At 72.5% G+C, this 114,281-nt stretch carries 96 protein-coding genes, 2 tRNA genes and 1 riboswitch (2 of these 99 only partly in view); of the genes, 60 read left to right on the top strand and 38 right to left on the bottom strand.

Translation table 11 applies throughout. From position 1 onward, the window contains the following. Positions 1 to 294, top strand: the 3' portion of a protein-coding gene (locus ACZ3ZD_RS23500) for an SDR family oxidoreductase (protein WP_467400547.1). It extends 591 nt beyond the left edge of the window; 294 of the gene's 885 nt are visible here — the last part of the coding sequence; the start codon falls outside the window, past its left edge; the stop codon is at positions 292 to 294. A gap of 89 nt (positions 295 to 383) precedes the next feature. Beyond that, positions 384 to 608 (top strand): hypothetical protein, encoded by a 225-nt coding sequence (locus tag ACZ3ZD_RS23495; RefSeq protein WP_467400545.1) that lies wholly within the window; start codon positions 384 to 386, stop codon positions 606 to 608. Positions 609 to 689: 81 nt separating this feature from the next. Here ACZ3ZD_RS23495 and ACZ3ZD_RS23490 read toward each other — a convergent pair whose 3' ends face one another. After that, on the bottom strand, positions 690 to 4,088 hold the full coding sequence (locus ACZ3ZD_RS23490) for a S41 family peptidase (RefSeq protein ID WP_467400543.1): 3,399 nt from the start codon (positions 4,086 to 4,088) through the stop codon (positions 690 to 692). Positions 4,089 to 4,256: 168 nt separating this feature from the next. Between ACZ3ZD_RS23490 and ACZ3ZD_RS23485 the strand changes: the two genes are divergently transcribed. The 5 genes from ACZ3ZD_RS23485 to ACZ3ZD_RS23465 all read left to right on the top strand — a co-directional run bounded on the left by ACZ3ZD_RS23485 (position 4,257) and on the right by ACZ3ZD_RS23465 (position 8,987). Further along, positions 4,257 to 4,859, top strand: coding sequence for a TetR/AcrR family transcriptional regulator (locus ACZ3ZD_RS23485; RefSeq protein WP_467400540.1), 603 nt, complete (start codon positions 4,257 to 4,259; stop codon positions 4,857 to 4,859). A 106-nt stretch (positions 4,860 to 4,965) separates the two neighbouring features. Beyond that, complete coding sequence (locus tag ACZ3ZD_RS23480) at positions 4,966 to 7,170, top strand: MMPL family transporter (protein ID WP_467400538.1); 2,205 nt, start codon at positions 4,966 to 4,968, stop codon at positions 7,168 to 7,170. Between the two features lie 136 nt (positions 7,171 to 7,306). Further along, the gene (locus tag ACZ3ZD_RS23475; protein ID WP_467400536.1) at positions 7,307 to 7,795 is read left to right on the top strand and encodes a YbaK/EbsC family protein; all 489 of its coding nucleotides are present in this window, start codon (positions 7,307 to 7,309) and stop codon (positions 7,793 to 7,795) included. Continuing rightward, complete coding sequence (locus ACZ3ZD_RS23470) at positions 7,792 to 8,637, top strand: EamA family transporter (RefSeq protein ID WP_467400533.1); 846 nt, start codon at positions 7,792 to 7,794, stop codon at positions 8,635 to 8,637. The genes ACZ3ZD_RS23475 and ACZ3ZD_RS23470 overlap by 4 nt, the downstream gene beginning before the upstream one ends. Before the next feature lie 74 nt (positions 8,638 to 8,711). Beyond that, entirely contained in the window at positions 8,712 to 8,987 is a 276-nt protein-coding gene (locus ACZ3ZD_RS23465) for a DUF1876 domain-containing protein (protein WP_467400531.1), read from the top strand. Positions 8,988 to 9,063: 76 nt separating this feature from the next. On the opposite strand, the gene ACZ3ZD_RS23460 is transcribed toward ACZ3ZD_RS23465, so the two are convergent. The 4 genes from ACZ3ZD_RS23460 to ACZ3ZD_RS23445 form a co-directional block, all read right to left on the bottom strand. Continuing rightward, positions 9,064 to 10,224, bottom strand: coding sequence for a serine hydrolase domain-containing protein (locus ACZ3ZD_RS23460; RefSeq protein ID WP_467400842.1), 1,161 nt, complete (start codon positions 10,222 to 10,224; stop codon positions 9,064 to 9,066). Positions 10,225 to 10,341: 117 nt separating this feature from the next. Next, positions 10,342 to 11,100, bottom strand: coding sequence for an energy-coupling factor ABC transporter ATP-binding protein (locus ACZ3ZD_RS23455; protein WP_467400528.1), 759 nt, complete (start codon positions 11,098 to 11,100; stop codon positions 10,342 to 10,344). Further along, entirely contained in the window at positions 11,088 to 11,849 is a 762-nt protein-coding gene (gene cbiQ / locus ACZ3ZD_RS23450) for a cobalt ECF transporter T component CbiQ (protein WP_467400525.1), read from the bottom strand. The genes ACZ3ZD_RS23455 and cbiQ overlap by 13 nt, the downstream gene beginning before the upstream one ends. A gap of 1 nt (position 11,850) precedes the next feature. Then, complete coding sequence (locus ACZ3ZD_RS23445) at positions 11,851 to 12,894, bottom strand: energy-coupling factor ABC transporter permease (protein WP_467400522.1); 1,044 nt, start codon at positions 12,892 to 12,894, stop codon at positions 11,851 to 11,853. Between the two features lie 148 nt (positions 12,895 to 13,042). Between ACZ3ZD_RS23445 and ACZ3ZD_RS23440 the strand changes: the two genes are divergently transcribed. Continuing rightward, a complete protein-coding gene (locus ACZ3ZD_RS23440; protein ID WP_467400520.1) occupies positions 13,043 to 13,381 on the top strand; it encodes an SsgA family sporulation/cell division regulator in 339 nt (112 codons plus the stop codon). Here ACZ3ZD_RS23440 and ACZ3ZD_RS23435 read toward each other — a convergent pair whose 3' ends face one another. The 3 genes from ACZ3ZD_RS23435 to ACZ3ZD_RS23425 all read right to left on the bottom strand — a co-directional run bounded on the left by ACZ3ZD_RS23435 (position 13,382) and on the right by ACZ3ZD_RS23425 (position 18,692). Beyond that, a complete protein-coding gene (locus ACZ3ZD_RS23435) occupies positions 13,382 to 15,046 on the bottom strand; it encodes a penicillin-binding transpeptidase domain-containing protein (protein ID WP_467400517.1) in 1,665 nt (554 codons plus the stop codon). 99 nt (positions 15,047 to 15,145) lie between these two features. After that, positions 15,146 to 16,777 carry a penicillin-binding transpeptidase domain-containing protein gene (locus ACZ3ZD_RS23430; RefSeq protein ID WP_467400515.1) on the bottom strand — a complete coding sequence of 544 codons (1,632 nt, stop codon included), beginning with the start codon at positions 16,775 to 16,777 and terminating at the stop codon, positions 15,146 to 15,148. A gap of 157 nt (positions 16,778 to 16,934) precedes the next feature. Continuing rightward, positions 16,935 to 18,692, bottom strand: coding sequence for a dolichyl-phosphate-mannose--protein mannosyltransferase (locus ACZ3ZD_RS23425; RefSeq protein ID WP_467400513.1), 1,758 nt, complete (start codon positions 18,690 to 18,692; stop codon positions 16,935 to 16,937). Positions 18,693 to 18,820: 128 nt separating this feature from the next. On the opposite strand from ACZ3ZD_RS23425, the gene rsmI reads away from it, so the two are divergent. From rsmI to ACZ3ZD_RS23375, 10 genes are all read left to right on the top strand, one after another. Further along, positions 18,821 to 19,672 carry a 16S rRNA (cytidine(1402)-2'-O)-methyltransferase gene (rsmI, locus tag ACZ3ZD_RS23420; protein WP_467400510.1) on the top strand — a complete coding sequence of 284 codons (852 nt, stop codon included), beginning with the start codon at positions 18,821 to 18,823 and terminating at the stop codon, positions 19,670 to 19,672. Between the two features lie 236 nt (positions 19,673 to 19,908). Further along, on the top strand, positions 19,909 to 20,316 hold the full coding sequence (locus tag ACZ3ZD_RS23415) for a hypothetical protein (RefSeq protein ID WP_467400508.1): 408 nt from the start codon (positions 19,909 to 19,911) through the stop codon (positions 20,314 to 20,316). A 49-nt stretch (positions 20,317 to 20,365) separates the two neighbouring features. Further along, the gene (locus ACZ3ZD_RS23410; RefSeq protein ID WP_467400505.1) at positions 20,366 to 21,316 is read left to right on the top strand and encodes a TatD family hydrolase; all 951 of its coding nucleotides are present in this window, start codon (positions 20,366 to 20,368) and stop codon (positions 21,314 to 21,316) included. Between the two features lie 109 nt (positions 21,317 to 21,425). Beyond that, a complete protein-coding gene (locus ACZ3ZD_RS23405; RefSeq protein WP_467400503.1) occupies positions 21,426 to 22,787 on the top strand; it encodes a ubiquitin-like domain-containing protein in 1,362 nt (453 codons plus the stop codon). 99 nt (positions 22,788 to 22,886) lie between these two features. After that, positions 22,887 to 23,759, top strand: a complete 873-nt coding sequence (rsmA, locus tag ACZ3ZD_RS23400; protein WP_467400500.1) for a 16S rRNA (adenine(1518)-N(6)/adenine(1519)-N(6))-dimethyltransferase RsmA — start codon at positions 22,887 to 22,889, stop codon at positions 23,757 to 23,759. Next, entirely contained in the window at positions 23,756 to 24,649 is an 894-nt protein-coding gene (locus ACZ3ZD_RS23395; protein WP_467400498.1) for a 4-(cytidine 5'-diphospho)-2-C-methyl-D-erythritol kinase, read from the top strand. Before rsmA ends, ACZ3ZD_RS23395 begins: the two co-directional genes overlap by 4 nt. A 168-nt stretch (positions 24,650 to 24,817) precedes the next feature. Beyond that, entirely contained in the window at positions 24,818 to 26,626 is a 1,809-nt protein-coding gene (locus ACZ3ZD_RS23390) for an ABC-F family ATP-binding cassette domain-containing protein (protein ID WP_467400495.1), read from the top strand. Between the two features lie 244 nt (positions 26,627 to 26,870). Continuing rightward, complete coding sequence (locus ACZ3ZD_RS23385; RefSeq protein WP_467400493.1) at positions 26,871 to 28,748, top strand: outer membrane protein assembly factor BamB family protein; 1,878 nt, start codon at positions 26,871 to 26,873, stop codon at positions 28,746 to 28,748. A 74-nt stretch (positions 28,749 to 28,822) separates the two neighbouring features. Further along, positions 28,823 to 30,586 (top strand): outer membrane protein assembly factor BamB family protein, encoded by a 1,764-nt coding sequence (locus ACZ3ZD_RS23380; RefSeq protein WP_467400490.1) that lies wholly within the window; start codon positions 28,823 to 28,825, stop codon positions 30,584 to 30,586. 159 nt (positions 30,587 to 30,745) lie between these two features. Then, on the top strand, positions 30,746 to 31,429 hold the full coding sequence (locus tag ACZ3ZD_RS23375) for a helix-turn-helix transcriptional regulator (RefSeq protein WP_467400488.1): 684 nt from the start codon (positions 30,746 to 30,748) through the stop codon (positions 31,427 to 31,429). A 70-nt stretch (positions 31,430 to 31,499) separates the two neighbouring features. Here ACZ3ZD_RS23375 and ACZ3ZD_RS23370 read toward each other — a convergent pair whose 3' ends face one another. Together ACZ3ZD_RS23370 and ACZ3ZD_RS23365 are read right to left on the bottom strand one after the other, a co-directional pair. After that, positions 31,500 to 31,844, bottom strand: a complete 345-nt coding sequence (locus ACZ3ZD_RS23370) for a hypothetical protein (RefSeq protein ID WP_467400483.1) — start codon at positions 31,842 to 31,844, stop codon at positions 31,500 to 31,502. A 21-nt stretch (positions 31,845 to 31,865) separates the two neighbouring features. Then, positions 31,866 to 33,557 (bottom strand): sodium:solute symporter family protein, encoded by a 1,692-nt coding sequence (locus ACZ3ZD_RS23365; protein ID WP_467400480.1) that lies wholly within the window; start codon positions 33,555 to 33,557, stop codon positions 31,866 to 31,868. 194 nt (positions 33,558 to 33,751) lie between these two features. On the opposite strand from ACZ3ZD_RS23365, the gene galT reads away from it, so the two are divergent. Genes galT through galK form a run of 3 tightly spaced genes read left to right on the top strand, consistent with a single transcriptional unit; the run spans position 33,752 to position 36,935 of the window. After that, positions 33,752 to 34,813 (top strand): galactose-1-phosphate uridylyltransferase, encoded by a 1,062-nt coding sequence (gene galT / locus ACZ3ZD_RS23360; RefSeq protein WP_467400479.1) that lies wholly within the window; start codon positions 33,752 to 33,754, stop codon positions 34,811 to 34,813. Continuing rightward, the gene (galE, locus tag ACZ3ZD_RS23355; RefSeq protein ID WP_467400476.1) at positions 34,810 to 35,772 is read left to right on the top strand and encodes a UDP-glucose 4-epimerase GalE; all 963 of its coding nucleotides are present in this window, start codon (positions 34,810 to 34,812) and stop codon (positions 35,770 to 35,772) included. The genes galT and galE overlap by 4 nt, the downstream gene beginning before the upstream one ends. Further along, on the top strand, positions 35,772 to 36,935 hold the full coding sequence (gene galK, locus ACZ3ZD_RS23350) for a galactokinase (RefSeq protein ID WP_467400474.1): 1,164 nt from the start codon (positions 35,772 to 35,774) through the stop codon (positions 36,933 to 36,935). The genes galE and galK overlap by 1 nt, the downstream gene beginning before the upstream one ends. 48 nt (positions 36,936 to 36,983) lie before the next feature. On the opposite strand, the gene ACZ3ZD_RS23345 is transcribed toward galK, so the two are convergent. Continuing rightward, positions 36,984 to 37,424: a GNAT family N-acetyltransferase gene (locus ACZ3ZD_RS23345; protein WP_467400472.1), complete on the bottom strand. Its 441-nt coding sequence runs from the start codon at positions 37,422 to 37,424 to the stop codon at positions 36,984 to 36,986. A gap of 326 nt (positions 37,425 to 37,750) precedes the next feature. On the opposite strand from ACZ3ZD_RS23345, the gene ACZ3ZD_RS23340 reads away from it, so the two are divergent. Then, positions 37,751 to 38,518 (top strand): LuxR C-terminal-related transcriptional regulator, encoded by a 768-nt coding sequence (locus ACZ3ZD_RS23340; protein ID WP_467400469.1) that lies wholly within the window; start codon positions 37,751 to 37,753, stop codon positions 38,516 to 38,518. Here the strand turns inward: ACZ3ZD_RS23340 and tamR are convergent. Further along, on the bottom strand, positions 38,477 to 38,974 hold the full coding sequence (gene tamR / locus ACZ3ZD_RS23335; protein ID WP_030341533.1) for a MarR family transcriptional regulator TamR: 498 nt from the start codon (positions 38,972 to 38,974) through the stop codon (positions 38,477 to 38,479). The two genes, ACZ3ZD_RS23340 and tamR, sit on opposite strands and share 42 nt — an antisense overlap. 87 nt (positions 38,975 to 39,061) lie before the next feature. Between tamR and ACZ3ZD_RS23330 the strand changes: the two genes are divergently transcribed. Then, on the top strand, positions 39,062 to 39,874 hold the full coding sequence (locus tag ACZ3ZD_RS23330; protein WP_467400465.1) for a trans-aconitate 2-methyltransferase: 813 nt from the start codon (positions 39,062 to 39,064) through the stop codon (positions 39,872 to 39,874). Between the two features lie 2 nt (positions 39,875 to 39,876). Further along, positions 39,877 to 40,239 carry a VOC family protein gene (locus ACZ3ZD_RS23325; RefSeq protein ID WP_467400463.1) on the top strand — a complete coding sequence of 121 codons (363 nt, stop codon included), beginning with the start codon at positions 39,877 to 39,879 and terminating at the stop codon, positions 40,237 to 40,239. A 6-nt stretch (positions 40,240 to 40,245) separates the two neighbouring features. Here ACZ3ZD_RS23325 and ACZ3ZD_RS23320 read toward each other — a convergent pair whose 3' ends face one another. Both ACZ3ZD_RS23320 and ACZ3ZD_RS23315 read right to left on the bottom strand, forming a co-directional pair. Continuing rightward, positions 40,246 to 40,923, bottom strand: coding sequence for a TetR family transcriptional regulator (locus ACZ3ZD_RS23320; RefSeq protein ID WP_467400461.1), 678 nt, complete (start codon positions 40,921 to 40,923; stop codon positions 40,246 to 40,248). Beyond that, complete coding sequence (locus tag ACZ3ZD_RS23315; protein ID WP_467400458.1) at positions 40,920 to 41,927, bottom strand: acyl-CoA desaturase; 1,008 nt, start codon at positions 41,925 to 41,927, stop codon at positions 40,920 to 40,922. Before ACZ3ZD_RS23315 ends, ACZ3ZD_RS23320 begins: the two co-directional genes overlap by 4 nt. 304 nt (positions 41,928 to 42,231) lie before the next feature. Here ACZ3ZD_RS23315 and ppc point away from each other — a divergent pair, with 304 nt between their 5' ends. Further along, complete coding sequence (ppc, locus tag ACZ3ZD_RS23310; protein WP_467400454.1) at positions 42,232 to 44,964, top strand: phosphoenolpyruvate carboxylase; 2,733 nt, start codon at positions 42,232 to 42,234, stop codon at positions 44,962 to 44,964. A 97-nt stretch (positions 44,965 to 45,061) separates the two neighbouring features. Here ppc and ACZ3ZD_RS23305 read toward each other — a convergent pair whose 3' ends face one another. From ACZ3ZD_RS23305 to ACZ3ZD_RS23280, 6 genes are all read right to left on the bottom strand, one after another. Next, complete coding sequence (locus tag ACZ3ZD_RS23305) at positions 45,062 to 45,568, bottom strand: hypothetical protein (RefSeq protein ID WP_467400453.1); 507 nt, start codon at positions 45,566 to 45,568, stop codon at positions 45,062 to 45,064. A 93-nt stretch (positions 45,569 to 45,661) separates the two neighbouring features. After that, positions 45,662 to 46,264, bottom strand: coding sequence for an aminoacyl-tRNA hydrolase (pth, locus tag ACZ3ZD_RS23300; protein ID WP_467400450.1), 603 nt, complete (start codon positions 46,262 to 46,264; stop codon positions 45,662 to 45,664). 75 nt (positions 46,265 to 46,339) lie between these two features. Then, on the bottom strand, positions 46,340 to 46,933 hold the full coding sequence (locus ACZ3ZD_RS23295) for a 50S ribosomal protein L25/general stress protein Ctc (RefSeq protein WP_467400448.1): 594 nt from the start codon (positions 46,931 to 46,933) through the stop codon (positions 46,340 to 46,342). Positions 46,934 to 47,151: 218 nt separating this feature from the next. Further along, a complete protein-coding gene (locus tag ACZ3ZD_RS23290) occupies positions 47,152 to 48,132 on the bottom strand; it encodes a ribose-phosphate diphosphokinase (protein ID WP_392316074.1) in 981 nt (326 codons plus the stop codon). Between the two features lie 153 nt (positions 48,133 to 48,285). Beyond that, complete coding sequence (gene glmU / locus ACZ3ZD_RS23285) at positions 48,286 to 49,734, bottom strand: bifunctional UDP-N-acetylglucosamine diphosphorylase/glucosamine-1-phosphate N-acetyltransferase GlmU (RefSeq protein WP_467400444.1); 1,449 nt, start codon at positions 49,732 to 49,734, stop codon at positions 48,286 to 48,288. Positions 49,735 to 49,845: 111 nt separating this feature from the next. After that, positions 49,846 to 49,922 (bottom strand) — tRNA-Gln (locus ACZ3ZD_RS23280). A 319-nt stretch (positions 49,923 to 50,241) separates the two neighbouring features. Here ACZ3ZD_RS23280 and ACZ3ZD_RS23275 point away from each other — a divergent pair. After that, positions 50,242 to 51,552 (top strand): sensor histidine kinase, encoded by a 1,311-nt coding sequence (locus tag ACZ3ZD_RS23275; protein ID WP_467400442.1) that lies wholly within the window; start codon positions 50,242 to 50,244, stop codon positions 51,550 to 51,552. Positions 51,553 to 51,627: 75 nt separating this feature from the next. Here the strand turns inward: ACZ3ZD_RS23275 and ACZ3ZD_RS23270 are convergent, their stop codons facing one another. Continuing rightward, entirely contained in the window at positions 51,628 to 52,158 is a 531-nt protein-coding gene (locus tag ACZ3ZD_RS23270) for an SUKH-3 domain-containing protein (protein WP_467400440.1), read from the bottom strand. 59 nt (positions 52,159 to 52,217) lie between these two features. Continuing rightward, positions 52,218 to 52,733, bottom strand: coding sequence for a YwqJ-related putative deaminase (locus ACZ3ZD_RS23265; RefSeq protein ID WP_467400438.1), 516 nt, complete (start codon positions 52,731 to 52,733; stop codon positions 52,218 to 52,220). A 263-nt stretch (positions 52,734 to 52,996) separates the two neighbouring features. Here ACZ3ZD_RS23265 and ACZ3ZD_RS23260 point away from each other — a divergent pair, with 263 nt between their 5' ends. From ACZ3ZD_RS23260 to ACZ3ZD_RS23250, 3 genes are all read left to right on the top strand, one after another. Further along, positions 52,997 to 54,037: an SMI1/KNR4 family protein gene (locus ACZ3ZD_RS23260; protein ID WP_467400435.1), complete on the top strand. Its 1,041-nt coding sequence runs from the start codon at positions 52,997 to 52,999 to the stop codon at positions 54,035 to 54,037. Positions 54,038 to 54,047: 10 nt separating this feature from the next. Beyond that, positions 54,048 to 56,687: an SUKH-4 family immunity protein gene (locus ACZ3ZD_RS23255; protein ID WP_467400433.1), complete on the top strand. Its 2,640-nt coding sequence runs from the start codon at positions 54,048 to 54,050 to the stop codon at positions 56,685 to 56,687. A 207-nt stretch (positions 56,688 to 56,894) separates the two neighbouring features. Then, positions 56,895 to 57,767, top strand: coding sequence for a cellulose-binding protein (locus ACZ3ZD_RS23250; RefSeq protein WP_467400840.1), 873 nt, complete (start codon positions 56,895 to 56,897; stop codon positions 57,765 to 57,767). 28 nt (positions 57,768 to 57,795) lie between these two features. On the opposite strand, the gene ACZ3ZD_RS23245 is transcribed toward ACZ3ZD_RS23250, so the two are convergent. From ACZ3ZD_RS23245 to ACZ3ZD_RS23235, 3 genes are all read right to left on the bottom strand, one after another. Further along, on the bottom strand, positions 57,796 to 59,430 hold the full coding sequence (locus ACZ3ZD_RS23245) for a sodium/solute symporter (RefSeq protein WP_467400431.1): 1,635 nt from the start codon (positions 59,428 to 59,430) through the stop codon (positions 57,796 to 57,798). Beyond that, positions 59,427 to 59,843: a DUF485 domain-containing protein gene (locus ACZ3ZD_RS23240; protein ID WP_467400428.1), complete on the bottom strand. Its 417-nt coding sequence runs from the start codon at positions 59,841 to 59,843 to the stop codon at positions 59,427 to 59,429. Before ACZ3ZD_RS23240 ends, ACZ3ZD_RS23245 begins: the two co-directional genes overlap by 4 nt. 256 nt (positions 59,844 to 60,099) lie before the next feature. Then, a complete protein-coding gene (locus ACZ3ZD_RS23235; RefSeq protein WP_467400426.1) occupies positions 60,100 to 61,596 on the bottom strand; it encodes an MFS transporter in 1,497 nt (498 codons plus the stop codon). 545 nt (positions 61,597 to 62,141) lie between these two features. On the opposite strand from ACZ3ZD_RS23235, the gene ACZ3ZD_RS23230 reads away from it, so the two are divergent. The 16 genes from ACZ3ZD_RS23230 (at position 62,142) to ACZ3ZD_RS23155 (ending at position 84,627) form a co-directional block, all read left to right on the top strand. After that, positions 62,142 to 62,927 carry an ABC transporter ATP-binding protein gene (locus ACZ3ZD_RS23230; protein WP_467400423.1) on the top strand — a complete coding sequence of 262 codons (786 nt, stop codon included), beginning with the start codon at positions 62,142 to 62,144 and terminating at the stop codon, positions 62,925 to 62,927. Then, on the top strand, positions 62,924 to 65,506 hold the full coding sequence (locus tag ACZ3ZD_RS23225) for an ABC transporter permease (protein WP_467400421.1): 2,583 nt from the start codon (positions 62,924 to 62,926) through the stop codon (positions 65,504 to 65,506). The genes ACZ3ZD_RS23230 and ACZ3ZD_RS23225 overlap by 4 nt, the downstream gene beginning before the upstream one ends. A gap of 267 nt (positions 65,507 to 65,773) precedes the next feature. Beyond that, the gene (gene mfd / locus ACZ3ZD_RS23220) at positions 65,774 to 69,304 is read left to right on the top strand and encodes a transcription-repair coupling factor (RefSeq protein WP_467400419.1); all 3,531 of its coding nucleotides are present in this window, start codon (positions 65,774 to 65,776) and stop codon (positions 69,302 to 69,304) included. Positions 69,305 to 69,804: 500 nt separating this feature from the next. Further along, positions 69,805 to 70,554: an HNH endonuclease family protein gene (locus ACZ3ZD_RS23215; protein ID WP_467400837.1), complete on the top strand. Its 750-nt coding sequence runs from the start codon at positions 69,805 to 69,807 to the stop codon at positions 70,552 to 70,554. Between the two features lie 62 nt (positions 70,555 to 70,616). After that, entirely contained in the window at positions 70,617 to 71,744 is a 1,128-nt protein-coding gene (locus ACZ3ZD_RS23210) for a DUF6183 family protein (protein ID WP_467400416.1), read from the top strand. A 316-nt stretch (positions 71,745 to 72,060) separates the two neighbouring features. Next, positions 72,061 to 72,711 (top strand): SurA N-terminal domain-containing protein, encoded by a 651-nt coding sequence (locus tag ACZ3ZD_RS23205; RefSeq protein WP_467400414.1) that lies wholly within the window; start codon positions 72,061 to 72,063, stop codon positions 72,709 to 72,711. A 103-nt stretch (positions 72,712 to 72,814) separates the two neighbouring features. After that, positions 72,815 to 73,828: a nucleoside triphosphate pyrophosphohydrolase gene (locus ACZ3ZD_RS23200; RefSeq protein ID WP_467400411.1), complete on the top strand. Its 1,014-nt coding sequence runs from the start codon at positions 72,815 to 72,817 to the stop codon at positions 73,826 to 73,828. Positions 73,829 to 73,969: 141 nt separating this feature from the next. Continuing rightward, positions 73,970 to 75,238, top strand: coding sequence for a cytochrome P450 family protein (locus ACZ3ZD_RS23195; protein ID WP_467400408.1), 1,269 nt, complete (start codon positions 73,970 to 73,972; stop codon positions 75,236 to 75,238). Positions 75,239 to 75,405: 167 nt separating this feature from the next. After that, positions 75,406 to 76,491, top strand: a complete 1,086-nt coding sequence (locus ACZ3ZD_RS23190) for a transglycosylase family protein (RefSeq protein WP_467400406.1) — start codon at positions 75,406 to 75,408, stop codon at positions 76,489 to 76,491. Between the two features lie 186 nt (positions 76,492 to 76,677). Beyond that, positions 76,678 to 76,854, top strand: a riboswitch (cyclic di-AMP (ydaO/yuaA leader). 4 nt (positions 76,855 to 76,858) lie between these two features. Next, positions 76,859 to 77,563, top strand: a complete 705-nt coding sequence (locus ACZ3ZD_RS23185; protein ID WP_467400404.1) for a transglycosylase family protein — start codon at positions 76,859 to 76,861, stop codon at positions 77,561 to 77,563. A gap of 299 nt (positions 77,564 to 77,862) precedes the next feature. Then, positions 77,863 to 79,158 (top strand): phosphopyruvate hydratase, encoded by a 1,296-nt coding sequence (gene eno / locus ACZ3ZD_RS23180; protein WP_467400401.1) that lies wholly within the window; start codon positions 77,863 to 77,865, stop codon positions 79,156 to 79,158. 125 nt (positions 79,159 to 79,283) lie between these two features. After that, positions 79,284 to 79,760 carry an FtsB family cell division protein gene (locus ACZ3ZD_RS23175; protein WP_467400399.1) on the top strand — a complete coding sequence of 159 codons (477 nt, stop codon included), beginning with the start codon at positions 79,284 to 79,286 and terminating at the stop codon, positions 79,758 to 79,760. A 47-nt stretch (positions 79,761 to 79,807) separates the two neighbouring features. Continuing rightward, a complete protein-coding gene (locus tag ACZ3ZD_RS23170; RefSeq protein ID WP_467400396.1) occupies positions 79,808 to 80,344 on the top strand; it encodes a DUF501 domain-containing protein in 537 nt (178 codons plus the stop codon). Beyond that, positions 80,341 to 81,282 carry a Ppx/GppA phosphatase family protein gene (locus ACZ3ZD_RS23165; RefSeq protein WP_467400394.1) on the top strand — a complete coding sequence of 314 codons (942 nt, stop codon included), beginning with the start codon at positions 80,341 to 80,343 and terminating at the stop codon, positions 81,280 to 81,282. The genes ACZ3ZD_RS23170 and ACZ3ZD_RS23165 overlap by 4 nt, the downstream gene beginning before the upstream one ends. Before the next feature lie 444 nt (positions 81,283 to 81,726). Beyond that, the gene (locus ACZ3ZD_RS23160; protein ID WP_467400391.1) at positions 81,727 to 83,109 is read left to right on the top strand and encodes an NAD(P)/FAD-dependent oxidoreductase; all 1,383 of its coding nucleotides are present in this window, start codon (positions 81,727 to 81,729) and stop codon (positions 83,107 to 83,109) included. Between the two features lie 225 nt (positions 83,110 to 83,334). Then, on the top strand, positions 83,335 to 84,627 hold the full coding sequence (locus ACZ3ZD_RS23155; protein ID WP_467400388.1) for a class I SAM-dependent methyltransferase: 1,293 nt from the start codon (positions 83,335 to 83,337) through the stop codon (positions 84,625 to 84,627). A gap of 110 nt (positions 84,628 to 84,737) precedes the next feature. On the opposite strand, the gene ACZ3ZD_RS23150 is transcribed toward ACZ3ZD_RS23155, so the two are convergent. Continuing rightward, positions 84,738 to 87,266, bottom strand: coding sequence for an ABC transporter permease (locus tag ACZ3ZD_RS23150; protein WP_467400386.1), 2,529 nt, complete (start codon positions 87,264 to 87,266; stop codon positions 84,738 to 84,740). After that, a complete protein-coding gene (locus ACZ3ZD_RS23145; RefSeq protein ID WP_467400383.1) occupies positions 87,266 to 88,090 on the bottom strand; it encodes an ABC transporter ATP-binding protein in 825 nt (274 codons plus the stop codon). The genes ACZ3ZD_RS23150 and ACZ3ZD_RS23145 overlap by 1 nt, the downstream gene beginning before the upstream one ends. 403 nt (positions 88,091 to 88,493) lie before the next feature. On the opposite strand from ACZ3ZD_RS23145, the gene ACZ3ZD_RS23140 reads away from it, so the two are divergent. The 3 genes from ACZ3ZD_RS23140 to ACZ3ZD_RS23130 all read left to right on the top strand — a co-directional run bounded on the left by ACZ3ZD_RS23140 (position 88,494) and on the right by ACZ3ZD_RS23130 (position 90,732). Beyond that, positions 88,494 to 88,577, top strand: a tRNA-Leu gene (locus ACZ3ZD_RS23140). A 132-nt stretch (positions 88,578 to 88,709) separates the two neighbouring features. Continuing rightward, entirely contained in the window at positions 88,710 to 89,780 is a 1,071-nt protein-coding gene (locus ACZ3ZD_RS23135) for an NAD(P)H-dependent glycerol-3-phosphate dehydrogenase (protein WP_467400381.1), read from the top strand. Positions 89,781 to 89,871: 91 nt separating this feature from the next. Next, positions 89,872 to 90,732 carry a Bax inhibitor-1/YccA family protein gene (locus ACZ3ZD_RS23130; protein ID WP_467400378.1) on the top strand — a complete coding sequence of 287 codons (861 nt, stop codon included), beginning with the start codon at positions 89,872 to 89,874 and terminating at the stop codon, positions 90,730 to 90,732. 56 nt (positions 90,733 to 90,788) lie between these two features. On the opposite strand, the gene ACZ3ZD_RS23125 is transcribed toward ACZ3ZD_RS23130, so the two are convergent. Beyond that, positions 90,789 to 91,019: a DUF4287 domain-containing protein gene (locus tag ACZ3ZD_RS23125; RefSeq protein ID WP_361471129.1), complete on the bottom strand. Its 231-nt coding sequence runs from the start codon at positions 91,017 to 91,019 to the stop codon at positions 90,789 to 90,791. A 99-nt stretch (positions 91,020 to 91,118) separates the two neighbouring features. Between ACZ3ZD_RS23125 and ACZ3ZD_RS23120 the strand changes: the two genes are divergently transcribed. Then, positions 91,119 to 91,430, top strand: a complete 312-nt coding sequence (locus ACZ3ZD_RS23120) for a hypothetical protein (protein WP_467400373.1) — start codon at positions 91,119 to 91,121, stop codon at positions 91,428 to 91,430. A 77-nt stretch (positions 91,431 to 91,507) separates the two neighbouring features. Here ACZ3ZD_RS23120 and ACZ3ZD_RS23115 read toward each other — a convergent pair whose 3' ends face one another. The 3 genes from ACZ3ZD_RS23115 to ACZ3ZD_RS23105 all read right to left on the bottom strand — a co-directional run bounded on the left by ACZ3ZD_RS23115 (position 91,508) and on the right by ACZ3ZD_RS23105 (position 94,974). Continuing rightward, positions 91,508 to 92,299 carry a hypothetical protein gene (locus ACZ3ZD_RS23115; protein WP_467400371.1) on the bottom strand — a complete coding sequence of 264 codons (792 nt, stop codon included), beginning with the start codon at positions 92,297 to 92,299 and terminating at the stop codon, positions 91,508 to 91,510. A gap of 283 nt (positions 92,300 to 92,582) precedes the next feature. Beyond that, positions 92,583 to 93,800 (bottom strand): acetyl-CoA C-acetyltransferase, encoded by a 1,218-nt coding sequence (locus tag ACZ3ZD_RS23110; RefSeq protein WP_467400368.1) that lies wholly within the window; start codon positions 93,798 to 93,800, stop codon positions 92,583 to 92,585. 154 nt (positions 93,801 to 93,954) lie between these two features. Further along, positions 93,955 to 94,974, bottom strand: coding sequence for an SGNH/GDSL hydrolase family protein (locus ACZ3ZD_RS23105; protein WP_467400364.1), 1,020 nt, complete (start codon positions 94,972 to 94,974; stop codon positions 93,955 to 93,957). 160 nt (positions 94,975 to 95,134) lie between these two features. Between ACZ3ZD_RS23105 and ACZ3ZD_RS23100 the strand changes: the two genes are divergently transcribed. From ACZ3ZD_RS23100 to ACZ3ZD_RS23090, 3 genes are all read left to right on the top strand, one after another. Then, the gene (locus tag ACZ3ZD_RS23100; protein WP_467400361.1) at positions 95,135 to 96,526 is read left to right on the top strand and encodes a cystathionine beta-synthase; all 1,392 of its coding nucleotides are present in this window, start codon (positions 95,135 to 95,137) and stop codon (positions 96,524 to 96,526) included. A gap of 649 nt (positions 96,527 to 97,175) precedes the next feature. Continuing rightward, positions 97,176 to 98,018, top strand: a complete 843-nt coding sequence (locus ACZ3ZD_RS23095; protein WP_467400359.1) for a MurR/RpiR family transcriptional regulator — start codon at positions 97,176 to 97,178, stop codon at positions 98,016 to 98,018. A gap of 95 nt (positions 98,019 to 98,113) precedes the next feature. Then, a complete protein-coding gene (locus ACZ3ZD_RS23090; RefSeq protein WP_467400357.1) occupies positions 98,114 to 98,698 on the top strand; it encodes a hypothetical protein in 585 nt (194 codons plus the stop codon). A 7-nt stretch (positions 98,699 to 98,705) separates the two neighbouring features. Here ACZ3ZD_RS23090 and ACZ3ZD_RS23085 read toward each other — a convergent pair whose 3' ends face one another. The 5 genes from ACZ3ZD_RS23085 to ACZ3ZD_RS23065 all read right to left on the bottom strand — a co-directional run bounded on the left by ACZ3ZD_RS23085 (position 98,706) and on the right by ACZ3ZD_RS23065 (position 102,349). Next, positions 98,706 to 99,080 (bottom strand): roadblock/LC7 domain-containing protein, encoded by a 375-nt coding sequence (locus ACZ3ZD_RS23085; protein ID WP_467400354.1) that lies wholly within the window; start codon positions 99,078 to 99,080, stop codon positions 98,706 to 98,708. An 11-nt stretch (positions 99,081 to 99,091) separates the two neighbouring features. Then, positions 99,092 to 99,571: a roadblock/LC7 domain-containing protein gene (locus ACZ3ZD_RS23080; protein ID WP_467400352.1), complete on the bottom strand. Its 480-nt coding sequence runs from the start codon at positions 99,569 to 99,571 to the stop codon at positions 99,092 to 99,094. Positions 99,572 to 99,602: 31 nt separating this feature from the next. Next, a complete protein-coding gene (locus ACZ3ZD_RS23075; protein WP_467400349.1) occupies positions 99,603 to 100,418 on the bottom strand; it encodes a transcriptional regulator in 816 nt (271 codons plus the stop codon). Beyond that, positions 100,415 to 100,798 (bottom strand): hypothetical protein, encoded by a 384-nt coding sequence (locus ACZ3ZD_RS23070; protein ID WP_467400347.1) that lies wholly within the window; start codon positions 100,796 to 100,798, stop codon positions 100,415 to 100,417. The genes ACZ3ZD_RS23075 and ACZ3ZD_RS23070 overlap by 4 nt, the downstream gene beginning before the upstream one ends. Before the next feature lie 180 nt (positions 100,799 to 100,978). Next, the gene (locus tag ACZ3ZD_RS23065; RefSeq protein ID WP_467400344.1) at positions 100,979 to 102,349 is read right to left on the bottom strand and encodes a type III PLP-dependent enzyme domain-containing protein; all 1,371 of its coding nucleotides are present in this window, start codon (positions 102,347 to 102,349) and stop codon (positions 100,979 to 100,981) included. 152 nt (positions 102,350 to 102,501) lie between these two features. Between ACZ3ZD_RS23065 and hutU the strand changes: the two genes are divergently transcribed. Genes hutU through hutI form a run of 4 tightly spaced genes read left to right on the top strand, consistent with a single transcriptional unit; the run spans position 102,502 to position 107,943 of the window. Next, entirely contained in the window at positions 102,502 to 104,166 is a 1,665-nt protein-coding gene (gene hutU / locus ACZ3ZD_RS23060; RefSeq protein WP_467400341.1) for a urocanate hydratase, read from the top strand. A gap of 47 nt (positions 104,167 to 104,213) precedes the next feature. Next, a complete protein-coding gene (locus ACZ3ZD_RS23055) occupies positions 104,214 to 105,416 on the top strand; it encodes an allantoate amidohydrolase (RefSeq protein WP_467400835.1) in 1,203 nt (400 codons plus the stop codon). Continuing rightward, positions 105,413 to 106,750, top strand: a complete 1,338-nt coding sequence (locus ACZ3ZD_RS23050; protein WP_467400339.1) for a formimidoylglutamate deiminase — start codon at positions 105,413 to 105,415, stop codon at positions 106,748 to 106,750. Before ACZ3ZD_RS23055 ends, ACZ3ZD_RS23050 begins: the two co-directional genes overlap by 4 nt. 20 nt (positions 106,751 to 106,770) lie before the next feature. Continuing rightward, a complete protein-coding gene (gene hutI, locus ACZ3ZD_RS23045) occupies positions 106,771 to 107,943 on the top strand; it encodes an imidazolonepropionase (RefSeq protein WP_467400336.1) in 1,173 nt (390 codons plus the stop codon). Between the two features lie 52 nt (positions 107,944 to 107,995). On the opposite strand, the gene ACZ3ZD_RS23040 is transcribed toward hutI, so the two are convergent. Both ACZ3ZD_RS23040 and ACZ3ZD_RS23035 read right to left on the bottom strand, forming a co-directional pair. Further along, entirely contained in the window at positions 107,996 to 109,543 is a 1,548-nt protein-coding gene (locus ACZ3ZD_RS23040) for a ricin-type beta-trefoil lectin domain protein (protein ID WP_467400333.1), read from the bottom strand. A gap of 279 nt (positions 109,544 to 109,822) precedes the next feature. Further along, positions 109,823 to 110,719 carry an RNA polymerase sigma factor SigF gene (locus tag ACZ3ZD_RS23035; RefSeq protein WP_467400330.1) on the bottom strand — a complete coding sequence of 299 codons (897 nt, stop codon included), beginning with the start codon at positions 110,717 to 110,719 and terminating at the stop codon, positions 109,823 to 109,825. Positions 110,720 to 110,966: 247 nt separating this feature from the next. Here ACZ3ZD_RS23035 and ACZ3ZD_RS23030 point away from each other — a divergent pair, with 247 nt between their 5' ends. From ACZ3ZD_RS23030 to ACZ3ZD_RS23015, 4 genes are all read left to right on the top strand, one after another. After that, positions 110,967 to 111,344, top strand: coding sequence for an STAS domain-containing protein (locus tag ACZ3ZD_RS23030; RefSeq protein WP_467400326.1), 378 nt, complete (start codon positions 110,967 to 110,969; stop codon positions 111,342 to 111,344). A 387-nt stretch (positions 111,345 to 111,731) separates the two neighbouring features. Beyond that, complete coding sequence (locus ACZ3ZD_RS23025; RefSeq protein WP_467400324.1) at positions 111,732 to 112,346, top strand: ATP-binding protein; 615 nt, start codon at positions 111,732 to 111,734, stop codon at positions 112,344 to 112,346. Positions 112,347 to 112,584: 238 nt separating this feature from the next. Next, positions 112,585 to 113,304: an LPXTG cell wall anchor domain-containing protein gene (locus tag ACZ3ZD_RS23020; RefSeq protein WP_467400321.1), complete on the top strand. Its 720-nt coding sequence runs from the start codon at positions 112,585 to 112,587 to the stop codon at positions 113,302 to 113,304. A 241-nt stretch (positions 113,305 to 113,545) separates the two neighbouring features. Next, positions 113,546 to 114,281 carry the 5' portion of a hypothetical protein gene (locus ACZ3ZD_RS23015; protein ID WP_467400832.1) on the top strand. It continues 350 nt past the right edge of the window, so 736 of the gene's 1,086 nt are visible here — the first part of the coding sequence; the start codon lies at positions 113,546 to 113,548; its stop codon lies off the right edge, out of view.

Raw genomic sequence — 114,281 nt, 5'->3', positions numbered from 1 at the left:
GACGTCATGCGGGAGCTGCGGCAGCGGCTGCCGTGGCCGTCGAACAAGACGTACCCGCTGGGGCCGACGGTGGACCGGCTGGTCGCCGGGATCGAACGGCGCTCGGCGCACGTGTACGGGCAGTGGTGGCTGCGCGGGATGCAGGGCATACGCGGATACCTGCCGGCGCTCGTCGGGGCGGCCGGGCAGCGTGAGGTGAAGCGGTTCGCGCCTCGCCTGCAGGGGATGCGCTCGGGGCTCGTCGGCGCAGGTGGGGCGGCCGACGAGGCGGCGCGGACTACGCACCGTAACTGATCGACATGCAGGGCGTGTTCGCCCGTGTGAATCTGGTCGAGGCCCCACCACGGGGGCCGAACCCGCACTCATCACGGGAGTGAACCCACATGGGTATGAAGGACCAGTTCCAGGACAAGTCGCGCCAGGCCAAGGAGAAGATGGACCAGGGCCGCGAGAAGGCCGGCCAGCGCGGCCAGCAGGGCCGCCCGGGCCAGGGCCAGCAGGGCCGTCCGGGGCAGCAGCCGCCCGAGCGGGGCAGCCAGAACCACCGTGACATCGAGGACACGGAAGAGCAGGTGCAGGACCGGTTCGACCAGGACTACGACGCGTAGCCGCTGCGCTCGCTTGGCCGGATGACGTGGGGTGCCCCCTGCATGGGGGGTGCCCCGCGTTCTTTCACGTTCCCTGGGCGGTCATCGCCTTGGGGGGAGGTGGGGGCGGGAGTGGTCGGGGAGGTTGCTGAGGGGCGGGGGGGTTGCCGCGGGGGTGGTGGCCAGGAGTTCCAGGGCCAGTTCCACCGCGTCGGCCAGCTGGGCGTGGCGGCCTTCCGCCCAGTCGAGGGGGGTCCGGACGATTTCCAGGTCGGGGGTGACGCCGTGGTTCTCGACGGACCAGCCGTAGGCGTCGAACCAGGCCGCGTTCATGGGGACGGTGATGACCGTGCCGTCGCCGAGGCGGTGCCGGCCGGTCATGCCGACGACCCCGCCCCAGGTGCGCTGGCCGACGACCGGGCCGAGCTTGAGCAGCTTGAAGGCGGCCGTGATCATGTCGCCGTCGGAGGAGGTCGCCTCGTCGGCCAGGGCCACCACCGGGCCGGGCGGCGCGTTCGAGGTGTACGACACCGGTTCCGCGTTCCGGGTCAGGTCCCAGCCCAGGATCGTCCGGGTCAGCTTCTCGATGACGAGTTCGCTGATGTGTCCGCCCGCGTTGCCGCGCACGTCCACGATCAGCGCCGGCCGGGACACCTCCATGCGCAGGTCGCGGTTGAACTGGGCCCACCCGGAGCCGCCCATGTCGGGGATGTGCAGGTAGCCGCACCTGCCGTCGCTCAGTTCGCGGACGACCTCGCGGCGTTTGGCCACCCAGTCCTGGTAGCGCAGCGGGCGTTCGTCCACGAGCGGGACGACGGCGACCCGCCGGGCGCGCCCGGTCCCGCCCTCGCCGGGCAGGAACGTCAGCTCCACGGTCGTACCGCCCGAACCGGCGAGCAGCGGATAGGGGCCGGTGACCGGGTCGACCGGGCGGCCGTCGACGTGGGTGAGGACGGCGCCCTCGCGGATGCCCGTGCCGGCCAGCGGTGAGCGGGCCTTGGAGTCGGAGGAGTCGCCGGGCAGGATCCGTTTCACCGTCCAGCGGCCGTCACGGCGGACGAAGTTGGCGCCGAGGAGGCCCTGCCAGCGCTGGTAGTGGGGCGGGCCCTCGTTGCGGCGGGCGGCGGTGACGTAGGCGTGGGAGGTGCCCAGTTCGCCGAGGACCTCGCGGAGCAGGTCGGCGAACTCGTCGGGGGACGCGACCCGTTCGACCAGGGGGCGGTACTGGTCGAGCACCGCGTCCCAGTCGATGCCGCACATGCCCGGGTCCCAGAAGTAGGCGCGGGTCAGCCGCCCGGCCTCGTCGTACGCCTGGCGCCACTCGGCGGCCGGGTCGGCCTCGTGCAGGATGCGGCGTACGTCGATCCAGACGGTCGAGTCGGCGTCGCCGATCTCGGTCGACGGGACCGCGCGCAGGTCGCCCTCGTCCACGACGACCAGCCGGGTGCCGTCGCCGCTCACCGCGAACCAGTCCAGGTGGTCGACCAGTTCGGCCTTCTTCGCCTTGGTGAGGTTGAAGTACTCCAGGGTCGGGCGGCCGCTGACGTCGGCCGGGTTGGCGAAGGTCTCGCCGAGCGCGCCGGAGATCGGCCAGCGCAGCCAGACCAGGCCGCCACCCGCGACCGGGTGCAGCGCCGAGTACTTGGAGGCGACGACCGGGAACGGCGTGACCCGGTTCGCCAGGCCCTCCACCTCGACCGTCACCGCGCCGTGCTCCCCGGTCTCCTCGTCCTCCAGCGGGTCGAGGCCGCCGGCGGCGGGGCGGCCCTCGGGATTGAGGGCGAAGGGGGAGGGGGTGGCCGAGGAGAGCGGGACCAGGTAGGGGCGGCAGCCGAGCGGGAAGGACAGGTCGCCGGTGTGCACGTCGTAGACCGGGTCGAAGCCGCGCCAGGAGAGGAAGGCGAGGTAGCGGCCGTCGCGGGTGAAGACCGGGTTCTCGTCCTCGAAGCGGCCGTTCGTCACGTCCACGATCAGGCCGTCCTTGATGCGGGCGAGCTTGATCTGGCGCAGGGTGCGGCCGATACCGGGGTGCGACCAGGCGATCCAGCAGCCGTCGGGGGAGAAGGCGAGGTCCCGCACCGGCCCGTTGAGCGACCGCACCAACTCGACGACACCGGCGCGCGTCCCGGCCGTGCGAGGCGCCGCGCTCGCCTCCGACGCCGTCGCGCCGCCCTCCGCCCCGTCCGCCGACGCCGTCGCGCCGCCCTCCGCCCCGTCCGCCGACGCGGTCCCGCCTTCCGGCGCGGCCCCCTCTTCCTCTCCGTCCCCCTCCCCCTGTGCCCCCTCTTCCTCCTCGCCCGCATCGATCAGCAGAAGCCGGCCGTCGTGGGAGGCCACCGCCAGGCGTTCGCCCTGGGGGTCGCTGGTCAGTTCCAGGATGCGGCCCAGCGTGCCGGAGGCGAGCCGGCGGGGGGTGCGGGCGCCGGTCGCCCGGGGCAGGTGGGCGATCTCGACGGCGTCCTCGCCCTCGGCGTCGGTGACGTAGGCGACCTGGCCGGTGGAGCCCAGCATCTCCGGGAGCCGTACCCGGACGCCGGGTGTCTCGGTGATCGTACGGGCCGGGCCGTCGCGGTGGGTGAGCCAGTACAGGCTGCCGCGGACGACGACCGCGCTGGCCCGGCCGGTCTCGTCCACGGAGACGCCGTCGACGTTCTGCGCGGCCGGCACCTGGTAGGGGCGGCGGCCGGTGCGCGGGCCGGCGAGGCGGATGTCGAGTCTGCGCGGGGCGCCGGCCGGGGAGAAGTCGTCCACCAGCCACAGGTCGCCCGCGCACTGGTAGACCACCCGCTCGCCGTCGCTGGAGGCGTGCCGGGCGTAGAAGGCGTCGTGGTCGGTGTGGCGGCGCAGGTCGGTGCCGTCGTAGGCGCAGGAGTAGAGATTGCCGATTCCCTCGTGGTCGGAGAGGAAGGCGATCCGGCCGGCGACGAACAGGGGGCAGGCCAGGTGGCCGCCGAGGTCCGGCAGCAGGCGCTGCCCGTGCAGCCACAGCCGGCCCATGGCGCCGCCGCGGTACCGCTTCCAGGAGGCCGGTTCGTGCGGCGGGGTGCCGGTGAGCAGGAGGGTCCTGCGCTCGCCGGCGAGGTCGGCGACCTGGATGTCGGCGACCGGGCCCCAGGGCAGCCGGCCGCCCGGGTCGCCGTCGGCGGTGACCTTGTAGGCCCAGGTGAAGTGGGAGAAGGGCTGGCCGTGGGAGGCGACGGCCAGGATGTCGCCGTCCGGGGTCCAGCCGCAGACCTGGGTGTCGGCGCTGCCCCAGTACGTCAGCTGCCGGGCGGGGCCGCCGTCGACGTCCACGAGGTGGATCTCGGGGACGAGGCTGCGCCAGGACGTGTAGGCGATCCGGCGCCCGTCGGGGGCGAAGCGCGGATGGCCGGCCTTGGTACGGTCGGCGGTGAGCCGCCAGGCGCGGCCCGGGGCGTCGAGGGGAGCCAGCCAGAGGTCGTCCTCGGCGACGAAGCAGAGCAGGTCGCCGCTGAGGTGGGGAAGGCGCAGATAGCTCACCTCCCCATGCTTTTCCGGCCGGGGGACCCCAGCAACTCGTGGCGCTTGCTTATGGTGTCTTCACCTTCGTGACCCACCACACGTACGAAACGGTTTCGTTTCGTATCTCGGCGGGGTATCTTCAGCGGTGTACGGAAGACGACGAGCCGGAGTGGGAAGGTGACGGGCATGACCGAAGCCACTGCCGCGGCACGGCGCAGCCGGATCACGCCCGAGCGCGAGGCCGAGCTGTACGACGCCGTGCTCGACCTGCTCCGAGAGGTCGGCTACGACGCCCTGACCATGGACGCCGTGGCCGCCCGCACCCGGTCCAGCAAGGCCACGCTCTACCGCCAGTGGGGCGGCAAGGCCGAACTGGTCGCCAAGGCGGTGCGGCACAACAAGCCGGGCCGGGCCGGCGCAGTCGACACCGGCTCGCTCAAGGGCGACCTGCACGCGATGACCCTGCGTGTGGACGACTGCGAGATGGAGCAGAACTCCGCGCTGATGCGGGGCCTGGCCATGGCGGTGCACGGCAACCCGGATCTGCTCAAGGCGTTCCGGGAGCACCTCGTCGAACCGGAGACGGCGGAGTTCCGCCGCGTGCTGCAACGCGCGATCGACCGGGGCGAGGTCCGTGCGGACAACCCGGCGATCGACTTCGTGATCCACATGATGATCGGCGCGTTCGCCGCCCGCAGCCTCATCGACGAACAGCCGCCGACGCAGGACTTCCTCCTTTCGTACATCGACGCCGTGGTCCTCCCCGCCCTCGGCGCCTCCACCTCCTGATCCACGCTCTTCCCCGGCAAGCCCACCACCTGACGTCACCGCTCACGTCGTCGGGCTGATCACCCCTGCCCGCTGAAACCCACGACCTGACCGGGAGTACGCCTCCGTGGCCACGTTCCTCTACAAACTCGGCCGTCTCGCCTTCAGGCGACGGCACTTCGTCGCCCTCATATGGATCGCGCTGCTCACCCTCGCCGGGGTGGGCGCCGCCTCCGCGCCGGCCGCCGGCAACACGTCCTTCTCCATTCCCGGCACCGAGGCCCAGAAGGCCTTCGACCTGCTGGAACAGCGCTTTCCCGGGATGAGCGCCGACGGCGCCACCGCCCGGGTCGTTTTCAAGGCCCCGAAGGGCGAGAAGATGACGGACGCCCTCAACAAGGCGACCGTCGAGAAGACCGTCAGGGAACTGCGAACCGGCTCCGAGGTCACCTCGGTCGCCGACCCCTACGCCGGGCACGCCGTCAGCAGGAACGGCACCATCGCCTACGCCTCGGTGAAGTACGACGTCTCCGGCATGGAGCTGGCGGACTCCTCCCGGGACGGCCTGAAGGCGGCCGCGCAGCACGCCCGCGACGCGGGTCTCACCGTCGAGGTCGGCGGTGACGCGCTCAACGCGACGCCCGAGACCGGCTCCAGCGAGGTCATCGGCATCGCGGTCGCCGCGGTCGTCCTGGTGATCACCTTCGGCTCGCTGCTCGCGGCCGGGTTCCCGCTGCTCACCGCCCTCATCGGGGTCGGCATCGGGGTGTCCACGATCACCGCGCTGGCCGGCGCCCTGGACCTGGGCTCCACCACCTCCACCCTCGCCTCGATGATCGGCCTCGCCGTCGGCATCGACTACGCCCTGTTCATCGTCTCCCGCTACCGCGGCGAACTCGCCGAGGGCCGCGAGCGCGAGGAGGCCGCCGGGCGCGCGGTCGGCACGGCGGGCTCGGCGGTGGTCTTCGCCGGCCTGACCGTCGTCATCGCCCTGGTCGGCCTGTCGGTCGTCAACATCCCGATGCTGACCAAGATGGGCGTCGCGGCCGCGGGCACGGTCGCCGTCGCCGTCCTCATCGCCCTGACCCTGATCCCGGCGCTGCTCGGCTACGCCGGCCGCAGGGTCAGGCCGGCCGGCGAGAAGAGCAGGCTGCTCGGCGGCGGCCGGGCGCCGAGGAACCCCGGCCGCCCCAACATGGGCACCCGCTGGGCAGGCTTCGTCGTCCGCCGCCCGGTCGCCGTCCTCCTGCTCGGTGTGATCGGCCTCGGCGCCGCGGCGATCCCGGCGTCGTCCCTGGAGCTGGGCCTGCCCGACGACGGCTCCCAGCCCGTCTCCACCACCCAGCGACGCGCCTACGACCTCCTCTCCGAGGGCTTCGGACCCGGCTTCAACGGCCCCCTGATGGTCGTCGTCGACGCCAAGGGCAGCGCCGACCCCAAGGCCGCGTTCACCGAGGCCGGCGACCAGATCAAGGGCCTGAAGGACGTCGTCACCGTCACCCCGGCCACGCCCAACAAGGCCGGTGACACCGCGACGATCACGGTCGTACCCCGGTCCAAGCCGTCCTCGGCGACCACCGAGGACCTGGTGCACGCCATCCGCGACAAGGGCGGGGACATCGCCCGGGACACCGACTCCACGGTCCTGGTCACCGGCTCGACGGCCATGAACATCGACGTCTCGCAGAAGCTGAACGACGCGCTCCTGCCGTACCTGGCCCTCGTGGTCGGCCTGGCCTTCCTGCTGCTGATCGTGGTCTTCCGCTCGGTGCTGGTCCCGCTGAAGGCGGCCCTCGGCTTCCTGCTGTCGGTGACGGCCGCGCTCGGCGCCGTCGTCGCGGTCTTCCAGTGGGGCTGGCTGTCCGGTCTGATGAACGTCGAGCAGACCGGCCCGGTGATGTCGATGATGCCGATCTTCATGGTGGGCGTCGTCTTCGGCCTCGCGATGGACTACGAGGTGTTCCTCGTGACCCGGATGCGGGAGGCCTACGTCCACGGCGAGAGGCCGGGGCAGGCGGTCGTCACCGGCTTCCGGCACGGCGCCCGGGTCGTCACCGCCGCCGCCGTCATCATGATCGCCGTCTTCTCGGGCTTCATCGGCTCCAGCGAGTCGATGGTCAAGATGATCGGCTTCGGCCTCGCGGTCGCCGTCTTCTTCGACGCGTTCCTCGTCCGCATGGCCATCGTCCCGGCGGTCCTCGCCCTGCTCGGCAAGCGGGCCTGGTGGCTGCCGAAGTGGCTGGACCGCGTGCTGCCCAACGTCGACGTCGAGGGCGAGGCGCTGCGCACCGCGGCCGACCCCGACGGGGAGAAGGAGCTGGTACGCGCCTGACGTACCGCTCGCGACGGACGTGGCCGCCGGTGAGGGTGCCCGTGGGGACGGGACCGCGCCCTCACCGGCCCTCCCGTCCGGCCGCCTCCCCGGAACTCGTTTCGTGTACCACGCAGTGACGCGTTAGCGTGCGGCCATGACGACGACCGCGCATCCTCGTTTCGCCGCCGCACTGGAGGAATCGGGACTCGGCGAGGTGCTCGTCCGGGTCCGGAGCTTCCCCGAGGCCACCCGGACCGCGGCCGAGGCCGCCGCCGCGATCGGGTGCGAGCCGAGCCGGATCTGCAAGTCGCTGGTCTTCGCCGCCGACGGGGTCCCGGTGCTGGTCCTCGTGGACGGCGCCTCCCGGGTGGACGTCGAGCGGGTACGGCGGGAGCTGGGCGCCCGGCAGGTCACCCGGGCCGACGCCGCCGTGGTCCGCGAGACCACCGGGTACGCCATCGGGGGTGTACCGCCCTTCGGGCACCGCACGCGCACGCGTGTCCTCGCCGACCGCTCGCTCCTCGCGCACGACCTGGTGTGGGCCGCGGCCGGGACGCCGTACAGCGTCTTCCCGATCGCGCCGGAGGAACTCGTCGCCCACGCGGGCGCGACCCTCGTGGACGTGCGCGAGCGGTCCGCGTGACGCCGCTGGTCGCGGCGGCCGTGCTGCTCGCCGCCTTCACCCACGCCGGCTGGAACGCCATCGCGCACCGCATCACCGACAAGCTGGCCGGCTTCGCCCTGATCTCCGGCGGCGGGCTGCTGATCGGGCTCGCGATGACCCCGTTCACCGCGCTCCCGGCCGGCGCCGCCTGGCCGTACCTGTGCACCTCGGCGGTCGTGCACATCGCCTACTACGCCCTGCTGATGACCTCGTTCCGGCTGGGCGACTTCGGGCAGGCGTACCCCATCGCGCGCGGCAGCGCCCCGCTCGTCGTCACGCTGCTCGCCGCCGTCTTCGCGCACGAGGTGCCCGGCGCCTGGGCGCTCGCCGGTATCGCCGTGTCCTGCCTGGGTCTGACCGGCGTCAGCCTGTGGGGGCTGCGCGGGAGGCGGCCCGACTGGAAGGCGATCGGCGCGGCCCTCGCCACCGGTCTGACGATCGCCGTGTACACCCTCCTCGACGGCCTGGGCGTACGGGCCTCGGGCACCTCCCTCGGGTACATCGCCTGGCTGATGGCCCTCCAGGGCGCGGTGATACCCGTGTTCCTGTACGCACGCGCGCGTGCCGACACGGTACGGCTGCTGCGGCCGTACGCGGCCCTCGGCCTCCTCGGCGCCGCCCTGTCCGTCGCCGCCTACGCCCTGGTGCTGTGGGCCCAGACCCGTGCCGCGCTCGCCCCGGTCGCCGCCCTGCGCGAGTCGTCCATCATCGTCGGCGCGGCCATCGGCGCCCTGTTCTTCAAGGAGCGCTTCGGCGCCCCGCGGATCGCGGCGGCGGCCCTGCTGGTCCTGGGCATCGGGCTGATGCTGCGCGCCGGTTAGCGCCCGGCGGCCGACATGACGGGCCGGGTGGCGAGGCGCACCCTGGAGACAGCGAGTCCAGGGAGGTGGCCGTCATGATGCACACCACTGTCGGATGGCATGTCGAGCTGGAGTTCATGGAGGACGATCAGCACACGCGCGCGGTGGCGCTGGTGCGCTTGCCCGACGGCTCCGAGGTACGGGCCCACGGCCGCGCCAGCCGGCACCGCATCGACGCGAACCAGCCCCGGGTCGGCGAGGAGATCGCGGGTGCCCGCGCCCTGAACGAACTGGCCATGGAGCTGCTGACCAAGGCCCACGAGGAGATCGACGCGGCGTCCGGGCGGACCTCGCACCCGATCCACGTCTGAGGCGATCCGCGGCGGCGATCCTCGTCTGACGGCGGCCGGCGGCCTGCGGCCGGGGGGCGCCGGGGCGCCCCGCGGATCAGGCGAGCGCCGTGCGGACCGCCCGTACCAGCGCCTGCGCCCTCGGGTCCGCCGTGACGCTCTTGCGGAAGCCGTTGGTGACGTAGCCGAAGGCGATGCCCGACTCCGGGTCGGCGAAGGCGAGGGCGCCCCCGCGGCCGGGGTGGCCGAAGGAACCGGGGGAGAGCAGCGGGGACGCGGCGCCGTGCAGCATGTACCCGAGGCCGAACCGGGTGCCCACCACCAGGACCCGGTCCGGCCCGGCGGACCGCTCGGCGCGGGCCAGCTCCACCGTCCGCGGGGTGAACAGCCGGGTGCCGCCTTCGACCTCGCCGATGAGCGAGGCGTAGAAGCGGGCCAGTCCGTCGGCCGTGGCGATGCCGTTGGAGGCGGGCAGGGCGGCGGCGCGGTAGGCGGGGTCGTTCTCGTCGGGGAGCGGGGTGATCGCGGCGAAGGCGCGCCGGGTCAGGGACTCGGGGTCGGCGTAGGCCTCGGCGACCGCGCGCTTGGGGCGGGTCCTCAGGCCGCCCGCGCTCTCCGGGGCGTCCACCGGGCCGACGCGGCCCACGCGCGCGTGCTCCGACGCGGGCAGGCCCAGCCACAGGTCCGCGCCGGCCGGCCCGGCGATCTCCTGCGCGATCCACTCGCCGGCCGGACGGCCGGTGACCCGGCGGATCAGTTCACCGGTGAGCCAGCTGTAGGTCTGCGCGTGGTAGCCGTGGCCGGTGCCCGGCTCCCACACCGGGGCCTGCGCGGCGACGGCCGCGGCGCCCCGGTCGGGGTCGGCGGCCTCGGCGGGGGTCAGCGGGCGGTCCAGCACGGGGACGCCCGCGCGGTGCGCCAGCAGGTGCCATACCCGCGTGTGCTCCTTGCCGGCCGCCTTGTACTCCGGCCAGTACGTGCCGACCGGGGCGTCCAGGTCGAGATCGCCGCGCTGGTGCAGGAGCAGCAGCGCGGCGGCGGCGACGCCCTTGGTGGCCGAGCGCACGATCTGCGCGGTGCCGGGTTCCCAGGGGGCCGTGCCGTCCACGTCCGCCGTGCCGGCCCGCAGATCCACGACCCGGTGTCCGTCGCGGTAGACGGCGACGGCCGCGCCGCGCTCGCCGAGCAGCGCGAAGTTCGCGGCGAACGCCTCCCTGACCGGCTCGAAGCCCTCGGCCACCGTGCCGTTCACGTCCACCTCCACGCCCGCCGTCCCTTCCGATTGCCTGCGACTGTGGGTGCAACATGGCGATCGCGCCTGCGATTCCTCGGCGGGATCGCCCTCGCGAAATCGTTACATGGGCGTTGCCGCGCCCTACGCGCCCATGGCCACGGACTTCGGGTCGAAGCCGAACGGCAGCTCCAGCCGGTGCGCCCGCATCAGCTCCTCGTCGGACAGCAGCGCGGCCGTCGGGCCGTCCGCCGCGATCACCCCGTCGCTCAGGATGAGCGAGCGCGGGCACAGCTCCAGGGCGTACGGCAGGTCGTGCGTGACCATGAGGACGGTGACGTCCAGGGAGCGCAGGATGTCGGCGAGTTCCCGGCGGGAGGCCGGGTCCAGGTTGGAGGACGGCTCGTCCAGGACCAGGATCTCCGGCTCCATGGCGAGCACGGTGGCCACCGCGACCCGGCGGCGCTGCCCGAAGGACAGGTGGTGCGGCGGCCGGCCGGCGAAGTCCAGCATCCCGACCCGCTCCAGCGCGGTGCGCACCCGCTCCTCCAGCGCGGCCCCCCGGATCCCGGCGGCGGCCGGCCCGAACGCCACGTCCTCGCGCACGGTCGGCATGAAGAGCTGGTCGTCCGGGTCCTGGAAGACGATGCCGACCTTCTGCCGGATCGCGGCCATGTGCCGCTTGCCGACCGGCAGCCCGGCCACGGTCACCGTGCCGGTGCCGCCGCCCAGGATGCCGTTGAGGTGCAGCACCAGGGTCGTCTTGCCGGCGCCGTTCGGGCCGAGCAGGGCGACCCGTTCGCCGTGCGCGAGGGAGAAGTCCACGCCGAACAGGGCCTGGTGGCCGTCGGGGTAGGCGAAGGCGAGGCCGGAGACCTCCAGAGAAGCTGTCACAGTACCCATCCCAGCAGACAGACGACGAGGGCGGCACCGGGCAGGGCGAGCGCGCCCCGCCACTGCGCGCGGGACGCGGTCACCTCGTCGATGACCGGCATCGCGCCGGCGTACCCCCGGCTCACCATGGCCAGGTGCACGCGCTCCCCGCGCTCGTAGGAGCGGATGAACAGCGCGCCGGCGGACTTGGCGAGCACGCCCCAGTGCCGCACGCCCCTCGCCTCGAAGCCGCGCGACTCCCGGGCGATCCGCATCCGGCGCATCTCGTCGGTGATGACGTCGCCGTAGCGGATCATGAAGGACGCGATCTGCACGAGCAGCGGCGGGAGCCTCAGCCGCTGGAGCCCGAGGAGCAGCTCGCGCAGCTCGGTGGTGGCGGCCAGCAGCACGGAGGCGGCGACGCCGAGCGTGCCCTTGGCGAGCACGTTCCAGGCGCCCCACAGCCCGTTCACGCTCAGCGAGAGCCCCAGGACGTGCACCCGGTCGCCCTCCGCCACGAACGGCATGAGCACCGCGAACGCGACGAACGGCACCTCGATCAGCAGCCGCCCGAGCAGGAACCCGGCGGGCACACGGGCGTGGAACGCGACGGCCGCGAGCAGCACGGCGTACACCGCGAACGCCCACATCGCCTCGCGCGGGGTCGACACCACGACCACCACGAACAGGAAGGCCGCGGCGATCTTGGTGTGCGGCGGCAGACCGTGCACGGGCGAGTGCCCGTGCCGGTAGAGCCGGTGTGCGTGCCCCGCTCCCACGTCAGAGACCGGTGCCGGCGGGGGAGACGTCGTCGGTGCGCCGCCGGCGCAGTGCCCAGAACACCGCGCTGCCCGCGACGATCGTGACACCGACGCCGATCACACCGGCGAGGCCGCCGGACAGCCGGGCGTCGGCGATGTCCTTCACGCCGTAGTCGGCCAGCGGCGAACCGGACGTGGCGTGCTTCTCCGCCTTCTTGTCGATGCCCTTGTCGTGCGCGACCTTCTCCAGTCCGTCGGGGCTGGCGGAGGCGTAGAAGCTGACGAAGCCGGCGAGGACCAGGGAGGTGACGAGACCGGTGATCCACAGGGTGCGACGCGAGGTGCGCGCCGCCACGGGCGCCGTGGGGGCCGGGACGTCGACGAGCGCGCCGTCCACGCGCAGCTGGAGCCGCTGCCGCAGCCCGCGCGCCCCGTGCACCAGGTCGGGGCGTACGGCGACGACGGCGCCGACCGTGAGCGCGGTGATGACCGCCTCGCCGATGCCGATCAGCACGTGCACCCCGATCATCGCGGTGGCGACCTTGCCGAGGGGGACGTCGGTGGTGCCGCCGAGCGCGTAGATCAGTGTGAACGCCACCGCGGCGGCCGGCACGGACACCAGCGCGGCGACGAAGGAGGCGACGGTCACCGTGCGCCGCTTGCGGGGCAGCACGGCGAGCAGACCGCGGAAGACGGCGTAGGAGACGACCGTCGTGACGATCGCCATGTCGGTGATGTTCACGCCGAGCGCGGTCAGCCCGCCGTCGGCGAACAGCACGCCCTGCATGAGCAGCACGACCGACACGCAGAGCACGGCTGTGTAGGGGCCGACGAGTATCGCGGCCAGCGCCCCGCCCAGCAGATGTCCGCTGGTGCCGGCGGCGACCGGGAAGTTGAGCATCTGGACGGCGAAGATGAACGCCGCCACCAGGCCCGCCAGCGGGGCGGTGCGCTCGTCGAGTTCGCGGCGGGCGCCGCGCAGGCTCACCGCGAGGGCGCCGGCGGCGACCACTCCGGTGATCGCGGAGGTGGGAGCGTCGATGAATCCGTCAGGTACGTGCACCGGACGATTTTAGGCCCTTGTTGCGAACCCTTTGCAACAGTGCGCGATCTGGTCCCTCACCGGGGCGTCCACCGGAAACTGTGCGACGCTTGATGGAAAGCGGATGCACAGCTTTCGCATAGGTCACCGTGCGTGAGAGGGCGGTCCGATGTCTGTAGTCGAACAGTACGCGCGCGCTCATATCGTGACGGACGAGGACGACCCGGGTGCCGTACCCGTCGTGCTCCGGTACGACCCCGACGCCGATCCCCGGTCCGTCCGCGTGGGACTGCCCGGACCGCACGAGTGGACCTTCTCCCGCGCACTCCTGGAGCGGGGACTGCGGGCGCCGGCCGAGAGCGGCGCCGTCCGGGTGTGGCCCTGCGGGCGGGTCCAGGCCGTGGTCGAGTTCCACACCGACCACGGCGTCGAGGTGGTGCAGTTCGAGTCGAAGGCGCTGCTGCGGTTCCTGCGCCGGACGTACACCGCCGAACCCGTGAGCGGCTGATCAGCCCCCGAGCTTCAGCAGCTTCGCCACGATCGGTCCGGCCGTGTCGCCGCCGTGCCCGCCCGCCTGGACCACGCCGGCGGCGGCGAGGTCGCCCCGGTAGGCGGTGAACCAGCCGTTCGGCTTCTTCTGGCCGTCGACCTCCGCCGAGCCGGTCTTCGCGCCGTAGTCCGGGCCGAGCCCCGCCATCGCCTGGGCCGCGGTGCCGTACCCGGCCGTGTACCGCATCAGGTCGCGCAGCTGGGACAGCGTCCTGGCCGACAGTGTGCGCGAGGCCGTGGCGAGCGTGCGGTGGTCCACGGACGGGGAGACCAGGTACGGCTGGTGGAAGCTGCCCGACTGCACGGTCGCCGCCACCGAGGCCATGTTCAGCGGGTTCATGCGCACCCCGCCCTGCCCGATGAGCGAGGCCGCCATCTGCGCCGCCGACTGCACCGGCACCGAGCCGTCGAAGCTGGGCACCCCGATCGCCCAGTTGTTCATCGACAGCCCGAAGACCTGCTGGGCCTGCTTGGTCAGGTCGTCGTTCGCCAGCTTCCCGGCCTGGCTGATGAACGCCGTGTTGCAGGACCGGGCGAAGCTCGCCTTGAAGGTGCCGCCCTTGATCTCGAAGTCGTCGTCGTTGTGGAACTTCCAGCCGCCGTAGGTGACCGTCTTCGGGCAGGGGTGCTCCTTGTCCGCCGACGCCAAGCCCTTGTCGATCAGCAGCGACGACGTGATGACCTTCATCGTGGAGCCGGGCGCGAGGGAGCCCTGGAAGGCCGTGTTGAAGCCGTGCCCGCTGTTGGCGACGGCGAGGATCTCCCCGGTCGAGGGCCGCAGGGCGACCACCGAGGCCCGCGCGCGCTTGGCGACCTGCTCCTCGGCGGCGGCCTGGAGGGCGGGGCTCAGCGTGGTCCGCACGGTGCCCGGCGTGCCCTTGCTCAGCTCCACCAGCGTCTTGTCGGACAGCTTGGCGGCCCTGGCCGCCTTGCCGCGCACCACGCGCAGTTCGACGCCCGCGGTGCCGCCCGCCGTCTTGCCGTACTTCTCCCGCAGCCCGTCCAGCACCGTGCCCAGCGACGGGTACCTGGCGGCGGTGATCTCGCCGCCGTCGCGGTCCAGGGCCCTGACCGGAGGGGTGCCGGACTCGCCGGTCACGAGCGTGTCGCCGTCCTCCAGGTCGGGGTGGACCACGGCGGAGTGCCAGTCGACCAGCGGTCTGCCGTCGCTCGCGCGGCGCACCACGGTGAGCGAACTGCCGTACGACAGCGGCTTGCCGAGCTTCTCGTAGGCCACGGTCGCCTTCACCGTGAACGGCACCCGGGCACCCTTCGCCGCCCGCGGGGTCAGCGTGACGTCCTTCAGGCGGGCGTCCCTGGTGTAGCCGGTGAGCAGCTTGGCGGCGGCGGACGGGTCGTCGGTGGCGGCCGCCGCCTCGGTGACCCTGCCGTGCTGCCAGGCGGTGAGGAAACGGGTGGAGGCCGTGTGGACCTCGGCCGCGGTGAGCGGCCCGGTCCGGACGGTCCGGTGGCCGGGCCCGGTGCCGGTCCGCTCGTCGGCCGCGGCCCCGCCGTACAGCGCGTAGACGCCGAACCCGGCACCGCCCACCACCACGGCGATCATTCCGCCGAGTACGGCGGGCCGGGTCTTGCGCCGCCCGGCGGCGCGCCTTCTCTTGCCCACAGCCTCAGTTCCTCCGCACCTTTCCCCAGGGTCCCCGTACGCCCCTCACGTTCCCCAACGACGGCCTTCACCTTAAAGTCCCCGCCTTCACGGGTGATCTCAGCCGGCGTTCCGTAGCACGCTTGCGACAATCGGCCCGGCCGCGTCGATGCCGTGGCCGCCGTCCTGGACCATGGCCGCCGCCGCGACGTCGTCCCGGTAGCCGGTGAACCAGCTGTCCGACCTGGCCTCCCCGTCGACCTCGGCCGACCCGGTTTTCGCGCCGACGTCACCGCGCAGCCCGGCCATCACGCCGGCCGCGGTGCCGCTGCGCGCGGTGCGGTTCATCAGGGCGCGCAGCTGCTGGGCCGTGCCCGGGGACAGTCCGCGCGCGCGTGCCGGTTCCCGGCCGTCCAGCTTCAGCGGGACGATCAGGGGCTGGTGGAAGGTGCCGGTCTTCGCGGTCGCCGTCACGGACGCCATGTTCAGCGGGCTCATCTGCACCTGGCCCTGGCCGATCAGGTTGGCCGCGGTGTCGGGGCCGCCGGAGGCGGGCACCCGGCCGTCGAACGTCGGCACGCCGGCCTGCCAGTTGTTCCGCCCGAGCCCGAAGCGCTCCTCGGCCTCCCGGGTGAGGGAGTCGACCTTCACCGAGTCCGCGAACTTCACGAAGGCCGTGTTGCAGGAGCGGGCGAAGCTGTCGGCGAGGGTGGCGTGCTCGTCCGGCGCCAGGCCCTTGAGGTTCTGGAAGGTCTGGCTCTGCCAGACGGCCGACGGCGGGCAGGGCGCCGGACCGCCGGCACTGGTCATGCCGTTGTCGATGAGGGTCGCCGCGCTGATGATCTTCATGGTGGAGCCGGGGGCGCGTTCGCCGAGGAGGGCCGCGTCGAAGCCGTCGGCGCGGTTGTTGGCGATGGCGAGGATCTCGCCGGTGCTGGGCTCGACGGCCACGACGGAGGACTCGGGGTACTTCATCACGGCCTTCTCGGCCGCCGCCTGGGCGCTCGCGCTGAGCGTCGTCGGCAGCCTGCCGGGCCTGCCCTTGGCGAGGGTCAGCAGCGGGGTGTCCGCGGGCCGGCTGCCGTCGGCGGCCGTCTGGTGGCGGATCACGAGTTCCACGCCGGGCCGGCCGCCGGTCTTGTCGCCGTACCGCCGGCGCAGCTCGTCCAGGATCGGACCGAGGGAGGGGTACGCCACCCGGGTGATCACCTTGCCGTCGCGGTCCACGGCCTCGATCTCCGGGGCGGCCGACTCGCCGGTGCTGAGCGTGTCCCCCTTGCGCAGGCGGGGGTGGACGACGGAGGGCTGCCAGTCGACCAGCGCGCGGTGCGAGGTCTCGCCGCGGACGACGGTCAGCGTGCTGCGGTACGACAGGGGGCGGGACCTGCCGTCGTACGACACCGTCGCCCGCACGGTGAACGGCACGGTGTCGCCGGAGGCGTGGCCGGGCGTGATCCGCACCTCCCTGATGTGCGCGGCACCGGAGTAGGCCGTCAGCAGCTGCCGGGCCGAGTCGGGGTAGTTGGTGTACGAGGCCGCGGTCGCCGCGTCGCCCTTCTGCCAGGCGGCGAAGAAGGCGCCGGTCGCCTCCTTCACCTCGGAGCCGCTGGGCGGTCCGGTCCGCTCGGGCGCCGCGGCCGCCGTACCGCCGCCGTCCAGCCCGGACGCGAAGCTGTAGAGCCCGTAGCCGGCCCCGCCCAGCAGTGCGACGCACACCCCACTGACGACGCCCGCTTTGACGCCCTTGCGCATGGCGCGGATCCCCCTCCGACTCCGACCTGTTGAACGCGTTCAAAAACAGGCGTCCTGGAGCACTGTAAGCGGTTGTGTCCCTTGCCGGTGACCGGAGTTGCCGATTGTTGTCCTAAAGGAGATGTTCCCGGGGGCCGGGACGGTACGGGCGCCCGTCCTACACCCACGTATCCAGCCACATCCGCGACCGCCACTGGTCGATCGGGATCGCCGTGCCCGTGTACAGCGGCCAGAAGTAGACGAAGTTCCAGGTGATCAACAGGACCAGGACGCCCGCCGCCGAGGCGCCGACCACGCGGCGGGTGTCGGAGGAGCCCGCCGGGCCGATGATCGCGCCGGTCATCATCGCCACCGCCAGGCACAGGAAGGGCAGGAAGACGACCGCGTAGAAAAGGAAGATCGTCCGCTCCTGGTACAGGAACCACGGCAGATAGCCCGCCGCGATGCCGCAGGCGATCGCGCCGGCCCGCCAGTCGCGACGGAACGCCCAGCGCCACAGGACGTAGGCGATCGCGAAGCAGGCCGCCCACCACAGCAGCGGGGTGCCGATCGCCAGCACCTCCCGGGCGCACTTCTGGCCCGCGTCCGCCGGGCAGCCGTCGGCGCCGGGGGAGGGGGACTCGTAGAAGTACGACACCGGGCGGCCCAGCACGATCCAGCTCCACGGGTTGGACTGGTACGTGTGCGGCTGGTCGAGGTGGACGTGGAAGTTGTACACCTCGTGCTCGTAGTGCCACAGGCTGCGCAGCCAGTCCGGCAGGAACGACCAGGTGCCGCCCTTGCCGTCGGTGGCCGCCCAGTTGCGGTAGTAGCCGCCCCTGCCGTTCGTCGGGGAGAGGATCCAGCCCGTCCAGGAGGCCAGGTACACCACCAGCGCCACCGGGACCGTCGCCACGAAGGCGAGCCCGGTGTCGTACTTGAGGACGGCGCGGTACGGGTGGCGGGCGCCGGCCACCTTGCGGCTGCCGACGTCCCACAGGACCGTCATCACACAGAACGCGGCCAGGACGTACAGGCCGTTCCACTTCGTGCCCACGGCCAGGCCCAGCATCACCCCGGCCGTCCAGCGCCACGGACGCCACCCGAACCGGAACGTGTCCGCGACCCGCGCGTCCGGCCGCACCCGGCCGTCCGCCGGGACCGGCAGCGCGACCGCCAGTCTCTCCCGCGCCCGGTCCCGGTCCACGACCAGACAGCCGAACGCGGCCACCACGAAGAACATCAGCACGCCGTCGAGCAGCGAGGTCCGGCTCATCACGAAGTGCAGGCCGTCCACCGCCATCAGCGCGCCCGCCAGGCAGCCCAGGAACGTCGAGCGGAACATCCGGCGGCCGATCCGGCACAGCAGCAGCACGCTCAGCGTGCCGAGCAGCGCCGTCATGAACCGCCAGCCGAACGGGTCGAACCCGAAGACCAGCTCGCCGAGCCCGATGACGTACTTGCCGACCGGCGGGTGCACCACGTACGCCGGGTCCGTCGGGACCGCCAGATGGCCGCCCTGCTGGAGCACCAGGTCGTTGGCGTTCTTGCCGTACTGGTCCCAGCTGACCTCGAAGCCGCGGTGGACCAGCGCCCACGCGTCCTTGGCGTAGTACGTCTCGTCGAATATCACCGCGCGCGGGCTGCCCAGGTTCCAGAACCGCATGACGCCCGCCACCAGCGTCACCAGCAGCGGCCCGGCCCAGCCCGACCAGCGGGCGAGCCGTTCGGCGAGGACCGGCGACACGCCGAGCACCCGCCACAGCCGGGGGCTCGGCTCGGCGTACGGCGGCACCAGCCGGTCGCGTACGTCGCCCGAGGGCGCGTCCGCGGCCGGCGCGTACCCGAATCGGCGCAGCCGCTGCTGCCACGACGGCCGCTGGTCGTGCGGTGCCTGCCCCTGCCGGAGGTCCATGGAGGACGCGGTACTGGTCACCGCGCCATCGTAGGGAACCGGCCTGTGCGAGTCCCGTGCATGTGAGGTACCGGTCGGGACACGGTCCGTTCACCCCCCGGACGCGTGACCCCCGGAACGGCCCCCGGAACTCCTGGGAGGATGGGGGCGTGACTGGAACCCTTGTCCTGGCAGGTACCCCCATCGGCGACATCGCGGACGCGCCGCCCCGGCTCGCCGAGGAGCTGGCCGGCGCCGACGTCGTCGCCGCCGAGGACACCCGGCGGCTGCGCCGGCTCACCCAGGCGCTCGGCGTCACCCCCAAGGGCCGCGTGCTGTCGTACTTCGAGGGCAACGAGTCCGCCCGCACCCCGGAACTGGTCCAGGAGCTGCTCGGCGGCGCGCGGGTGCTGCTGGTGACCGACGCCGGGATGCCGTCGGTCTCCGACCCGGGCTACCGGCTGGTCGCGGCCGCCGTCGAGCAGGACATCCGGGTCACCGCCGTCCCCGGGCCGTCCGCCGTGCTCACCGCGCTCGCCCTGTCCGGGCTGCCCGTCGACCGGTTCTGCTTCGAGGGCTTCCTGCCCCGCAAGGCCGGCGAGCGGCTGTCCCGGCTGCGCGAGGTCGCGGGCGAGCGGCGCACCCTCGTCTACTTCGAGGCCCCGCACCGGCTCGACGACACCCTCGCCGCGATGGCCGAGGTCTTCGGCGCGGACCGGCGGGCCGCCGTCTGCCGCGAGCTGACCAAGACGTACGAGGAGGTCCGGCGCGGTCCGCTCGCCGAGCTGGCGCGGTGGGCCGCCGAGGGCGTGCGCGGGGAGATCACCGTCGTGGTCGAGGGCGCGCCCGAGCCCGGGCCCGAGGAGCTGGACGCGGCGGAGCTGGTCCGCCGGGTACGGGTGCGCGAGGAGGCCGGCGAGCGCCGCAAGGAGGCCATCGCGGCGGTGGCGACGGAGGCCGGACTGGCGAAAAGAGTCGTGTTCGACGCCGTGGTCGCCGCCAAGAAAGCCGACCCCCGTTAGGGGCGCATCCGGCCTCTGAGCAGGACTCTTCTCGGGTGAGCGCGCGCCCCATGGGTGGGCAAAGGGCTGGCGTCGATGGCAAAGCCCAGCCGTCTCGTTCGCGTCCCTTTGGCAAGCGATGTCCAAATCGCCTCCAACACTCGACAGGCCTGATGCGCTCGGCCCGGACGAGGCGTCCACTGGTCGAAGGGACGCACCCGTCCATCAGGGACGCACCCGTGCATCAGGGAGCTGGCATGAGTGACATAGCAGGGCAGACCGGTCTCCGCGGTACGGCCACAGCCGTCGTTCACGAGTCGTACTCGTTCGCCTGCATGCGCTGCGGGCACGGCTGGGAGCAGTCGTACGAGATAGAGCACCACACGGACGCCGGGGGGCAGGAGTTCGTGCTGTACGTGGCCGACGGCCAGGTCGTGCCGTCGCCGCTCAGCCGTCCGTGCTGCCAGAACTGCGACGGCCACATCGTGCGGATCATGCGCGCGGGCCAGGTCTCCTCCGTGCGCGGCGCGGACGGGCGGCGGGAGCACCGGATGCCGCCGGCGGGCCCGGTCGAGGCGCCGCGGGAGCCGGGGGCGGCCGCCAAGGAGCCGCACCACTGGCACCTGTCCGACCTGCTGCACCCGTTCCAGCGCCGGGCCAGCTGAGCCCCCGGCACCGGCCGTCCGGGGCATGCCCCTTTCGTAGGATCGGGGCATGCCCTCGAACGCCGGCCACAGCCCACGCGACGACGACAAGAAGGCGGCCCCGCCGCTGCCGGCCCCGCTGCGGGTGCCCGTCGCCGACTCCCACACCCACCTCGACATGCAGTCCGACACGGTCGAGGAGGGTCTGGCGAAGGCCGCCTCGGTGGGCGTGACGACCGTCGTCCAGGTCGGCTGCGACCTCCAGGGCTCGCGGTGGGCCGCCGAGATCGCCGCCGCCCACGCGAGCGTGCACGCCGCCGTCGCCCTGCACCCCAACGAGGCCCCGCGCATCGTGCACGGCGACCCCCTGGAAGGGGGGCCGCGAAGCGACTCCGGCACGGGGGGCGGCGGGCGACGGGCGGGCCGGCCCCGGCAGGGCGAGCGCCCGGCGGGCGGCGACGCGGCCCTGGACGAGGCCCTCGCCGAGATCGACCGGCTCGCCGCGCTCCCGCAGGTCAGGGGCGTCGGCGAGACCGGCCTCGACCACTACCGCACCGGCCCCGAGGGCGTGGCCGCCCAGGAGCGCTCCTTCCGCGCCCACATCGAGATCGCCAAGCGGCACGGCAAGGCGCTCGTCATCCACGACCGCGACGCCCACGCCGACGTGCTGCGGATCCTGAAGGAGGAGGGCGCCCCCGAGCGCACCGTCTTCCACTGCTACTCCGGCGACGCCGAGATGGCCGGGATCTGCGCCCGCGAGGGCTACTTCATGTCCTTCGCCGGGAACGTCACCTTCAAGAACGCCCAGCACCTGCGCGACGCCCTCGCCGTCGCCCCGGCGGAGCTGGTCCTCGTGGAGACCGACGCGCCGTTCCTGACCCCGGCGCCCTACCGCGGGCGGCCCAACGCCCCGTACCTCGTGCCGGTCACCGTCCGTGCGATGGCCGCCGTGCGCGGTGTCGACGAGGACACGCTGGCGGCCACCCTGGGCGCCAACACCGCACGCGCCTTCGGTTACTGAGCGCCTGTCCGAGGCGCAACAGTACGTAGTCGAGCCGCTTTGGAGAGTGACCGGAGCTCCGCTAGGTTCTGGGGGCCCGATTCCGGACAGCCCCCTGGAGCGTGTCGGCGTGAGCACGTCGCAGTACGAGACGTACGACCCCTACGGCCATGACGCCTCCGTCCACACCGCGGAGACCCTGCCCTACGGCCTGTCCCAGGACACCTACCGGCCCGCCTACGAGGCGGAGGCCTACTTCGTCACGGAGCAGCCGGTGCCGGTGCCGGTGCCCCGGCAGGCGACCGGCGCTCCCGGGACGGCGGCCCCCGAACCGGCGCCGGCCACGGCGACCGGGGGGCGGGCCGCGCGCAGGCGCCGGGCGCGCTCCGCCGAGCGCCCGGAGTCCACCATGCGCCGGCTGCTGCCACAGGCGCTGGTCGTGGCCTTCCTGGCCGGCGGCACCAGCGCCTTCGTCGCCCAGGACAAGGCGGTCGAGCTGAGCGTCGACGGCCGGCCGCGCACCCTGCACACCTTCGCCGACGACGTGGGCGAGCTGCTCACCGAGGAGGGCGTACCGGTGGGGGAGCACGACGTGATCGCGCCCGCCCCCGGTACGGCGCTCGCCAGCGGCGACGAGGTGGCGGTGCGCTACGGCCGCCCCGTCCGGCTCACCCTGGACGGCCGGCGGCGCGAGGTGTGGACGACCGCGCACACGGTGGAGGGCGCGCTGGACCAGCTCGGGGTGCGCGCCGAGGGCGCGTACCTGTCGACCTCGCGCTCCCAGCCCATCGGACGGGCGGGGCTCGCGCTCGACGTGCGCACCGAACGCGCGGTCACGGTCCTCGCCGACGGCCGGACCCGCACCATCCGCACCAACGCGGCCACCGTCCGCGAGGCGGTCGAGGAGGCCGGGATCACCCTGCGCGGCCAGGACACCACCTCCGTCCCGCCCGACAGCTTCCCGCGCGACGGGCAGACGATCACCGTGCTCCGCGTGTCCGGTTCCCGGGAGGTCCGCGAGGAGCAGATCCCGTTCCAGGTCCGGCGGACCGAGGACCCCTCCCTGTTCAAGGGCACCGAGGTCGTCGCCCAGCCGGGCCGGCCGGGCCTGCGGCGCACCACCTACCTCGTGCGCACCGTCAACGGCGTCCGGCAGAAGCCGCGCCGGGAGCGGACCGAGGTGGTGCGCGCACCGCGCACGCAGCTGGTGCGGGTCGGCACCAAGCCGCGGCCCACCGCCGTGGACGGCGCCGAGGGTCTGAACTGGCAGGCGCTCGCCGCCTGCGAGTCCGGCGGCCGCCCGCACGCCGTCGACCCCTCCGGCACGTACGGCGGCCTCTACCAGTTCGACAACCACACCTGGCACACCCTCGGCGGCAAGGGCCGCCCCCAGGACGCCTCCGCGCAGGAGCAGACCTACCGCGCGAAGAAGCTGTACATCCGCCGGGGCACGGCCCCCTGGCCGCACTGCGGGGGGCGCCTGCACAAGTGACCCGCGGCGGCGGCCCGGCCACGGGGGCGCGGGGATCCCGCGCCCCCGGCCGAGGTCACCTGGTCACCCGGCCCCCGGCGCCCCCGTACCCTTGTCCCCGTGAGCAGCCCCACCCCCGACGCCCTCCTCGGTCCGGCCGACATCCGCGAACTCGCGGCAGCGCTCGGTGTCCGTCCCACGAAGCAGCGCGGCCAGAACTTCGTGATCGACGCCAACACGGTCCGCCGTATCGTCCGCACCGCCGACGTCCGCGCGGACGACGTGGTCGTGGAGGTCGGCCCGGGTCTCGGCTCGCTCACCCTCGCGCTGCTGGAGGTCGCCGACCGGGTCACCGCCGTCGAGATCGACGACGTCCTGGCCGGCGCGCTGCCCGCGACCGTCGCCGCCCGCATGCCCGGGCGCGCCGGCCGGTTCGCGCTGGTCCACTCCGACGCGATGCACGTCACCGAGCTGCCCGGACCCGCCCCGACGGCCCTGGTGGCGAACCTGCCGTACAACGTCGCCGTACCCGTGCTGCTGCACATGCTCGAAACCTTTCCGAGCATCAAGCGCACCCTCGTCATGGTGCAGTCCGAGGTCGCCGACCGGCTCGCCGCCGCGCCCGGCAACAAGGTGTACGGCGTCCCGTCCGTGAAGGCCAACTGGTACGCCGAGGTGAAGCGGGCCGGGGCCATCGGCCGCAACGTCTTCTGGCCCGCGCCGAACGTCGACAGCGGCCTGGTCTCGCTCGTCCGCCGGACCGAGCCGATCAAGACGACGGCCTCCAGGAGGGAGGTCTTCGCGGTCGTCGACGCGGCCTTCGCCCAGCGCCGCAAGACGCTGCGGGCGGCGCTGGCCGGCTGGGCCGGGTCCGCCGCCGCCGCGGAGGCCGCCCTGGTCGCGGCCGGGGTCTCGCCGCAGGCGCGCGGGGAGTCGCTGACCGTCGAGGAGTTCGCGCGCATCGCCGAGCACAAGGAGCCGGGAAACCAGTGAGCGTCACCGTCCGCGTCCCCGCCAAGGTCAACGTCCAGCTCGCGGTCGGCGCCGCCCGCGCGGACGGGTTCCACGACCTCGCCAACGTGTTCCTCGCGGTCGGCCTGTACGACGAGGTCACGGTGACCCCCGCGGACGAACTCCGGATCACCTGCGAGGGCCCGGACGCCGGCCAGGTGCCCCTGGACCACACCAACCTCGCCGCCCGCGCGGCGATCGCGCTCGCCGCGCGGCGGGGCATCGAGCCGGCCGTGCACCTCCACATCGCCAAGGACATCCCCGTCGCCGGCGGCATGGCGGGCGGCAGCGCGGACGGCGCGGGCGCGCTGCTCGCCTGCGACAGGCTGTGGGGCACGGGCGCGTCGCGCGCCGAGCTGCTCGCGATCTGCGCCGAGCTGGGCAGCGACGTGCCGTTCAGCCTGGTCGGCGGCGCCGCGCTCGGCGTCGGACGCGGCGAGCGGCTGACGGCCCTGGAGACCGGCGGCACCTTCCACTGGGTCTTCGCGATGGCCGAGCGGGGGCTGTCGACCCCGGCGGTCTTCCGGGAGTTCGACCGGCTGGCCGAGGGGCGGAACGTCCCCGAGCCGGTGGCCTCGCGGGAACTGCTGGACGCGCTGGCCAAGGGCGACGCGGAAGCACTGGCGGCGTCCGTGTCGAACGACCTCCAGCCCGCGGCCCTCTCCCTGTACCCCGAGCTGACCGACACCCTGCGGGCGGGCCGCGCGGCCGGCGCCCTCACCACCCTGGTCTCCGGCTCCGGACCGACCACGGCCTTCCTCGCGCGCGACGCCGAGTCGGCGCAGGAGGTGGCCGCGGCCCTGCGGACGTCCGGCACGTGCAGATCGGTGCGGACGGCGGCGGGGCCGGTGGCGGGGGCGACGGTGTGCTGAGGACGCTCAGTACCGGTCGATGCCGGTCAGGTCGTTGCGCCGGTCCAGTACCACCGTCCTCTCACAGGGCTCACGTCATCACCGACAGTGACAACACTCCCACGCTCCGCCCCCACCCGCGCAGGCCCTACGCTTGAAGGCTGACCGACCCCCGCGCACAGGAGTGAAATGGCCGTCAACCTGGTCAATGTCGAGAACGTCAGCAAGGTGTACGGCACCCGTGCCCTGCTGGACGGCGTCTCGCTCGGTGTGTCGGAAGGGGACCGGATCGGGGTCGTCGGGCGCAACGGCGACGGCAAGACCACCCTCATCCGGATGCTCGCCAAGCTGGAGGAGGCCGACACCGGCCGGGTCACGCACTCCGGCGGCCTGCGGATCGGCGTGCTCACCCAGCACGACTCCCTCGACCCCGCCGCCACCGTCCGCCACGAGGTCATCGGCGACATGGCCGACCACGAGTGGGCCGGCAACGCCAAGGTGCGGGACGTCCTGACCGGGCTGTTCGGCGGGCTGGACCTGCCGGGCTTCCCGAAGGGCCTGGACACCGTCATCGGGCCGCTCTCCGGTGGCGAGCGGCGCCGGATCGCGCTCGCCAAGCTGCTCATCGAGGAGCAGGACCTCGTCGTCCTGGACGAGCCCACCAACCACCTGGACGTCGAGGGCATCGCCTGGCTCGCGCAGCACCTGCGCAACCGGCGCTCGGCGCTGGTCTGCGTCACCCACGACCGGTGGTTCCTGGACCAGGTCTGCACCCGCATGTGGGACGTGCAGCGCGGCGACGTGTACGAGTACGAGGGTGGCTACTCCGACTACGTCTTCGCGCGCGCCGAACGCGAGCGGATCGCGGCGACGGAGGAGACCAAGCGGCAGAACCTGGTCAGGAAGGAGCTGGCGTGGCTGCGGCGCGGGGCGCCCGCCCGTACGTCCAAGCCGCGTTTCCGCGTCGAGGCCGCCAACGAGCTGATCGCGGACGTGCCGCCGCCCCGGGACACCAGCGAGCTGATGAAGTTCGCCTCCTCGCGGCTCGGCAAGACCGTGTTCGACCTCGAGGACGTCACCGTGCAGGCCGGCCCGAAGGTGCTGCTCAAGCACGTCACCTGGCAGCTCGGCCCCGGCGACCGGATCGGCCTCGTCGGTGTCAACGGCGCCGGGAAGACCTCGCTGCTGCGGGCCATGGCCGACGCGGCGCGCACGGAGGGCGAGGAGCAGCCCGCGGGCGGCCGTATCGCCGTCGGCCGGACCGTCAAGCTCGCCTACCTCTCCCAGGAGGTCGCCGAACTCGACCCCACCTGGCGGGTGCTGGAGGCCGTGCAACAGGTCCGCGAGCGCGTCGACCTCGGCAAGGGGCGCGAGATGACCGCCGGGCAGCTGTGCGAGACGTTCGGCTTCAACAAGGAGAAGCAGTGGACGCCGGTCGGGGACCTCTCCGGCGGTGAACGGCGCCGGCTCCAGCTGCTGCGCCTGCTCATGGACGAGCCGAACGTCCTCTTCCTGGACGAGCCCACCAACGACCTCGACATCGAGACCCTCACCCAGCTGGAGGACCTCCTCGACGGCTGGCCCGGCTCGATGATCGTCATCTCCCACGACCGGTTCTTCGTGGAGCGCACCACGGACCGGGTCTTCGCCCTCCTCGGCGACGGCACCCTGCGGATGCTGCCGCGCGGTATCGACGAGTACCTGGAGCGGCGGCAGCGGATGGAGGAGGCGGTCGCCGCGCAGACCGCCGCCGCGGCGCCCAAGCCGGTCACCGCGGAGAGGAGCGCCGCCGACCAGCGCGCCGCGAAGAAGGAACTCCAGAAGATCGAGCGCCAGTTGGACAAGGTCTCCGAGAAGGAGGCCAGGCTGCACGCGCAGATCGCCGACAACGCCACCGACTTCGCGAAGGTGGCCGAGCTGGACGCACAGTTGCGGGACCTCGCCGGGGAGCGCGAGGAACTGGAGCTGCGGTGGCTGGAACTGGCGGAGGACGCCTGACCCCGCGCGCCTCCCACGGCCGCGCACGGAGGGGGCGCGTGCGCGGCGTGAAGGGGGAGTGAAGGCGCGTAACAACGGCATCACGGGCCGGTTCACCCTTGGGAACAGGGGCGGACGCGGCCCCGTGTGCTGTCTGTGCCGGGTGATAGAAAGAGCCGTCTGAGAACCGTCTGTAAGCGACCTTGGGGCTGTCACGAACCTCGGGGCGTGGCTAAAAATCAGTGAACGAGGGGGAAGAGCGCTGATGACTCAGCCGCCCGACCAGCCGTCGCAGGACGGCTTCGGACCGCCACCACAGGACCAGCCGCCGCAGGACCAGCCGCCGCAGCCCGCCGGCTTCGGCCCGCCACAGCCCGGCTACGGCCCCGCTCCCCAGACCCCGCCGGCTGCTCCGGGGACCCCGCCGGCGCAGGGCGGCTTCGGTGCCGCCCCGCAGACCCCGCCCGCGCAGGGCGGTTTCGGTGCGCCCCCGCCGCCCGCCGTGCCGCCGCAGCCGCCGGCGGGCCCCCCGCAGCCCCAGCCGGGCTACGGCTATCCCCAACAGCCCCCGCAGCCCGGCCCGTACGGCGCCGCACCGGGGCCCTACGGCTATCCGCAGCAGCCGGGCCCGTACGGCGCCCCCCAGCCCGGTTACGGGCACCCGCAGCAGCCGCCGTACCCGGGCATGCCCGGGGCCGCGCCCGGCGGGCCCTTCGCCGGCAAGCCCGCCTCCCGGAAGAAGACGGCGCTGGTCGTCGGCGGCGCGGTGGCCGCGCTGCTGCTCGTCGGCGGCGTGGTGTTCGCGGTCACCGGCACAGGCGGCGGCGACGGCGGCGGCAAGAAGCCGGTCGCCCAGCACGGCGGCGACGCCAAGCACTCCGCCACCGCCTCGCCGACCACCTCCGACGGCGCGGACCCGGAGCAGCTCAACGAGGGCCGCGGGGCCGGTGACGCGAAGGTGCTCTGGTACAAGCCGGCGCCCGACGCCCCGGCCTCCGGCGCCGACGCGCCCGGCATGTGGTTCAGCGGCGACACGGTGGTGAAGGCCGCGTACAAGCAGGTCTTCGCCTTCGGCACCGCTGACGGCAGCACCGCCTGGGGGCCGGTCGGCTTCCCGCAGAAGATCTGCGCCGTCACCCGGCAGAAGTCCGCCGACGACAAGATCGTGGTGGCGTACCTGAACGGCGGCGGCGACCGCGCCAAGTGCAACCAGCTCCAGCAGCTGGACCTGCGCACCGGTGAGAAGGGCTGGAGCGCCGAGATCCCCGACGGCGGACTGTTCGACAGCACGCTCAACGTCGAACTGACGGTGAGCGGCAAGACGTTGATGGTGGGCCGCTCGCAGTCGGGCACGGCCTACGACATCGGCAGCGGCAGGAAGCTGTACGACAAGAAGAGGTACGGCACGGCCTGCTTCCCCGCGGCCTACGCGGGCGGCACCGGCCGGCTGATCCAGGTCGCCTCCTGCGGCGTCGGCACCGCCCAGGAGCACGAGGAGATCCAGGAACTCGACCCGGCCACCGGCAGGGTGCGCTGGACCCAGCCCGTCAAGAAGGGCTGGGAGGTGACCCGGACGTACTCCGTCGACCCGCTCGTGGTCTACCTGACCAACCGGGACAAGAAGGCCTGGAACATCTCCACCTTCACCAAGGACGGCAAGTTCCGCTCGGAGGTCAAGGTGAACGAGAAGTTCGCCCCGCGCTGCGGCTGGGCCGTCCTGGAACGCGCGTTGCAGGGCTGCCAGGGCGTGGCGGTCGACGCGGACACGCTCTACCTGCCGACGGACGCCATCGGCAGCGCCAACGAGATCGTCGCCGTCAGCCTCTCCGACGGCAAGGCGAAGTGGCGGGTCAAGTCCCCGGCGGCGGAACCGATGTCACCGCTGAAGGTGGAGGGCGGCAAGCTCGTCGCGTACGTGCAACCGTCGTACGACAGCGGCGGCCAGGTCGTGTCGGTCCCGGTCACCGGCTCCTCCCACCCGGTGACCCGGCTGCTGCGGAACCCGCCGGGCGCCGCCGAGGCGGAGAACGCCTTCTACGACGGCGTCGTCGACTGGACCGGCGGGCGGCTCTTCGTCTCCGCGGGCCGGCTGTCCGGCGACGACCACGCGAAGGAGAAGCTCATGATGGCCTTCGGCGACTGAGCCGGCCACAGCCCGCCCCTGCCTTAAGTCCCCTTCGCCGTACGGCCTTCCCGCGTCACCGAGGTACCCGCGTCATGACCCAGCCGCCCCCGCCCCCGCCGAACCAGCCGCCCAATCAGCCGCCTCAGCCACCGCAACCCGGCTACGGCTATCCCCCGCCCCCGCCCGCGCAGCCGCCGGCCCAGCCGCCGCAGCCCGGGTACGGCCACCCCGGCGCGCAGCAGAACCCGTACGCCCAGCCGCCGGCCCAGCCCGCCCCCGGCTACGGCGCGCAGCCGCACAACCCCTACGCCCAGCCCCAGCCCCCGCAGCCGCCGTACGGCGCGCCGCAGGGCTACGGCTACCCGGCCCCGGGCCAGCCGCCGACCGTGCCGATGGACCCCGGGCCGGGGACGGGCGGCGGGCGGAACAACGCCGCGCTGTTCATCGTCGTCGCCGCGGTCGTCGCCATCGCGCTGATCGTCGGCGGCGGCATCTGGTACGCCAGGTCCTCCGCGCACGACGACGCGAAGCCCACGACCGCCTCCTCCGGCGGCTCGCACGGCCAGGGGGCCGGCGGCACGACCGGCGGGGGCGGCAAGGAGGAGGTCCCGTCCGACCCGGCCGCCAAGGTGCTCTTCGAGGTGCCGCTGCCCAAGGCGGACGACACGGTCAGCACCGTGGGCTCCTGGCTGACGGACACGGTGTACGCCAAGAGCGGCATCGCGCAGATCGTCGGCTACGACCCGACCAAGGGCACCAGGCTGTGGACGCTCAAGCTGCCCGGACCGGTGTGCGCGGCCAGCGGCCACGTCGACGAGGACGGCCGGACGGCGGTGGCCTTCCAGCCGAAGATGCCGGCGAAGGGCACCACCGCGGGCTGCAGCCAGATCTCCGCCGTCGACCTCTCCTCCGGCAAGCAGCTGTGGACGAAGTCGATCAAGTCGGGTGACCGCCCGGTCACCTTCTCGAACGTGACCGTCGCCCAGCACACCGTCGCGGTCGGCGGCGGCGACGGCGGCGCCGCGTTCGACATCGCGTCCGGCAAGACGCTGTGGCAGCCCAAGCCGGACGACACCTGCCACGACGAGGGGTACGGCGGCGGCACCCGGCTGGTCGCGGTCCGCAAGTGCGGTACGTACGACGCGCCGCAGCTGCACATCCAGACCATCGACCCGGCCAGCGGAAAGGTGAACTCCGAGTACCGGATGCCGGACGGCATCGACTACGCCTCCATCGTCTCCACCGACCCGCTGGTGATCGCGGCCGACGTCAACCAGAGCGCGGGCGACGGCAGCGGCGTCTCGGACTACTTCTCCATCGACAGCGGGACCGGCAAGTTGCTCGCCCGCATCCCCGCGCCCGGCGACACCTACGCGGGCCGCTGCGACGGCATCACACGGGTCGAGGACTGCCGGCAGGTCGTGGCGGGCAACGGCAGGCTGTACCTGGCGACCGAGGCGCACGACGGCAAGTCGGACTTCGGCAAGACCAACGAGATCGTCGCCTTCGACCTGAAGACCGGCAAGCCGACCGGCCAGCGCGCCGAGGCCGGCGACGGCTACACCTTCTCCCCGCTGCGCATGGACGGCGGCAACCTCCTCGCCTACAAGGCGCCGCCGTTCGACAAGGGCGGCCAGGTCGTCAGCATCGACGGCGGCTCGTTCAAGGCGGTCAAGTTGCTGGAGAACCCCGCCACGAAGAGCGTGCGGGACTCGGAGGCCAACCTGCTGCCGGAGTACGCGGAACTGCGCTTCGCCGGAGGCCGGCTGTACATGTCCGCCGTGTGGGCCAAGGAGAAGGACATGTCGTCGTACAGCAAGGAGTACCTCGTGATGGCGTTCGGTACGGGAGGCTGACGCCACCGTCTCACCCGAATGGGTGACTTGCCGAGAAGTGCCCCGGATTTCATCGATCCGGGGCACTTCTCATGGAGAGGGGCAGCGCGACGTCGAACAAGCGTGTAGCTTCCGGGGGCATGACGGGCGGGGGTGCCGGGGGACTGGGGGGTTTGGTCTATGGGAGTGCGGCTCATGGTCGTCGACGACCATCGGCTGCTCGCGGAGGCGCTGGCGTCGGCGCTCAAGCTGCGCGGGCACCGGGTGCTCGCGGCGGCGGCGCCGGCCGCGGGCGCGGCGGATCTGGTGATCGCGCGGGCGCCGGAGGTGTGCCTGCTGGGTACGGCGGCGCCGGCCGAGCCGGGCGTCTTCGACCCGGTGGTGCGGATCAAGCGGGAGCGTCCGCAGGTGGCGGTGCTGGTGCTGGGCCCGGTGCCCTCGCCGCGCGGGATCGCGGCGGCCTTCGCCGCGGGGGCGTCGGGGTACGTGCGGCACGACGAGCGGATCGAGGGGGTCGAGCGGGCCATCATGAAGGCCCGGGCCGGGGAGGCCGCCGTGGCTCCGCTGCTGCTCCAGGACGCGTTCGGCGAGCTGCTGAACCCGGCGGCGCAGCCCGACGACGAGGCGCAGCGGCTGCTGGAGATGCTGACACCGCGTGAGGTGGAGGTGCTGGTCCGGGTCGCCGACGGCGAGGACACCCGGCGGATCGCGGCGGGCATGGGCATCGCCCCGAGCACGGCCCGTACGCATGTCCAGCGGGTCCTGATGAAGCTGGGGGTGGGGTCCCGGCTGGAGGCGGCGGCGCTGGCAGCCCGCACGGGCCTGCTGGACCGCGCGGGCCCCCTGAGGGGCACGGCCGACTGAGCAGCGCCCCGAGGGGGGCGCGGGGAGCCGCGCGACCGGCTCCCGCGCGCCCGCGGGCGCAAACGGAGCCTCAGGCTCCCTCTCGCTCCTCGGGCAGCTCCTCCGCGGGCAGCGGCGGAGGCGTGGGCCGGAGCTTCAGCCAGGCCAGGAAGAAGATGCCCAGGAGCAGCATGCCGATCCCGGTCCACAGGTTGATGTTGACGCCCTCGGCCTTGTCGATCGCGGCCTGGGAGTCGGTGATCCCGGTGATCGTGACGATGACGCCGTAGAGCACGAAGAGTCCGCCGATGATGCGGCGCAGGTCGAAGATGCGGGCCGCGGTCGTGGACTTGGTCTCCAGGTCGGAGACCTCCCGCTGGACGTCGTCCTCGGTGTAGTGCAGCGGACGGCGCGGCTGCTCGGGTCGCTCGGTCATGGTTTCCTCGATCCTCCCGCGTCAGAACGAGAACGGGATGTAGCAGGCGGCGGCCAGGACGACCGCGCCCCAGCCCAGCAGGGCCGGCTTGCGGTACCACGCGTCGTCGCCGGCGGCGGGCGCTTCGGCCATGCCGGGGGACCGGGTGCCGTAGACCAGGCCCTGCAGTTCGGCCGCCGGCTTCGGCTTGGTGAACAGGGAGACCGCGACCATCACGACCGCGCCGGCGACGAAGCCCGCGATCGCGGAGACGAAGTTGGCGCCCTGGTCGGAGGGGAGGGAGATGATCCCCTTCTTGTAGAGCACGAAGTAGTTGACCATCGCGGTGACGGTGCCCGCGAGCAGCCCCCAGAAGCCGGACTTGGCGGAGGCCCGCTTCCAGAACATGCCGACGATGAAGACGACGAACATCGGCACGTTGAAGAAGGAGAACAGCGTCTGGAGGTAGCTCATGATGTTCGAGAACGAGGACGCCAGGAACGCCGTACCGACGGACGCGGCCACGCCGATCGCGGTGATCAGGCGGCCGAAGCGGACGTAGTAGGCGTCCTCGCGCCCCCGCACCACGTACTTGGCCCAGATGTCGTTGGTGAACACGGTGTTGAACGAGGACACGTTCGCCGCCATGCCCGCCATGAAGGCCGCCAGCAGACCGGTGACGGCGATGCCGAGCACACCGTTGGGCAGCAGCTCCTGCATCAGGAACGGGATGGCGTCGTTGTACTGGTAGCCGGAGCCCGCGGTGCCGAACTTCGGGACCAGCGCGGCGGCGACCAGGCCCGGGATCATCACCAGGAAGACGATGAAGATCTTCGGGAAGGCGGCGATCAGCGGGGTGCGCTGCCCGGCGGAGAGGTTCTTCGCGGACAGGGCGCGCTGCACCTCGGCGAAGTTGGTGGTCCAGTAGCCGAAGGAGAGCACGAAGCCGAGGCCGAGGACGATGGTGAGCCAGTTGGCGCCGAGCGGGTTGGCGTGTCCGATGCCGGTACCGCCCCAGGCCGTGGTGAAGTCGGCGCCGTGGGTCGCGGTGAGCTTGTGGGTCAGCCCGTCCCAGCCGCCGGCCTTCTTCAGGCCGAGGATCGTGATCGGGATGAGCGCGGCCAGGATCACGAAGAACTGGAGCACCTCGTTGTAGATCGCCGAGGACAGGCCGCCCAGGGTGATGTACGCGAGCACGAACGCGCCGGCGACGACGATGGCGACCCACTGCGGCCAGCCCAGCAGGGCCTGGACGACGATCGCGAGGGCGTACAGGTTGACGCCCGCGATCAGGATGGCGGCGAACGCGAACAGGATCGAACTGAGCAGGTGCGCGGCCCGGTCGAAGCGGAGCAGCAGGAACTCGGGGACCGAGCGGACCTTGCTGCCGTAGTAGAAGGGCATCATCACCAGGCCGAGGAAGACCATGGCGGGGATGGCGCCGATCCAGTACCAGTGGACGGTGTAGGCGCCGTACTGGGCGCTGTTGGCGGCCATGCCGAGGATCTCGGTGGCCGCCAGGTTCGCCGAGATGAAGGCGAGGCCGGTGATCCACGCGGGCAGCGAGCGTCCGGAGAGGAAGAAGTCGAGGCTGGTCTTCACCGAGCGCCGCGCGGCGAAGCCGATGCCGAGGACGACGACGAAGTAGATCGCCAGGATCGTGTAGTCCAGCCAGTTGGTGGGGAGCCGTAGCTCCGCCGCCATATAGGTGGGGGCGTATGTGGGGGTTTGCATGAGAACTCGCTTCGTTGCGCGAACTGATCCAGTGCGGAACCTACGCCGCCGTGTTCGTTATTTGAACACTCAGGCTGGTGTTCTTTGTTTGATTGTGATCGACCGAGCCGTTGTCCGCTGCTGTTCTGTTATGTTTGATTGTGTTGAGTGATTGGGTGCGGACACACCCCTCGGGGCTGAACAAGGAGTCCGGCGTGAAGAAGACCTCGACCCGGCTGGCCGACGGTCGTGAGCTGATCTACTACGACCTTCGGGACGACACGGTCCGCGACGCGGCCGACCGGCGCCCGCTGGACCGTACGGTCACCACGTCCGAGATCCGCCGCGACCCGCTGCTCGGCGACCGCGTGGCCGTCGCCTCGCACCGCCAGGGCCGCACCTACCACCCGCCGGCCGACGAGTGCCCGCTGTGCCCGACGCGCGGCGAGCGGCTGAGCGAGATCCCGGACTCCGCCTACGACGTCGTCGTCTTCGAGAACCGGTTCCCCTCCCTCGCCGGCGACTCCGGACGCTGCGAGGTGGTCTGCTTCACCTCCGATCACGACGCCTCCTTCGCCGACCTCACCGGGGAACAGGCGCGGCTGGTGCTGGACGCGTGGACGGACCGCACGTCGGAGCTGTCGCATCTGCCCTCCGTCGAGCAGGTGTTCTGTTTCGAGAACCGCGGTGCCGAGATCGGTGTGACCCTCGGCCACCCGCACGGACAGATCTACGCCTACCCCTTCACCACCCCGCGCACCGCGCTGATGCTCCGCTCGCTCGCCGCGCACAAGGAGGCCACCGGCGGGGAGAACCTCTTCGACGCCGTCCTGGAACGGGAACTCGCCGGTGAGCGGGTCGTCCTTGAGGGTGAACACTGGGCGGCCTTCGTGCCGTACGCGGCGCACTGGCCGTACGAGGTCCACCTGTACCCCAAGCGCCGTGTGCCCGACCTGCTCGCCCTGGACGAGGCGGCGCGCACAGAGTTCCCCCAGGTTTATCTGGAACTCTTGAGGCGCTTCGACCGGATCTTCGGCGAGGGCGAGCCTCCGACGCCGTACATCGCGGGCTGGCACCAGGCCCCGTTCGGCGCGCTGGCGGAGTTCGACGGTGTGACGCGTGACGACTTCGCGCTCCACCTCGAGCTTTTCACCATCCGCCGCACTTCCGGCAAGCTGAAGTTTCTCGCGGGTTCCGAGTCCGGCATGAACGTGTTCATCAACGACGTGCCGCCGGAGCGCGCGGCCGAGCGACTGCGAGAGGTAGCGAGTTCATGAAGTACCTGGTGACGGGTGGCGCGGGTTACGTCGGCAGTGTCGTGGCCCAGCACCTGCTGGAGGCCGGCCACGAGGTGACCGTCCTCGACAACCTCTCCACCGGCTTCCGGGCGGCCGTCCCGGCCGGCGCGGCCTTCGTCGAGGGCGACATCCGCGACGCCGCCAAGTGGCTCGACCCCTCCTTCGACGGCGTGCTGCACTTCGCCGCGTTCTCGCAGGTCGGCGAGTCGGTGGTGAAGCCGGAGAAGTACTGGGAGAACAACGTCGGCGGCAGCATGGCGCTGCTCGCCGCGATGCGCGAGGCCGGCGTCCGCACCCTGGTGTTCTCCTCCACCGCGGCCACCTACGGCGAGCCGGAGCAGACCCCGATCCGGGAGTCCGCCCCGACGCGCCCCACCAGCCCCTACGGCGCCTCCAAGCTCGCCGTCGACCACATGATCACCAGCGAGGCGGCCGCCCACGGCCTGGCCGCGGTGTCCCTGCGCTACTTCAACGTGGCGGGCGCGTACGGCGCCTGCGGCGAGCGGCACGACCCCGAGTCGCACCTGATCCCGCTGGTCCTCCAGGTCGCCCAGGGCCGCCGCGAGGCGATCTCGGTGTACGGCGACGACTACCCGACCCCCGACGGCACCTGCGTCCGCGACTACATCCACGTCGCCGACCTGGCCGACGCCCACCTGCTGGCCCTGACGGCCGCGCGGACGGGCGAGCACCTGATCTGCAACCTCGGCAACGGCAACGGATTCTCCGTCCGCCAGGTCATCGAGACCGTCCGCGAGGTCACCGGCCACCCGATCCCCGAGGTGGTCGCCCCGCGCCGGGGCGGCGACCCGGCCGTCCTGGTCGCCTCCGCGGACACCGCACGCGAGAAACTGGGCTGGAACCCGACCCGCGCGGATCTCGCGGGCATCGTCGCGGACGCGTGGGAGTTCGCGCAGAGCAACACGAGGGAGCACTAGTGGGGGCACAGCAGGTCGCCGAGCGCTTCGCCGAGCTGTACGGGGCGGAGCCGGAGGGCGTGTGGGCGGCGCCGGGCCGGGTCAACCTGATCGGCGAGCACACCGACTACAACGACGGTTTCGTCATGCCGTTCGCGCTGCCGCACCAGGCGGTCGCGGCGGTCTCCCGCCGCACCGACGGGATCCTGCGCCTGCACTCGGCGGACATCGAGGGCGGGGCCGCGCGGATCACCGAGCTGCCGCTGGACGCCCTCGCCCCGGAGAGCGACCGGGAGTGGACGGCGTACCCGGCGGGCGTGGTCTGGGCCCTGCGCGAGGCGGGGCACGGGGTCACCGGCGCCGACATCCACCTCGCCTCGACGGTCCCGACCGGCGCGGGCCTGTCCTCGTCCGCGGCCCTGGAGGTCGTGGTCGCCCTGGCCCTCAACGACCTGTACGACCTCGGGCTGCAGCGCTGGAGGCTGGCCCGCCTGTGCCAGCGCGCGGAGAACGTCTACGTCGGCGCGCCGACCGGCATCATGGACCAGACGGCGTCCGCCTGCTGCGAGCCGGGCCACGCGCTCTTCCTCGACACCCGTGACCTGTCCCAGCAGCAGATCCCCTTCGACCTCGCGGCCGAGGGCCTGCGTCTGCTGGTCGTCGACACCCAGGTCAAGCACGCCCACAGCGGCGGCGAGTACGGCAAGCGCCGGACCGGTTGCGAGAAGGGCGCGGCCCTGCTCGGCGTCGACGCCCTGCGGGACGTCCCGTACGACGGCCTGGACGCGGCCCTCGCCCGCCTCGGCGACGAGGAGGAGGTCGCCCGCCTGGTCCGCCACGTGGTCACGGAGGACGAGCGGGTCGAACGCATCGTCGCCCTGCTGCGGGCCGGCGACACCCGCGCGATCGGCCCCGTCCTCACCGAGGGCCACGCCTCCCTGCGCGACGACTTCCGCATCTCCTGCCCGGAGCTGGACCTGGTCGTCGACACCGCCCTCGCACACGGCGCGCTGGGCGCCCGCATGACCGGCGGCGGCTTCGGCGGCTCGGCCGTCGTCCTGACCGAGGCCACCGACGTCGACACCCTCACCAAATCCATCGAGGAAGCCTTCGCGGCAGCGGCCTTCACCACGCCGAGGGTCTTCGAAGCGGTACCGTCCCCGGGAGCCCGCCGCGTGCTCTGACCCCCAGCCGTCGCCCGCCCCCTCGCTCCGCGGGGAGCCGAGCCTCCGTCAGGCCAGGCGCTTGGTCAGGGTGTACTCCGTGACGCCCGGGGGGTAGTCCGGGACGGTGCCCACCACCTCGTAGCCCTGTTTCCGGTAGAAGTCCGGGGCCTGGAAGTTCCAGGTCTCCAGGCGGGAGGCGGTGCAGCCGCGGGTGGTGGCGAGGTGCTCGGCCTCGGCGAGGAGGCGGGAGCCGAGGCCCGTGCCGCGGTGGCGGGGGTCCACCCACAGGTAGGTGACGTGCAGCCAGGTCGTCCAGGTGTGGCCGACCAGGCCGCCCGCCAGGGCGTCGGCGGTGTCCAGCGCCCAGAGGTGGAGCGGGACCTCGCGTTCACCGGGCGTGCCGCGCAGCGCGGCCAGCACCGGGGACACCGCCGTGTTGGTGTCCCACAACCGCGAACGGAGCAGATCACGTCGGGCTTTGTCGACTTCCGCCTCGATACGAAACATGCGGCACACCATAAACGCGTCGGACGGCCAGTTCTGCAAATCTCCTTCCGCTGCGTGCTCCCATCCGTACTCTGAGGAACAGCACCGGTGGGGGCCGGTGCCGCTCAGGGGGCGAGACAGGCGGGTACGACACCCGCGGTGGGGGTGGCAGTGCCCGCAACGGCGGCGGCCGTGCGGCGCGTGTCCCCGTCCGTGGGTGCCGTACCCGTGCGGGTCATCGTCCTCCGGTTCCGTTTCCGGGCGTTTCTCCGGGACCAGCCTGTTTCCGGAGCTTTTCCGGACCTTGGTATCCCCTGCTCCACGCGGAGCCTGGGGGAGGGGGTTTCGTGGTTCGTATCCGAGTCCTGGTCGTGGACGACCACCGCATCTTCGCCGAGTCGCTCGCCGCGGCCCTGGCCGCCGAACCCGACGTGGACGTCTCCGCCGCCGGCAGCGGGCCGGCCGCGCTGCGCTGCCTGGAGCGCGCCGCCACCGAGGGCCGTCGCTACGACGTGCTCCTGGTCGACGCCGACCTCGGCGGCAACCTCCCCGGTGGCCGCCCGGCCGTACCGGTGCAGGACGGCGACGAGGAGGGGCTGGTCGACGGCATCTCCCTCGTCACCGGCGTCCGTGCCGCCCAGCCCGCCGTACGGACCGTCGTCCTCGCCGAGAAGGACGACCCGCGCCGGGCCGCCCTCGCGCTGCAGGCCGGCGCCTCCGGCTGGGTCGCCAAGGACTCCTCGCTGTCCCGGCTGCTGACGGTGATCCGGGGTGTGCTGCGCGACGAGACGCATCTGCCGCCCGCGTTGCTCACCGGCGTGCTGAAGGAGCTGACGGCGGCGCGCAGGCACCGCACCGAGAGCGAGCGGCTGGTGGAGTCCCTCACCCCGAGGGAGCGGGAGGTGCTGCGCTGCATGGTCGCCGGGCTCGGCCGCAAGGCCGTCGCCGAGCGGCTGTTCCTCTCCCCGCACACCGTCCGCACCCACATGCAGAACGTCCTCGGCAAACTGGGGGTCCACTCCACGCTGGCCGCCGTCGCGCTGGCCCGGCGGGCCGGGGTGGGCCCGGCGGACCTAGCCGGGGATGTTGTCGAACGGGGCGGTCAGCTGGCGTAGCAGGCCGGCGAGTTCACCGCGCTGGGCGCGGGACAGCTCGCCGAGGATGGCCCGCTCCTGCTCCAGCAGGCCGGCCAGCGCCTGGTCCGCGCGGTCCCGGCCCTCGTCGGTCAGCCGGACCAGCACACCGCGCCGGTCGCTCGGGTCGGGCAGTCGCTCCACCAGGCCCTTCTTGGCCAGCCGGTCGATGCGGTTGGTCATCGTGCCCGAGGTGACCAGGGTCTGGGTCAGCAGCTGGCCGGGGGAGAGCTGGTACGGCGTGCCCGCGCGCCGCAGCGCGGTCAGCACATCGAACTCCCAGGGCTCCAGCTGGTGCTCGGAGAAGGCGAGCCGGCGGGCGCGGTCCAGGTGCCGGGCGAGTCGGCTCACCCGGCTGAGTACTTCCAGCGGCTCCACGTCGAGGTCCGGACGCTCCCGGCGCCACGCTGCGACCAGCCGATCGACCTCGTCCTCCATGGAGATCAGTGTAGTGGTTGTGTCGACATGAAGTCTCTTGATGTCGAGTATCTTGACGACGAGAGAAATGGTGGAGAGAGTGGAGCCATGACGACCCCCACCTGGGACCCCGCCCAGTACCTCCGCCACGCCGGGCACCGGGCCCGGCCCTTCGCCGACCTCCTCGCCCGCGTCCCCGCGCTGCCCGGCGACCCGCCCCGCATCGCCGACCTCGGCTGCGGTCCCGGCAACGTCACCGCCCTGCTCGCCGACCGCTGGCCCACCGCCCGCGTCACCGGGTACGACAACTCGCCCGAGATGCTCGACCAGGCCCACGTCGACCACCAGGGGCCGACGGCCGGCGGCGGCCACCTCGACTTCGCCCCCGCCGACGCGCGCACCTGGGCGCCCACCGAGCCGTACGACCTGATCGTCTCCAACGCCACCCTGCAGTGGGTGCCCGGCCACGCCGACCGCTTCGCCGACTGGACCGCGGGCCTGCGCCCGGGCGGCACCCTCGCCTTCCAGGTGCCGGACAACCTCGACGCCCCGCTGCACACCCTCATGCGCGACCTCGCCGGCACCCCCCGCTGGCGCGACCGCCTGGCCGGCGTCCTGCGCCGCACGGACTCCGTGCTCACCCCCGGCGCCTACCTGGACCGCCTCACCCGCCTCGGCTGCACCGCCGACGTGTGGCAGACGACGTACTTCCACGTCCTGACCGGCCCGGACCCGGTGCTCGACTGGGTCAAGGGCACCGGCCTGCGGCCCGCCCTGACCGCGCTCGCCGACGACCCCGAGGCCCGCGACGCATTCCTCACCGAGTACCGCGACCTGCTGCGCGAGGCCTACCCGAGCGCCCCCTACGGCACGGTCATGCCGTTCCGGAGGCTGTTCGCCGTGGCCGTGAAGGAGGCCTGACCATGCTCGTCGCCCTCGACCACGTCCAGCTGGCCGCGCCCGTCGGATCCGAGGACCGGCTGCGCGCCTACTACACCCGCGTCCTCGGCATGACCGAGATCCCCAGACCGCCGGCGCTCGCCGCCCGCGGAGGCTGCTGGTTCGAGGCGGGCTTCGTCCGGCTCCACCTGGGCGTCCAGCACGACTTCCGGCCCGCGCGGAAGGCCCACCCGGGGCTGCGGGTGCGGGGCATCGAGGGCTACGCGGCCCGGCTCACCGCGTTCGGTACGCCCGTGACCTGGGACGACGCTCTCCCCGGTCACCGGCGCTTCTTCTGCGAGGACCCCGTCGGCAACCGGCTGGAGTTCCTGGAGCCGGCCCCCTAGGGCCCCTCAGCTCTTGCGGTGCCCGATCAGCCGCGGCTTCTGCTCCAGCCCGTCCAGGCCGTGCCACGCCAGGTTCACCAGATGGGCCGCCACCTCCGCCTTCTTCGGGCGGCGCACGTCCAGCCACCACTGGCCGGTCAGGGCGACCATCCCGACCAGCGCCTGGGCGTACAGCGGGGCCAGCTTCGAATCGAAGCCGCGGCTCTTGAACTCCCGGCCCAGGATGTCCTCCACCTGCGTGGCGATGTCCGAGATCAGCGAGGCGAAGGTCCCCGTGGACTGCGGGATGGGCGAGTCACGGACCAGGATCCGGAAACCGTCCGTGTACTCCTCGATGTAGTCCAGCAGCGCGAACGCCGCCTGTTCGCACAGCTCGCGCGGATGGCCGGCGGTCAGCGAACCGGTCACCATGTCCAGCAGGCGCCGCATCTCGCGGTCCACCACCACCGCGTACAGGCCCTCCTTGCCGCCGAAGTGCTCGTACACCACCGGCTTGGACACCCCGGCCTTCGCCGCGATCTCCTCCACCGAGGTGCCCTCGAAGCCCTTCGCCGCGAACAGAGTGCGACCGATCTCCAGCAACTGCTGGCGGCGCTCGGCACCGGTCATACGGGTCCGGCGGGTCCGCCGCTGCTTGTCGTTGCCTGGATTGCTGCTGGGATCGGTCGCCACGGCGTCAATCATGCCGCCTCGGCAGGCTCCTTCCGGCGCCGGGAACCGCCTTCCCCGGTGTCACGGCGCGAATCGATACGCGAGCGTGACGGCCAGCGCACGTCGTACGCCCAGCCGAGCAGCTCGAACCAGCGGATGAACCGGGCGGAGGAGTCGACCTGGCCGCGCATCACCCCGTGCCGCGCCGACGTCGGGTCGGCGTGGTGCAGGTTGTGCCAGGACTCCCCGCAGGACAGGACCGCCAGCCACCACACGTTGCCCGAGCGGTCCCGCGACTTGAACGGGCGCTTGCCCACCGCGTGGCAGATCGAGTTGATCGACCACGTCACGTGGTGCAGCAGCGCCACCCGGACGAGTGAACCCCAGAAGAACGCGGTGAACGCGCCCCACCAGGACATCGTCACCAGACCGCCGATCAGCGGCGGCAGCGCCAGCGACAGAGCCGTGAACAGGACGAACTGGCGGGAGATCGCCCGGATCGCCCGGTCCTTGATCAGGTCCGGCGCGTACTTCTCCTGCGGGGTCTGCTCCTCGTCGAACATCCAGCCGATGTGGGCCCACCACAGGCCCTTCATCAGCGCGGGCAGCGACTCCCCGAACCGCCAGGGGGAGTGCGGGTCGCCCTCGGCGTCGGAGAACCTGTGGTGCTTGCGGTGGTCGGCCACCCAGCGCACCAGCGGGCCCTCGACCGCCATCGAACCCATGATCGCCAGCGCGATCCTGAGCGGCCGCCTGGCCTTGAACGAGCCATGGGTGAAATACCGGTGGAAACCGATGGTGATGCCGTGGCACCCGAGGAAGTAGAAGAAGACCAGCAGGCCCAGATCGAGCCAGCTCACCCCCCAGCCCCAGGCCAGCGGCACGGCCGCCACGAGTGCCACGAAGGGCACGACGATGAACAGGAGCAACGTGATCTGTTCGATCGAACGCTTCTGCTCGCCGCCCAGCGTGGCGGAGGGAGGGGGTGTGTCGGTGGCCTTACGGGCTTCTTCGATCACATCGGAACTTGAGGTCATGCGCGTCCCCTGTGGGGTCGAGGGTCGAGACAGATGCCGGGCCACCGGGACCGAACGGGACTCGACGGTGCTTCCCTACGGTTCCGTAACCTACGGCGTCGTAAGTATGGCAGCGAGATGTGCGGCGGCAAGAGCCCCAGACCCTGCGCGTCCACATCGCCACCTATCCTTGGACTCGGTCGGACAGCGCGGTCCGCTGAAGTTTCCTTCCCGGACGCACCGGCCCGTATGCGGCGCCCCGCCGCAGTGGCAGCCGGCCGGGTTCCCTCCCAGACGAGCTTCAACACTGCAAGGAGCCGCACCTGTGAGCAGTGCCGACGACCAGACCACCACGACCAGCAGTGAACTGCGCGCCGACATCCGCCGGCTGGGTGATCTCCTGGGGGAGACCCTCGTCAGGCAGGAAGGGCCCGAACTCCTCGAACTCGTCGAGAAGGTCCGCCGCCTCACCCGCGAGGACGGCGAGGCCGCCGCCGAGCTGCTGCGCGGCACCGAACTGGAGACCGCGGCCAAGCTGGTCCGCGCCTTCTCCACCTACTTCCACCTTGCCAACATCACCGAGCAGGTGCACCGCGGACGCGAGCTGCGCGCCCGGCGGGCGGCCGAGGGCGGCCTGCTCTCCCGCACCGCCGACCGGCTCAAGGACGCCGACCCCGAGCACCTGAAGCAGACCGTCCGGCACCTCAACGTCCGCCCGGTCTTCACCGCCCACCCCACCGAGGCCGCCCGCCGGTCCGTCCTCAACAAGCTCCGGCGCATCGCCGCGCTCCTGGACACCCCCGTCATCGAGTCCGACCGCCGCCGCCACGACGTCCGCCTCGCCGAGAACATCGACCTGGTCTGGCAGACCGACGAGCTGCGCGTCGTACGGCCCGAACCCGCCGACGAGGCCCGCAACGCCATCTACTACCTGGACGAACTGCACGCCGAAGCGGTCGGCGACGTCCTGGAGGACCTGACGGCGGAACTGGAACGCGTCGGCGTCAAGCTGCCCGACGACACCCGCCCGCTGACCTTCGGCACCTGGATCGGCGGCGACCGCGACGGCAATCCCAACGTCACCCCCCAGGTCACCTGGGACGTCCTCATCCTCCAGCACGAACACGGCATCAACGACGCCCTGGAGACGATCGACGAACTGCGCGGGCTGCTGTCCAACTCCATCCGCTACGCCGGAGCCACCGACGAGCTGCTCGACTCCCTCAAGGCCGACCTCGAACAGCTCCCCGAGATCAGCCCCCGCTACAAGCGCCTCAACGCCGAGGAGCCCTACCGGCTCAAGGCCACCTGCATCCGGCAGAAGCTGGAGAACACCAAGCAGCGCCTCGCCAAGGGCACCCCCCACGAGGCCGGCCGCGACTACCTCGGCACCGGCGAACTCCTCGCGGACCTCCGGATCATCCAGACGTCCCTGCGCGAGCACCGCGGCGGCCTGTTCGCCGACGGCCGCCTCACCCGCACCATCCGCACCCTGGCCGCCTTCGGCCTCCAGCTCGCCACCATGGACGTCCGCGAACACGCCGACGCCCACCACCACGCCCTCGGCCAGCTCTTCGACCGCCTCGGCGAGGAGTCCTGGCGCTACGCCGACATGCCCCGCGAGTACCGGGCCAGGCTCCTGGCCAGGGAACTGCGCTCCAGGCGGCCGCTCGCCCCCACCCCGGCCCCCGTCGACGCCGCCGGAGCGAAGACCCTCGGCGTCTTCGAGACCGTCAAGAAGGCCCTGGAGGTCTTCGGCCCCGAGGTCATCGAGTCCTACATCATCTCCATGTGCCAGGGCGCCGACGACGTCTTCGCCGCCGCCGTCCTCGCCCGCGAGGCCGGCCTGCTCGACCTGCACGCCGGCTGGGCCAGGATCGGCATCGTCCCCCTCCTGGAGACCACCGACGAGCTGAAGGCCGCCGACACCATCCTGGAGGACATGCTCTCCGACCCCTCCTACCGGCGCCTGGTCGCGCTGCGCGGAGACGTCCAGGAGGTCATGCTCGGCTACTCCGACTCCTCCAAGTTCGGCGGCATCACCACCAGCCAGTGGGAGATCCACCGCGCCCAGCGCCGGCTGCGCGACGTCGCCCACCGCTACGGCGTCCGGCTGCGCCTCTTCCACGGCCGCGGCGGCACCGTCGGCCGCGGCGGCGGCCCCTCCCACGACGCCATCCTCGCCCAGCCCTGGGGCACCCTGGAGGGCGAGATCAAGGTCACCGAGCAGGGCGAGGTCATCTCCGACAAGTACCTCATCCCCTCCCTCGCCCGGGAGAACCTGGAACTGACCGTCGCGGCCACCCTCCAGGCGTCCGCCCTGCACACCGCCCCCCGCCAGTCCGACGAGGCCCTCGCCCGCTGGGACGCGGCCATGGACGTCGTCTCCGACGCCGCCCACGCCGCCTACCGCCGCCTGGTCGAGGACCCCGACCTGCCGACGTACTTCCTCGCCTCCACGCCCGTCGACCAGCTCGCCGAGCTGCACCTGGGCTCGCGGCCCTCGCGCCGTCCCGGCTCGGGCGTCTCGCTCGACGGTCTGCGCGCCATCCCGTGGGTGTTCGGCTGGACCCAGTCCCGGCAGATCGTGCCCGGCTGGTTCGGTGTCGGCTCCGGCCTGAAGGCACTGCGGGAGACCGGTCTGGACACCGTGCTCGGCGAGATGCACGAACAGTGGCACTTCTTCCGCAACTTCATCTCCAACGTCGAGATGACCCTCGCCAAGACGGACCTGCGGATCGCCCAGCACTACGTCGACACCCTCGTCCCCGACGAACTCAAGCACGTGTTCGACACCATCAGGGCCGAACACGAGCTGACCGTCCGCGAGGTCCTGCGCATCACCGGCGAGGACGAACTCCTCGACGCCCAGCCGGTCCTCAAGCAGACGTTCGCCATCCGCGACGCCTACCTGGACCCGATCTCCTACCTCCAGGTCGCCCTGCTCAAGCGGCAGCGCGACGCCGCGGCGGCCGGCGTCGACCCCGACCCGCTGCTCGCCCGCGCCCTGCTCCTCACCGTCAACGGCGTGGCAGCGGGCCTGCGCAACACCGGCTGACCCCGCCCGCGACGAACGGTGCCCCCGAGGTCGTACGACCCCGGGGGCACCGCCCGTTCCCACGTCACCGCGACCCCCACGTCACCGCGGTCCCCTCTCACTGCAACGCCACGAACACCGCCGTCAGCAGCCCCGCACCGGCGAGCCCCAGCACCCACGCCGCCCGCACCACCCGCAGCCCGCCCGCGACCACCACCGCGGCCAGCAGCAACGCCCCGCCCAGCGGCAGCCACGCGTACAGCACGCCCGCCGGACCGGACCGCACCGCCTCCCCGCTGCCGGGCTTGAGCACCACGTCGTACGTCCGGCCCGAACGCACCGCCACCGACTGCGCGATCTCCACCCGCGCCCGCGCTCGCGCCCCCGGCGAGACCGGCGTGAAGGGACCGCTGCACACATCCCCCGCGCACCCCGTCACCCGGACCGTGCCCCGCTCGCGCCCCTTGGTCAGCATCACGTGCTGCGCGGTCCCCCAGGAACCCCACACACCGGCGAACAGGATCAGCGCGGCGAGCGCACCCATCGTCGCGGCCCGCCCGAGCCGCAACGCGGACACGGACGCCTGACGAGCGGTACGGGCGGTGGCAGGCATGGCCGGGATCATTGGCCATACCCCTGTGACCGGTCAACTCCGGCGCGGGACACGGCCCGACAAGTCGGCAGTTGTACGACAGGCACCGGGCGCCCGCGCCCCCGCTCAGGAGTTGTACGCGCTCTGCGCCCGCTCCAGCCCCTCCGCCACCAGACACTCCACCGCGTCCGCCGCACGGTCCACGAACCAGTCCAGGTCCTTGCGCTCCGCCGACGAGAAGTCCTTCAGCACGAAGTCGGCCACCTGCATCCGCCCCGGCGGCCGGCCGATCCCGCACCGCACCCGGTGGTAGTCCGGCCCCATCGCCTTCGTCATCGACTTCAGACCGTTGTGCCCGTTGTCACCACCGCCCAGCTTCAGCCGCAGCGTGCCGTAGTCGATGTCCAACTCGTCGTGGACCGCCACGACGTTGCCCAACGGCACCTTGTAGAAGTCCCGTAGCGCGTTCACCGGACCACCGGACAGGTTCATGTACGACATCGGCTTCGCCAGCACCACCCGGCGGCCGGCCGGCCCCGCCGGACCGATCCGCCCCTCCAGCACCTGCGCCTGCGCCTTGCCCGCCCGCTTGAACTTCCCCCCGATCCGCTCCGCGAGCAGGTCGGCCACCATGAAACCGACGTTGTGCCGGTTCATGGCGTACTCCGGCCCGGGGTTGCCGAGCCCGACGATCAGCCAGGGATCACTGGCGGAGGTGGTCACGTCCATGTCTCCTTGATACGCGCCAGCCGCCGCTCCCCGCGAGGGAAGCGGCGGCTGACCAGCTGACGACGACGGCGAGGATCAGGCCTCGGCGACCTCTTCGCCCTCGGCGGCCTCACCCTCGGTCTCCTCGGCCTGCGCGGCCAGGACCTGGATGACGACCGTGTCCTCCTCGACGGCCAGCGTGGTGCCGGACGGGAGGGTGATGTCCTTGGCGAGGATGGAGGCACCGGCCTCCAGGCCCTCGACGGAGACGGTGACCGACTCGGGGATGTGCGTGGCCTCGGTCTCCACCGGCAGCGCGTCCAGGACGTGCTCCAGCAGGTTGCCACCCGGGGCCAGCTCGCCCTCGGTGTGCACCGGGATGTCCACGTGGACCTTCTCGCCGCGCTTGACCAGCTGCAGGTCGACGTGCTCCAGGAAGCCCTTCAGCGGGTCGCGCTGCACGGCCTTCGGGATCGCCAGCTCGTTGGTCTTGCCGTCGATGTCCAGCGAGATCAGGACGTTCGGCGTACGCAGCGCCAGCAGCAGGTCGTGGCCCGGCAGGGTCAGGTGCAGCGGGTCGGAGCCGTGGCCGTAGAGAACGACCGGCACCTTGTTGTCACGGCGGATGCGGCGCGCGGCACCCTTGCCGAACTCGGTGCGGGTCTCGGCGGCGAGCTTCACCTCGGACATATGGATCACTCCTCGTAGAACTCGGAACGGACGTGGTCACCCGGCCACGAACGGCCTGCTACGAAGAGCGCGTCGATAACGGACCGCCGTACACGAGTACGGCCTCCCTCGCCGAGCAACTGCAGCAGTCTACTCGGAGGGGGAGGCCGTACCCAAAACGATCACCGCACGGGGTGCGGCAGAGGTTCAGCAGGAGTCCGGCACGGGGTGCAGAAACCTCACTGCTCGTCGAAGAGGCTGGTCACCGAGCCGTCCTCGAACACCTCGCGCACCGCGCTCGCGATCGTCGGGGCGATCGACAGCACCGTGATCTTGTCCAGATCCCGGCCCAGCTCCGCCGGCGTCGGCAGCGTGTTCGTGAACACGAACTCGCTCACCCGCGAGTTCTTCAGCCGGTCCGCCGCCGGACCCGACAGCACACCGTGCGTCGCCGTCACGATGACGTCCTCCGCACCGTGCGCGAACAGCGCGTCCGCCGCCGCGCAGATCGTCCCACCGGTGTCGATCATGTCGTCGACCAGCACGCACACCCGGCCCTTGACCTCGCCCACGACCTCGTGGACCGTCACCTGGTTCGCAACGTCCTTGTCACGCCGCTTGTGCACGATCGCCAGCGGCGCGCCGAGCCGGTCGCACCACCGGTCCGCCACCCGGACCCGGCCCGCGTCCGGCGACACCACCGTCAGCTTCTCCCGGTCCACCTTCCTGCCCACGTAGTCCGCCAGCAGCGGCAGCGCGAACAGGTGGTCCACCGGCCCGTCGAAGAACCCCTGGATCTGGTCCGTGTGCAGATCCACCGTCAGGATGCGGTCCGCACCCGCCGTCTTCATCAGATCCGCGATCAGACGCGCCGAGATCGGTTCACGGCCCCGGTGCTTCTTGTCCTGCCGCGCGTAACCGTAGAACGGCACGATCACCGTGATGGAGCGAGCCGACGCACGCTTCAGCGCGTCGATCATGATCAGCTGCTCCATGATCCACTTGTTGATCGGAGCCGTGTGGCTCTGGATCAGGAAGCAGTCCGCACCACGCGCCGACTCCTGGTAACGGACATAGATCTCACCGTTCGCGAAGTCGAAGGCCTTCGTCGGGACGACCCCGACACCCAGCTGCTGGGCGACCTCCTCGGCAAGCTCGGGGTGGGCGCGGCCGGAGAAGAACATCATCTTCTTCTCGCCGGTCGTCTTGATCCCGGTCACAGCACAGTCTCCTCAGAGGTTGTCTCAGCCAGCCGGCTGCTCGGCGACCTCTCGGCTGGGCGTGAGAGGCCGTATCAGCTGGTAAGGGTGCGGGTGCACACGTCCGAATGTGCACTTATCACGGTACGCCGTGTTTGGCGCACCCGTTTCCGGTCAGTCCTCGCTCTCACCCGTCCGGGACGCCGCCTCGGCGGCCTTCGCCGCCGCACTCCCCGGACGCTTCCGAGCCACCCAGCCCTCGATATTCCGCTGCTGACCACGGGCCACGGCCAGCGAACCGGGCGGCACGTCCTTCGTGATCACCGACCCGGCGGCGGTGTAGGCACCGTCCCCGACCGTGACCGGAGCCACAAACATGTTGTCCGAACCGGTCCGGCAGTGCGACCCGATCGTCGTGTGGTGCTTGTCCTGGCCGTCGTAGTTCACGAACACACTCGCCGCGCCGATGTTCGAGTACGCACCGATCGTCGCGTCCCCGACGTACGACAGGTGCGGCACCTTCGTACCCTCCCCGATCGAGGAGTTCTTCGTCTCCACGTACGTGCCGATCTTCCCCTTGGCACCGAGACGCGTCCCGGGCCGCAGATACGCGTACGGTCCCACGCTCGCCCGCTCGCCCACCACAGCCCCGTCGGCCACCGTGTTGTCCACCCGCGCCCCCGGACCCACCGTCGTGTCCTTCAGCCGGCTGTTGGGTCCCACCTCGGCACCCTCGCCCAGATGCGTCGACCCCGTCAGCTGCGTCCCCGGGTGCACCACCGCGTCCCGCTCGAACGTCACCGTCACATCCACCCAGGTCGTCGCCGGGTCCACGACCGTCACCCCGTCGAGCATCGCCGCCGTCAGCAACCGGTCGTTGAGCACCCGCCGGGCCTCCGCCAGCTGCACCCGGTTGTTGATCCCCGCGATCTCCCGGTGGTCTGCGGCCACCGACGCCCCCACCCGGTGCCCGGCCTCCCGCAGGATCCCCAGCACATCCGTGAGGTACTCCTCACCCTGGCTGTTGTCCGTCCGCACCTGCTTCAGCGCCTCTGCCAGCAACCGGCCGTCGAACGCGAACACCCCGCTGTTGATCTCCCGGATCGCCCGCTGCGCCTCGGTCGCGTCCTTGTGCTCCACGATCGCGGTGACGGCACCCGTCGCCTCGTCCCGCACGATCCGGCCGTAACCGGTCGCGTCCGGCACCTCGGCGGTCAGCACGGTCACGGCGTTGCCGTCCGCGCTGTGCGTCCCGGCGAGCCGCTTGAGCGTGTCGGCGGTCAGCAGCGGGGTGTCCCCGCACACCACGACGACGGTCCCCTCCACGGACCCGCCCAGCTCCTCCAGGCCCATCCGTACGGCGTGCCCGGTCCCGTTCTGCTCCGCCTGCACGGCGGTCCGGGTGGCCGGGTCGATCTCGGCGAGGTGCGCACCGACCTGCTCACGGGCGTGGCCGACCACGACGACCAGGTGCTGCGGGTCCAACTCACGGGCGGCGGCCAGCACATGACCGACCAGGGAACGGCCGCAGATCTGGTGCAGGACCTTGGGTGTGGCCGACTTCATACGGGTGCCCTCACCCGCTGCGAGAACGACGACGGCTGCCGGGCGGATGGCGCTCACGGGGTTGCCCTTCGGCTGTGGATGGCGGGGGTGACAGCCGCAGGATACCGGGGGGCTTTGTGGCGGACATGAGTGCGGGCCCTGACGGTGGGGTCAGGGCCCGCTGGGCGGCTCCCGGGGCAGGAGTCGAACCTGCGTCTTACCTGGATTCAAAGTCCAGTCGCCCCTACCGACAGAGCAACCCGGGATTGCCGCGCTCAGCCTACGTGGTTCGATGATCCGCTGCTACCACCATGTCCGCCCCCCAGCGTGCGACACGGCGGTACGGCTCCGCTCCGCGGAGGGCGATCGCCTGCTCGCCGAGTCTCGCGAAGTGGCGTACTTGCCGAGGGAATGTGTCACATGCATACCGTCTGGGCGGAATGTGGGATTCCGGTGTGGGCGGGGGAGGTTCACCGGTTCGGGGGACAGGGGGTGGTTTCGAGGGTGTTCGGTTGCGCCGTGCCGCGTGTGGAGGTAGGGGAAAGTCACCGGAAAAGCCGCACTCCTCGCCCGTAGGCTGGAGGCATGACCACGACGGGGGAAGACCACGAGAGGGCGTTGACCGGCCCTTGGTGGTGGGTGCGGCGGCGCAGCGCGGTGTTCGACGGGAGCCTCGCGCTGGCGTCGGCGGTGGAGTGCGCGGCGGAGGGGATCCCGTTCGCCCGGGAGGCGGGGATCCCGGCGTCGGTAGGGATCGTGTTCGGTCTGGTCGCCGGTTCGGTGCTGCTGGTGCGCCGGAAGTGGCCGATCGCCGTGGTGCTGGTGGCGATCGCGATCACGCCCGCGGAGATGGGTTTCCTGATGGGCGTGGTCGGGCTGTACACGCTGGCCGCGTGTGAGCTGCCGCGCCGGGTCATCGGGGCGCTGGCGGGGATGTCGCTGGTGGGCACGGCGGTGGTGACGTTCGTGCGGGTGCGCCAGGGCATGGCGCGCGGTGATCTGACGCTGGGTGACTGGTTCGTGCCGTTCGCCGCGGTGACGACGGCGTTGGGACTGACGGCCCCGCCGGTGCTGCTGGGGTTGTACGTGGGGGCGCGGCGGCGGTTGATGGAGAGCCTGCGGGAGCGGGCGGACTCGTTGGAGCGGGAGCTGCAACTGCTCGCGGAGCGGGCGGAGGAGCGGGCCGAGTGGGCGCGTAACGAGGAGCGGACGCGGATCGCCCGGGAGATGCACGACGTGGTGGCACATCGGGTGAGCCTGATGGTGGTGCACGCGGCGGCGTTGCAGGCGGTGGCGCGCAAGGACCCGGAGAAGGCGGTGCGGAACGCGGCGCTGGTGGGGGACATGGGGCGGCAGGCGCTGACCGAGCTGCGGGAGATGCTCGGGGTGTTGCGGGCGGGGGAGGACGCGGGCCGGCGGGCGGCGGCGTCGTTGGTGGCGGTCGGCGAGGCGGCCGCGGAGGCGGCGTCGCGGGCGGCGGAGGCGGTGAGCGCGGCCGAGGGGCCGTGTCTGTCGGAGCTGGACGAGTTGATCGGGCAGTCGGCCGCCGCGGGAATGGTGGTGGATCTGTCGGTCGAGGGGGAGGCGCGGCCGTATGCGGCGGAGGTGGAGCAGACGGCCTACCGGGTGGTGCAGGAGGCGTTGACGAACGTCCACAAGCACGCGGCGGGGGCGAAGACGCATGTGCGGTTGGCGCACCGGGTGTCGGAGATCGCGATGCAGGTGGAGAACGATCCGCCGCCGGAGCCGGCGTGGGCGTCGGCGGCGGGGTTGCCGTCGGGTGGGAACGGCCTGGTGGGGATGCGGGAGCGGGTCCTGGCGCTGGGCGGTGTGTTCGTGTCGGGTCCGACGGACGCGGGGGGTTTCCGGGTGTCGGCCGTGATCCCGGCGGCGTAGGACCCGGGGCCGGGGTGCCACGCCCGGCCCCGGGGCGTTCGAGCCGGGTACGACGGTCCTCCGGGGCGGGCTGTGTCAGCCGGCGGTGAGGCGTACCGGGGGGATGCCGGTGATGAGGGTGGACAGGGCGTGGTCGATGTCGGGGCCGAGGTACCAGTCGCCGGTGTGGTCGATGGTGTAGACGCGGCCTTCGGCGTCGACGGCGAGGAGGGCGGCGGTGTCGGTCTCCTCGCCGAGGGGGCACAGTTCGGTGCCGAGGGCGCGGCCGAGGTCGCCGAGGGTGCGGGCGAGGTGGAGGCCGTGCAGGGGGTCGAGGTGCAGGGCGGCGGGCGCGATCTGGCGGCCGGGGCCGGTGGGGCTGATGGTGAGGCCGCCGAACTCGGCCCAGGCTTCGACGGCTGCGGGGAACACGGTGTGCCGGTGTCCGGCGGGCGAGGTGTGTTCGCGTAGGGCGTCGGCCCAGATCTCGGCCTGCTTTATGTCCCAGCGTCCGGGCTGCCAGCCGGCGGCGCGCAGGGTGGCGTCGACGGGTGCGGGGAAGCGTGCGGGCGGCTGGCCTGGTCGGGCGTGGCCGGGATGGGGGGCGGCGGCGCGGTCGGGGTGCATCTGCCCTTCGTTCGTCTGGCTCGGCGGGTGGTACGCGGTGGTTCGGGGGCGCGGGGGTGTCAGTCGCCGGGTGTGCCGGGGTCGACGATGCGGACGCCGAAGTGGGCGCTGAGGGCGGTGCAGGCGCGGCAGGGGGCGGCGAAGCCGCCGTGCAGGGGGTCGCCGTCCTCGCGTATGCGGCGGGCGGTGAGTTTGGCGTGCTTGAGGGCTTTGCGGGCCTCGCCGTTGGTCATGGGTCGGCGGGTGGCGCGTTTGCTCCGGGCGGCGTCGGCGGTGGTGAGGTGCCGGGAGATGAGGATGGTCTCGGCGCAGCGGCCGGTGAAGCGGTCGCGTTGGGCGCTGGTGAGGGTGTCGAGGAAGTCCTGGACGAGGGGGTGCAGCGCGGGGGGCTGGTCGCCGCGGGCGGCGGTGCCGGTGAGGGTGGCGCCGCGTACGGAGAGGGCGGCGGCGACGGCGGGCAGGATGCCGTCGCGGCGGTGGCGGAGGGCCGGTGCGGGGGGTGTGTCGGTGCCGCTCCAGCCGATGCGGGGGTCGCCGGCCCGCACGTCGGTACCTCCGGTCTGCAACGCGTTCATGATCGTTCTCCCCTCCCCGGGCATGCCCCCGAAGGACACAGGGTGCCAAATGCCGTGGCTGGTGCGGAAGCTGGGGCGGGAAGAGACGCCTGTGCGGGGGCGTGCCGTGACGGCGGGGTGACGGCTGGTCACGAGGGTGGGAGGCGGGGCGGGCGGTGCGGATGCGGCGGGCCGGTGACCGGGGTTCGGGTACCGCATAGGCTGTCGCCATCCGCGATCGACACCGCCGTTCAGGCCAGACAACGCCGCAGGGGGCAACCGCCATGACGACAGGTCGGCTCGGGCTGGGGGCACCGCCCAGCGGCCACGCCGGGGGACCGGCCGCACCGCCGAACGCGGCCTACGCCGGGCAGGTCGTGCACTTCCCGGATCCGGTGCGGGCGGCGCGTCACCCGAGAGGGGTACGGGTCGACGAGCGCGGTTACCCGGATTTCTCGCCGTACGCGCGCGTGGCGGTGGAGATCGCCGAGCCGCCGGAGGGCTTCGGGGTCGACGAGCTGCGGCTGACGGACTACGTGTCGGCGAACGCGGCGCTGGCGGCGACGGGGCACGAGTGGTGGGAGACGGTGTCGGCGGTGGCGACACCGCACGGTTGGACGTGGCACCACGTGGCCGGCACGCGGCGGCTGGAGCTGGTTCCGGTCGAGGTGAAGGCGTTGCTGCGGCACCACGGCGGGGTGGCGACGGCGCCGGTGGACCACGGCAAGCGGGGGACGCGGCCGTTGCAGGAGTCCCGGCCGGCGCACTTCGGGCTGCCGAAGTCGGGGGTGGCGGTGACGGAAGCGCAGGTGCAGGGGGTCGAGGAGGACCTCGGTTACCGGCTGCCGGGTGCGTACCGTTCGTTCCTGAAGGCGGCGGGTGGCTGTGCGCCGGTGGGTACGGCGCTGGACGCCGGGCTGGGACTGCTGCTGGACCAGCCGTTCTTCACGGTGCGGGACGAGGCCGCGGTCAACGACCTGGTGTACGTGAACAAGTGTCTGCGGGACCACCTGACGAAGGACTACCTCGGGGTGGCCTTCGTCCAGGGCGGGTTGCTCGCGGTGAAGGTGCGGGGCGAGCGGGCCGGTTCGGTGTGGTTCTGCGCGTACGACGACGTCCGGGACGTGGATCCCTCGTGGCCGCCGGCGGAGCGGGTGGAGCGGCTGCTGCTGCCGTGCGGGGACGACTTCGACGCGTTCCTGTCCCGGCTGGCGGGCAGCCCGCCGGAGTTGGAGACGGTGGCCCGTCTGATGGTGGACGGCGGTTTCGCCCGTGCCGTGCCGGTGTCCTCCGGTTCGGCGTCGTCCGGCCCGGTGGGGGAGTGAGCTGCGAGCGATGGTGACGTACGCGCAGGCGCAGGAGCGCGCCGAGGAGTGGATCAACGGCGACGTGCCCGCCTACCAGCACCGTGAGGTGCGGGTGCGGGAGTTCGAGCTGGGGTTCGTGGTGTGGGGCGAGGACCGGGCGGAGGGCCCGCGTTCGGACGCGGGCGGCCAGCGGCTGGTGATCGCCCGGGACAGCGGGGAGGCCACGCTGTGGCCGGCGCTGCCGGTGGGCGAGGTGATCCGCCGGTACGAGGAGGAGTACGGCCGTACGGATCCGCAGGACGCGGCGCCGGCGCCCGCGGCCGCGCGACTGGACCTGAACCAGACGTCGTTCCTGCTGACTCCCCCGGAGTGGTTGCAGGAGGCGGCGGACAAGCTGGGGACCGGTGAACAGCCGGCCGGGCGGCCGGAGGTGCCGGCGGGGGCGACGCCGTGGGCCGGTACCGACACGAACGCGGGAACCGGTGACGAGGACCGTTCCGTACCGCTGCCGGCGACGGTGTTCGCGCCGCCGCTGAGCGACCCGGGCGACGCGGTGCCGGACGCGCCGACGGCCCTGATGTCGGGCGGCAGCCAGCTGCCCCCGACGGCGGTCACCCCGGCGCTCGACGTGCCGGGCGCCGACCCCGCACCCTCACCGGGCACACCGGCGTACGGCTACCCGCAGTCGCCGACCGCCCAGGGAACCTCGCCGGAGGGCGCCCCGCCGCAGCCGCCGGCCGGTACCGCGCGGCCTCCGGTTGCCCCGGGTGCCCCGCCGCAGGCAACTCCGCCGCAGCCGCCGACTGCTCCCGGTGCCTCGCCGGAGGGCGCTCCGCCGCAGCCGCCGACTGTTCCCGGTGCCTCGCCGGAGGGCGCGCCGCCGCAGCCGCCGACTGTTCCGGGTGCCCCGCCGCAGTCGCCGGCCGGTGCGCCGTCGTACGGCTACCCGCAGGGTGCTTCCGGGGGCGGCACCGCGCAGTCTCCGGCGGGACGACGGCTGGCGCCGAACGCCGGGGACATCGCGGACGCGGCCACGAGCAAGGCCGCGCCGCCGCCGAAGAAGGCGCGCGGCGGGGTGGGCGCGCCGCCGCCACCCCCGGGCGCGCCCGGCAGGCCGGGCGCCGCACCACCGCCGCCGTCGGCGGGCGGGTACGTCCCGACGCAGCTCGTCTCGGCTCTCGGCCCGGAGGGCCCGGAGGGCCAGGCCGGCCCGGAGGAGAACGTCCACCACGCGGCGACCGTGCTGGCCGACCCGAGCCGGCTGGGCGGGAGCGCACCCCAGGGACCGGGCGTCCCGGGTGCGCCGCAGCCCCCGGGGGCTCCGGGCGCCCCGGGCATGCCCCCCGCTCCGGTCGGCGCGCCGCAGCCTCCGGGTGCCCCCGGCGCCCCTGGCGTGCCCCCGGCGCCTGGCGCCCCCGGTGCCCCGCTGCCCCCGCACGCCCCCGCCGGTCCGGCCGCCCCCCCGCCTCCCGCCGCCCCCAACTCCCCCCACGGGGCCGTGCACCACGCCCAGACCGTGTTGGCCGCCCCGCCGGCCGGCGGGCCGGGTGCCCCTCCGCCGCCGCCCGCCCCCGGCACGCTCGGGGTGCCGGGGGCGCCCGGTGGGCCCGGTGTGCCCCCGAGTGGTCCCGCGCCGATGCCGCCGGGAGCCATGCCGCCCGCCGCCGGGGCGTACGGGTATCCGCCGCAGGCGCAGCCGACGGTGGGGCCGGGGTACCAGGCCGTGCTGCGTTTTCGCGCGCAGGACGGGTCCGAGCAGCAGGTGATCCGGCGTTCGGCACCGGGCACCCCGCACCCGGAGTGGCAGATCTTCCACGAGCTGCGGGCCATGAACGTGCCGCCGGACCAGGTACTGGAGCTGCACACGGAGCTGGAGTCGTGCGCGCTGCCGGGGGCCTACTGCGCGCGGATGATCCGCGAGCAGTGGCCGCAGGCGCGGATCACGTCCATCGCGCCGTACGGCACGGACCACGCGAGCCGGCAGCAGGGCATGCAGCAGTTGCTGGAGCACCAGGGCGAGCTGCACCAGGTGGCCGACGGGCCCGCGCGGCCCGCGCCGGTGCGGGCGCCGCTGCCGCCGGTGCAGGCCGCGCCCCCCGTGCCGCCGGAGGGCATCGCGCAGGAGCTGGCCGCGGCGTTCGGGCCCGGCGTCTTCCGGTTCGAGCAGCAGGCGGTGTCCCGGCAGGGCGTGCCGCCGATCGTGGCGCACACCCTGGTCGTGGCGGGGCTGCCGCTGGACATGGGCCCGTTCTTCTGGGCGCAGGCGCAGCCGGGCCGCCCGGTGCCGACGCTCGCGGAGCTGGCCGCCGAGCGCGGGGTGCAGCCGGCGGCGGACGCGGGGTCGTACCTCGTGATGGGCACCGACTTCGGGAAGGCGATCTGTGTGCAGTACGGGACGGCGAACATCGTGGCCGTGCCCGTGGAGGCCGGTCCGGGCGGTGCGCCGGTGCCGCCGCAGTTCGTGAACTCGGGGCTGCCGGAGTTCGCGCGGTGCCTGGCGCTGCTGGGCCGGATGTGGCGCCTGAGGTACGGGCTGAACCAGGAGCAGGCGGGCCGCTGGACCGTCGACTTCCAGGCGCAACTGGCCGCGCTGGACCCGGCGGCGTTGGGTTCGCCGGAGAGCTGGTGGTCGGTGCTGCTGGAGCAGATGTGGGACGGGCTGCTGTAGCCCGCCCGGTGCCCGCCGGCCGGCTGTGACCCCTTCGGGCCCTTCACGCGCACGCGTGAAGGGCCCGACGTGTTTTCCGGAGCGGGCCGTGACGTGACTGCGGAGTGTCGCGTTATGCACACTTACGCCCTATCCATCAAGATATGCGCGAAATCATCCTGTCGTGCAGGTCCGGTGGAGAGGGGTCCCGAGGTGAGCAGCGCAGCGATGCCGCCCGAAGGCTTCACGACCGTCCGCGGGCGTGGCTACCGCCCCGATCAGGTCCACGCGTACCTGGAGGCGCTGTCCGACGACCGGGACGCCGCCTGGGAGCGGGCCGCCCGGCTGACCGTGCTCGCCAAGGACATGGGCGCGGAGGTCGAACGGCTGCGCGAGGCCGTCGCCGAGCTGGCACCGCAGACCTACGAGACGCTCGGGGACCGCGCCCGGCGCGTGTACCGGCTGGCGCTGGAGGAGGCGGCGGACCTGCGGGAACGGACGCGGCGCGAGGCCGAGGCGCAGGTCGCGCAGGCCGAGGCGGACGCCGAGCGGGTACGCCGGGAGGCGCGGGAGGCGGCGGACGCGCTCCGCTCGGAGGCCGACGAACACGCCCGTCAGCGGCTCCTCGCCGCGCAGGCCGAGGCCGAGGAGATCCGGGTCGGCGCCCGGCGCGAGGTGAAGGCGGAGCGCGCCGAGACGCTCGCGGTCCTGCGCGAGACGCGCCGGCGCACCGTCGGCCTGCTCGCCGAGCACTCCCGGGAGCAGGCCGGGCGCTGGACCGAGGCCGAACGCGCGGAGGCCGAGCAGCAGGCGGCGCTGGACGCCGGGTACGCCGAACGGGTCGACCGGGCCGAGGCCGCGCTGGCCGCGGCCGGGCAGGCCGTCGGGGACGCCGAGGAGTACGCGCGCCGCTCCCAGGAGGAGGCACGCGCGCGTGCCGCCGACATCCTCGCCGAGGCCCACGCGCGCGAGGAGCACATCGCTCAGGAGACGGAGCGGGTGCTGCGCGAGCACGGCGAGGTGTGGGACGACATGCAGGTCCAGATGGACTCCGTGCGCGACCGGCTGATCACCCTGACCGGCAGGGTGGCCAGGGAGTGACGCGAGCGGCTCCGGCTCGGACGCCGGGTCAGTTCCCCTCGCGTGCCGTGCCGGCCAGGATCTGTCCCTCGACCCTCTCGTACTGGCGCCGCTGCCCCAGCGCCGTCGCGCGGCCCGACAGCACCGTGCCCAGCCAGCCGAAGAGGAAGCCGGCCGGGATGGAGACGATGCCGGTGGTGGTGAACGGGAACCAGTTGAAGTCGGCGTGCGGGAACGCCGACGCGGGCGAGCCGGAGACGAGGGTGGTGCCCGGCATCAGCAGCAGCACGGTCAGCGACCCCCCGATCAGCGTGCCCAGCAGACCGCTGCGGGTGTAGCGGCGCCAGAAGAGGCCGTAGACCAGGGCGGGGGCGAGGGCGGAGGCGCCCAGGCAGAACGAGAGCGTGACCAGGGGCTGCAGGCTGTGGTGCTGCACCAGGGTGGCCAGCAGGATCGTCGGCACCCCGATGGCGAGCGCGGAGACGCGGGCCAGGGTCATCTCGCGGCGGGCCGGCATCTCCTGCACCCTGGCCGCGAACACGTCGTGCGCGAGGGAGTTGGCGCACGCGAGGATCATCCCGGCCACCGAGGCGAGCAGGGTCAGGAAGACCGCGGTGGTGACCAGGGTGAACAGGAAGGTCTCCGCCGTCGTCACGTCGGTGCCGAACACCGCGCGCGAGCCCAGCAGGTACGCCGTGTTGCCCTGCGGGTCGGCCGCCGCGATCGCCGTACGCCCGAGCAGGGCCGTGGCGCCGAACCCGACCACGGTGATGATCAGGACGAACAGGGCGACCAGCGACACCGCCCAGGACATCGAGCGGCGCACCTGGCGGGCGCTGGAGGCGGTGTACATGCGCATGGTGATGTGCGGCAGGCAGGCGCCGCCGAGTACGACGGTCAGCTCCGAGGCGATCATGTCGAGGCGGGAGCCGGGTGTCGTGCCGAACTCCAGGCCGGAGTGGAGGAAGGCCGGCCCGGCGCCGCTGCGCCGGGAGGCGGCGGTGAACAGGGCGCCCGGGTCCCAGTCGAAGCGGTGCAGGACGAGGGCGGCGACCACGACGCCGGAGCCCGTCAGCAGCACGATCTTGAGGATCTGGATGAGGGCGGTGCCCTTCATGCCGCCGATCGCCGCGTAGGCGATCATGAGGGCGCCGAGTCCCACGACGCACCCGGTCTTCAGGGACTGGTTGGTGAAGCCCAGGATGAAGGCGACCAGTTGGCCGGTCCCGGCGAGCTGAACCAGCATCAGCGGCAGCAGCGCGGCGATGGTCACCGCACACGCCGTGATCCGTACCGAGCGGCCCGGCAGCCGGCGGGCGAGCGCGTCGCCCATGGTGAACCGGCCCGCGTTGCGCAGCGGTTCGGCCAGCAGGAACATCAGCAGCATCAGCGAAAGCGCCGTGCTGAGGGCGAGGACGACACCGTCGTAGCCGCACAGGGCGATGACTCCGCCGGTGCCGAGGACGGTGGCGGCGGAGATGTAGTCGCCGGCGATGGCGAGGCCGTTGCGCAGCGGGGACAGGGAGCCGTAGCCCGTGTAGAACTCGTCGAGGTCGTCCCGGTCGGGGCCGGTCATGACGCACAGCAGCAGGGTGACGGTGGCGGCGGTGGAGAAGGCGACCAGCGACATGGTCTGGGCGGAGTCGCTGAATCCGGTGACGCCCGGTCCGCCGGCGCCGCTCATCGTGCCGCTCCTCGCCGCGCGTCCAGCTCGGCGTGCCTGCGGATCCGCTCGGCGAGCGGGTCGACGTACCGGCGCGCGGTGTGCTCGTACAGGCCGATCGCCAGCCAGGTGACGGGGAGCTGGAGGAGGGCGAGCAGCAGGCCGGCGGGGATGCCGTCGGTGACGGTGCTCGTCATGACGCCGGGCGCGTACGCCGACAGGACGAGGAAGAGGGTGAAGTAGCCCAGCGCGGTGAGCGTGGCGGTGCGCCGCTGCCAGCGGTAGGCGCTGCGCAGCACCCGCAGATCGCTGTGGTGGCCGAGGGGTTCGCGGGGCGGCCGGCGGGCCGGGCGGACGGGTTCGGGGGGCGCCGGCGGCTGCCAGGGGTAGGTCGGGTGGGGCGGGTACGGGAGGTACGGGGGGTCGTCGGACATCCCGGGGCTCCTTGCGTGGCTCGGGTCCGTGGCGGCGGACCGCAGGGAGGTGGGGGGAACTGAGCCACGCACGCTACTCGCGGAACCGGCCCCGCGCGGCGACTTCACCAAACTGCCCGGTCGGTATGCGCTTTCCCTTCGGCGGGGGCCCGACCTGGGGTGTCACCCGCGTCAATGCCCGGCTGTCCGCACGCTTCCGGCCGCGGTGCGGCTCTTCGGACGGGCTCCGGGGAAGGCCCCTTCCGGAAGGCGGCGTTCAGTCCTGGAGCACCGGGAAACGCCTGGGCGCCACCAGCAGCAGCACCACGAAGGCCACGGCCGCCGCGGCCGCCGCGCCGAGGTAGACCGCGTGGACCGCGTCGGCGATCGCTCGGCGGGTCGCCTCCGGGACCGTGCCGGCGTCCAGGGCGCGGGTGACGGAGTCCAGGTCGCCGGCCCCGCCGAGCCGCGCGGCCAGCACCCCGTTGGCGACGGCGCCGAACAGGGACGCGCCGAGGGTCTGGCCGGTCTGCCGGCAGAACAGCACGGACGCGGTCGTGGTGCCCCGCTCCGACCAGCCCACGGTCGACTGCACCCCGACGATCAGCGGCAGTTGGAACAGTCCCAGCGCGCCGCCCAGCAGCAGCATCAGCAGCGTCGGCTGCCACCAGGACCCGGGGTACGGCAGCAACGGGAACGCGCACAGGACCAGCGCCGCCAGACCGATGCCGAGCAGCGCGGTGTCCCTGAAGCCGATCCGCCGGTACACGTGCTGGCTCAACGCGGCCGTCACCGGCCAGCTGAGCGTCCACACCGACAGTACGAACCCCGCGGCCACCGGCGCGAGCCCGAGCACCGACTGCGCGTACGTCGGCAGGAACACCGCCGGCGCCACCATCAGCAACCCCAGTGCGCCAAGGGACAGGTTGACGGCCGCGATCGTCCGGCGCCGCCACACCCACCCGGGGAGGATCGGCTCCGCCGCGCGCCGCTCCACCGCCACCACCACCCCGGCCAGCGCGAGACCCGTACCGAGCAGCGTCAGCGACGGCACCGACAGCCACGGCCATCCGACCCCGCCCTGCACCAGCGCGGTCAGCAGCACCCCGCCGCACGCGAACACCGCCAGCGCGCCCGCCCAGTCCACGCGCGCGGGACGGGCGTTCTCCCGCTGCGGCTCGTTCAGGTGACGGACGATCAGCCACAGGGCGGCGGCGCCGATCGGCAGGTTGACCAGGAAGATCCAGCGCCAGTCGGCGTACGCGGCGAGCACCCCGCCGAGCCCCGGACCGGCCACCGCGGACACCGCCCACACCGTGGACAACCTGGACTGGATCCTCGGGCGCTCCGCCAGCGGGTACAGGTCGGCGGCCAGCGTCTGCACCGTGCCCTGCAACGCCCCGCCGCCCAGGCCCTGCACGATCCGGAACGCGATCAGCGCCCCCATGTTCCAGGCCGCCGCGCACAGCACCGACCCCAGCAGGAACACGGCCGCGCCCACCACCAGCACCGGCTTGCGGCCGAAGGTGTCGGACAGCCTGCCGTAGACGGGGAGCGTGACGGTGACGGCGAGCAGATAGCCGGAGAACAGCCACGAGAAGACGGAGAACCCGCCGAGGTCGCCGACGATCTGCGGTACGGCCGTGGAGACGACGGTGGAGTCGAGCGCCGCCAGGGCCATCGACAGCATGAGCGCGGCGACCACCGCGCCCCGCCGCCCGGTGCCCTGGCGCCGGTCGGCTCCGCCGCGTATCGCCGGTGTCGTACGCCCCACCGCACACCCCTCCCGCCGCTCCCCGCCGGAAGCTACCCCGGTGGCCCCTGCATCCATGTCCGCGACGACAGCTTTCCACGGGCGGCCGCCTCGATGCTGACGCGACGGAAGGGTGGAGGCCAGCCGCGCCGAAGGGTGGAGACGGCCGCACCGAAGGGTGGAGACGGCGCCGGGGAACGGCTCCACCCTTCGGTGGAGCGCCCCTAGGGGTCCCCTCCGTACCACGTCTCGGGGCCGGGTCGTCCCCCCGGAGGACGCGCCCGGCCGGGCCCGCTCCCTAACCTGGCTTCACGACGTGGCCTCACGGGCTTCGACTTCACGAACCCGGCTTCACACCCCGGCTCGGACCCCTCGCTCCACGCCGCTGGGGGGCGGCGGACCGTACCGGCGGGGGTGGGGTTTTCCCCCCGGAAAGACGGGGCTCCGCACCAGCGCGCGGCGCCCGCGCCGACCGCGAGACTCATCGGCACGACCCAGGACGGTGCCCGGAGCACCGGGCACCCTGGCACCGACCACGACCTGTTGACCGACATAGGAGACATACCGTGACATCGGCTGTGACCATTCCCAGGCACGGGGGCACTGGAGGGCCGGCCGTCGCAGCACGGGCGCGGCAGGTCGTGAAGGCGTACGGGTCGGGCGAGACCCGTGTCGTCGCCCTGGACCACGTCGACGTGGACATCGCGCGCGGCCGGTTCACCGCGATCATGGGCCCCTCGGGCTCCGGCAAGTCCACCCTGATGCACTGCCTGGCCGGCCTCGACACCGTGACGAGCGGCCGGATCCACCTGGCCGAAACCGAGATCACCGGCCTGAAGGACAAGAAGCTCACCCAGCTGCGCCGGGACCGGATCGGCTTCGTCTTCCAGGCGTTCAACCTGCTGCCGACGCTGAACGCGCTGGAGAACATCACGCTGCCCATGGACATCGCGGGCCGCAGACCCGACCGGGACTGGCTGGACCGCGTGGTCGCGACCGTCGGGCTCGCCGGGCGCCTCAAGCACCGCCCCTCCCAGCTCTCCGGCGGCCAGCAACAGCGTGTCGCCGTGGCCCGCGCGCTCGCCGCCCGCCCGGAGATCGTCTTCGGGGACGAGCCGACCGGGAACCTCGACTCGCGCGCGGGTGCCGAGATCCTCGGCTTCCTGCGCCGCTCGGTGGACGAACTCGGCCAGACCATCGTCATGGTCACCCACGACCCGGTGGCCGCCTCCTACGCCGACCGCGTGCTCTACCTCGCCGACGGCCGGATCGTCGACGAGATGTACCAGCCGACGGCCGATCAGGTCCTGGACCGCCTGAAGGACTTCGACGCCCGGGGGCGTACGTCATGACCGTCCTGAAGACCTCGATGCGCAACTTCCTCGCGCACAAGGGCCGCATGGCGCTGTCGGCGGTCGCCGTCCTGCTGTCGGTGGCGTTCGTGTGCGGCACGCTCGTGTTCACCGACACCATGAACACCACCTTCGACAAGCTGTTCCAGGCGACCGCCTCGGACGTGAAGGTCAGCGCCAAGGACTCCGCCGACTCCGGGGAGACCACCTCCCGCACCGGCAGGCCCCCGGCCCTGCCGGCCTCCGTCGTCGGCGAGATCCGCAAGGCCGACGGCGTGCGCTCGGCCGAGGGCACCGTGTTCTCCACCGCGGTGACCGTGGTCGACGCCCACAAGGACAAGCTGTCGCCCAGCAGCGGCGCTCCCACCATCGTCGGCAGCTGGAACGGCAACGACGCCCGCACCATGGAGATCACTTCCGGTACGGCGCCCAGGGGCCCGGACCAGGTGATGGTCGACGCCGACACCGCCGACGAGCACGGCCTGAAACTGGGTGACGGGATCGGCCTGATCACGGCCGTCGGCACCCACCACGCGCGCGTGTCCGGCATCGCCGCCTTCAAGGTCACCAACCCCGGCGCGGCCGTCTTCTACCTGGACACCCCGACCGCCCAGCGGACCCTCGTCGGCCGCACCGGCGTCTACACGGACGTCAACGTCACCGCCGCGCGGGGCGTGAGCGACGCCCGGCTGAAGCGGAACGTCCTCGCCGTCCTCGGACACGACTACAAGGTGCAGACCGCCAAGGAGGTCGCCGACGCCAACCAGAAGAACATCCAGAGCCTGCTGAACGTCATGAAGTACGCGATGCTCGGCTTCGCCGGGATCGCCTTCCTGGTCGGCATCTTCCTGATCATCAACACCTTCTCCATGCTGGTCGCCCAGCGCACCCGGGAGATCGGCCTGATGCGCGCCATCGGCTCCTCCCGCCGACAGGTCAACCGGTCCGTGCTGGTCGAGGCGCTGCTGCTCGGCGTGGTCGGCTCCGTGCTCGGCGTCGGCGCGGGCGTCGGCATCGCCGTCGGTCTGATGAAGCTCATGGGCCGGATCGGCATGCACCTGTCGACCGACGACCTGACCGTCGCCTGGACCACCCCCGCGGCCGGCCTGCTCCTCGGCGTGATCGTCACCGTCCTCGCCGCCTACCTGCCCGCCCGGCGCGCCGGCAAGGTCTCCCCGATGGCCGCCCTGCGCGACGCCGGCGCCCCGGCCGACGCCCGGGCCGGCGCCGTCCGGGCCGGCCTCGGCCTGCTCCTCACCGCCGCCGGCGGCTGGAGCCTGTACACCGCCGCCACCCACGACCAGGCCAAGGCCGGCTCGCTCTGGCTGGGCGTCGGCGTCGTGCTCACCCTGATCGGCTTCGTCGTCATCGGACCACTGCTGGCCGGCGGCCTGGTCCGCGTCCTCGGCGCGGTCCTGCTGCGCGTCCTCGGTCCGGTCGGGCGGATGGCCGAGCGCAACGCGCTGCGCAACCCGCGCCGCACCGGCGCGACCGGCGCCGCCCTGATGATCGGCCTCGCCCTGGTGGCCTGCCTGTCCGTGGTCGGCTCCTCCATGGTGGCCTCCGCCACCGACCAGCTCGACAAGACCGTGGGCGCGGACTTCATCATCCAGGGCGACCAGGAGTACAACCTGGTCAAGCCCCAGATGGTGGAGAAGATCAAGGACACCCCCGGCCTGGAGCGGGTCACCGAGTACAAGCTCCTGGACGCCACCCTGAGCACGCCGGACGGCCGTGTCGTCAGGAACGAGACCATCAGCGCGGCCGACCCCGGCTACGCGCGCGACCTGCGCACCAAGACCGTCGCCGGCGACCTCGCCGACGCCTACGAGCCCGACTCGATGTCCGTCTTCGAGGGCTTCGCCAAGGAGCACGGCATCACGATCGGCTCCACCGTCACGGTCGGTTTCCGGGACGGCCGGGCGGCGAAGCTGACGGTCCGCGCGATCACCAGCGACGAGGTCGTCGTCGACAAGGGCGCGATGTACGCCTCCATCGCCACCGCCGCGCGGTACGTGCCGGCCGACCGGATGCCCCTCGACCAGCTGGTGTTCGCCACCGCCCGGGACGGGCAGGAGGCTTCCGCCTACCAGGCGCTGAAGTCGGTGCTGCGCGACGACCCGGCGCTGACCGTGCGCGACCAGACCGACTACAAGAAGGCACTGAAGGACCAGATCGGCCAGCTGCTGAACATGATCTACGGCCTCCTCGCGCTCGCCGTGATCGTCGCGGTCCTCGGTGTGGTGAACACCCTGGCCCTGTCGGTGGTCGAGCGGACCCGGGAGATCGGCCTCATGCGGGCCATCGGCCTCTCCCGCCGCCAGCTGCGCCGCATGATCCGCCTGGAGTCCGTGGTGATCGCCCTCTTCGGCGCCCTGCTCGGCCTCGGCCTCGGCATGGGCTGGGGCGCGACCGCCCAGAAACTCCTCGCCCTGGAGGGCCTGAAGGTCCTGGAGATCCCCTGGCCGACGATCACCGCGGTCTTCGTCGGCTCCGCCTTCGTGGGACTGTTCGCCGCGCTCGTCCCGGCGTTCCGCGCGGGCCGCATGAACGTGCTGAACGCCATCGCGACGGACTGACATCGCGACGGACCGACACCGCGACGGACCGAACGACCAGCGGCGCGGACCGCACCGACGGCCACCGCACACGGGGGATGCGGGGGCGGACCCGGCGCCGGGGGAGTCCTGCGGGACTTCCCCGGCACCGGGTTCTCCGCGGTGGCCCGACCGTCCGGCGAGGGCCCGGCGGGACGGGATGGCGGGGGTTGTCCACAGGCACCGACGGCGACGTCGACACCGTCGTAGGCTGGGGTGCGTTGCCCATCCCCCGGACGGAAAGCCCCCATGAGCCTGCACGGTCTGCTCGACGCCGTAGTCAAGGACCCCGCCCTCGCGGAAGCGATTCAGGCGGCGGCAGACGGCAACCGCCCGCACGTCGACCTCGTCGGCCCCCCGGCGGCCCGCCCCTTCGCGGTCGCCGCCCTGGCCCGCGAGGCCGGCCGCCCGGTGCTCGCGGTCACGGCGACGGGCCGCGAGGCCGAGGACCTGGCGGCGGCCCTGCGCTCCCTCCTCCCCGCGGAGGGCGTCGTGGAGTACCCCTCCTGGGAGACCCTCCCGCACGAGCGGCTCAGCCCGCGCAGCGACACCGTCGGCCGCCGCCTCGCCGTCCTGCGCCGCCTCGCCCACCCCCGCCCCGACGACCCCGAGACCGGCCCGGTCTCCGTCGTCGTCGCCCCCGTGCGCTCCGTGCTCCAGCCGCAGGTCAAGGGCCTGGGCGACCTGGAACCGGTGTCCCTGAGGACCGGCCAGAGCGCGGACCTGAACAGTGTCGTGGAAGCCCTCGCGGCGGCGGCGTACGCGCGCGTGGAGCTGGTCGAGAAGCGCGGCGAGTTCGCCGTACGCGGCGGCATCCTGGACGTCTTCCCGCCCACCGAGGAACACCCCCTGCGCATCGAGTTCTGGGGTGACGACATCGAGGAGATCCGCTACTTCAAGGTCGCCGACCAGCGCTCCCTGGAAGTCGCCGAGCACGGCCTGTGGGCGCCGCCGTGCCGCGAGCTGCTGCTCACCGACGACGTCCGCGCCCGCGCGCGTGCCCTCGCCGAGGAGCACCCGGAGCTGGGCGAACTGCTGAACAAGATCGCCGAGGGCATCGCGGTCGAGGGCATGGAGTCCCTCGCCCCGGTCCTGGTGGACGACATGGAACTGCTGCTCGACGTGCTGCCCAAGGGCGCGATGGCCGTCGTCTGCGACCCCGAGCGGGTCCGCACCCGCGCCGCCGACCTCGTGGCCACCTCCCAGGAGTTCCTCCAGGCATCCTGGGCGGCCACCGCCGGCGGCGGCGACGCCCCGATCGACGTCGGCGCCGCCTCCCTGTGGTCCATCGCCGACGTCCGCGACCGCGCGCGCGAGCTGGACATGATGTGGTGGTCGGTATCGCCGTTCGCCGCGGACGAGGAACTGGACGCCGACACCCTCAAGCTCGGCATGCACGCCCCCGAGACCTACCGCGGCGACACCGCGCGGGCCCTCGCCGACACCAAGGGCTGGCTCTCCGACGGCTGGCGCACGGTGTTCGTCACCGAGGGCCACGGCCCGGCCGCGCGCACCGTGGAGGTGCTCGGCGGCGAGGGCATCGCGGCCCGCCTCGACGCCGACCTCGGCGAGCTGAGCCCCTCCGTGGTCCACGTCTCCTGCGGCTCCATCGAGTACGGCTTCGTGGACCCGGCGCTCGCCCTCGCCGTGCTCACCGAGACCGACCTGTCCGGCCAGCGCTCCGCCGGCCGCGACGGCACCCGCATGCCGGCCCGCCGCCGCAAGACCATCGACCCGCTCACCCTGGAGCCGGGCGACTACATCGTCCACGAACAGCACGGCGTCGGCCGCTACATCGAGATGGTGCAGCGCACCGTCCAGGGCGCCACACGCGAGTACCTGGTCGTGGAGTACGCGCCCGCCAAGCGCGGCCAGCCCGGCGACCGCCTCTACATCCCGACCGACCAGCTGGAGCAGATCACCAAGTACGTCGGGGGCGAGGCACCCACCCTGCACCGCCTCGGCGGCGCGGACTGGACCAAGACCAAGGCCCGCGCGAAGAAGGCCGTCAAGGAGATCGCCGCCGACCTGATCAAGCTGTACAGCGCGCGCATGGCCGCCCCCGGCCACGCCTTCGGCACCGACACCCCCTGGCAGCGCGAGCTGGAGGACGCCTTCCCCTACGCGGAGACCCCCGACCAGCTCACCACCATCGCCGAGGTCAAGGAGGACATGGAGAAGTCGGTCCCCATGGACCGCCTGGTCTGCGGCGACGTCGGCTACGGCAAGACCGAGATCGCGGTGCGGGCCGCCTTCAAGGCCGTACAGGACGGCAAGCAGGTCGCCGTCCTCGTCCCCACCACCCTTCTGGTGCAGCAGCACTTCGGCACGTTCTCCGAGCGGTACGGCCAGTTCCCGGTCAACGTGCGCGCGCTGTCCCGCTTCCAGACCGACACCGAGGCCAAGGCCGTCCTGGAGGGCCTGAAGGAGGGCTCGGTGGACGTCGTCATCGGCACCCACCGCCTGTTCTCCTCCGAGACCAAGTTCAAGGACCTCGGGCTGGTCATCGTCGACGAGGAGCAGCGCTTCGGCGTCGAGCACAAGGAGCAGCTGAAGAAGCTCCGCGCCAACGTCGACGTGCTGACCATGTCCGCCACCCCGATCCCGCGCACCCTGGAGATGGCGGTCACCGGCATCCGCGAGATGTCCACGATCACCACGCCCCCGGAGGAGCGCCACCCGGTGCTCACCTTCGTCGGGCCGTACGAGGAGCGGCAGATCGGCGCCGCCATCCGCCGCGAACTGCTGCGCGAGGGCCAGGTCTTCTACATCCACAACCGGGTCGAGTCCATCGACCGAGCCGCCGCCCGCCTGCGCGAGATCGTCCCCGAGGCGCGTATCGCCACCGCCCACGGCCAGATGTCCGAGGCCGCCCTGGAACAGGTCGTGGTCGACTTCTGGGAGAAGAAGTTCGACGTGCTGGTGTCGACCACGATCGTGGAGTCCGGCATCGACATCTCCAACGCCAACACCCTGATCGTGGAACGCGGCGACACCTTCGGCCTGTCCCAGCTGCACCAGCTGCGCGGCCGGGTCGGCCGCGGCCGCGAGCGCGGCTACGCCTACTTCCTGTACCCGCCGGAGAAGCCGCTGACGGAGACCGCGCACGAGCGCCTGGCGACCATCGCCCAGCACACCGAGATGGGCGCGGGCATGTACGTGGCGATGAAGGACCTGGAGATCCGCGGCGCCGGAAACCTTCTCGGCGGCGAACAGTCCGGGCACATCGCGGGCGTCGGCTTCGACCTGTACGTCCGCATGGTCGGCGAGGCCGTCGCGGACTACCGGCGGCAGCTGGAGACCGGCGAGATCGAGGAGGAGGCGCCGCTCGAGGTCAAGATCGAGCTGCCCGTCGACGCGCACGTCCCGCACGACTACGCGCCCGGCGAGCGCCTGCGCCTCCAGGCCTACCGGGCCATCGCCTCCGCCAACAGCGAGGAGGACGTCAAGGCCGTCCGCGAGGAACTCACCGACCGCTACGGCAAGCTGCCCGAACCGGTGGAGAACCTGCTGCTGGTGGCCGGCCTGCGGATGCTCGCGCGCGCGTGCGGCGTCGGCGAGATCGTCCTTCAGGGCACCAACATCCGCTTCGCGCCGGTGGAGTTGCGCGAGTCGCAGGAGCTGCGGCTCAAGCGGCTCTACCCCGGTACGGTCATCAAGCCCTCCGTGCACCAGGTGCTGGTCCCCCGTCCGAAGACCGCCAAGGTCGGCGGCAAGCCGCTCGTCGGTCGCGAACTGCTGGCCTGGGTGGGCGAGTTCCTCACCTCGATCCTGGGCTAGGCCCTCTTAGCCGAGGGGCCCGGCGGCCCCGGGCACGGCGGGCGGGGGCCACGGGGGGCTTCTCCCCTTCGCGCTCGGGGGCGGTTACCGTGGGGGCGGGGACGATCCGCCCACACTTCCGTGGCGGCCCAGGGTGAACGAGGGGGCGCACTGTGACGCGTCTGAGGGGTGGGGCGGTCACCGCCGTGGCCGTACTGGTCGCCGTGGCCGGTTGCAAGGCCGAGCAGCCCAAGCCGGCCTCCGGCCCCGGGGAGACGGGAGGCGGGGGTCCCGCCCTGACCGCCGTGGGCTCACTGCCCGTCAAGGGGCGCGCCCCGAGGACCGGTTACTCCCGGGCCCGCTTCGGCACCGCCTGGGCCGACACCGACTCCCACTCCTGCGACACCCGCGTTGTCTCCGTGCTGCGTGGCGCGATCGCAGGGTTCTCGCAGCTCATGCCGGGGGTGGCGGCTGTGCGTACTGAGAGGCACGTGAGGCACAAGGGCGGAAGGCGCGTCCTGCTGACGTCCGCCGCGTTGCTGGCTACCGGATCGCTGCTTGCCGGTTGCGAGGGGATCACTCCACCGGCAGACAGCGGACCCTCCGGTTCCTCCGTCCCGACCGCTGGCAACACTCGGGCGGTGAGCCCGCTGGCCAACGCGGACGGAACGAAGCCCGGGCTCGCGGCGATCACTTCCGCCGCGGACATGGCGAAGGCCCGGGTGTTGATCGGGAAGGTGGCGACCAAGGGGCGCGGGCCCAAGACCGGATACCAGCGCGACAAGTTCGGCTACGCCTGGATGGACTCGGCCCCGGGAGGCATTCCCTTTGCCCACAATGGGTGTGACTCGCGAAACGATCTCTTGAAACGTGATGGAGAGCATCTCCGTTTCCGGGCCGGCTCGGACTGCGTCGTCACCTCTATGACGCTGCGGGACCCGTACACGGGGAAGACGATCGAGTGGACGAAGTCCCGTGCGACCACGGTCCAGATAGACCACGTCATGCCGCTGTCCTACGACTGGCAGATGGGTGCCTCCCACTGGACGAAGGGCAAGCGGGAGGACATCGCCAACGACCCGCTCAACCTGATCCCTGTCGACGGACCGACCAACGGCGCGAAGAGCGACTCCGGCCCTGCCACCTGGTTGCCGCCGAACAAGAGCATCCGCTGCTCGTACAGCGTGAGGTTCGCGCAGGTCTCGCTGAAGTACGAGCTGCCGGTGACGGTGGCGGACAAGCAGATGATGTTGAAGCAGTGCGAAGGCTGACTCTCCTGTGACCTGCGAAAAGGCACTGGTCTTCGGGTTTTTGGACCCGTACGCTCAGGACGGTGGCTGACCGTATACAGGAGATCGTGACCAAGCTGCCGGGTCTGACGAGCGTCACCGACGTGTGGAAGGTGGCTGACCGCCGTCTCGCGCGCGGGGACGCTGCCTTCGTTGCGGACCTCGGGATCGCGCTCGCGAGGGCGTATGGCTCCGACACCAGGCGGATCCGGGAGTACGGGAGTGTCTTCGACCACCTGCTCCGGTTGCTGGCCACCACGTCCGGTTCCGGCAACGTCGCCCAGGCACTGCGTCTGGTCACCTCGGCTGAGTACGCCGGCCGGAAGCTGGACCGTTACGCGGCCTCCTTGCTGGCCTCCAGCCATCCGGCAGAGGAACTGGTCGTGGCGTTCAGCGGGAAAGCCTCGGAGGAGCTGCGTGCCTGCCTCGTTCACGAACTGATCCTCAGGGGTGTCGGCGTGATGGAGGAACCGGGGATCGCGCAGTGGGCGACATCGCCGCACTGGAGGCACCATCCCCTGGGATGGCTTCCGTTGGCACTGTCCGACGTGGAAGGGCGGCCGGATCTGCCGAGCTACAGCACCCCGGGCAGCAGCTACTCGATGCCGTACGGCCCGTCGGAGGACGGCGGCGTGGCAGTCGTCGCCGGGGTACGGGTTCCGTCGATCGAGGAGACGACGACCGAAGAGGCGGCCAGGGGCATCGGCGCGGCGGTGGCCAACTGGGCCGAGGAGTCCAACGGCCGGATCGAGGCACGAGTCTTCGAACTGGCAGATCCTCTGGAGGACGAGTCGGTACCGAGCCTGTTGCCGGCACTGGGGCTCGAGTGCCTGAAGGGCGCGGGGAAGAAGACCAGGTTCTCGGTCGCAGCCTGTCCGCCTGATCAGACGTGGCGGGTGCTTTTCGCCGCCGCCTCCACTGGAGGGGCCTACAACTCCGGCGCCCGCGGTGCCTACGGCCGGCTGGCCGCGTGGCAGTCCCTGGCCCGCCTCTCCGGTGTCGCGGAGAGCGACCCCGCGGAGGCGGTCGAGACGCGTGCCCGGGCGTGCACCTGGTACCGCTTCAGCGCCGACACCAAGTGGTTCGAGCAGGTGGCCTGGGACATCGGCGCGGCCGCGGTCTCTCCGGAACGTCGACGGCTGGCGGTGCTGGCCGCGACGGACACCGACTGAACAGGTCCCTGTCCGGTGTTCTGCTGCTCCGGCTGCCGCCGAGTGGTCGGTGCGGCAACGGCCTGGTACGAGGTCCGGTACGACCCACGGACCCTGCGGTGGCTGGGACAGGTGCGCGGACAGCGGACAGCGGACAGGCGGGCAGGCGGACAGGCGGACGGCCCGGGGCGGGTCCCGTGGGTTCTCGGGCGGCGCGGCGGTGCCCGAAGCACGCGCGAATCGTTGGTCGAATGGGTTGGCCGCGGCCTGCCCACTGCCTACCATCGATCACCGCAAGACTTTGTGCTCCGTCGCACAATCTCCCCTGGAGGTTTCCTTGCACCGCCGCCGTCGCACCGCGCTCGTCCTCACCGCCGCGATCGCCGCCGCGGCACCCCTGCTGACCGCCTGCGGAAACGAGGCGCACCCGGGCGCCGCGGCCGTCGTCGGCGGACAGCGGATCACCGTCGCCCAGCTGGAGGGCCGGGTCGCCGAGGTCCGCAGGGCCCAGCGGGCCGCGGTGCCGGACCAGGCGCAGTACCAGCAGGTCGTCTCCTCCACCAGCGGCCTGACCCGCGACACCCTGCACAACATGGTGCTCGACCGGGTGCTGCACCGTGCCGCGCAGGACCAGGGCGTCACGGTCACCCGCATGGAGATCCAGCAGATGCGCGGGGACCTGGAGCGGCAGGCCGGCGGCAGCAAGGGCCTGGAGACGGCCTGGCTGCAGAAGTACGGCATCGCCCCGGCCCGCCTCGACGACAACCTGCGCCTGCAACTGGAGGCGCAGAAGCTCGCCAAGAGGCTCGGCACGGACACCAGTCAGCCCGCCTTCTGGAAGGCCCTGTCCAAGGCCTCGACGGAGCTCCACATCGACCTCAACCCGCGCTACGGCTCCTGGGACGTCCAGAAGAGCAGCCGGGTGGACGCCGGGACACCGTGGGTCCGGGAGGTCACGACGGCGGGCGGGGAGCCGGCCACGACGTAGGCGCGGCGGGGGACAAGGCTGCTTCGGTCATACGATCACACGACCCCGTCGCCCCTGTGGACAACGTGATCCGCTCGCCCGGGCCGTGGGTTACGTTCGGTTCGTGAACGGAATCAGCCCAGAACCCGCCCCCGGGCTCAGCCCCGAAACCGCCCCCGGCCGCATCGTCCTGCTGACCACCAGCCACCGCGTCGCCCCCGGCCTGCTGTCCTGGCCCGCCTGGCAGGCGCTGCGCACCGCCGACACCGTGCTGTGCGCGGACGGCGCCCATCCGCAGCTGCCGTACCTCCGGGAGGCCGGGATAGCGGTGGCGCAGGCGTCCCCCACCGCCGAGGAGCTGGTCGACGCCTGCGCCGGCGGGCGCACGGTGGTGGTCGTGGCGACGGGCGAGGGCGAGCCGGCGCTCACCGACGGCCTCGCCCGGCTGGCCGGCTCCGGCCGGATCGCCATGCCGGAGCTGGAGCTGCTCCCCGCCTCCTACGACCTGCCCGGCGCCCGCCTGCTGGACCTCGTCCAGGTCATGGACCGCATCCGCGTCGAATGCCCCTGGTCCTCCCGGCAGACCCACGAGGGCCTGGCCAGGTACGGCATCGAGGAGGCGTACGAACTGGTCGAGGCGATCGAGGCCGGCGACCGCGAGGAACTGCGCGAGGAGCTGGGCGACGTCCTCCTCCAGGTCGTCTTCCACTCCCGGATCGCCGAGGAGGACCCGGACGCGCCGTTCTCCGTCGACGACGTCGCCGGCGGCATCGTCGCCAAGCTCATCCACCGGCACCCGCACGTCTTCGGCGAAGAGCGGGCCGAGACCCCCGAGGACGTCGAGGAGCACTGGCTGCGCGCCAAGGCCGAGGAGAAGCAGCGCACCTCCGTCACCGAGGGCGTCCCGCTCGGCCAGCCCGGCCTGGCCCTCGCCGCCAAGCTCGCCTCGCGCACCCGCAAGGCCGGCCTGGACGTCCCCCTGCCCCGGGGTGAGGGCGTCGGCTACGAGCTGCTGACGCTGGCGGTGCGCGCCGAGGCCCACGGCGTCGACCCGGAGGCGGCACTCCGCGCGGCGGCCCGGGCATACCGGGACGCGATACGGGCCGCGGAACGCGAAGGGACGACCGGGACGGAGTGAGCGCGGCTGCCCTGCGGGCGTCAGGCCGCTCGGGCCCGGAAAGCGGGCGGGAACCGGGACCCGGCGGCGGTGTACCGGATGGGGCTGCCGCAGCAGAGCCTGGGGTTCGGGGAGGAAGCCGATGCCGGATACCGTCGACAAGTGACCAACGAGCCCGGCCCCCCGACCGCCCCCGCCCTCTTCACCTGGGAGTTCGCCGCCGATCCGTATCCCGCCTACGCCTGGCTGCGCGAGCACGAGCCGGTGCGGCGGACGCGGTTGCCGAGCGGGGTGGAGGCGTGGCTGGTGACCCGGTACGCCGACGCCCGGCAGGCGCTGGCCGACCAGCGGCTGAGCAAGAACCCGGCGCATCACGACGAGCCGGCGCACGCCAAGGGCAAGACCGGCATTCCGGGTGAGCGCAAGGCCGAGCTGATGACGCACCTGCTGAACATCGATCCGCCGGACCACACCCGGCTGAGAAGGCTGGTCAGCAAGGCGTTCACGCCCCGCCGGGTCGCCGAGTTCGCGCCCCGGGTGCAGGAGCTGACCGACCAGCTCATCGACCGGTTCGCGCAGAGCGGCTCGGCCGACCTCATCCACGAGTTCGCCTTCCCGCTGCCCATCTACGCCATCTGCGACCTGCTCGGCGTCCCGCGCGAGGACCAGGACGACTTCCGGGACTGGGCGGGCATGATGATCCGGCACGGCGGCGGCCCCCGGGGCGGAGTCGCCCGGTCGGTGAAGAAGATGCGCGGCTATCTCGGCGAGCTGATCCACAGGAAGCGGGAGGCGCTGCCCGCCGAGCCGGTGCCCGGCGAGGACCTGATCTCCGGCCTCATCCGCGCCTCCGACCACGGCGAGCACCTCACCGAGAACGAGGCCGCCGCCATGGCCTTCATCCTGCTGTTCGCCGGCTTCGAGACGACGGTGAACCTCATCGGCAACGGCACCTACGCCCTGCTCACCCACCCCGAGCAGCGCGGCCGGCTGGAGCGGTCCCTGGCCGCCGGGGAGCGGGACCTGCTGGAGACCGGCGTGGAGGAACTGCTGCGCTACGACGGCCCGGTGGAGCTGGCCACCTGGCGGTTCGCCACCGAGCCGCTGAGCATCGGCGGGCAGGACATCGCGCCGGGGGATCCGGTGCTCGTCGTCCTCGCCGCCGCGGACCGGGACCCGGAGCGGTTCGCCGACCCGGACGTGCTGGACCTCGCCCGCCGCGACAACCAGCACCTCGGGTACGGGCACGGCATCCACTACTGCCTCGGCGCGCCGCTCGCCCGCCTGGAGGGCCAGACCGCGCTCGCCACCCTGCTCACCCGCCTGCCCGATCTGCGGCTCGCCGCGGATCCGGCGGAGCTGCGCTGGCGCGGCGGGCTCATCATGCGCGGCCTGCGCACCCTGCCGGTGGAGTTCACACCCCCCGCCTGACCACGGGTCGTGGAGGGAAGATGACGAACATTCAACTCTGTGATCTTCACGTGATCTCTGCGGCATGAACTTGTGACAAGTGATCGTATGCCTATACGTTCACCCATCAGCGTGGCGAGCGGCATCACCCGCCGCGCTGCCCCTGCTGTCGCTCGAAAGGCTTCTGCATGCTCTCCGGGAACGGCCGACACCGTCGCCCCCGCCAGGCCCCGGCCCTGCTCGTCGCGGCCGGAGTGACCGGCTCCGCCATCGCCATCCCGCTCCTCGGCGCGGCGAGCGCCAACGCGGCCGACGGCACCACGTGGGACAAGGTGGCCGAATGCGAGAGCGGCGGCTCCTGGAGCGCGAACCCGGGCAACGGCTACTACGGCGGCCTGCAGATCTCGCAGGAGGACTGGAACAGCTACGGCGGCGGCGACTACGCGGCCAGCCCCGACCAGGCCAGCCGCAACCAGCAGATCGCCGTCGCCGAGAAGATCCTCGCCGACAAGGGCACCACCCCGTGGGCCACCTGCGCCCTGCTGTCCGGGCTGACCTCGGGCTCGGGCTCCGTGGACGTCGACACGGGTGTCGGTGGCTCCGGTGGCACCGGCGGTTCGGGTGACTCGTCCGGATCGACCGAGAAGTCCGGTGACTCCGGCTCCGGCAGCACGGACTCCTCCGGCGGCTCCGGCTCCACCGAAGGCTCCGGCTCGTCCGGTACGCCGGATTCGTCACCCTCCACCGGTGCCGGCTCCGACGCCAACTCCGGCTCGGGCGCCGGTTCCTCGTCGGGCACGGCCACCACGCCGGGCGGGAAGTCGGACAAGGGCGCCGGCGCGGGCACCGGCTCCACGGGAACCAACACCCCCAAGACGGACAAGTCCACCTCGTCGAGCGCGGGCGACTCGCACGAGTCCGCCCCCGCGGCCACCCCGGGCACCGGCGGCGTCGCGGACAACCCCCAGCAGGCCGCCGGTTCTTGGAGCCTGGTCGACACCGGGGCCCTCAGTGGCGGACGTCACCGCGGGGCGAGCGCCGACGAAAACGTGACAAACGGTCAGGACTCCGCCGCTTCCGGGCGGCACGCGGCGCGCGAAACGGACACGTACACCGTCCGCGAGGGCGACACCCTCGCCTCCATCGCCGACTCCCTTGAGGTCGACGGCGGGTGGCACGCGCTCTACTCCGCCAACAAGAAGGCCATCGGCACCGACCCGAACCACATCAGCGCCGGTCAGACCCTGGAAGTAGAGGGTGAAAAGGGCGCGTAACAGCCGGAGTTGACGCCCCGTTTTACTCCCTGATGTCCGAATTGGCGAAAGTGTGGGATGAGTCTCAGAAGCCCTGATCGTCTTTGAAATTCCGTCGATCACGTGTCTACGGTCGAGACCGCTCGTCACCACGAGCCCCGGCAGTCGCAACGCCGAATCCTGCCAGCGGTTGCCCGGGAACAGTCGTCGCGTCAAGCGCCGTAGGCAGGAGCGGGGGACCCAAGGTAAGTCGCCGGGCCCGGCAGTTGATGCCGGAACCGGCTGGGGGTGAAGCCGCGCAGACCGCGAGAGCGGGAGCGCGGCCGGGCAACTCAACCGGCCCGAACCCGACAGCTCACCTCGCAGGCGTCGGTGAGGGGATCCTTCCATGCTGTTTTCCGGCAAGGGCAAGCACCGCCGTCCGTCCAAGGCCGTCCGCGCCGTCGCGCTCGCCGGTGTCACCGGTGTCGCCGTCGCCGCCCCGCTGATGGCGGCCGGCAACGCCTCCGCCGCCACCTCCTCCGAGTGGGACCAGGTCGCCCAGTGCGAGTCCGGTGGCAACTGGTCCATCAACACCGGCAACGGTTACTACGGCGGTCTGCAGTTCTCCGCCTCCACCTGGGCCGCGTACGGCGGCACGCAGTACGCCGGCACCGCCGACAAGGCGAGCAAGTCGCAGCAGATCGCGGTCGCCGAGAAGGTCCTGGCCGCGCAGGGCAAGGGTGCCTGGCCGGTCTGCGGCACGGGCCTGTCCGGTGCCACCGACAGCGCCCCGGCCCCGAGCAACCCGGCTCCGAGCACCCCCTCGACCTCGGCCGGTACCACCAGCCGCTCCACCGACGACCAGGCCGCCTCCCGCTCCGCCGAGCGCCCGGCCCCGAGCGCGGGCAAGAGCAAGACCGTCACCACCCCGACCGGCAAGAAGGTCAAGAAGGGCGACGGCGAGTACAAGGTCGTCACCGGTGACACGCTCAGCTCCATCGCCCAGGCGCACCACGTGCAGGGCGGCTGGGAGAAGCTGTTCGAGCTGAACAAGGACATCGTCGAGGACGCCAACCTGATCTACCCCGGTCAGCAGCTGCACCTGAAGTGACACCCGGCCGCCGGCCGGACCACGGGGCCCGCCCTTCCGCGCGGGCCCCACTGAAGACCCCTGTGCGGGCCACTCCCCCCCGGCCCCCACGGGCACCCCGCCCGGTGCGTGTTCCCCCGTACGCACCGGGCGGGGTTTTTCACGTCCCAGTCCCCGAACCCTTTGTTTCGACGAGAAACAAAAGGTACCGTCGCCTTGTCCACGGGACGGTCGGTCGGTGGCCGACGCGCCCGGGACGGTTAGGCTCTAGGCGCAAGGCACACCAGCCCCGCACTTCCAGCGTCACATCCAAGAAGGAGATGCTCGTGCCGTCCATCGACGTCGTCGTAGCCCGGGAAATCCTGGACTCCCGAGGCAACCCCACGGTCGAGGTCGAGGTCGGCCTCGACGACGGCAGCACGGGTCGTGCCGCCGTCCCGTCCGGCGCCTCGACCGGCGCCTTCGAGGCCATCGAGCTGCGCGACGGTGACCCGAACCGCTACCAGGGCAAGGGCGTCGAGAAGGCCGTCCTCGCCGTCATCGAGCAGATCGGCCCGGAGCTGGTCGGCTACGACGCCACCGAGCAGCGCCTGATCGACCAGGCCATGTTCGACCTGGACGCCACCGACAACAAGGGCTCCCTCGGCGCCAACGCCATCCTCGGCGTCTCGCTCGCCGTCGCCCACGCCGCCTCCGAGGCCAGCGACCTGCCGCTGTTCCGCTACCTGGGCGGCCCGAACGCGCACCTGCTGCCGGTGCCGATGATGAACATCCTGAACGGCGGCTCGCACGCCGACTCCAACGTGGACATCCAGGAGTTCATGATCGCCCCCATCGGCGCGGAGTCCTTCTCCGAGGCCCTGCGCTGGGGCACCGAGGTCTACCACACCCTGAAGAAGGTCCTGAAGAACAAGGGCCTGTCCACCGGCCTCGGCGACGAGGGCGGCTTCGCCCCGAACCTCGGCTCCAACCGTGAGGCCCTCGACCTCATCCTGGAGGCGATCAAGGAGGCCGGGTACGCACCCGGTGAGCAGATCGCCCTCGCGCTCGACGTGGCCGCCTCCGAGTTCTACAAGGACGGCAAGTACCTCTTCGAGGGCAAGGAGCGCTCCGCCGCCGAGATGACGGAGTACTACGAGGAGCTCGTCGCGGCCTACCCGCTCGTCTCCATCGAGGACCCGCTGTTCGAGGACGACTGGGCGGGCTGGAAGGTCATCACCGACAAGCTCGGCGACAAGGTCCAGCTGGTCGGCGACGACCTGTTCGTCACCAACCCCGAGCGCCTCGCCCGCGGCATCGAGGACGGCGCGGCCAACGCCCTGCTGGTCAAGGTCAACCAGATCGGCTCGCTGACCGAGACCCTGGACGCCGTCGAGCTGGCCCAGCGCAACGGCTTCAAGTGCATGATGTCGCACCGCTCCGGCGAGACCGAGGACGTCACCATCGCCGACCTGGCCGTCGCCACCAACTGCGGCCAGATCAAGACCGGCGCCCCGGCCCGCTCCGAGCGCGTCGCCAAGTACAACCAGCTGCTGCGCATCGAGGAGATCCTCGACGACGCCGCGGTGTACGCCGGCCGCAGCGCCTTCCCGCGCTTCCGCTCCGCGAACCGCTAGCCACAGGGCCAGGGCAAGGGCTGAACCTGGGCCAAGTCCCAGCCAAGTCGTACGTACGTCCCCGGACCGGTCCCGTACCGTGTCCGGGGACGTACGCACGTGTGAAAGGGGAGGCGGAGAGCCAGATGGCCGTGAAGGACCGGGACCGTTTCTCCACCGCGACCAGGCTGCGGCTGCTCGGCGAGCAGACGGCGGCCCGGGTCTACCGTTCCCAGACCAAGCGGCAGGCCCGCCGCTCCCGCCTCACCGGCCGCGCGGCACTGCTCGCGCTGGTGCTGTGCTCCCTGGTCGTCGCCCTCGCCTACCCGATGCGGCAGTACGTCTCCCAGCGCGCGGAGATCGCCGACCTCAGGCGGCAGCGGGAGCAGGCCCGCGAACGTGTCGAACAGCTGCGCGACCTGAAGGCGCGCTGGCAGGACGACGCCTACGCCGAGCAGCAGATCCGCCGCCGGCTGCACTACGTGAAGCCCGGCGAGACCGGGTACGTGGTCATCGACCCGGGCGCGGCCACACCGTCCCGCGCCGACCTCGGGGCCGCCCACCGGCCCTGGTACGCGAACGTCTGGGACGGCGTCGACAAGTCCGACGCCTCCGACCAGTGAGCCGGCGTCACGGCCGGTACGACCAGAAAGCCACCCTGAAAGCAGTCATGGAAACCCCTCCGCCGCCCACTCCGCGCACCGAGCCCACCGACGCGGACGTAGAGGCCTTCAAGCAGCAGCTGGGCCGCCCGCCGCGGGGCCTGCGGGCCATCGCGCACCGCTGCCCGTGCGGACAGCCGGACGTCGTGGAGACGGCACCGCGCCTGCCCGACGGCACGCCCTTCCCGACGCTGTACTACCTGACGTGCCCGAAGGCGTCCTCCGCCATCGGCACGCTGGAGGCCAACGGCGTGATGAAGGAGATGACCGAGCGGCTGGGGACCGATCCCGAGCTGGCCGCCGCGTACCGGGCCGCGCACGAGGACTACATCCGGCGCCGGGACGAGATCGACGTCCTGCAGGGCTTCCCGAGCGCCGGCGGCATGCCGGACCGGGTCAAGTGCCTGCACGTGCTCGTCGCCCACTCGCTGGCCGCCGGGCCGGGCGTGAACCCGCTCGGCGACGAGGCCCTGGCGATGCTGCCGCAGTGGTGGAGCAAGGGCGCGTGCGTGACGCTCGACGAGCCCGAGGGGGACGCCAAGTGACCCGTGTCGCCGCCGTCGACTGCGGCACCAACTCCATCCGGCTGCTCGTCGCCGACGCCGACCCGGCGACGGGCGAACTGACCGAGCTGGACCGCCGGATGACGATCGTGCGGCTCGGCCAGGGCGTCGACCGCACCGGCCGGCTCGCGCCCGAGGCGCTGGAGCGCACCTTCGCGGCCTGCCGCGAGTACGCGGCCGTCATCAAGGAGTTCGGCGCCGAGCGCCTCCGCTTCGTCGCCACCTCCGCCTCCCGCGACGCCGAGAACCGGGACGACTTCGTGCGGGGCGTGCTGGACATCCTCGGCGTCGAGCCGGAGGTCATCTCCGGCGACCAGGAGGCCGAGTTCTCCTTCACCGGCGCCACGAAGGAACTCAGCGGCCGCACCGACCTCGCCCGGCCCTACCTGGTCGTGGACATCGGCGGCGGCTCCACCGAGTTCGTCGTCGGCGACGACCACGTGCGGGCCGCCCGCTCGGTGGACGTCGGCTGCGTGCGGATGACCGAGCGGCACCTGGCGCACGACGGCCGGGTGAGCGACCCGCCCGCCGAGGAGCAGATCGCCGCGATAAGGGCCGACATCGAGGCCGCCCTGGACCTCGCCGAGCAGACGGTCCCGCTGCGCGAGGCGCGCACCCTGGTGGGCCTGGCCGGTTCCGTCACCACGGTGTCCGCGATCGCCCAGGAGCTGCCCGCGTACGACTCCGCGCGCATCCACCACTCCCGGATCTCCCGGGATCGCGTCCGCGGGATCACCGAGTGGCTGCTGCGCTCCACGCACGCCGAGCGCGCCGCGATCCCGTCCATGCACCCGGGCCGGGTCGACGTCATCGGCGCGGGCGCCCTCGTCCTGCTGGCGATCATGGAGCGGACCGGGGCCGAGGAGGTCGTGGTGAGCGAACACGACATCCTCGACGGCATCGCGTGGTCGGTGGCGTAGCTCTCTTTTGTTACCCATTGGTAGCTACCTGCTGAGCAGGGTGGATAACGTCTGAGCGCGACCGGGGGCCCCTTCGGGGGCCCTTCGTCGTGGCCGGGCGGAAAAGTTCGTGAAGTTCTTCACAAGGATTTCCCGCCGACCGGTCCCCGGAGCGGGGTCCATTGGCCCTTCCGGGGCATCAAAGGCCGTTTGAACATGTTCAGATGAGGGGCGCGGGACAGGCGTGGAAGGGGGTGTTCCGGCGGCGTCACGGCACCCTCACGGACCCCCCGAGAAGCCGGAGAGGCAGCTCACGCGGCCTTGACAACGGGGCGAAGCGCCCCGCGGTTCCCCGTCGCCGTCATGATCTGCGTCACGCGGGTCGCGGAGTTTAACACAGGCCCTGTCAGAGCTTGTGAAGGGGCGCACGAGCGACCCCCCGATGGCGGGTGGATACTCGATGGCATGAGCACCACGGAGCGTCCCAGGATCCTCGTAGTAGGCGGTGGGTACGTAGGCCTGTACGCAGCTCGGCGCATCCTCAAGAAGATGCGCTACGGCGAGGCGACCGTCACGGTCGTCGACCCCCGGTCGTACATGACCTACCAGCCCTTCCTGCCCGAAGCCGCCGCCGGCAACATCTCCCCCCGGCACGTCGTCGTCCCGCTGCGACGCGTGCTGCCGAAGGCGGAGGTCCTCACCGGCCGGGTCACCACCATCGACCAGGACCGCAAGGTCGCCACGATCGCCCCGCTGGTGGGCGAGGCGTACGAGCTGCCCTTCGACTACCTGGTCATCGCGATGGGCGCGGTCTCCCGCACCTTCCCGATCCCCGGCCTCGCCGAGCAGGGCATCGGCATGAAGGGCATCGAGGAGTCCATCGGCCTGCGCAACCACGTCCTGGAGCAGCTGGACAAGGCCGACTCCACCAACGACGAGGAGATCCGCCGCAAGGCGCTCACCTTCGTCTTCGTCGGCGGTGGCTTCGCGGGCGCGGAGACCATCGGCGAGGTCGAGGACATGGCGCGCGATGCCGCCAAGTACTACAAGAACGTGTCCCGCGAGGACATGCGCTTCATCCTCGTCGACGCCGCCGACAAGATCCTCCCCGAGGTCGGCCCCAAGCTCGGCCAGTACGGCAAGGAGCACCTCGAGGGCCGCGGCGTGGAGATCTACCTCTCCACCTCGATGGACTCCTGCGTCGACGGCCACGTCGTCCTGAAGAACGGGTTGGAGGTCGACTCCAACACCATCGTCTGGACCGCCGGCGTCAAGCCGAACCCGGCGCTGTCCCGCTTCGGCCTGCCGCTCGGCCCGCGCGGCCACGTCGACTGCGAGCCCACGCTCCAGGTCAAGGGCACGGACTACATCTGGGCCGCCGGCGACAACGCCCAGGTCCCGGACCTCGTCGGCCGCAAGGCGGGCAACGAGAACGCCTGGTGCCCGCCGAACGCCCAGCACGCGCTGCGCCAGGCCAAGGTCCTCGGCGACAACGTGGTCTCCGGCATGCGGGGCTTCCCGCAGAAGGAGTACGAGCACGCCAACAAGGGTGCGGTCGCCGGTCTCGGCCTGCACAAGGGCGTGGCGATGATCGTCATGGGCAAGATGAAGATCAAGCTCAAGGGCCGCCTCGCCTGGTACATGCACCGTGGCTACCACGGCATGGCGATGCCGACCTTCAACCGCAAGATCCGCGTCTTCGCCGACTGGACGCTCGGCATGTTCCTCAAGCGCGAGGTCGTCTCCCTGGGCGCCATGGAGAACCCGCGCGAGGAGTTCTACGAGGCCGCCAAGCCCGCGCCGGTCGCCGCCGCGAGCAAGTCCGAGGAGAAGGCCAAGGCCTCCTGACCTCCGCCTGACCCCCGGTCACCGACCGGTCCGGAAGACCTCCCGCCATCCGTGGTGCGGGAGGTCTTCCGGCGTTTTCCGGACACATCCATCCGCACACACCCATCCGCATGGTTTCTCCAGGCGTTTTGCCCAGCCGTAACTCCTTTGCGGGACTGCGGGGAGGGCCGCGCGGTGTTTACGTGGTATCCGGCATCCGGGATCGTCGTCTTGGAGGTGTGCGTCATGGCGGACGCCGCGTCGCGGCTGAGGAGTCTTGCCGAGCAGATGCTGGGAGCCCCGCTCCCGGTGCGCCTGAAAGCCTGGGACGGGTCGCAGGCCGGCCCGCCCGACGCGCCCGCGCTCGTCGTGCGCAACCGCCGCGCCCTGCGTCGCATGCTGTTCAAACCGGGCGAACTGGGCCTGGCCCGCGCCTGGGTCTCCGGCGACCTGGAGATCGAGGGCGACCTGTACGCCGCGCTCGACGTGATGGCGGGCCTGGTCTGGGAGCGCGGGGAGGACGCCCGCGGCCTGGTCCAGGCCGTGCGCGACCCCGACGTCCGGGCCGCCGCCCGCGAGCTGCTGAAACTGGCCGGCCCCCCGATCCCGCCCGCCCCGCCGAGCGAGGAGATCCGCAGACCCCGCCGGCGCCTGCACACCCGCCGCTCCGACAAGCGGGCCATCAGCCACCACTACGACGTCGGCAACGACTTCTACGAGATCGTCCTCGGCCCCTCCATGGTGTACTCCTGCGCCTACTGGGAGGAGACCGGGACCCTGGAGACCGCCCAGCGCGACAAGCTCGAACTGATCTGCGCCAAGCTGGGCCTGAAGGAGGGTCAGCGGCTGCTGGACGTCGGCTGCGGCTGGGGTTCCATGGCCATCCACGCGGCCCGCGAGTACGGCGTGAACGTCGTCGGCGTCACGTTGTCCCAGGAGCAGGCGGCGTACGCTCGTAAACGCGTCGCCGACGAGGGTCTGACCGACCGGGTGGAGATCAGGGTCCAGGACTACCGGGACGTCGCGGACGGCCCCTTCGACGCGATCTCCTCCATCGGCATGGCCGAACACGTGGGCGCCGAGAAGTACCTGGAGTACGCGTGCCAGCTGCACGACCTGCTCAGGCCCGGCGGCCGGCTGCTCAACCACCAGATCGGCCGCCGCCCGCAGCGCGACGAGTCGGCGTACGAGGTGGACGAGTTCATCGACTCCTACGTCTTCCCCGACGGCGAACTCGCCCCCGTCGGCACCACCGTCACGCAGCTGGAGCGGGCCGGTTTCGAGGTCCGGGACGTGGAGTCCATCCGCGAGCACTACGCCCTCACCCTGCGCCGCTGGGTCGCCAACCTGGAGGCCGACTGGGACCGCGCGGTCCGGCTCACCAGCCCCGGCCGCGCCCGGGTCTGGCGGCTCTACATGGCCGCCTGCGCGCTCGCCTTCGAACGCAACCGCATCGGCGTCAACCAGGTGCTGGCCGTCCGTACCCCCGAGTCCGGCACCTCCGGGCTCTCGCTGCGGTCCCGCACCTGGCACGGCTGACAGCGCTACGGCACATGAGGAAGGGGGCCCCTTGTCCCGCGGGGCCCCCTTCACCGTCGTACGAACGATCCTCGTACGACCGTCTGCTCGGTCTGCTCGGTCTGCTCGGTCTACTCGGCCTTGATGGCCGCCAGGACGTCGAGCCGGGCCGCGCGGCGGGCCGGCCACAGCGCGGCCAGGACGCCCACCGTGCCCGCCAGCAGCAGGAACACCGCCATCCGGCCCCACGGCAGTACCAGCTCGTACGTCGGCATCTTCGTGCCCAGCAGCTCGCCGGCCGCCCAGCCGAAGAACACGCCCAGGCCGATGCCCAGCACCCCGCCGAACAGGGAGATCACCAGGGACTCCAGGCGGACCATCCGCTTGACCGCCCTGCGGTCCAGGCCGATCGCGCGGAGCATGCCGATCTCCTGGGCGCGCTCGAAGACGGACATCGCCAGCGTGTTGATGACGCCGAGCACCGCGACGATCACCGCCATGCCGAGCAGGCCGTAGACCATGTTCAGCATCAGCGTGAACATCTTCGCGGTCTCGTCGGAGATGTCCTGCCTGTCCTGGACCTTGATCGCCGGGTTGGAGCCGAGGGCCCGCTCCAGCCTGTCCTTCGTGCTGTCGGACGCGCCGGCCGCGGTCTTCACCATGACCTGCATGTCGGCCGGGTCGCTCAGGTGCGGGGTGAGGACCTTGTCATCGAGGATGATCCCGTTGAGCAGGTCGTTGCCCTCGTACACCCCCGCGACCGTCAGCCGCTGCGCCGTGCCGTCCTCGAAGTGCGCGGTGAACCGCGAACCCGTCTTCCAGCCGAAGGACTTGGCCCGGTCCTGGTCCACGACGACCCGCGTGCCGCCCACGGTGAAGGAGCCGTCGGTCACCTTCGGGTCCGTCAGCTTGCCGATGGCCGCGCCGTTGACGCCCGTCAGGAACTCCGTCTCGCCGTCGATGCGGGACTCCCCGTTGCGCAGCGGGCTGCTCTCGGTGACCCCGTCGGTGGCGGCGAGCTTCTTCTCCACCTCGGGGGAGAGCGGGCCGCGGTTGGCCATCGAGACGACGTAGTCGGCGCGGATCGCCGAGGAGGCCATCTTGTCGATGGACGTCTGCAGGCTGCCCGCCATCACCGTCATGCCGGTGATCAGGGTCAGGCCGATCATCAGCGCCGAGGCGGTGGCCGCCGTACGGCGCGGGTTGCGCACCGAGTTCTGCCGGGCCAGCTTGCCCGACACACCGAAGGCGCGCAGCACCGGCGCGGCGGCGGCGATCAGCGGGCGGGACAGCAGCGGGGTCAGCACGAACACGCCGATGATCAGCAGGACCGCGCCGATCCCCATCGGCCCCTGGGCCGCGTCCGCGTCCATCGAGGTGGCCGCCAGGACCACCGCGACACCGGCCGCGGCACACAGGGCGCCCAGCGTGTTGCGCAGCACCAGCGACCTGGTGGTGGCCTTGGCGTACACGCTGCTCATGGCCGCCACCGGCGGGATCTTCGCGGCCCGGCGGCCGGGCAGCCAGGCGGCCAGCATGGTGACGAGGACGCCGACGGCCAGGGCGGTGGCCACCGTGCCGGGGCTGATCACCAGCGGCCCGTCGGGCATGCTCGCGCCGAACGCGCCCAGCAGGGACCGCAGGCCCGCGCCGATGCCGACACCGGCGGCCAGACCGGCCACACCGGCGACCGCGCCGACCACGAACGCCTCGACGAGCACCGAGCGGGTGACCTGGCGGCGGGAGGCGCCGACCGCCCGCATCAGGGCCAGCTCGCGGGTGCGCTGGGCGACCAGCATGGTGAAGGTGTTGGCGATGATGAACGTGCCGACGAACAGGGCGATCCCGGCGAACACCAGCAGGGACTGCTTCAGGCTGCTCATGGACGAGGAGATCACTCGCGCCTGGTCGTCGGCGAGCCGCTGGCCGGTGGTGGTCTCCACGAGCGATGCCGGCAGCGCCTTGTCCAGCTCGGACTTGAGCGCGCTCTGGCTGGTGCCGGGGGCGGCCCGCACGTCGATCTCGTCGTACGTGCCCTTCTTGGCGAACAGGGCCTGCGCGGTGGGGGTGTCGAACAGGGTGAGACTGCCGCCGGCGGCCACGTTGCCGTCGTCGGTGGTGAAGATGCCGCTGACGGTCGGGGTCAGGACCGGGCCGTTCACGGAGACGCGGACGGTGTCGCCGACCTGGTAGCCGGCCCGCTTGGCGGTCGCGGAGTCGAGCAGCACCTCGTTCCTGCCGTGCGGGGCGCGGCCGTCGACCAGCGGGTAGCGGGCGTCCTTCGTGCCCCAGTAGTTGCCGCCGGCGGACTGCCAGTCGCCGCCCACGAGCTTGCCGTGCTTGTCGGCGACGGCGGTGAAGCCGGTGACGACACCGGTGGCGGAGGCGGCCCCGGGGACCTCGGCGGCCTTCTTCAGCAGGGCCGGGGTCAGTTCGGCCTCCTTGCCGACCTTGTCGCCCTCGGAGTCCTGGTACTGGGGCCGTACGGCGACGTCGACCCGGTCGAAGCCCTTCGCGGAACTCTTCTGGTAGGCGTCGGAGATGGTGTTGGTGAAGACGAGCGTCCCGGAGACGAAGGCCACGCCGAGCATGACGGCGAGCACCGTCATCAGCAGCCGGGCCTTGTGCGCGAGGACGTTGCGCAGGGCGGTGCGGAACATCAGTGGGTACGGCCCTTCGCGTCGGACCCGGCGGCCCGGAGCGGCTCGGTGGAGCCGCCGGTGTGGCCGTTCCCGGGGAGGTGGCGCATCGTGTCCAGGACGGAGTCGGCCGTCGGGCCGTACATCTCGTCGACGATCTGCCCGTCGGCCAGGAAGATCACGCGGTCGGCGTAGGCGGCCGCCACCGGGTCGTGGGTGACCATGACGACGGTCTGGCCCAGCTCGCGCACGGAGTTGCGCAGGAAGCCGAGGACCTCGGCGCCGGAGCGCGAGTCCAGGTTCCCGGTCGGCTCGTCACCGAAGACGATCTCGGGCCGGGAGGCGAGGGCCCGGGCCACGGCGACGCGCTGCTGCTGGCCGCCGGAGAGCTGCGCGGGCCGGTGACCGAGCCGCCCGGACAGCCCCACCATCTCGATGACCCGGTCCAGCCAGGCCCGGTCCGGCTTCCGGCCGGCGATGTCCATCGGCAGGGTGATGTTCTCCAGTGCGGTCAGCGTCGGCAGCAGGTTGAACGCCTGGAAGATGAAGCCGATCTTGTCCCGGCGCAGCCTGGTGAGCTGCTTGTCCTTCAGGGAGCCCAGCTCGGTGTCACCGATCCGGACGGAGCCGGAGGAGAAGGTGTCCAGCCCGGCCACGCAGTGCATCAACGTGGACTTCCCGGAGCCGGACGGGCCCATGATCGCGGTGAACTCGGCCGCCCGGAAGTCGACGGAGACCTGGTCCAGGGCGACCACCCGGGTCTCGCCCTGCCCGTAGATCTTCGACAACTCCGTGGCGCGTGCGGCCACGGCGGTGGTCCGGCCGGCGGTGGGTGTGGTGGTCACGGGACGGTGCTCCTGTCGGGGTGGCGTGTGTTCCTGAGGACCGTTCCATCGTCTCGGCGCACAGCACGCGCGGAGTCAGTCGCTGCTCCCGTTCCGGGGGGCGACTCGGGGCGGACGGAGGGGCCCGGTGTCATACCTGGGGAGGACGGGCGACCCTGACACCCGTCGGGCGCGGACCACTTGCAGAGAACAGGTGGAGCGACCTCGTTCGGACGGTGAAATTCCGTCATTTCGCGTACGCGCGTACAGGCCTCACGTCACGCTATTGGCAAGTGCGGATGGCGCGTTCCGTCGGCTGATGCACCCTCAGACGTCAATAAAATAAGACAACATCGGTCCACCCGTCCGCTGTTCGGGGGATGGGTCCCGATAGGCTCGAACCTCGACGCGGAGCCCATGGCCTGCCCGGATGGTGGAATGCAGACACGGCGAGCTTAAACCTCGCTGCCCCTTCGCGGGCGTGCCGGTTCAAGTCCGGCTCCGGGCACCTTCCTCCCCTCACGACCGCCTTCTCGAAGCGGTCGTCACCCAAGATCGAACGAGACCCGCCCTGACCGGTCGTCAGTGCTGGCCGGTGTCATTGGATTAGGGTGCCCGAGGGTGACAGGAGAGGTACCGCATGGTTTGTCGTGTTGCCGTCTACGGCGCCGGGTCCTGGGGGACGGCGTTCGCTCTCGTTCTGGCCGATGCCGGGTGTGAGGTCTCCCTGTGGGGTCGCCGGGCGGAGTTGGTGGAGGCCATCAACAGCACCCGGAGCAACCCCGACTATCTGCCCCAGGTGACGCTCCCCGCCCGGGTGCGGGCGACGGCCGACCCGGCGGAGGCCGCCCGCGGGGCGGGTATCGCCTTCCTCGCCGTGTCCGCGCAGCAGGTCCGGCCGCTGCTGGCACGGTGGCGGTCCCTGTGGGAGCCGCGCACGGTGTTCGTGTCCCTGATGAAGGGGATCGAGCTGGGCACCGGGCGGCTGATGAGTGAGGTGATCGCGGAGACGACCGGGGCGGGGGCGGACCGGATCGCCGTGGTGTCCGGGCCCAACCTGGCGGCGGAGATCGTGGAGCGGATGCCCGCGGCGAGCGTCGTCGCCTGCGCCGACGAGGGCGCCGCGGCGGTCGTCCGGACGGCCTGTCACACCCGGTACTTCCGGCCGTACACGAACAGCGACGTGGTGGGCTGCGAGCTGGGCGGCGCCATCAAGAACGTCATCGCCCTGGCCGTCGGCGTCACGGACGGCATGGGGCTCGGTGACAACGCCAGGGCCGCGTTGATGACGCGGGGGCTCGCGGAGGCGACGCGTCTGGGGGTGGCCATGGGCGCGGATCCGCTGACCCTCGCCGGGATGGCCGGCATGGGCGACCTGGTGGCCACCTGTTCCTCCAGCCTGTCCCGTAACCACACCTTCGGCGCCCGCCTCGGCCGCGGTCTGACCGTGGAGGAGGCCCTGGCCGCCACGACCCGGACGGCGGAGGGCGTGGCCTCCTGCCGGGCCGTGCGGGAGCTGGCCGAACGGCACGGTGTGGACATGCCCGTCACCCGTGCGGTGGTCGACATGATCCACGGCGGGCGGGAGCCGCAGGACGCCGTGCGCGAGCTGTTGTCCCGGGCGCCGGGGGCCCGAGGACACCGGTCGCCGGCCCCACCGAGCCGTGGCCGGGAATCGATGGTCCGCGTAGCGTGTTGCCGAGCACGGTAAGGGAAAGATCCTCCTCAAGTATCATGTCGATCCTTTGCCAACCCATTACCCTTGAGGCCAAGGCTGCACTCGGTAGCCATGGAGGAGTGAAATGAGGAGCAGTAACCCGGTCTTCTCGCGACGGGGGTTCAGCCGCGACAACGGCTACGCCGGCTTCAACACCGCACCGCAGGCCGGGTACGCGCAGGGCAACCCGTACGCGCAGAACCCGTACGCGCAGAACCCCTACGCGCAGGCTGACGTCCAGTACGGCGCCCCGCCGCAGGCCCCGGTCGGCACCGACCGGATGACCATGGACGACGTCGTCGTCCGCTCCGCCCTCACGCTGGGCACGGTCGCCGTCGGCGCCGTCCTCGCCTGGGCGCTGCTGCCGGTCTCGGGCACCAGCTACGGCCTGGCCGTCGGCGCCGCGCTGATCGCGTTCGTCCTGGCGATGGTCCAGAGCTTCAAGCGCACCCCGTCGCCCGCGCTGATCCTGGGGTACGCGGCCTTCGAGGGTGTCTTCCTCGGCGTCTTCAGCGAGATGTTCAACAGCCGGTGGAGCGGCGCGCCCTTCCAGGCCGTGCTCGGCACCATGGCGGTCTCCGGCGCCACCCTGCTGGTCTACAAGGCCGGCTGGATCCGCGTCACCGCGCGCTACGCCCGCATCGGCATCTCCATCGCGATCGCCTTCATGGTGGTCATGGCGATCAACCTGCTGCTGGTCGCCTTCGGTGTCGCCGAGGACGGCGGCCTGCGCAGCTTCGGGCCGCTCGGCGCCCTCGTCGGCATCATCGCGATCCTGCTCGGCGCGTTCTTCCTGACCCTCGACTTCAAGCAGATCGAGGACGGCATCGCCTACGGCGCCCCGCGCAACGAGTCCTGGCTCGCCGCGTTCGGTCTCACCATGACCCTGGTGTGGATCTACGTCGAGATGCTGCGGCTGGTCGCGATCTTCAGCAGCAACGACTAGCGCCTACGCCGGTCGACGGCAGGGCCCCGGGCGATCCGCCCGGGGCCCTGTGCCGTTCAGAGCAGCTTGCGCGCCGCCCTCCTCAGGTCGTACTCGTGCACGATCGCCTTGGCGTGGCCGTACGCCAGGTCGTACTCGTGCCGCAGCCAGCTGACCTTCTCCTCGAAGCGGAACAGGGACGGGCCTTCTTCGACGGTGCGCAGCCAGTCGGAGACTTCACGACCGGTGCAGTGGGGGATGCGGGCGAGCAGATTGCGATGGGTCTCCTCGGAGAAGACGTGGGACATCGGCGCCTCCGAACGCAAAGGGGATGTAAGCCGGTCCTTCAGGTCACCGTGCCTGAGCGTTCGCGTCTTGGCAACAGTGCGGCACGTTACGCTCGGCGCGTGGTTGATACGACGCCCTTGACCCAAGCAGTGGATCACTTCGCCGACCGGTTGCGGGCGGCACCGCAGAGCCGGCTGCAACGGAGCGCCGCGGCGGAGGCGCTGGCGCTGGCCCGGGAGTTGTCCGGGTGGGCGCAGCGGGTGGAGTCACCCGGGGCCGAGCCCCGGGAGATGCCGGACGCGGGGATGTTCGCCGCCGCCGACCAGATCCTCGTGGCCGCGCACGACCTCGCGGTCGTCCTGCAGAGCGACGACCAGGTCGCCGAGGCCGTGCGGCTGGTGGAGGAGGCGCGCAAGCGGGCGGGCGTCTGAGGCCACCGCCGGAGGCGGGATCACCGGAAAGGTGAGCCACCGTCAGGGGCGGACCCCCCGAAAAGGTGAGACCGTCGTCAGAAGGACGCGATCACCCTGTCGGCCAGGATGTACACCGTCTCCTCGCCGCACGCGAACGTCAGCGTGTAGGCGCCGGAGACGCCCGAGCCGCCCAGCAGGTACGGGGCCTCGCCGGACTCCAGGGCCGCCGCCAGGCGTTCCGCGGTCTCGCGGTGGCCCGGGGTCATGCACAGCGTGGTGCCGTCGGCGAAGACGTAGACGTCGAGGGTGCCCAGCGGGCCGGGGCGGACGTCGGACAGCGCGACGCGCTCGGTGGCCAGCTCCTCCAGTGTCGTCACCGTACGCTCGTGGTCGTTGACGGCCGGTGACTGCACGGGGACGAAGTCGGGGTGCGAGGGGTGCCGGCGGCGGGCCGCGGCGAGTTCGGGGGACTCCCCGGCGAACTCGTCGGCGTCGCCGCCCGGCTCGGACACCGGCTCCAGCGGCTCGAGACCGGCGAAGTCCGCCTGCCGGGGCAGGAACACGTCGGCCTCGGGCAGCCCGAACAGCGTGGGCGAGTCGGAGGCGTCGCGGGCCTCCTGTGCCGCCCAGAAGGCGCGCGCCTCGGCCAGCTCCCGCTCCCGCTCCTCGGCGAGCGCCTCGGCCACGGCCGCGCGTATCCGGTCGGCGTCGGCGCCGCTACGGGCGCCCGGCACCAGGGCGTGCGTGGTCGCGGTCTGGTTTTCCGCGAGCTGCCGCTGGAGCTCCGTCAACTGCCTGCGCAGCTTCAGTACGGTGCGCAGGACGGCGACCCCCACGGCGCCGGTGGCTGCCGTGGTGAGCAGCAGGGCGATCGGCATGGCGCTCACTGACATACTCCCGGTTCAAAGTCGACCCCCGACTTCCTACATCAGCTTGAAGGGCGGACTAACCAGCTGTCAGTGCGTAACGTCACGAAACGGACAGGACTTTCGGTTCGTTGTTTCGTCGTGCGCCATGCTGACCCGCGCTGACCTGCACCGATGTGCCGAGCGCGCGAGATAGGTCACATCCTGGGGGAGATTGGATCACGGAAAGGCCCAGAACCTTGGCGTTTCCTCGGTTCTGGGCCCTTCTGCCACATAAAGTGGCCGATTCGCTACGGTCGGTGGGTCAGCTGAGGCGCTCGATGACCATCGCCATGCCCTGGCCGCCGCCGACGCACATCGTCTCCAGGCCGAACTGCTTGTCGTGCCACTGCAGCGAGTTGATGAGGGTGCCGGTGATGCGGGCGCCCGTCATGCCGAAGGGGTGGCCGACGGCGATGGCACCGCCGTTGACGTTCAGCCGGTCGAGGTCGATGCCGAGTTCCCGGTACGAGGGGATCACCTGGGCGGCGAAGGCCTCGTTGATCTCGACCAGGTCGATGTCGCCGATGGTGAGGCCGGCGCGCTGGAGGGCCTGCTTGCTCGCCTCGACCGGGCCGAGGCCCATGATCTCCGGGGAGAGGCCGGAGACACCGGTGGACACGATCCGGGCGAGCGGGGTCAGGCCCAGCTCGCGCGCCTTGGTGTCGGACATGATGACGACCGCGGCGGCACCGTCGTTGAGCGGGCAGCAGTTGCCGGCCGTGACCAGCCCGTCCGGGCGGAAGACCGGCTTCAGGCCCTGGACGGCCTCCAGGGTGACCCCGGCGCGCGGGCCGTCGTCCTTGCTGACCACCGTGCCGTCGGGCAGCGTCACCGGGGTGATCTCGCGCTCCCAGAAGCCGTTCTTGATGGCTTCCTCGGCGAGGTTCTGCGAGCGGACGCCGAACTCGTCCATCTCCTGGCGGGTGATGCCCTTGGCGCGGGCCAGGTTCTCCGCGGTCTGGCCCATCGCGATGTACGGGTCGGGCAGCAGGCCGTCCTCGCGCGGGTCGTGCCAGTTCGTGCCCTCCTGCTGGGCGACGGCCTCGGTGCGGGCCTGTGCCTCGGCGAACAGCGGGTTGTAGGTGCCCGGCATGTCGGAGCTGCCGTGGGCGTAGCGGGAGACCGTCTCGACACCGGCCGAGATGAAGACGTCGCCCTCGCCGGCCTTGATGGCGTGCAGCGCCATGCGGGAGGTCTGCAGGGAGGAGGAGCAGTACCGGGTGATCGTGCAGCCCGGCAGGTGGTCCATGCCCATCTGCACGGCGACGATCCGGCCGAGGTTGTGGCCCTGCTCGCCGCCGGGGAGGCCGCAGCCGAGCATCAGGTCGTCGATGTCGCGGGGGTCCAGCTCGGGGACCTTGGCGAGCGCGGCCTGGATGATCGTGGCGGTCAGGTCGTCGGGGCGCAGGTCCTTCAGGGAGCCCTTGTTCGCGCGGCCGATGGGAGAGCGGGCGGTCGAGACGATGACGGCTTCGGGCATCACGGCTCCAGGGGAAGGATGTCGGGCAGGGCCGGTTGGGAAGTTACCCGGCCGTACCTGACAGGTCATCGGTGTTCGGGTGTGACACTGGCCGCACTTTCTAAGCGCTTGCTTGGCAGCGCCGGCCCGCGCCGTGCGGCAGGGCGGGGGCCGGTCAGAGCGACGGGGTCGCCGGCTCCGCCTCGGGTACCCGGCGCCGGCGCCTCCGCTTCAGCAGGGCCCAGGGACCCCGGGGACCGGTGGGCATCGCCGCCGTCACCTCCGTACCGGCCTCCGAGGCGGCCTCGGCCGCCGCCCGGGCGACCGGCAGGAAGCCCTCGCGACGCGACACGTCCGGCCGCTCCTCCTCGGCCGGCCACAGGCCGAGCGCCGCGCACACCGTCGGCAGCACCGCCATCGCCGCCGTCGCGTACCCCTCGGCCGACGGGTGGTAGTTGTCCGGCCCGAACAACTCCCGCGGGTTCGCCTCGAACTCCGGGCCGAGCAGGTCGCCCAGCGACACCGTGCGCCCGCCCTGCTCCACCACCCCGATCGTCTGGGCCGCCGCCAGCTGCCGGGACGCCCGCCGGGCCAGCCAGCGCAGCGGCTGCTGCACCGGCTCGATCGTGCCGAGGTCGGGACAGGTGCCGACCACCACCTCGGCGCCGGCCGTGCGCAGCCGTCGTACCGCCGCCGCCAGGTGCCGTACCGAACGGGTCGGCGGCATCCGGTGGGTCACGTCGTTCGCGCCGACCATGATCACGCAGATGTCCGGGGCGGGGGGCGGGGACGACAGCACCAGAGCCACCTGCCGGTCCAGGTCGTCGGACCGGGCCCCGGGCACCGCCACGTTCCGCAGCTCCACCGGCCGCTCCGCCACCGCCGCCAGCCCGGAGGCCAGCAGTGCGCCCGGGGTCTGGCCCGCCCGGTGCACGCCCTGCCCCGCCGCCGTGGAGTCGCCGAGCATGGCCAGGCGCAGGGGCGGTTCGCCGGGAAGGTCGTACGCGTGGCCGTACACGCCGTCGGCCACCGGCACCCGGCCGCCGTCGCCGTTGCCCACATGGCGCCGCGCCAGCCGCAGCTCGGCCAGCACCAGACCGACGGCGGCCGCCCCGACCAGCCCGGCCCCGCCGCCGCCGTACGCCGCCCCGGCCGCGATGCGCCGGGCCACCCGTGCCCTCGACATGCTCGTCATGCGTCGCCGCCACCTCCTCGTAGCCGTACACCCACTCCTTGCCCCGTACAGCCCGTGCGTCAATCTCAACGGTCCGTGAACGCCCGCGCCCGCCGCACCGCTGGCCTTAGGCTGGCGGCACCACTACGAACAGTTCTTTTTGCAGCGACCGGAGACAACGGTGCGATACCACGACTCGATGATCAGCCTCGTCGGCAACACCCCGCTGGTGCGGCTCAACAACGTGACCAAGGGCATCCAGGCGACCGTCCTGGCCAAGGTGGAGTACTTCAACCCGGGCGGCTCCGTGAAGGACCGCATCGCCCTGCGCATGATCGAGGCCGCCGAGCAGAGCGGGGAGCTGAAGCCGGGCGGCACGATCGTCGAGCCGACCAGCGGCAACACCGGTGTGGGGCTCGCCATCGTGGCCCAGCAGAAGGGCTACAAGTGCATCTTCGTGTGCCCCGACAAGGTGAGCACCGACAAGATCAACGTGCTGCGGGCGTACGGGGCCGAGGTCGTCGTCTGCCCGACCGCGGTGGACCCCGAGCACCCGGACTCCTACTACAACGTCTCCGACCGGCTGGTCCGGGAGACCCCGGGCGCCTGGAAGCCCGACCAGTACTCCAACCCGAACAACCCGCTCTCGCACTATCACTCCACCGGTCCCGAGCTGTGGGAGCAGACCGAGGGGAAGATCACCCACTTCGTGGCGGGCGTCGGCACCGGCGGCACCATCTCCGGCACCGGCCGCTACCTCAAGGAGGCCAGCCAGGGGAAGGTCAAGGTCATCGGCGCCGACCCCGAGGGCTCGGTGTACTCCGGCGGCTCCGGGCGGCCGTACCTGGTCGAGGGCGTCGGTGAGGACTTCTGGCCGACCGCCTACGACCGCGGGGTCGCGGACGAGATCGTCGCCGTCTCCGACAAGGACTCCTTCCAGATGACCCGCCGGCTGGCCAAGGAGGAGGGCCTGCTGGTGGGCGGCTCCTGCGGCATGGCCGTCGTGGCCGCGCTGGAGGTCGCCGAGCGGCTCGGCCCGGACGACGTCGTGGTGGTGCTGCTGCCGGACAGCGGCCGCGGCTACCTCAGCAAGATCTTCAACGACGAGTGGATGGCCGACTACGGCTTCCTGGAGGACGAGGGCCCCAGCGCCCGCGTCGGCGACGTCCTGAACGACAAGGTGGCCGGTTCCATCCCGTCCCTGGTGCACATGCACCCGGAGGAGACCGTCGGCCAGGCCATCGAGGTGCTGCGCGAGTACGGCGTCTCGCAGATGCCCGTCGTGAAGCCGGGCGCCGGCCACCCGGACGTCATGGCCGCCGAGGTCGTCGGCTCGGTCGTGGAACGCGAGCTGCTGGACGCCCTGTTCAGCAACCGGGCCTCGCTGGAGGACCCGCTGGAGAAGCACATGTGCCCCCCGCTGCCCCAGGTCGGCTCCGGCGAGCCGGTCGGCGACCTGATGCAGGTGCTGGGCGTGGCGGACGCGGCGATCGTCCTGGTCGAGGGCAAGCCCACCGGTGTGGTCAGCCGGCAGGACCTGCTGGCCTTCCTGGCCAAGGGCGGCGACAAGTAGCCGAACGGCCGGTGAACCGCCCGTGACCTCGGGGGACTTGGGGTACGGCGGGATTCGCGCAAGTGGTACGAGCGTGTCACGTGCACGCAGCACCCGCTTAACACGCGTCCGGCACATTGGGTGGTGTCGGCAGGGCGGGAGCGGCTCCCCGTCCCGGCCGGCGCCGAACGGCGTCAAGGACCTCCGGAGCGGCTCCCGGACCTCCACGGACGCCACGGACGCGACGACCCGGCCCGACCCGGACCGCGTCCCTCGCGGGGACCGCCGTCGTCCCGCCCCCCGGCAACGGGGGTGCGGCGGTCCCCGCGCAAACCCCTTCCCGCACACCGGTACCGGCCCGGCCCGGCCCGGCCCGCACGGCCGCCGTGCCTCCGGTTCCGCGGGCGTGCGGCCCACGGTCTCCCGGTTCCGCGTCCCCGCGCCATACGGTCTCCCGGTTCTGCGATCCCCGCGCCATGCGGTCTCCCGGTTCCGCGTCCCCGCGCCATGCGGTCTCCCGGTTCCACGCGCCCGCGCCATGCGGTCACCCCGCCCCGGGCTGTATAACGGTATGCAGTGACACGCTGCCTGAATGGCCGACCCGTGTCCGGCGATGTCCCGGCGCTGTACCCTCCCGGGGCGTCAAGGAATCCGGAGGGGGAGTGACGTGATGAGCGGGACCGACAGCCCTGCCAACCGACTGCAGGCGCTCTTCGAGGCCCACCGGCTCACGCCGACCCAGCGCCGCATCGCGCACAGCATGGTGCGCCGGGCCGCCGACGTGCCCTTCCTGTCCAGCGTGGAGCTGGCCGAGCTGGCCGGGGTCAGCCAGCCCTCGGTGACCCGGTTCGCGGTTGCCCTCGGCTTCGACGGCTACCCCGCCCTGCGCCGGCACCTGCGCGAGGTCGTCCCGGCCGAACCGGCCGCCGGGACCTCCGTCTACAACGAGTACCAGCAGGCCGTCGAGGCCGAGATCGAGAACCTGAAGCACCTCGCCGAGCTGCTCGCCGACCCCCGCCCGGTGCAGCGGGCCGGCCGCATCCTGGCCGCCTCCCGTCCGCTGCCGGTGCTGGGCCTGCGCGCCGCCGCCTCCCAGGCGTACGGCTTCGCCTACTTCGCCGCCAAGGTCCACCCGGACGTCCGGCTGCTCCACGAGGGCGGCTCGATGATCCACGACCGCATCGACGCCGCCGTCCGCGCGGGCGCCACCGCCCTGCTGTGCTTCGCGCTGCCCCGGCACCCCCGCGAGGTCGTGGACACCCTCGCCCACGCCAAGGACACCGGGCTGACCGTGGTCACGGTCGCCGACTCGGCGTTCGCGCCGGTCGCCAAGCACTCCGACCTGCTGCTGCCCGCCGCCGTCGGCACCGGGCTCGCCTTCGACACCGCGTGCGCGCCGATGCTGCTCGGCCGGGTGCTGCTGGAGGCGCTCTGCGACGACCTGCCGGACGCCCAGGCCCGGCTGGAGGAGTTCGACGCGAAGGCGGCGGCCCGCGGCCTGTTCGTGGAGTGACCGCGCCGCGCCGTTCTCAGATTCGTCTCACGTTCCGCCGGTAGCGTCCCTGCGAGACACATGCGCTGCAGGGACACGTGACACGGGAGGCCGACGTGGCGCGCGGAGGACAGGGACTGGCCCGGGTGGCCGTCGTCGTACGGGCCGGGGCGGCCCCGCTGTGGTGGCTCGGTGTGGTCGCCGCGGGGATCGGGACCGTACCGGAGGGGTTGACCGGGCGCCGGATCGGCGTGACGGCCGGGGCCGCGCTGTTCCTGGTCGGCGCGGCCGTCGTCGCGCTGGCCGGGCGCGGCCGGTACGCCGCCCTCGCCCGCGGGGCGGCCCGCGCGGGCAGGTACGACATCCTGCAGGACCGGGCGGTGACCGTGCGCGCCTGGCGCCGGGGCCACCGCTGGTGGCTGCTGCTGGGCTGGGCCCTCGCCCTCGGCTCCGCCTTCGCGGTGCCCGCGGCCGGCGGCATGCTGCTGGCCGGGCTCGGCACCGGGCTGCGGCTGAAGGCCGCCTGGCTCGGACGGCTGGAGCGGACCCGCGAGACGCTGCTGTGGGTGCGCGTCGACTGGCTCGACCGGCGCGGCGGCCGCCCGGCGGGCAGCGCCGTCAAGGGCCTGCGCGGTACCGGTGTCGCGGCCGGCGACGCGGCCCCCGGCGGGGCCCGCCGCCGCCCCGCGGCACTGGTCTGAGCCGCCGTCAGACCTCCAGGTCCTCCTCGATCCGCTTCAGCTGGTGCCGGGCCATCGCCAGGTTGGCCCGGCCCGCGTCGAGCACCAGGTAGAGGAACAGGCCGTTGCCGCCGCGGCCCTTGAGCAGCCGGATCAGGTGGTACTGGTCCGTCAGGGTGATCAGGATGTCCTCGATCTCGGCCTTGAGGCCCAGGTGTTCCATCGTGCGCATCTTGGCGCGGATCACGTCGGTGTTGCCCGCGGCGGCCACGTTCAGGTCGAAGCTCTTGCCGCCGCCCATCGTGCCCAGCGCCATTCCGCTGGTGTAGTCGACGAGCGCGACGCCGGTGGCGCCCTCGATGGAGGTGAGGGCTTCCTTCAGTGCGGTCTCGGTGTTGGCCATGGTGGTCCCTTTCAGCTGTCGGTTGCGGTGCGGGCCTCGGCGGCCGTGGTGCGGGGCGCGCGCGGGGCGCGGGTGCGTGCGGGGGTGGTCCTGGGCAGCGGACGCAGGGCCTCTGCGGCGTCCAGCAGCTCTCCGATGCGGGCGCCGGCCCGGCGGCCCTCCAGGTGCAGCCGGCCGACGTTGACCCGGTCCTGGGCGAGCAGGGTCAGGACGGCGGTGCGGCCGGCCGCGTAGGTGGAGATGTAGCCGCGCTCGCCGCGCACCAGCAGCTCCCGGAAGCCGCCGTGCCCGGTGGCGTCGGTGACCCGTACGGCGACGCCGAGCGCGGCCGCGGTGAGCGCGGCCAGTCCGTCCGGGTCGACGCCGGGGGTGTCGTGGGCGACGACGAGGCCGTCGACGCCGGCCGCGAGGGCGCCGGTGAGCTGCGGCACCCGGGTGCGCAGCCGGCGCAGCTCGTCCACGACGGTGCGCAGGTCGTCTTCGGCCACCATCAGGTCTCTCCTCTCGGCGGGGCGGTGCCGTTCAAAGCGCCTCCAGCGCATCCCTGAGCCTCTTCAGCAGCGCGATGTCGGGGTCGGTGGTGACCTGGCGGGGCGGTGGCGGCAGCGGTGGCGGCGGGGCGGGCGCGGTGGGCGCGATCTGCCCGGCCGCCGTGAGCCGGCGTACGTCGACCAGCGTGTGGAACGCCTGCCGGCCCAGGTTCCGGGCGATGCCGGTGGCCGTGCGGACGCCGTCCACCCGGTCCAGTACGGCCCGCTGCCGGGGCGTGACCGGCGCGCCCGGGGCGCGGCCCGCGGCCGGGTCCGCGCGGATCAGCGGAGCGCTGTCGGCGGCCGGGTCGGGCCACAGCCGGTGCAGCAGCAGCCGGCGGCGCAGCGTCTCGCGTTCCAGCGCGACGACCGGGACCGAGGGCAGCGGACCGAGGCGGGGCAGGTGGTCGTACCGGAACCGCCCCGGTGTGCTGCTCGGGGCCAGCGCGAAGTAGCCGGCGTCGTACAGCGCGTCCAGGTGGCACAGCTCCAGGGCGCCGGTGGGCAGCACCCCGGAGCGCAGCAGGAGTTCGGCCGCCTGCAGGGGGCTCGGGGCCTGGGCCGCGGCCTGCTGCCAGGCGGCGCCCGCGAGCGTGCCGTGGGCCGTGAGGAGCACCTCCAGGCCGGGCGCGAAGGGGCTTTCGGCGTGCACCACGCGGCCCTCGGCGAGGTACAGGACGCCGTGTTCGCGGACCAGGACGCCGGTGGCCCGCTCCTCGGCGAGCCGGGTCAGCATCGGGGACAGGGCGCGCACGGCCGTCCTGTCCCGCACGGGGAGCGCCGGCTGCGGGGTGCTGACCACGGTCATCCCAGCACCAGCCGGGCGGCCATCTCGCCGAGCCGGATCCGGGCGAGCGCGAGGTTGCCCTCCTCACGGCCGAGCCACAGGTGCAGGAACACGCTGCTGTCGAAGGACGTGTCCACGAAGCGCAGCAGGTGGTAGCTGTCCCCGTTGCTGATGATCACGTCCTCCACGGGCGGCCGCTCGTCGCCGGACGCCGCGAAGGTGCCGTGCTCGGCGGCCATCCGGGCCAGTTCGGCGGCCTCGGCGGCGGTCGTCTCGTGGTCGCCGCCGGGCGCCTGCCCGACCGTGCCGAGGGCCAGTCCGCTCGTCCAGTCCACCAGCGCGGCCCCCCGGGCACCGGGCAGCCGCATCGCTTCCAGTAAGCACTCGTCGATTCCGGGCACCGTGGGCTCCCCTCCCGCCTGGGACTCCGGCTGAGTGACGCCGACACTACGCAACGTGTGTGCGGGAGGTGAGCCGTTTGGCATTTTCCGGTGGAACATGCGTCCGGCGTACTAGTGTGGGGCAACTGGCGTGTGTGCCACGCTCGTTGAACCATTTGTTCGAGAGAGGGCCGGGATCTGTCAACGGCGCCCCGGGGCGCACAGGGTGGTGAGCGTGGACGCGTGCGCCCCTCCGGATTCGGCCACCACCTCCGCGAGCGTCTGCGGCTCGCGTACGACCGCGAAGGCCACATCCCCGGCGCCGTCCGGCACGTAGCCGTAGACACCCGGCCGGACCAGGGAGTTGTAGGAGTAGTGCTGGGCGAAGCCGTACGCGCCCGTGTCCAGCGCGGCCGCGTAGTCGCCCTGCTCCAGCGGCGGCAGCGCGCGCCCCTCGGCGAGCAGGTCGCCCGAGAAGCAGGCCGGCCCGGCCACGTCCTGGACCACCTCGGGGCCCGTCTTCGGCCGCCCCTTCGCGTCGTACGCGGCGATCCGCAGCGGCCACGTCCCCGGCACGTACACCGTCCGCACCGCCACCTGCACGCCCGCGTGGGTCACCGCGATCCGCCGGCCGCCCGCGCTCTTGGCGTACTCCACCCGGGCCACCACCGTCCCGTGCCGGGCCGTCAGCGACCGCCCGAACTCGGTCACCAGCCCGTACCGCCCGTCGAACAGCCCCGGCACCTCGTCGGCCAGCACGCGCGCGTACGCCGCGTACGTCGGCGCCGTCTCCTCCGACGCGACGTTCACCGGCAGCCCGCCGCCGATGTCGACCGTGTCCACCTGCCGCCGCCCCACGGCCGCGTTGATCTCCTCCGCGAGCGCGTACACCTCCGCCACGCCCCGCGCCAGCAGCGGCAGCGGGATGCCCTGCGAGCCGGTGTGCGCGTGCAGCCGGGTCAGCCACGGCCGCTGCGCGTACGCCCGTACGACCCACTCGCGCGCCCCCTCGTCCCGCAGCGCCACCCCGAACTTCGAGGTCGGCGTCGCCGTGGAGGTCGCCCCGATGGTGCCGGCGCCGATCTGCGGGTTGACCCGGAGGCCGAGCGGCGACCGGGCCGGGGCGGAGCGCACGAGGGCGTCGAGCCGGTCCAGCTCCTGCGGGTTGTCGGCGTTCACCGCGATGCCCAGGGCCAGCGCCTCGCGCAGTTCCGCCGTGGTCTTCGCCGGCGAGTCCAGCACCGTGCGGGCGGGCGGCACGCCGGCGGCCCGGGCCAGCGCCAGCTCGCCGGGGCTGGCGACCTCGGCGCCGATGCCCGCCTCGTGCAGCAGCCGCACCACCGGCACCAGCGGGGTCGCCTTCACCGCGAAGGCGTGCAGCACCGGGGTGCCGGGCGCCGTCACCGCGTCGAACGCCGCCCGCAGCGCCGCCGCCGACTCCCGGATCCCGGTGACGTCCAGCAGGCCCGCGACGGCCGCGTCCGGGCCCAGCAGCCCCTGCTCGACGGCCGCCCGCACCGCCCGGTCCCGCCGGTCCGCCCGCTCCCGGGTCTCGCTGTCGATGTCCGCCATGGGTCGCCCCTCCTGTCTCGGCCGCCGGTCTTCCCGTGCCGGTGCTTCCAGCCAAACACCCGCCGCGCGCGGACGCGGCCCTCCGGCGTATTGACTAGCTCTATTCAGAAAGACAGGATGTGAATAGACGTAGGCACAGGAGGAGGCAGACGATGTCGGGACCCCGCCCCGTACGAGCACCGCGCGGCACGGAGCTGAGCGCTCTGGGATGGCAGCAGGAAGCGGCCCTGCGCATGCTGCAGAACAACCTCGACCCCGAGGTCGCCGAGCACCCCGACAAGCTCGTCGTCTACGGCGGCACCGGCAAGGCCGCCCGTGACTGGCGCTCCTTCGACGCCATGGTCCGCACGCTGAGGACCCTCAAGCAGGACGAGACCATGCTGGTCCAGTCCGGCCGCCCGGTCGGCGTCATGCAGACCCACGAGTGGGCCCCGCGCGTCCTCATCGCCAACTCCAACCTGGTCGGCGACTGGGCCACCTGGGAGGAGTTCCGCCGCCTGGAGGCCCTCGGCCTGACCATGTACGGCCAGATGACCGCCGGCTCCTGGATCTACATCGGCACCCAGGGCATCCTCCAGGGCACCTACGAGACCTTCGCCGCCGTCGCCGCGAAGAAGTTCGGCGGCACCCTCGCCGGGACGATCACCCTCACCGCCGGCCTCGGCGGCATGGGCGGCGCCCAGCCCCTCGCCGTGACCATGAACGACGGCGTCGCCATCTGCGTCGACTGCGACCCGCGCGCCATCGAGCGCCGCATCGAGCACCGCTACCTCGACGTCAGGGCCGACTCCCTCGACCACGCCCTCCAGCTCGCCACCGAGGCCCGCGACGCCCGCCGCCCGCTGTCCATCGGCGTCCTCGGCAACGCGGCCGAACTGGTCCCGCAGCTGCTCGCGATGAACGCCCCCATCGACATCGTCACCGACCAGACCTCCGCCCACGACCCGCTGTCCTACCTCCCGGTGGGCGTGGCCTTCGAGGACATGGCCGCCGAGGCGGCGAAGGACCCGGCCGGCTTCACCACGCGCGCGCGGGAGTCCATGGCGCGGCACGTGGAGGCCATGGTCGGCTTCATGGACGCCGGCGCCGAGGTCTTCGACTACGGCAACTCCATCCGCGGCGAGGCCCAGCTGGCCGGCTACGGCCGCGCGTTCGCCTTCCCCGGCTTCGTCCCCGCCTACATCCGGCCCCTCTTCTGCGAGGGCAAGGGCCCCTTCCGCTGGGCGGCCCTGTCCGGCGACCCCGCCGACATCGCCAAGACCGACAAGGCGATCCTGGAGCTGTTCCCCGAGAACGAGTCCCTGGCCCGCTGGATCAAACTGGCCGGCGAGCGGGTCCACTTCCAGGGCCTGCCCGCGCGCATCTGCTGGCTCGGCTACGGCGAGCGGGACAAGGCCGGCGAGCGCTTCAACGACATGGTGGCGAGCGGCGAGCTGGCCGCGCCGCTGGCCATCGGCCGGGACCACCTGGACTGCGGGTCCGTCGCCTCCCCGTACCGCGAGACCGAGGCCATGCTCGACGGGTCCGACGCGATCGCGGACTGGCCGCTGCTGAACGCGATGGTCAACGTGGCCTCCGGCGCGTCCTGGGTGTCCATCCACCACGGCGGCGGTGTGGGGATGGGCCGGTCCCTCCACGCCGGCCAGGTGACGGTGGCCGACGGCACGAAGCTGGGCGGCGAGAAGATCCGGCGCGTGCTCACCAACGACCCCGGGATGGGCGTCATCCGGCACGTCGACGCGGGGTACGACATCGCCGAGTCCGTCGCCGGTGAGCGCGGGGTCCGGGTGCCGATGCGTGAGGGTGACCAGGCGTGACGCAGGCCCGGCCGTCGCGGCCCGCAGGGGGCGGCTCCTTCCACGAGATGTGGGCCGAGCTGCTCCCCCTCGGCCGGCACCCCGACTCCGGTGGCTACCGGCGTTACGCCTGGACCGGGGCGGACGCCGAGTGCCGGGCCTGGTTCCGGCAGCAGGCCGAGGACCGGGGGCTGGCCTACGAGGTCGACCGGAACGGCAACCAGTGGGCCTGGCTCGGCGACCCCGCCGCCGGGGACGCCGTCGTCACCGGCTCGCACCTGGACTCCGTGCCGGACGGCGGGGCCTTCGACGGGCCCCTCGGCGTGGTGTCCTCCTTCGCCGCGCTGGACGAACTGCGCGGCCGGGGCACGCAGTTCGCCAGGCCCCTGGCCATCGTCAACTTCGGGGACGAGGAGGGGGCCCGGTTCGGGCTCGCCTGCGTCGGGTCCCGGCTCACCGCCGGGCAGCTGACCGTCGAGCAGGCGCACCGGCTCACCGACGGGGACGGCACCAGCCTGCCGCGCGCCATGGAGGCCGCCGGATACGACCCCGACGCCATCGGGCCCGACCCCGAGCGGCTGGCCCGGATCGGCGCCTTCGTGGAGCTGCACGTCGAACAGGGCCGCGCGCTGGACCTGTCCGGCGACCGGGTCGGCGTCGCCAGCGCCATCTGGCCGCACGGCCGGTGGCGGTTCGACTTCCGGGGCGAGGCCAACCACGCCGGCACCACCCGCCTGGTGGACCGCCGCGACCCGATGCTGTCCTACGCCGAGACGGTGCTCGCCGCCCGCCGCGAGGCCGAACTCGCCGGTGCCGTCGCCACCTTCGGCAAGATCGCCGTCGAGCCCAACGGGGTCAACGCGATCCCCTCGCTGGTGCGCGGCTGGCTCGACTCCCGCGCCGCCGACCAGGACACCCTGGACACGGTGGTGGCAGGCGTCGAGAAGGCGGCCCGCGAGTACGCCGACGCACACGGCATCGATCTCGACGTCGTCCGGGAGTCCTTCACCCCGGTCGTGGAGTTCGACCACGCCCTGCGCGACGAACTCGGCCGCATCCTCGGCAAGGACACCGGCCTGACCGTGCCCGTCCTCGGCACCGGCGCGGGACACGACGCCGGGATCCTGTCCGGGAGGATTCCGACCGCCATGCTGTTCGTGCGCAACCCCACTGGTGTCTCGCACTCCCCGGCCGAGTTCGCGGCCGAGGACGACTGCGTGGCCGGGGTGCACGCACTCGCCGACGTACTGGAAGGGCTGGCCCGCAGGTGACCAAGGGGACCTACTGGTTGGAGCACGCCTGGCTCGGCAGCCGTGTCGAGCCCGGCGTGGCCGTCGAGGTCGCGGACGGGCGGATCGGTGCCGTCCGCACCGGGACGCCCGCCCCGCCGCCCGGCGCCGAGGTGCTGCGCGGGCTGACCCTGCCGGGGCTCGCCAACGCCCACAGCCACGCCTTCCACCGGGCGCTGCGCGGCACCGTCCAGGTCGGCTCCGGCACCTTCTGGACCTGGCGCGAGGTGATGTACTCCGTCGCCGACCGGCTGACCCCGGAGACCTACCACGCCCTGGCCCGCGCGGTGTACGCCGAGATGGCCCTCGCCGGCATCACCTGCGTCGGCGAGTTCCACTACGTCCACCACGCCCCCGGCGGCACCCCCTACGCCGACCCCAACGCCATGGGCGAGGCGCTGATCGCGGCCGCCGCCGAGGCCGGCATCCGCATCACCCTCCTCGACACCTGCTACCTCTCCGCCGGCTTCGGCGAGGCCCCGAACGCCCACCAGCTGCGGTTCTCCGACGGCAGCGCGGACGCCTGGGCGACACGCTGTGCAGTTCTCAAGGAACGGGACCACGCACGGATCGGAGCGGCGATCCACTCGGTACGGGCCGTGCCCGCCGACCAGTTGGCGACCGTGGCCGGCTGGGCGCAGGAGCGGCGGGCCCCGCTGCACGTGCACCTGTCGGAGCAGACCGCCGAGAACGACGCCTGCCTCGCCGCCCACGGCCGCACCCCCACCCGGCTCCTCGCCGACCACGGTGTCCTCGGGCCGCGCACCACCGGGGTGCACAACACCCACCTCACCGACGAGGACATCGCCCTGCTCGGCGGCTCGGGCACCGGCACCTGCATGTGCCCCACCACCGAGCGGGACCTGGCCGACGGCATCGGCCCGGCCGTCGCCCTCCAGCGGGCCGGCTCCCCGCTCTCCCTCGGCTCCGACAGCCACGCCGTCATCGACCTGCTCGAAGAGGCGCGCGCGATGGAGCTGAACGAGCGGCTGCGCACCCGCACCCGCGGCCACTGGACGGCCACCGCACTGCTGCGGGCCGCCACCGCCGACGGCCACGCCGCCCTCGGCTGGGACGAGGCCGGCACGATCGAACCCGGGGCGCTCGCCGACCTGACGACGATCGCGCTGGACTCGGTCAGGACGGCCGGGCCGCTGCCGAGGCTGGGCGCCGAGACGGCCGTATTCGCGGCGGGCGCGGCCGACGTGCGGCACACGGTCGTGGGCGGCCGGCACGTCGTACGCGACGGGGCGCACACGCTCGTGCCGGACGTGCCGCAGGCCCTCGCGCGGGCGGTCGAAGCCCTCCGCACCTGACGATCACCCACGAGGACACCATGAGCAGCAGCACCGTCATCACCAACATCGCCACGCTGGTCACCAACGACCCCTCCCTCGGTGACTCCCCCCTCGGTCTGGTCCAGGACGCGGCCGTCGTCATCGACGGCGACCGGGTCGTGTGGACCGGTGAGTCAAGCAAAGCACCCGCCACTGACAACCGGGTCGACGCCGGCGGCCGGGCGGTGCTGCCGGGCTTCGTGGACTCCCACTCCCACCTGGTGTTCGCGGGCGACCGGACGCAGGAGTTCAACGCCCGCATGTCCGGCCGCTCCTACACGGCGGGCGGCATCCGCACCACGGTCGCGGCCACCCGGGCCGCGAGCGACTCGGAACTGGAGGCGAACCTCACCCGTTACCTCGACGAGGCCCTCCGCCAGGGCACGACGACGTTCGAGACCAAGTCGGGCTACGGCCTCACCGTCGAGGACGAGTCCCGGGCCCTGCGCCTCGCGGCGAAGCACACCGACGAGGTGACGTACCTCGGCGCGCACATCGTCAGCCCCGACCACGCCGACGACCCGGCGGCCTATGTCGCCCTGGTCACCGGCGAGATGCTGGACGCCTGCGCGCCGCACGCCCGCTGGATCGACGTCTTCTGCGAGAAGGGCGCCTTCGACGGCGACCAGGCCCGCGCGATCCTCACCGCCGGCAAGGCGAAGGGCCTGCACCCGCGCATCCACGCCAACCAGCTCTCCTACGGCCCCGGTGTGCAGCTCGCCGTCGAACTGGACGCGGCCAGCGCCGACCACTGCACCCACCTCACGGACGCGGACGTGGACGCCCTGGCGAACAGCGCGACGGTCGCCACCCTGCTCCCCGGAGCCGAGTTCTCCACCCGCGCCGAGTGGCCGGACGCCCGCCGCCTCCTGGACGCCGGTGTGACGGTCGCCCTGTCCACGGACTGCAACCCCGGCTCGTCGTTCACCTCCTCCGTGCCCTTCTGCATCGCGCTGGCCGTCCGCGACATGCGGATGACCCCGGACGAGGCGGTCTGGTCGGCCACGGCGGGCGGCGCCGCGGCCTTGCGCCGCACCGACGTGGGCCGCCTCACCCCCGGCGCCTACGCCGACCTGACCCTCCTGGACGCGCCCAGCCACGTCCACCTCGCCTACCGGCCGGGTGTGCCCCTGGTCAGCGGGGTGTGGCGACGCGGAGTCCGGGTGGTGTGAGCTCGGGTGCGGTGAGCCGGACGGTGCGGCCCCGCCGGGACACCGGGCGCCCTCAGCGCGCCCCCGCCCGCCACCGCTGCTCCCGGCCGCCGTCCAGGGGGCTGAGGGCCACGCCGCACCGGCCCTGCGGGGTGACCGCCGTCTCGATCGCGATGTACGGGCGGATCGTGCCGTCGGGATCGACGGAGAAGCGGAGGTTCCCGCCGTTGTCGCTGTAGACGGCGTCGCACTCCCAGATGCCCACGCCCCGGTCGACCGAGCCCCGGCTGTCCAGGCAGAAGTGGTCGTCGGCCGCCGAGCGGAGCACCCCGAGGTAGGGGTCGACGCGCCAGCGCTGGGTGGGCGCGGAGGAGCAGGGGGCGGTGACGACGTCGTTGCCCTGGGACAGGTCGCCGTAGCGGATGTCCAGGCAGCGGCCCGTGGCGAGGTCGACGACCTGCGCGGGCGAGGTGCCCGGCGGCCGGGGTGTCGGCGCCGGCGTCGGTGTCGTCCGGTTCGGTGACGGGGCCGGGCGGGGGGAGGCCGGCCTCGGGGTGGCCGACGGCGACGACCGGGTGGGGGAGACGCTGGGTGACGGGGACGGGGTGGGGGACGGGGTCGGGGTGACGGACACCGTGGCCGTCACCGTCACCGGGGGGTGCGCCGGGGTCGCGACCGCCGGCTGCTGGTCGGCGTGGTGCGCCGGGACGAGCGCGAACACCAGGAGCGGGGTCAGCGCCACCCCCAGGGCCGCCGCGACCAGCAGGACGCGGCGCCGGGGTGGCTCACCGGGCTGCTCCGCCAGGGCGGTTGGGGGCGCGGCGGGCTCCTCCCGGCCTAGGTACGCCGTTCCGCGCCACGGCAGCAGGCCCTCGGCCAGGGTCTGCCGGGGCGCGTCCCGCAGCGCCCGCAGGTCCTCGAACGCGGCCGTGCAGTGCGGGCAGCGGGCCATGTGGGCGTCCAGGTCGGCGCTGTGGCGCGGGGCGTCCGGCCGTACCGCCTCCTCGATCAGCCGGCGGAAGTCGGCACAGCGCGGGTCGTCCGAGGCGGCCAGGCGGTGCCTCAGACAGGCCTGGGCCAGGGCCTTGAGGGCCTGCTGGGTGCCGTAGGCGACGTCCGCGCGGCTCAGGCCCAGGAAGGCGGCGGTGCGCTCCACGGATTCCGCGTCGAGGACGCCGTACCAGAGCAGGCCCTGGGTGCGGGACGGCAGCGACTGGAAGGCCGGCAGCAGTGGCGGGGTCGGGCCCTCGGGGCGGCCGGTGGCGTTCAGCACCAGCAGCAGGCCCGGGTCGATGCCCACGGAGCGTTCGTCGCGCGCCCAGTCGGCCGCCAGCCGGGCGGTGAGCAGCAGGAGTCGGTGGCGCAGCGGGACGGGCGGTTCGACGCCCCGGGCCGTCTCGCGGGCCGCCGTGGCGAAGGTCTCCGCCGCCAGCCGGCGGGCCACGGGATCGCTCACCGCGCACAGCCGGGCGTAGCCGAGGACCGCCGGGTGGTGCCGGCGGCGCAGCTCCTGGAGCGCCGCGTACGCCGTGTGCGTGGGGGAGCGCAGCAGTTCGGTCAGCCGTGCGTCCGGTGCGTCCTCGCGGCCCCCGGATCCGGCGTGGTCGTCCTCCTCGGCCATACGACACCCTCCGTTCCGCGAACGCGGCTGTTACACCAGCCGGTTCGGGGGGCCATAGTGGTGGAGGGGACGGGCGCTGCAAAGATGTTTCCGCGGGTAACCGCATAACGGTTGGGCCGTGGGGCACCCGCCAGCCGGAGGGGCAGGTCCCGGGAACGGCGAAGCGGCCCGGCGCCGTCCGCCGAGCCGCTTTCCGCCGTCACAGGGGCGCTTTCGCTGTCACAGGGCCGCCTTCCGCCGTCGCAGGGCCGCCTTCCGCGTCCGCGAGCGACGCCGGTGTCACTCGTCCAGGGTGAGCCCCTTGCGCAGCCGGACCAGGGTGCGCGAGAGCAGCCGGGACACGTGCATCTGGGAGATGCCGAGTTCCTCGCCGATCTCCGACTGGGTCATGTTCGCCACGAAACGCAGGGAGAGGATCTTCCGGTCCCGGGGCGCGAGTTCGGCGATCAGCGGCTTGAGCGACTCGATGTACTCGATGCCCTCCAGGCCGTGGTCCTCGTACCCGATACGGTCCGCGAGGGCGCCCTCGGTCTCGTCCTCCTCGGGCTGGGCGTCCAGCGAGGAGGCGGTGTACGCGTTCGAGGCGGCCATGCCCTCGACGACCTCCTCCCGGGAGATGCCGAGGCGCTCGGCGAGTTCCGCGACCGTGGGGGCGCGGTCCAGCCGCTGCGCCAGCTCGTCGCCGGCCTTGGCGAGGTCGAGCCGCAGCTCCTGCAGCCGGCGCGGGACGCGCACGGACCACGAGGTGTCACGGAAGAACCGCTTGATCTCGCCGATGATGGTCGGCATCGCGAAGGTGGGGAACTCGACGCCGCGCGAGAGTTCGAAGCGGTCGATCGCCTTGATCAGGCCGATGGTGCCGACCTGGATGATGTCCTCCATGGGCTCGCTGCGGGAGCGGAAGCGGGAGGCGGCGAACTTGACGAGCGCGAGGTTCAGCTCGACCAGGGTGTTGCGGACGTACGCGTGCTCGTACGTCCCTTCCTCCAGCGACTCCAGCCGCTCGAAGAGGGTCTTCGACAGGGCGCGCGCGTCGACGGCGCCGATCTCGTCGTAGGGGGGGATCTCCGGGAGTCCCTCGAAGACGTCGAGGGTGTCGATGGGATGATCCAGTTGTTCCGGTGGGGGTGTCGACGTCGCGATCGGGGTATGCGATGCGTCGAGCCGGGGTGACATGGGTGTCCTCCATCGTTCTCGGCATAAGGCTGCCGAAGCCAGTACGTGAACTGCGGTGTGCGGCGCCTCCGAAGCCGGCGTGTAGGAATGTGTGCCTTACTAGCCCTACCCGGTGTACCGAGCGAGTCGCAAGTGCGTTCTGTGGCGATATGTCCGATTGTGTGCGGATGTTCGGGTGTCGGAGTGTGCTTGGAAGGCGTAATGTTCGAGGGCATCAGCAGCCACGACCTCGGGAGAGAGAGACGGCATGGACCACGGGACGGTCGGCAGCGCACAGTCGGGCCGGCTTCTGGTGGAGGTGCGGGAAGAGGGCTCCAGCGCCGTTGTGACACCGGCCGGTGAGCTGGACCACCACACCGCCGATCTTTTGCGTGAGCCCCTCGACGACCTTCTGGACAAGGGCTTCGCGCGGCTCGTCGTGGACTGCTCGCGCCTGGAGTTCTGCGACTCCACGGGGCTGAACGTCCTGCTGGGCGCCCGGCTGAAGGCGGAGGCCGCCGGAGGCGGCGTCCATCTGGCCGGGATGCTGCCGGTGGTGGCCCGCGTGTTCGAGATCACAGGAGCCGAGGCGGTCTTCACCGTCCACGATTCCGTGGAGGCGGCTCTGGCCGACCGTGCCGACTGAGCCGCCGCCCCCGCCCGGACCGGTCCGCGCACCGGCTTTGGAGGGCGTTGTCCGCGTCACGTCCAAAACGGGGGTGTTCCGTCGGATCGGCCGGGCAGGAGAGGGCAGAAGAAGGCAGGAGACGTCCTGTCGGCCGCCGGATCCACCGTGGCCGGCGAACGACCTGACGGAACGCGCGTCCGACGCACGGACGGGCCAGGCCCCCGCCGGGCGGCGGAGGGCGGAACGGCCCGCCGGTGGGCGGGACGGGGACGACCTGTGTACGACCCGCGGACGGCGTACGGACCGGCCGGCGCCGACGGTGCCGGACGCACGGCCCGGCCGCCGGCCGGACCACTGACCGGACTATTGAATCTTGAACTGGTGATTCGGTGAGGTGAAGCGCTGATGAGCACCACCCGGCCTTTCTCGCCGGGCGACCGCGGCCCGGAGCCCAGCGGCGCTTCCGGGGCGTCCGAGGGGGAGGCGCCGGCCACCGGCGCCGCCACGGGGGCAGCCGCGCCGTCCGGGGCGGCTGTGCCCTCCGGGGCCGCCGTGTCTTCCGGGGCCGCCGTGCCCTCCGGAGCGGCCGACGGCACACCGCGAGCCCGGGGGCGGCAGGTCCGCAGACTCCGTCTCGAAGGCGAGAGCGGGGTGGTCCCGCTCGCCCGTGACTTCACCCGCCAGGCGCTGTACGCGTGGGGCTGGCTGCCGGCGGACACCGCCGACCAGCGGGCCGCCGCCGAGGACGTGCTGCTGGTCGTCTCCGAACTGGTCACCAACGCCTGCCTGCACGCCGAGGGACCCGACGAACTCCGCCTGGCCTGCGACAACAAGGTGATCCGGCTGGAGGTCTCCGACCGCGGCGCCGGCCAGCCGGCCCCGCGCACCCCGCACCGCGCCGGACGCCCCGGCGGCCACGGCATGTTCATCGTGCAGCGGCTGTGCCTGGACTGGGGCGTGGTCCGCACGGCCGATACGCCGGGCAAGACGGTCTGGGCCGAGCTGGGCGCCCCGGCCTGAGCAGCCCGTACGGCCGCCCGGGCGCCGGTGCACACCGGTTCCCGCCGGCCGATCGGCCGCCATGCCCGGCGGTCCGCCCTACGACACCTCTTCCACGGGATCTCCCCCACGACCCCTCTCCGCGCACGCCGGACCGCCACAACTCCGGCGTGTGACGCGTCTTCCAACCTCACGGCCCCCGGCGTACCTTGACGGCCGAATCTGATATGCCGTCAGGAACGGATGGGGTGGACCGACCGTGTCGTACCCGAAACGAACCGCCGCGCTCGCGTCCGCCGCGGCCCTGGCCGGCTCGGCGGTGCTGCTGGCCGCGCCGACCGCCCACGCCGACGTCGTCGACGTCAACTACCGCTGCCAGACCCCGATCGGTGTCAAGAGCGCCGTTTCACCCATCGACATCAAGGGCGTCCGGAGCGGCAGCGGCTACCGGCTCACCATGTCCTGGCAGAAGGGCGTCTCCTCCAGCCCGGTCGAGCTGGGCAAGGGGGCGATGAGCCCCAGCGCCACGATCGGGCTGGGCGGCGCCGACAGCGGCACGCTCGCCGTCAGCGGACCCGCCAACGCCGCCGCCATCCCGGCCAACACGCCCATCAAGATCAGCGACCTGAGCGGCACCTACACGCCGAAGAAGAGCGGCAAGGTCACCTTCACGGCGGGGACGCTCACGATCAAGGCGCTCGGTACGACGACGACCTGCACGCCGACCAACAGCCCGAAGCCGTCCCTCACCCTGGACGTCACGGCGGCAGGCGGTTCGTCGTCCTCATCCTCGTCCTCCCCCAACTCCTCGTCGTCCTCCTCGTCCTCGTCCTCGTCGTCGGGAGGCGTCGGGCAGCTGCCGCAGACCGGGCCCGAGGACTCCGTGGTCGCCCTCGGCACGCTCGGCGGAACGGTTCTCCTCGCCGGTGCGGCGGGCGCCCTGTGGCTGTCCCGGCGGGGCCGGACCGCCCGCCGCTGACCGGGGCCGGCCGGACCGCATCCCGCCGCACCCGCGCCGCCCGCCGAACCGTCCGGCCATCACCGCTGGAGCCGCCCATGCCGCCCGCGCCGCCGCCCCCTCCGCGGATGCCGCTGCCCGTCCCCCTGCTCCCGCCGCTCACGCTGCCGACCGCCCGCGCGCGGTCCTGGTGGCTCGCGCCCCCGGGCGGCGCACCAGGCACCCCCGAGCGGACGGGGGCGGTGTCGTGAGGCGGAGTGTGCTGCTGGTTCTCGTGGCGCTGCTGGTGGGAGTCGTCGGGCCGGTCGGACAGGGGGCGGCAGCGGATCGGCCGGTGGTGCGGCTGTCGGCGGTGCAGGCCGGGGCCGGCGGGTCGGTCACCGTCAGCGGGAGCGGCTGGCGGCCGCGCACGCTGCTGACGGTGCTGGTGTGCGGGCGGGCCACCCCGGCCCGGGGAGTCGTCGGCGGCACCAACTCCTGCGCCAACGGCGACGGGCGGGCCGTGACCACCGGCGCCGACGGCGCCTTCAGCCGGAGACTGCCGGTCGCCGAACCCCCCGTACCCTGCCCCTGCGTCGTCCACGTGACCACCGTCACCGGCGCCACGGCCGAGGCGGACGCCGTCCTCCAGGTCGCCGGGCACCCCGTGGCCCCGCTGCCCGCCGAGCGCTCCGCCGGCCGGCTGGCGGTGCTCTCCGACACCCGGCTGACCGGGTCGAGCGGGCCGCTGACCTGGTTCGGGGCGCCACCCGCCCGCACCCTGACCTTCACCGTCGGCAACACCGGCACGAGCCCGATCGAGAACCCGGTGTTCCAGGTCGGCACCGCGCACGGCGTCTTCGCCCCCGAGTGGGACGAGCGGCAGTGGCACGGCACCCTGGGCCCGGGGAAAAAGGCGCAGGTCAAGCTGCCGGTCGAACTGTCGGCCGGGGCGCACGGCAACTACACCGTCACCCTCCGCTACGGCGACCGGGTGCTCGCCGAGCAGCCCTGGGGCG

It is taken from the genome of Streptomyces sp. NPDC023481 (genome assembly GCF_055560195.1).
The sequence above is the reverse complement of the archived record's forward strand: the minus strand, read 5'-3'. Positions and strand labels throughout refer to the sequence as shown.

Bases quoted from the DNA above. Each gene is read 5' to 3' on its own strand.
- ACZ3ZD_RS23365 (WP_467400480.1), bottom strand. From the start codon at position 33,557: ATGCAAACCCCCACATACGCCCCCACCTATATGGCGGCGGAGCTACGG.
- ACZ3ZD_RS23295 (WP_467400448.1), bottom strand. From the start codon at position 46,933: ATGTCCGAGGTGAAGCTCGCCGCCGAGACCCGCACCGAGTTCGGCAAG.
- ACZ3ZD_RS23380 (WP_467400490.1), top strand. From the start codon at position 28,823: ATGACCCAGCCGCCCCCGCCCCCGCCGAACCAGCCGCCCAATCAGCCG.
- ACZ3ZD_RS23110 (WP_467400368.1), bottom strand. From the start codon at position 93,800: ATGCCCGAAGCCGTCATCGTCTCGACCGCCCGCTCTCCCATCGGCCGC.
- hutU (WP_467400341.1), top strand. From the start codon at position 102,502: ATGTCGGGACCCCGCCCCGTACGAGCACCGCGCGGCACGGAGCTGAGC.
- ACZ3ZD_RS23075 (WP_467400349.1), bottom strand. From the start codon at position 100,418: ATGACCGTGGTCAGCACCCCGCAGCCGGCGCTCCCCGTGCGGGACAGG.
- ACZ3ZD_RS23325 (WP_467400463.1), top strand. From the start codon at position 39,877: ATGCTCGTCGCCCTCGACCACGTCCAGCTGGCCGCGCCCGTCGGATCC.
- ACZ3ZD_RS23080 (WP_467400352.1), bottom strand. From the start codon at position 99,571: ATGGTGGCCGAAGACGACCTGCGCACCGTCGTGGACGAGCTGCGCCGG.
- ACZ3ZD_RS23315 (WP_467400458.1), bottom strand. From the start codon at position 41,927: ATGACCTCAAGTTCCGATGTGATCGAAGAAGCCCGTAAGGCCACCGAC.
- ACZ3ZD_RS23270 (WP_467400440.1), bottom strand. From the start codon at position 52,158: ATGCACCCCGACCGCGCCGCCGCCCCCCATCCCGGCCACGCCCGACCA.
- ACZ3ZD_RS23330 (WP_467400465.1), top strand. From the start codon at position 39,062: ATGACGACCCCCACCTGGGACCCCGCCCAGTACCTCCGCCACGCCGGG.
- ACZ3ZD_RS23105 (WP_467400364.1), bottom strand. From the start codon at position 94,974: ATGACGAGCATGTCGAGGGCACGGGTGGCCCGGCGCATCGCGGCCGGG.
- ACZ3ZD_RS23025 (WP_467400324.1), top strand. From the start codon at position 111,732: ATGAGCACCACCCGGCCTTTCTCGCCGGGCGACCGCGGCCCGGAGCCC.
- ACZ3ZD_RS23265 (WP_467400438.1), bottom strand. From the start codon at position 52,733: ATGAACGCGTTGCAGACCGGAGGTACCGACGTGCGGGCCGGCGACCCC.
- ACZ3ZD_RS23240 (WP_467400428.1), bottom strand. From the start codon at position 59,843: ATGTCCGACGACCCCCCGTACCTCCCGTACCCGCCCCACCCGACCTAC.
- ACZ3ZD_RS23275 (WP_467400442.1), top strand. From the start codon at position 50,242: ATGACCACGACGGGGGAAGACCACGAGAGGGCGTTGACCGGCCCTTGG.
- ACZ3ZD_RS23250 (WP_467400840.1), top strand. From the start codon at position 56,895: ATGCCGCCCGAAGGCTTCACGACCGTCCGCGGGCGTGGCTACCGCCCC.
- ACZ3ZD_RS23370 (WP_467400483.1), bottom strand. From the start codon at position 31,844: ATGACCGAGCGACCCGAGCAGCCGCGCCGTCCGCTGCACTACACCGAG.
- galE (WP_467400476.1), top strand. From the start codon at position 34,810: ATGAAGTACCTGGTGACGGGTGGCGCGGGTTACGTCGGCAGTGTCGTG.
- tamR (WP_030341533.1), bottom strand. From the start codon at position 38,974: ATGGAGGACGAGGTCGATCGGCTGGTCGCAGCGTGGCGCCGGGAGCGT.
- ACZ3ZD_RS23190 (WP_467400406.1), top strand. From the start codon at position 75,406: ATGCTCTCCGGGAACGGCCGACACCGTCGCCCCCGCCAGGCCCCGGCC.
- ACZ3ZD_RS23135 (WP_467400381.1), top strand. From the start codon at position 88,710: ATGGTTTGTCGTGTTGCCGTCTACGGCGCCGGGTCCTGGGGGACGGCG.
- ACZ3ZD_RS23030 (WP_467400326.1), top strand. From the start codon at position 110,967: ATGGACCACGGGACGGTCGGCAGCGCACAGTCGGGCCGGCTTCTGGTG.
- ACZ3ZD_RS23155 (WP_467400388.1), top strand. From the start codon at position 83,335: ATGGCGGACGCCGCGTCGCGGCTGAGGAGTCTTGCCGAGCAGATGCTG.
- ACZ3ZD_RS23160 (WP_467400391.1), top strand. From the start codon at position 81,727: ATGAGCACCACGGAGCGTCCCAGGATCCTCGTAGTAGGCGGTGGGTAC.
- ACZ3ZD_RS23245 (WP_467400431.1), bottom strand. From the start codon at position 59,430: ATGAGCGGCGCCGGCGGACCGGGCGTCACCGGATTCAGCGACTCCGCC.
- mfd (WP_467400419.1), top strand. From the start codon at position 65,774: ATGAGCCTGCACGGTCTGCTCGACGCCGTAGTCAAGGACCCCGCCCTC.
- ACZ3ZD_RS23475 (WP_467400536.1), top strand. From the start codon at position 7,307: ATGACGACGACCGCGCATCCTCGTTTCGCCGCCGCACTGGAGGAATCG.
- ACZ3ZD_RS23065 (WP_467400344.1), bottom strand. From the start codon at position 102,349: ATGGCGGACATCGACAGCGAGACCCGGGAGCGGGCGGACCGGCGGGAC.
- ACZ3ZD_RS23485 (WP_467400540.1), top strand. From the start codon at position 4,257: ATGACCGAAGCCACTGCCGCGGCACGGCGCAGCCGGATCACGCCCGAG.
- ACZ3ZD_RS23255 (WP_467400433.1), top strand. From the start codon at position 54,048: ATGGTGACGTACGCGCAGGCGCAGGAGCGCGCCGAGGAGTGGATCAAC.
- hutI (WP_467400336.1), top strand. From the start codon at position 106,771: ATGAGCAGCAGCACCGTCATCACCAACATCGCCACGCTGGTCACCAAC.
- ACZ3ZD_RS23410 (WP_467400505.1), top strand. From the start codon at position 20,366: ATGCCCTCGAACGCCGGCCACAGCCCACGCGACGACGACAAGAAGGCG.
- ACZ3ZD_RS23150 (WP_467400386.1), bottom strand. From the start codon at position 87,266: ATGTTCCGCACCGCCCTGCGCAACGTCCTCGCGCACAAGGCCCGGCTG.
- ACZ3ZD_RS23175 (WP_467400399.1), top strand. From the start codon at position 79,284: ATGGCCGTGAAGGACCGGGACCGTTTCTCCACCGCGACCAGGCTGCGG.
- ACZ3ZD_RS23465 (WP_467400531.1), top strand. From the start codon at position 8,712: ATGATGCACACCACTGTCGGATGGCATGTCGAGCTGGAGTTCATGGAG.
- ACZ3ZD_RS23040 (WP_467400333.1), bottom strand. From the start codon at position 109,543: ATGGCCGAGGAGGACGACCACGCCGGATCCGGGGGCCGCGAGGACGCA.
- ACZ3ZD_RS23085 (WP_467400354.1), bottom strand. From the start codon at position 99,080: ATGGCCAACACCGAGACCGCACTGAAGGAAGCCCTCACCTCCATCGAG.
- pth (WP_467400450.1), bottom strand. From the start codon at position 46,264: ATGGACGTGACCACCTCCGCCAGTGATCCCTGGCTGATCGTCGGGCTC.
- ACZ3ZD_RS23130 (WP_467400378.1), top strand. From the start codon at position 89,872: ATGAGGAGCAGTAACCCGGTCTTCTCGCGACGGGGGTTCAGCCGCGAC.
- ACZ3ZD_RS23345 (WP_467400472.1), bottom strand. From the start codon at position 37,424: ATGTTTCGTATCGAGGCGGAAGTCGACAAAGCCCGACGTGATCTGCTC.
- ACZ3ZD_RS23440 (WP_467400520.1), top strand. From the start codon at position 13,043: ATGTCTGTAGTCGAACAGTACGCGCGCGCTCATATCGTGACGGACGAG.
- ACZ3ZD_RS23495 (WP_467400545.1), top strand. From the start codon at position 384: ATGGGTATGAAGGACCAGTTCCAGGACAAGTCGCGCCAGGCCAAGGAG.
- ACZ3ZD_RS23430 (WP_467400515.1), bottom strand. From the start codon at position 16,777: ATGCGCAAGGGCGTCAAAGCGGGCGTCGTCAGTGGGGTGTGCGTCGCA.
- ACZ3ZD_RS23055 (WP_467400835.1), top strand. From the start codon at position 104,214: ATGTGGGCCGAGCTGCTCCCCCTCGGCCGGCACCCCGACTCCGGTGGC.
- ACZ3ZD_RS23305 (WP_467400453.1), bottom strand. From the start codon at position 45,568: ATGATCCCGGCCATGCCTGCCACCGCCCGTACCGCTCGTCAGGCGTCC.
- ACZ3ZD_RS23125 (WP_361471129.1), bottom strand. From the start codon at position 91,019: ATGTCCCACGTCTTCTCCGAGGAGACCCATCGCAATCTGCTCGCCCGC.
- eno (WP_467400401.1), top strand. From the start codon at position 77,863: ATGCTCGTGCCGTCCATCGACGTCGTCGTAGCCCGGGAAATCCTGGAC.
- ACZ3ZD_RS23390 (WP_467400495.1), top strand. From the start codon at position 24,818: ATGGCCGTCAACCTGGTCAATGTCGAGAACGTCAGCAAGGTGTACGGC.
- ACZ3ZD_RS23260 (WP_467400435.1), top strand. From the start codon at position 52,997: ATGACGACAGGTCGGCTCGGGCTGGGGGCACCGCCCAGCGGCCACGCC.
- ACZ3ZD_RS23170 (WP_467400396.1), top strand. From the start codon at position 79,808: ATGGAAACCCCTCCGCCGCCCACTCCGCGCACCGAGCCCACCGACGCG.
- ACZ3ZD_RS23095 (WP_467400359.1), top strand. From the start codon at position 97,176: ATGAGCGGGACCGACAGCCCTGCCAACCGACTGCAGGCGCTCTTCGAG.
- ACZ3ZD_RS23385 (WP_467400493.1), top strand. From the start codon at position 26,871: ATGACTCAGCCGCCCGACCAGCCGTCGCAGGACGGCTTCGGACCGCCA.
- ACZ3ZD_RS23225 (WP_467400421.1), top strand. From the start codon at position 62,924: ATGACCGTCCTGAAGACCTCGATGCGCAACTTCCTCGCGCACAAGGGC.
- ACZ3ZD_RS23455 (WP_467400528.1), bottom strand. From the start codon at position 11,100: ATGGGTACTGTGACAGCTTCTCTGGAGGTCTCCGGCCTCGCCTTCGCC.
- ACZ3ZD_RS23415 (WP_467400508.1), top strand. From the start codon at position 19,909: ATGAGTGACATAGCAGGGCAGACCGGTCTCCGCGGTACGGCCACAGCC.
- ACZ3ZD_RS23375 (WP_467400488.1), top strand. From the start codon at position 30,746: ATGGGAGTGCGGCTCATGGTCGTCGACGACCATCGGCTGCTCGCGGAG.
- ACZ3ZD_RS23320 (WP_467400461.1), bottom strand. From the start codon at position 40,923: ATGATTGACGCCGTGGCGACCGATCCCAGCAGCAATCCAGGCAACGAC.
- ACZ3ZD_RS23185 (WP_467400404.1), top strand. From the start codon at position 76,859: ATGCTGTTTTCCGGCAAGGGCAAGCACCGCCGTCCGTCCAAGGCCGTC.
- ACZ3ZD_RS23035 (WP_467400330.1), bottom strand. From the start codon at position 110,719: ATGTCACCCCGGCTCGACGCATCGCATACCCCGATCGCGACGTCGACA.